Origin of the sequence: Bordetella parapertussis (genome assembly GCF_020735925.1) — a bacterium.
GTDB lineage: Bacteria > Pseudomonadota > Gammaproteobacteria > Burkholderiales > Burkholderiaceae_B > Bordetella > Bordetella pertussis.
In genome coordinates this window covers 282,466-397,808 of the sequence record NZ_CP085971.1, presented here as the reverse complement: position 1 = coordinate 397,808, position 115,343 = coordinate 282,466, and the positions used below count along the sequence as shown (strand labels likewise).

The window sequence follows — 115,343 nt, the reverse complement described above, 5'->3', positions numbered from 1 at the left end:
GCCTTGCTGCAGGCCGCACAGGCGCGCCTCGATCATGCGGAACATGCCCGTGCCCACGTCCAGCGAGAACACGACCGTGCCGATGCCGCGCCAGCCGCGATCGCGGGCGATGCGCACCGCCACGCCGCGCAGGGTTGCCTCCAGGCGGGCGGACAGGCGCGGCGCCGGGCATTCGGCGATCAGCACCCGCGCGGCGCGCCAGACACAGCGCTCCCAGGCACGGCCGGCCTCGACGCTGCCGTCGATGCCCGCGTGCACGGGGATATCCAGCCGGCGTTCGCCGCCGGCAGTCAGGTCGACCCGGCCCGGCGCCATGCGCCGGCGTGTCGAGACGAACGAAATATCGGCGCTCATCGGCCACCTCCCGTTCAAGTTCGTCAATAACGATAAGCGTATCACCTTCTGGCTTATGCAATTTTCGTGCCGTGCTTATTCCTACGCCGCGCCGGCCATGCGCGCCCTCGCCGGGGGCCTGGCCGGCACCGCGCCGAGGCCGGACGCACCGAAATCGGGCGCGGCGCGGGGGACGGGGCCGAAATCGGGGATAATTCCGGTCATGGCCGGCCGGCGGCCGGCGGACACAACCCGCGGCGGACTTGCGCCCGCCGCTTCAGCATTGGACAAGGATTTCCGTGGCGCACCCCTTTCCCGCATCGGTCTACAAGGCGTACGACATCCGTGGCTCGGTTCCCGACCAGCTCGACCCGGTATTCGCCCGGGCGCTGGGCCGTGCCCTGGCCGCCAGCGCCCGCGCGCAGGGCATCGGCGCCCTGGTGGTCGGCCGCGACGGCCGCCTGAGCAGCCCCGACCTGGCCGGCGCGCTGCAGGAAGGCATCATGGAAGGCGGTGTGGATACCCTGGATATCGGCCAGGTGCCCACGCCGCTGGTCTATTTCGCGGCGCACACCCAGGGCACGGGCTCGGGCGTGGCGGTCACCGGCAGCCACAACCCGCCGCAGTACAACGGCTTCAAGATGATGATGGGCGGCCAGGCCCTGTACGGCCCGGCCGTGCAGGCGCTGCGCCCGGCCATGCTGGCGCCGGCTGCGGCGCCGGGCACCTGGGGCGAACGCCGCCAGCTCGATGTCGTCCCCGCCTATATCGAGCGCATCGTGTCGGACGTGAAGCTGGCGCGCCCCATGAAGATCGCCGTCGACTGCGGCAATGGCGTGGCCGGCGCCCTGGCGCCGCAATTGTTCCGCGCGCTGGGCTGCGAAGTGGACGAACTCTATTGCGAGGTCGACGGCACGTTTCCCAACCACCATCCCGACCCAGCCGAACCGCGCAACCTGCAGGACCTGATCGCCCATGTCACCAGCACCGACTGCGAGCTGGGCCTGGCCTTCGACGGCGACGGCGACCGCCTGGGCGTGGTGACCAAGTCCGGCCAGATCATCTGGCCCGACCGCCAGCTGATCCTGTTCGCCCGCGACGTGCTGGCCCGCTGCCCCGGCGCGACCATCATCTATGACGTCAAGTGCAGCCGGCACGTGGGCGTGGCCATCGAGCAAAGCGGCGGCGTGCCGCTGATGTGGCAGACCGGCCATTCGCTGGTGAAGGCCAAGCTGGCCGAGACCGGCGCGCCGCTGGCCGGCGAGATGAGCGGCCATATCTTCTTCAAGGAGCGCTGGTACGGCTTCGACGACGGCCTGTACACCGGCGCCCGCCTGCTGGAAATCGTCTCCCGCGAAACCGATGCGTCGCGCCCGCTGGAGGCCCTGCCGCAGGCGCTGTCGACCCCCGAGCTCAAGCTGGAAATGGCCGAGGGCGAGCCGCATGCGCTGATCGTCGCCCTGCAGCAGCAGGGCGAGTTCGCCAGCGCCAGCCGGCTGGTTACGATAGACGGCGTGCGCGCGGAATACCCGGACGGCTTCGGGCTGGCGCGCGCCTCCAATACCACCCCCGTCGTCGTGCTGCGCTTCGAGGCGGAGACCCAGCCGGGCCTGGCCCGCATCCAGCAGGAATTCCGCCAGCAGCTGCTGCGGCTGGCTCCGCAAGCCAAACTGCCCTTCTGACCACCCATGCCTACACCGCTGCCCTCCAGTTCCGCCTGGCTCGCGTTCGCCGACGCGGCGCGCCACTCGTCGCGCCGCGGCGCCCGGTTGCGCGTCATCGAAGCGGCGGGGCTGCGGGTGGACCTGACCGCCCAGGCGCACTCCGACGACCTCGACAGCGCCGCCGAGGACCTGCTGGCGCAGCAGGATTTCGACAACGCCCGCGCCCAGCTGTTCGACGGCGGCCCGGCCAACTGGACCGAACACCGCCCGGCCTGGCACACGGCGCTGCGCGCCGCCCGGCCGCCCACGCCGGTGGCCGGCGCCATCCTGGGCGAGCGCGACAGGCTGCGCCGCTTCGTGCAGGACGCCGACATGCGCGGCGCCTACCGCCATGTCCTGCACCTGGGCATAGGCGGCAGCGACTGGGGCCCGCGCATGGTCACGCGCGCGCTGCGCCACAACGGCCTCAAGCGCGAAGTGCGCTTCGCCTCCAACGTCGATTCGCATGCGGTCGCCGACGCGCTGCATCATCTCGACCCGCACGATACGCTGATCATCGTGGCGTCCAAGTCGTTCACCACGACCGAGCCGCTCGCCAACGCCGAAGTCGCCATGAACTGGTTGCGCAACGCCGGCGTGGCCGACCCGGTGCGGCAGGTCGTGGCGATCACCGCCAACGTCGACGCGGCGCTGGATTTCGGCATTTCGCCGCAGCACATCTTCCGTTTCTGGGACTGGGTGGGCGGCCGCTATTCGCTGTGGTCCGCCATCGGGTTGCCGGTGGCGCTGGCGCTGGGCTGCGACGCGCTGGACGAACTGCTGGCCGGCGCGGCCGCCATGGACCAGCATTTCCTGCATACGCCGATGCGCCGCAACGCGCCGCTGCAGATGGCGCTGGCGGGCGTGGCCAACCGCAGCGTGCTGGGCTACGGCTCGCTGGCGATCACGCCCTACGATTCGCGCCTGACGCACCTGGTGCCGTGGGCGCAACAGCTGGAGATGGAGTCGCTGGGCAAGGTCGCCGGCCATGACGGCTCGCCGGCCGGCGTTCCCACCGGCCCCGTGGTCTGGGGCATGACGGGCACCGACTGCCAGCACACCTTCTTCCAGTGGCTGCACCAGGACACGGCCGGCGCGCCGGTGGATTTCATCGTCTGCGAGCAGGCCGACCATCCCTACGACCACTTCCACAAGCTGCTGATCGCCAACTGCCTGGCGCAACGCGCGGCGCTGCTGCGCGGCAAGCCGTTCGACGAAGCGCTCAAGGAAGCGCGGCTGGTCGAGTCCGATCCGCAGCAGGCCGAGATCCTGGCGCACCACCGCGTGCATCCGGGCGGACGCCCGTCCACGCTGATCATGCTGCCGCGCCTGTCGGCCCACGCGCTGGGCGCGCTGCTGGCCATGTACGAACACAAGGTGTTCGCGCAGGGCGTGCTGTGGGGGATCAACCCGTTCGACCAGTGGGGCGTGGAATACGGCAAGGCGCTGGCGCGCAATATCATCCGCGAGCTGGAGAACCCGTCGAGCGAGGTGAACCAGCAGGACCCCTCGACCCGCTACTGGATCGACGCGCTGCGCAAGCAGCCCTAGGAACGGTTCAGCGCGCCAGCGCGCGATAAATGGCCAGGTGGCGGCGGCATACATCCTCGATGCCGAACTCGCGCTCGGCCAGCGCGCGGCCGGCCGCGCCCATGCGCTGGCGCAAGGACGCGTCCTCGGCCAGCCGGGCGATCGCGTCGGCCAAGGCCGGCGCGTCGCGCGGCGGCACCAGCAGGCCGGTGACATCGGGGTCGATCGCGTCGCGGCAGCCCGGCACGTCGGTGGTGACCACGGCGCGCCCGCAGGCGGCGGCCTCCAGCAGGGACTTGGGCAGGCCTTCGCGGTAGGACGGCAGCACCGCCATGTGCGCCGCGCCGTACAGGGCCGCGATATCCTTGCGCTCGCCCAGCACCTCGACGCAGCCTTCGTCCTGCCATTGCGCGGCCTGCTCCGGCGTGATGGACGCCGGGTTGCCGGGATCCACGCCGCCGGCCAGCTGCATGCGCACGGACAGCCCGCGCCCGCGCAGCAGGCGCGCGGCCTCGACGAATTCCCGCACGCCCTTGTCGCGCAGCAGGCGCGCGGCCATCAGCGCCGTCACCGGCGCCGCGGGCTCCGGCACGACGCGGTATTGGCCCAGGTCGACGCCCGAACCGCGGATCATGACCACCTGCGCCGCGCGCACGGCGCCCAGGCGCGCCAGCACATCGCGATCGGCGGTGTTCTGGAACACGATGCGGCTGTTGCGATGGCCCAGCGCCAACCGGTAGAGACGGCCGACCGCGGCCCGCAGCAGGCGCGCCTTCAGGCCGCCTGCCACGAACACGAAACCCAGCCCGGAGATGGCCGCCACCATGGCGGGCACGCCCGCCAGCCGGGCGGCGATGCCGCCGTAGAGCACCGGCTTGATGGTCACCAGATGCACCAGGCCGGGCCGCAGGCGCCGGAACAGGCGCACCAGCGCCCACACGCTGCGCAGCTCCTGCAGCGGCTGCTTGCCGCTGCGCGTCATCGGAATGGCATGATGGGCAAAGCCGCGCGCCACGATATCCGGCACGCTGGGGCCGTCCATGGTCGCCACGTGCACCTCGTAGCCGTCGGCGCGCGCGGCCTCGGCCAGCGGCAGCCGGTGCGACAGGAAGAAGGCCGGGTTGTTGACGACGAACAGCAGGCGGCGCGGCGATGTCATGCGCGTTCTCCGGAAATGCGGCGCCACACGGCCTCGTAGGACTCGACCATGCGGCGCAGGTCGAACTCGGCCAGCACGCGCTGGCGGCCGGCGGCGCCGGCCGCGTCGCGCCCACGCGCGGCGATCCCGGCCAGCGCGGCCTCGATCGCCGCCGCCAGCGCGGCCGGCTGCTGGGCCGGCGCCACGCCGCCGGTGTCGCCGACGATGTAGGCGGCGTCACCGACATCGGTGGCCACGCAGGGCGTACCGCAGGCCATCGCCTCGGCCACGACATTGGGAAAGCCTTCGGCGCAACTCGACAGCACATGCAGGTCGAGCGCGTTCATGACCGCCGGCACGTCGTCGCTGGGGCCGGCCAGCAGCACGCGGCCGCGCAGGCCTTCGGCATCGATCAGCGCGGCCAGGCCTGCGTTGCCCGGCGACATGCCGCGGCCGACCAGGGCGCACTGCAGCCCGCGGTCGCGCCCCTCGCGCACCAGCCCCCCCAACGCGGCCAGCAGGTTGGCGTGGTCCTTGAGCGGATCCCAGCGGGCCACGCAGCCGACCAGCGGCGTCTCGGGGGCCACGCCCCACAGCGATCGCATGCGCTCGCGCGCCTGCGCATCGGGCGCGTAGCGCGACAGGTCATAGCCATTGGGGATCACCACCATGCGCGCGCCGTCGTAGCCATGCCGCCGGTGGCGCGTGGCCGCATCCTGCGCCGCGCACACGATGGCCGCCGGCAGGCGCGCCGACAGCCGCGCGCACAGCTTGAGCACCAGCCGCGCGGAACGGCTGCTGCGATCGAGATGTTCGCCGGAATTGCGGATACCCCATGCGACCGCGCGGATCCCGGCCAGCCGCGCGGCCACGCCGCCGATCAGGTCGGCGTGGTACATCCAGGTCTGCACGGCGTCGGGACGTTCGCGCCGCAGCAGCGCGCGCAGGGCCAGCAGGCCGCCCAGCGTGACGCGGCCGCGCGGCATGCCCAGTGCATGCACCGGCACCCCGGCGGCGCGCAGGCGCGTGCCATAGACGCCTTCGTCGGTCAGCGAGATCACGCTATGGCGCACCCGCTGGTCAGGCCAGGTGGCGAGCCGGAACAGGACGGATTCGGCGCCTCCCTGGCCCAGGCCGGTGATCACGTGCATGACGCGCAGGATCCGCGTCATGCGCCGCCCCGCACGCGCTCGAACAGCGCATCCCATTGCGCCAGCACCGCCGGCAGCGCATAGCGCTGGCGCACCGACTGCGCCGCCCGCCGGCCCAGGTCGCGGCGCAGCTCCGGGTCGCGCATGAGGCGGCCCAGCGCATCGCGCAGCGCGTCGCGCAGCGCGTCGCGCTGGCCTGCCGGCACCAGCAGGGCGTCGCGTCCGCCGCGCGTCATTTCGGCCGGGCCGCTGGGGCAGTCGAAGGCGGCGCAGGGCAAGCCCAGCGACATGGCTTCCAGCAGCACGTTGGGAAACCCCTCCACCGCCGAGCTGAGCACGAATGCATCGGCCTTGGCCAGCTCGTCCCAGGGCGCGGCGGTGCGGCCGGGCATATGGATGCGGGTGGCCAGCCCGCGCGCCGCGACCTGCGCCTGCAGGTCGTCGCGGCGCGGGCCCTCGCCCCAGATCCACAAGTCCCAGTCGGGGAATTCGTCGGCCAGGCCGGCGTAGGCGTCGATCAACAGATCGAACCGCTTGTCCGGCACCATGCGCCCCATCGCCATGAGCCGCTTGCGCGCGGCCGGCGCGGCGCCGCTGCCGGCGGCCGGCGTGGCGTCGAACAGCTCGGGCGGCAGCGGATTGGGAATCACGCACAACTGCTTGAGGCCGGGCACCTGGCGCGCGAACGGCTCGACCGTCGCGTCGGCCTGCACCGTGACCATGTCGGCCAGGGGGTACAGGACGCGGCGCAGCACGCGCCATACGCGGCCGATGCTGGTATCGACGACCGGGTTGGTGCGCTCGCACACGATCAGCGGCGTCTTCAGGCCCCGGGTGGCCAGGATGGCCGCCACGTTGACGTTGGTCAGGAAGGACACCACCACGTCGGGCGCGCGCTCTCGCACCACGGCGCGCAGCGCCCGCAGGCGCTGCCATGCCGCCACGGCGCCGCCCGAGCGGGTGCCGGCCCGATCGGCCAGCCACAGCAGTTCGACATCGTCGGACAGCGGATAAAAACAAGTGCCCTTGGACGAGTAGGTGGGCATCAGCGTGATCTGGTCGCCACGCGCGGCCCAGCCATTGGCAAGCGTGGCGGCGACCCGTTCGGCGCCGCCGGCGTGCATGGAACTGACCAGCAACAATATCTTCATCGGCGGCCGGCCTCATCGCCGGCCCCGGCGCGATAGCGGTCCAGCCAGGCCTGCATCATCAGCACGCCCCACAGATGGCTGTCCCAGTTGCGGTGCCCCGACAGGTGTTCGCGCCATTTGCGCAGGATGGGCTCGGGCTCGAACCAGCCTTCCTGGCGCAGGCGCGCCGGGTCCAGCAAGGCCTCGGCCCAGTCGCGCAGCGGCCCGCGCAGCCAGGCGGCCAGCGGCACGGCGAAGCCGCGCTTGGGCCGATCCACCATGGCCTGCGGCACGTGGCGGTACAGCAGCTGGCGCAGCAGCCACTTGCCGGTGCCGCCGCGCACCTTGTATTCGAACGGCAGCTGCCAGGCGAATTCGTAGACGCGATGGTCGATCAGCGGCACGCGCGTCTCCAGGCTGACGGCCATCGCCGCGCGGTCGACCTTGACCAGGATGTCGTCGGGCAGGTAGGTGACCGTGTCCAGCTTCATCATGGCGTCGAAGGTGGAGCCCTCCATCGGCTGCTCGAACGGCGACAGCGGCTCCGTGCCGCCGATCACCACACGGCCCGGATCGGCCCAGTAGGAGACGAACAGGCGATAGAACTCGCCGCGCGTGTCGGCGCCGAGCAGCTCGCCCAGCTTGCCGACCTTGCCGCGCCAGGCGCCGGCCCCCGGCAGCGCGGCCGAGCCGCGCAGCGCCGCGCCCGCCAGATGGCGCAGCGGCCCGGGCATGGCGGCGCATTTGCGCCACCAGTTGTCGACGCGGAAATAGCGCGAATACCCGCCGAACAGCTCGTCGCCGCCATCGCCCGACAAGGCCACCGTCACGTGCTGGCGCGCCATGCGCGTGACCAGCGAGGTCGGGATCTGCGACGAGTCGGCGAAGGGCTCGTCGTACATGTCTGCCAGGGACGGCACCACGGCCAGGCCATCCTCGGCGGTGACGTAGAGCTCGGTATGCTCGGTGCCCAGGTGCGCCGCCACGGCCTTGGCGTGCTCGGCCTCGTTATAGCCCTTTTCGTGAAAGCCGATGGCGAAGGTGCGCACCGGCTGCGCGCTTTGCGCCTGCATCAGGGCCACGACGGTGGAGGAGTCGATGCCGCCGGAAAGAAACGCGCCCAGGCTGACATCCGACAGCATCTGGCCACGCACCGCCTGCGACACCACCTGCTCCAGCGCGTCGATCGCCTGCGCGTCGGACTCGAAGCGGCGCCGGTCGCCCAGGCCCTGGTCGGCCGCGCGGCGCGCCGACCAGTACACCTGGGGTTCGGGCAACTCGCCACGGCGCATCTGCGCCGCGTCGATCTCGACCCAGGCGCCCGGCGGCAGCTTGCGGATGCCGGCGTAGATCGACTGCGGCGCGGGAATGTAGTTGTGGCGCATGAACGAGGCCAGGGCATTGCGATCGAGCTCGCGGCCGAAGCCGGGCACCGGCATGAACGCCTTGAGTTCCGAGCCGAACAGCAGGTTGGCCTGCGAATAGCCGTAGTAAAGCGGTTTCTCGCCCATGCGGTCGCGCATCAACGCCAGCTTGCGCTCGGCGCGGTCCCAGAGCGCGATGGCGAACATGCCCACCGCGGCCTGCAGGGTCTGCTCGAGGCCCCAGCCGGCAAAGCAGGCCAGCACCGTCTCGGTATCGGAGTGGCCGCGCCAGGCCGGCGCCAGCCCGTCCTGCTGCAGGCGCTCGCGCAACTCCATGTGGTTGTAGATCTCGCCATTGAGAACGATGACGTAGCGGCCGCAGGCCGACACCATGGGCTGGTGGCCGGCCTCGGTCAGGTCCAGGATGGCCAGGCGCACATGCGCCAGCGCCAGGTCGGCCTCGGCGTCTTCCCAATAGCCATTGCTGTCGGGGCCGCGGTGGCGGATGCGCCGGCAGCTTTCGGCCAGCACATTGGCCTTGTCCCGCAAGGGACCCCAGATTCCGACAATTCCGCACATGATGTTCAGTTTCCCACGATGATCGTGACGACGACGGGAGCGGCGGCTACTTCGCCTGGCTCAGCGCATCATCGAATAGTTGTTGCCACAGGTCCAGCACATGGCGCGCCGAGAAGCGTTCGCGCACGTCGATGGCGCGGGCGGCCATGGCGCGCCGGCCCGGCTCGTCGTCGATGGCGGCGGCCAGCGCCTGGGCCATGGCCCCGGCGTCGCCCGCCGGCCGCACCAGCACGCCGTCCACGCCGGGGCGCACGATCTCGCGCGGCCCGGTGTCGCAGTCGAAGCTGACCGGCATCAGGCCGCTGGCCATCGATTCCAGCAATGTATTGGACAATCCCTCGAAACGCGAGGTCAGCACGTACAGGGCGGCGCAGGCGTACCAGTCGCCCACGTTGCCGGCCCGCCCGGGCAGCGCCACCCGCTGCGCCAGGCCGGCCTCGTCGACCCGGCGCTGCAGCGCGGCGCGCTCGTCGCCCTCGCCCAGGATCACCAGGTCCCAATCGGGGTATCGCGGCGCGATGCGCGCATAGGCGTCGATGAGCACGTCGAAGCCCTTGTCCGGATGCAGGCGGCCGACCGCCAGCAGGCGCGGCCGGCCGTCGGCGGGCGGCACGAGCACGGGTTCGGTGCGCGGCAAGGGCCAGTGCACCGGATTGGGGATCACCGCCAGCCGCGAACCCGGCACATGCGTGCGCAGCCAGTCGGCGGTGCCGCGCGTCAGCGCCACCACGCGCGCGGCGCGCGGATAGGTCCAGCGCCTCAGGCGCAGCCACATGCCCGAGAGCGCCTGCGACGGCGGATGGGTATGTTCGGTGGCCACGACGCGGCAACCCAGGCCGCGCGCGGCCAGCACCGCCAGCACCGAGGCCGTCGTCATCATGCCCAGCACGATATCGGGCTGGAAATCCTTGATCAGCGCGCGCAGGGCGCGGATCCGCCGCAGGTTGGCCAGCACCCCGCGCCAGCCGCCGCCCTCGCCCGCCGTATCCAGCGTACGCCGCAGGACCTGCGGATGCAGCGGGTAGACGTCGCCCGACGCATCGGCCTGCGTCACCAGCATGACCGCGCGGCCATCGCGCGCCCAGTGGGCGCTGAGATCGGCGGCCACGCGCTCGGCGCCGCCGCCGTGCAGAGAATGGATGAAGATCAGTACGCGCAAGGGACGTTCGGCGGGCCCGGGCATTCAGCGTTTCTCCCTGTCGTCGTCGCCGCCGTCCGCGCCTGGCGCCGGCCGCAGGGCCACGACCGTATAGCAGGCGAACGACAGCAGATACATCAGGCTGGTGGCGAGCATGATCCCCGCGGTGCCCATGCGCGGCGCCAGCACCGTATTGAGCACCGCCTTGAGCAGGAAGTTCGCCACGGCGATGAGCGCCATGATGCGGTAGCGGTTCTGGCTGGCCAGCAGCTGCACCAGGATCAGCACACCGAAATAGAACGGCAGCTGCAGCAGGCCCCAGCGCAGCACCTGCGCCACGGCCTGGGTATTTTCGGCAGTGAAGGCGCCGCGCTCGAACAGCAGCGCCACGCCCCAGGGCGCCAGCAGCCAGCCCACCACCACGGCGGCCGCGCCGGCGCCGACCATCAGCGCCGACCACTTGAGCGCCATGGCGCGCGCGCGCGCGCCATCGCCGCGGCTTTGCACATCGGCCAGCACGGGCAGCGCGGCGCGCCCCACCGACACCGCGCCGATGCCCAGCACCAGCGACAGCAGGCGGCTGGCGTAGCCCAGCGTGGCGTTGGCGTTGGAGCCCAGATTGGCCGCCGCGTATTGGTCGAGCGGGCCGACGAAACTCATGGCCACCTGCCCGACCAGCATGACGCCGGCGGCGGCGGCCAGCTCCGGCCAGTGCGGCGAACGCAGCGTGAACGCCGGCCAGCCCCAGAATCCGCCGTCGGCGCGCGCGGCCAGCCAGGCCAGCCAGGCGGCCTGGATCGCGTAGCCCACCAGGGTGCCCCACAGCAGCGGGCCCACGCTGTCGGCCGAGGCCGCCAGCATGACCCAGGCCAGCGTCGTCACGGCCGGCACGCTGTCGAGCAGGGTATTGACATGGCGCTCGTGCGAGCGCAGGCGCGCCGCGCTGATGCCGGCCATCAGCAGCAAGGCGGCCACCGGCGCGAAGGCCAGCAGCAGCTCGTGCGTCATGCCGTCGACGGTGCCCGACAGCCCGCCGCCCAGCCAGTCGAGCACATGGGGCCAGGCCATCCAGGTCAGCAGCGCCAGGGCCAGGCCCGCGGCCAGCGACCAGCCCTGCAGTTCGCGCACGAACCGGTCGCGCTCGTGTCCGCCCGCGCGGCGCAGCCGCACCAGCACGGGGATCAGCACGACAGACAGCGCGCCCACGATGGTAACCGGCAGCCAGGTGGCCATGGTCATGGTGAACTGGTAGGCGTCGACGGCGTCGCTGACGCCATAGCGGTACGCCACCGCCATCTCCTTGATGGCGCCGGCGGCCTTGCCCAGTATCAGGAAGACGGCCACCCGGAACGCACCCTTGAAAATGCGTTGGTGGTCCGGATGAATCGCGTCGAGTTTGCGGCGGATGGCTTTCAAATCAACGCAGGAATTGCGTGTACCAGGGCATGGCGGCTTCCAGCCCGCGCAGGATGTCGTAGGCCGGCTCGTAGCCCAGCAGCTTGCCGGCCTTGCCGATGTCGGCCTGCGAGTGGCGCACGTCGCCGGCGCGGAATTCCGCGTACACCGGCGCCTTCTCGTACGACACGCCCTGCCCGGCCAGCGCGCGCCGCAGGTGCTCGAACAGCTCGGTCAGCGTCGTGCGCGCGTTGTACGCCACGTTGTAGACCTGGTTCGCGCCTTCCGGTGCGGCCATCGCCGCCAGCAGGTTGGCCTGCACCGCGTTCTCCACGAAGCAGAAGTCGCGGCTGGTCTGGCCGTCGCCGTTGATCACGACGTCCTCGCCCTTGATCATCGCCGCCGTCCACTTCGGAATCACCGCCGCGTACGCGCCGTCCGGGTCCTGGCGCTTGCCGAACACGTTGAAGTAGCGCAGCCCCACGCTGGAAAACCCGTACGAGCGCGCGAACACGTCGGCGTACAGCTCGTTGACGTACTTGGTCACCGCGTACGGCGAGAGCGGATTGCCGATGCGCTCCTCGACCTTGGGCAGGTCGGGATGGTCGCCGTAGGTCGAGCTCGAGGCCGCATAGACGAACGCCTGGACCTGCGCGTCGCGCGCGGCCACCAGCATGTTCAGGAAACCGCCGATGTTGACCTCGTTGGTCGTGATCGGGTCTTTCAGCGAACGCGGCACCGAACCCAGCGCGGCCTGGTGCAGCACCCGGTCCACGCCCTGCACGGCGCGCTGGCAGGCCGCCAGGTCGCGGATGTCGCCTTCGATGAAGGTGAAGCGCGCCCATTGCTCGGGCGTCACCGCCGCGCGCACCTCGTCCAGGTTGTGCTGGTGCCCCGTGGCGAAGTTGTCCAGCCCCACCACCGCCTGGTCCAGCCCGAGCAGCGTCTCGAGCAGGTTCGAGCCGATGAAGCCGGCGCAGCCGGTCACCAGCCATTTCTGGGGTTGGGCCCGCAACTGCGCGCACGTGGTCTCAAAGCGATTCGTCATGGAGTTCCTTCTTACAGCCTCAGGTCAGCCTGGTCGGGGGCCAGCACATACTTCAGGTCGTACAGGATGTGCTCGGCCTTGCCGAACTTGCGGATCGCCTCGGCGCCCATCTCGACGAACTGGTGGTGCGACACCGCCAGGATGACCGCGTCGTACGCCCCGGCGGCCGGCTTGGCCACCGGCGTGATGCCGTACTCGTGCTCGGCCTCGGCCGGGTCCACCCACGGGTCGTACACGTCCACGTCGACGTGGTACTCGCCCAGCTCGCGCACGATGTCCACCACGCGCGTGTTGCGCAGGTCGGGGCAGTTTTCCTTGAACGTCAGGCCCATCAGCAGCACGCGCGCGCCCTCGACGTGGATGCGGCGCTTGGCCATGGCCTTGACCAGCTGCGAGACCACGTAGCCGCCCATCGAGTCGTTCAGGCGGCGGCCCGCCAGGATGATCTCGGGGTGGTAGCCGATCGACTGCGCCTTGTGCGTCAGGTAGTACGGATCCACGCCGATGCAGTGCCCGCCCACCAGGCCCGGACGGAACGGCAGGAAGTTCCACTTGGTGCCGGCGGCCTGCAGCACGGCCTCGGTGTCGATGCCCATCTTGTTGAAGATCAGCGCCAGCTCGTTGATCAGCGCGATGTTGACGTCGCGCTGCGTGTTCTCGATCACCTTGGCGGCCTCGGCCACGCGGATGCTCGAGGCTTTGTGGGTGCCGGCCGTGATGATCTCGTTGTACAGCTGGTCGACCAGCTCGGCGACTTCCGGCGTCGAGCCCGAGGTCACCTTCTTGATGGTGTTGACGCGGTGCGCCTTGTCGCCCGGGTTGATGCGCTCGGGGCTGTAGCCGGCGTAGAAGTCCTGGTTGAACTTCAGGCCCGACACGCGCTCGAGCACCGGCACGCAGTCTTCCTCGGTGGCGCCCGGGTACACGGTCGATTCGTAGATCACGATGTCGCCGCGCTTGAGCACCGCGCCGATGGTCTCGCTGGCCTTGACCAGCGGCGTGAGGTCGGGCTGCTTGTACTCGTCGATCGGCGTGGGCACGGTGACGATGAACACATTGGCCTTGCCCAGTTCCTCGCGCTCGGCGGTGTAGCTGAGCTGCCCGGCCTGGGCCAGTTCGTCGTCCTCGACTTCCAGGGTGTGATCGTGGCCGGCCTTGAGCGCGGCGATGCGGCGCTCGTTGATATCGAAGCCGATCACCGGGCGCTTCTTGCCGAACTCCACGGCCAGCGGCAGCCCCACGTATCCGAGGCCGACAACGGCCAGTTTCACATCATCAATGCGCAAGATAAATCTCCCTATCAACCGTGTGACGGCTACGGAATTGTATGTAGTTTGAACGTGTTTGTAGCGTTGTAGCACCCCGCGCGCGGGCACGGGGGCCACGATGGATCAGTGCGTTCGAATGACGGACGGCAGCAGCAGCCAGCCGGGGCGGCGCCAGGACACCAGCCGCATGTACAGCCACGTGTAGACCGCGGCGAACACGACCAGGCTGGCGCACAGGAACCAGGCGTTGTCCCACCAGATGGTGGCGGGCACCAGGCCGATGAGCGCCAGCACCCACATGTAGGGCGAGGCCAGGGCATTGCACAATGCCGGCACCGCATGGCGGCGGCCGCGGCTGAACGTCACGCGCACCAGGCGGCGGAACACCAGCTGATGCAGGTGCAGGGCATCCGGCTGGTCGACCGGCACGCCGCGCTTGAAGCGGCGCCGCCAGATCGAAAAGCCCGTTTCGAATACCGGATAGAACAGCACCGCCAGCGCGTAGAACGGCGACACCGACGGATTGCGCACCACCAGCAGCACGGCCAGCTCCGCCAGCATGAAGCCGAGGAAGTACGCGCCGCCATCGCCCAGGAACACCCGTCCGAACGGGAAGTTCCAGACCAGGAACCCCAGCGTGGCCGAAGCCAGCGCCGCGGCGATCATGAAAATGGGCATGTCGCCGACCTGCAGCGCCACCAGACTGATCGACACCGCCATCAGGGTGGCGATCATGCCGGCCAGCCCGTTCATGCCGTCGACGATGTTCAGCGCGTGCGTACACCCGCCCACCGCGAACATGGTGAAGATCAGCGACACCGGCCAGAACGACAGCACCCAGTCGACCGGCGCGATGCCCACGCGGCTCACCCCGCCCAGCAGCCACCAGGCGATCGCCGCCGAGGCGAACGCGGCGAGCAGGCGCTTGCTGGCGCCGATGTCCTTGGTAATGTCTTCGAGCAGGCCGGCCACGAACACGGGCAGCGCCGCCACGAACAGCGCCGGCCACAGCCAGGTCAGCGTCATGTTGCTGGGGCCGAGCACCAGCAGGCCGGCCAGCGAGCCGGCCAGGACCGCCAGCCCGCCCACGCGCGGCGTTGCCCGCGTGTGCGAAGCCTGCGGCTTGTTGAGGTCGCTATCGCCGGTAAACGCGCCATGCCAGCGCTCCGACGCCACGATGAGTCCCCCCACCATGAATGCGACCACGCATATGTACAGCCAGGTCACAGAGTCACCTTAGGTTGGTCTATGGAGACGAGTCCGCCATTATCGGCCGCAGGTGTAACGCCCATATATGGCAGCAATAATGAAGTGCAAGTCGCCAGTACAGAAAGTAACGTCTCGGCCCGCCGGGCTTGCCGGTCTGGAACCGTCCAGGCGATTGTAGAGCTTTCCGCCCTCGTGCAGCGGGGAAAGTTCAGGGAAAACACCAATAAGCCGGATGAGCGCCCGGCCTGCCCCCTGCGCGCCGCGCGTCGCGGCGAAAAAAAAGCCCGAGATCTTGCGATCTCGGGCTAAATCCACCAAAGGAGGAGGGTGGAGGAGACAACCGTGGCATGTCGGGATTGCGTCAGGCCTTGCGACCCGGAAATCGCGGCAGTCGGGGTATCCATGTTTGCTGGCCTTGGGCCGGCGGTTCTGGCACCGCACCGTCTGCGTTTCAACATCCGATGTGCAAATAGTAGAGGATTCTTTTGTGCGATGCAAGAAATTTTTTGCATTGCCCGGATCCGGCCCCCGGTCGTTGGATTTTTGCCGCACCGCCTGGGCGGCTCACGGCGAAACCCGCGTCGATATTGGGCTGCAGCGTGAAGCGGGTTAATGCCGAAAGGGAAAACCCTTGCGGGATTACCCTAGAGATTTCAAGCATTTAGAAGCGGCCGGGGCGCGCCGCCCCAAGCCTGGGCGGCGCTTTTTGCCGCAATGCACCATAAATGGGTAGATTGTCCCCATTTCAGAGCCAATAGGCGGTGGACGTCATGACCTTGGACATCGCCCGCATCGCGCCGCGCACCGGCGCGGGCAGCGGCACGCCGCCGGCGCGCTCGGCGCTGGCGCGGTGCTGCGCTTCGTCTTCCTTCATTTTCTGCACGATGTCGCGCGAGCGCCGGTCCTGCACCGGCAAGGTGCGCAGGTGGCCGTCCAGGTGCGCCTCGACCTGGCGCTCGGTCTCGGCCATGAAACCCAGATTGCGCGGCACGCCGGCGTAGCTGGCCAGCACGCCGAGCGCGAAGGAGCCGGTGTACCAGAACGGGTTGAGCAGGCTGGGGCGGCTGCCCAGCTCCCGCAGGCGCTCGTTGCACCACGCCAGGTGATCCACTTCCTCGGCCGCGGCCTGGCGCAGCAGCTCGCGCGCGGCCGGTTCGCGGCAGGCGGCCGCCTGGCCGCGATACAGCGCCTGCGCGCACACTTCGCCCACGTGATTGACGCGCATCAGGCCGGCGGCATGGCGCCTCTCGCGCTCGGACAAGGCATCCGGCGCCTCGGGCGCCTGGGCGGGATACGGCCGGGCGGCGGTGGCGGCGCCCGAAAGCACGCGCAAGGCGCGGTCGATTTCGCCGATCAGGCCATCGAGCGGGCCGGCGCGACGGCCGAGCGCGGAAGCGGAACTGGAGGTGGACATATGGATACTCCCTGGAAAGTCGCGCCGCCCTGTCGGCGGGCGGGGTTCTCCGCCAACCATTGTACGCAACGGGTATGATCGCTTTTTGATGGCGCGCAAGGCCGCGCCCACCGCTACAGGACTATGCAGATGGAATGCACGATCGATTGGGGCGGCCCTGCGGGCATGCTGTTCACGGCCAGCACGGGCAGCGGCCATGTGGCCGTGATGGACGGCGCGGTCGATGGCGGCGGCCATGACCTGGCGCCGCGCCCGATGGAAATGCTGCTGGCCGGCACCGGCGGCTGCACCGCCTATGACGTGGTGCTGATCCTCAAGCGCGGCCGCCACGCCGTGACCGGCTGCAGCGTCAAGCTGCAGGCCGAACGCGCCGACGCCGATCCGAAGGTTTTCACGCGCATCCATTTCGCGTTCACCGTCACCGGCAGCAAACTGCCGCGCGCCGCGGTCGAACGCGCCGTGCAGCTGTCGCACGAGAAGTACTGCTCGGCCTCGGCCATGCTGGAAAAAACCGCCGAGCTCAGCTTCTCGGTGGACATCGTCGATACCCAAGCCGCGTAACCCAAGCCGCGTAACCCAAGCCGCAAACCGGGCCGCGCAGACACCCCGCGGCCCGCCGTCACCACGATGAAACAATATCTAGACCTCGTCCAATCCATTCTCGACCAGGGCGCCTGGCAGGAAAACCGCACCGGCGTGCGCACGCTCTCGCTGCCCGGCGCGGCGCTGCGCTTCGACCTGCAGCAGGGGTTTCCCGCCGTCACCACCAAGAAGCTGGCGTTCAAGTCCGCCATCGGCGAAATGGTGGGCTTCCTGCGCGCCACGCGCAGCGCCGCGCAGTTCCGCGCGCTGGGTTGCAAGGTCTGGGACCAGAACGCCAACGAGAACGAGCAATGGCTGGCCAACCCGTACCGCGAGGGTCCCGACGACCTCGGCCCGGTCTACGGCGTCCAATGGCGCCATTGGCCGGCCTACAAGCTGCTGCCGCGCAGCGCCGGCGGCCAGGTGGCCGACGCGCTGGCGCGCGGCTACCGGCAAGTGGCCGAGGTCGCGGAAAACGGCGCGCCGCACGTGCTGCTGTACAAGGCGGTGGACCAGTTGCGCCAGTGCCTGGACACCATCCACCAATCGCCGGGCGACCGCCGCATCCTGTTCCATGGCTGGAACTGGGCGCAGATCGAGGAAATGGCCCTGCCGCCCTGCCATCTGCTCTACCAGTTCCTGCCCAATGCCGGCACGCGCGAAATCTCGCTGTGCCTGTACATCCGCTCCAACGACGTAGGCCTGGGCACGCCCTTCAACCTGACCGAGGGCGCGGCGCTGCTGCACCTGGTCGGCCGCCTGACCGGGTACAAGCCGCGCTGGTTCAGCTATTTCATCGGCGATGCGCACGTCTACGAAAACCACCTGCCGATGCTGCGCGAGCAACTGACGCGCGAGCCCTATCCGGCCCCGCAGCTGGTGCTGTCGGACCGCATTCCCGATTTCGCCGTGACCGGCAAGTACGAGCCGCAATGGCTGGAGCAGGTCGAGCCGGGCGATTTCACGCTGAGCGGCTACCAGCACCACGCGCCGCTGACCGCCCCCATGGCGGTCTGAGCGGCCCGACGACGCCTCACGCCCTTGCCCATGCCCGCCACTCCCCTGCTCAGCCTGGTCGTCGCCTATTCGACCAACGGCGTCATCGGACGCGACAACGCCCTGCCCTGGAAGCTGCCCGGCGACCTGGCGCACTTCAAGCGCACGACCCTCGGCCATCCCATCATCATGGGCCGCAACACCTGGGAATCCCTGGGCCGCCCGCTGCCGGGGCGCACCAATATCGTGATCACCCGCAACCCGGCCTATGGCGCCGCCGGCGCCGTGGTGGTGGGCTCGCTTGACGCCGCCATCCAGGCCTGCGGCGACGCCGCCGTGGCCTGCGTCATCGGCGGCGCGCAGATCTACGCCCAGGCCCTGCCGCTGGCGCAGCGCGTGGTGGCCACCGAGGTGCATGCCGAGATCGAGGGCGACGCTTTCTTCCCGCCGCTGCCGGCCGGGCAGTGGCGCGAAACGCAGCGCGCGGCACAACCGGCCGAGAACGGCCTGCGCTACGACTTCGTGGAATACGAGCGCGTGGCGGGCTGAGCGCTCGCCCCCGCGCCGCGCAGGAACCGCCACAGCGCCGCGGCGTCCGAATACGCCACGTTGAAGCGCAGCCACGGGATGTCCGCGTCGGCCGCGTCGAAATAGGATCCCGGCGCCAGCCAGATACCGTCCTTGAGCGCCAGCTCGGCCAAGGCATTGGCGCCGCGCTCGCGCCAGGCCCCGCCGGGCCGCTCCCACAGGAACAGGCCGGCCTGGGGACGGGCGCACAGTTGCAGGCCATGCTCGTCCATCGCCTGCACGACCTGCGCATGCGCCTGCCCCAGGCGCTCGCGGGTGCGCAGCACATGGGCGCGGTAGCGCCCCTCGCGGATGACCTGGTGCACCACGCGCTCCATGATCTCGGGCGAGGTCAGCCCGGCCGCCATCTTGGTGCGCGCCAGGTCGCGCACCAGGTCGCGGTGCGCCACGATGTAGCCGACCCGCACCGACGGGCTGATGGCCTTGGAGTAGCCGCTCAGGTAGACCACGCGCTGCGCGCCGTCCAGCGCCGCGAGCAAGGGGGCAATGGCGGGCATCAGCTCGCGCGAAATATCGTCTTCCACGATCCACAGTCCGTGGCGCTCGGCCGCCTGCAGCACGCGGAACGCGTTGGCCATGCCCAGGCTGGCGCCGCTGGGGTTCTGCAGCACCGTGTTGACGAACAAGGCGCGCGGACGGTGCGCCAGCGCGGCGGCGTCGAGCGCCTCGCAGTCGATGCCGTCGACGCCGCGCGGCACGCTGACCACGCGCATGCCCGCCAGCCGCAGCAACTGCAGCAGATTGGCGTAGCAGGGCTGCTCGACCAGCACCGTATCGCCGGGGCGCAACAGGGTGCGCATGACCAGGTCCAGCCCGTGCGTGACGCCTTGCGTCAGCAGCACCTGGTCGGCCTCGGCCGGCATGCCGGCCGCGCCCAGGCCGGCGGCGATGGTCTCGCGCAGCGGCGCGTAGCCATAGGGATGCCCATAGCCGGCAATGCGCAGCGCCGGCACCCGGCCCAGGTGCCGCAGCGCCTGGTGCAGGCCCTCTTCGTGCAGCCATTCGGGCGGCAGCCAGCCGCAGCCCGACTTGATCGGGATGGAGTGGTCGGCATAGATATCGGACAGCAGCCAACTGTCGTTGAGCCGCGGCGGCGACCATTGCCCCGGGGTGCCCGCGCGCGGCGCGGCCGCCTGCGGCGAGGCGACCCGGTAGCCCGATCCGGGCCGGGCAGCCAGCCCTGCGCGGCCAGCCTGCTATAGGCGCTGGCCACGGTAAAGGTGCTGATGCCGTGCTGGCGCGCGAACTCGCGCACCGACGGCACGGGCATGCCAGGCCGCAACTCTTGCCGGGCGATGGCGCTGCTGAACGCCTGCACGACCTGCTCGACCAGCGAAGGCGCCTGCGCGCGGCCGCGCACGGGTTGGAAATCGATCACGGAAGGTCTGCCAGGTAGATTTCTGTACAGTTAGCCAGAATCCAACTATACAGTTAGCGGTATTTACGTCGATTGTATATTTTCATTCCCTGGCAGGCGGGCCAGAATCGATCTCGTCCCCTGCCCGGCCACCGCACGCGCGGTCGGCGCACACCGCAGGCGTTACCTCTGGAGCGACCCTCATAGAATGCCCCCGCCAGCCCGCCCGACCTGTCGCATCTCTGGATGCCGTTTACCGCCAACCGGCAGTTCAAGTCCCAGCCGCGCCTGCTGGCCCGTGCCGAGGGCATGTACTACACCTCGACCGATGGCCGCCAGATCCTCGACGGCACGGCCGGCCTATGGTGCGTGAACGCGGGCCACTGCCGCCCGGAGATCGTGCAGGCCATCGCCAGCCAGGCCGGCGAGATGGATTACGCGCCGGGCTTCCAGCTGGGCCACCCGCTTGCGTTCGAGGCGGCCACCGCGGTGGCCTCGTTCATGCCGGCCGGCATCGACCGCGTGTTCTTCACCAACTCCGGTTCCGAATCGGTCAACACCGCGCTGAAGATTGCGCTGGCCTACCACCGGGCGCGCGGCGACGCGCAGCGCACCCGCCTGGTCGGGCGCGAACGCGGCTACCACGGCGTGGGCTTCGGCGGCATTTCGGTGGGCGGCATATCGGCCAACCGCAAGACGTTCTCGGGCGCGCTGCTGCCCGCGGAGGACCATCTGCCCCATACGCACAGCCTCGAGCACAATGCGTTCTCCAAGGGCCAGCCGGCCTGGGGCGAACACCTGGCCGACGAACTGGAACGCATCGTGGCGCTGCACGACGCGTCGACCATCGCCGCGGTGATCGTCGAGCCCATGGCCGGCTCGACCGGCGTGCTGGTGCCGCCCAAAGGCTACCTGCAGCGCCTGCGCGAAATCACCGCGCGGCACGGCATCCTGCTGATCTTCGACGAAGTGATCACCGCCTATGGCCGGCTGGGCTCGCCCACCGCGGCCGAGCACTTCGGCGTCACGCCCGACATCATCACCATGGCCAAGGGCGTGAGCAACGCCGCGGTGCCGGCCGGCGCCGTGGCGGTCAAGCGCGAAGTCCACGACGCCATCGTCAACGGCGTGCAGGGCGGCATCGAGTTCTTCCACGGCTACACCTATTCGGCCCACCCGCTGGCGGCGGCCGCCATCCTGGCCACGCTGGGCATCTACCGGCGCGACGACCTGTTCGGCCGCGCCCGCGACCTGTCGCCCGCTTTCGAGAAAGCGGCGCATGCCCTGCAAGGCGCGCCGCACGTCATCGACGTGCGCAACATCGGCCTGGTGGCCGGCATCGAGCTGGCCTCGCGCCCCGACGCGCCGGGCGCGCGCGCGGCCGAAGCCTTCCGCAAATGCTTCGACAGCGGGCTGATGGTGCGCTATACCGGCGACATCCTGGCCGTCTCGCCGCCGCTGATCATCGACGAGGCGCAGATCGGCGAGCTCTTCGAGGGCATCGGCAAGGTGCTCAAGGAAATCGCCTGACCCGGCACCCGCCACGCAACAGACCATACCCATGAAGACCATTCCGCATTTCATCAACGGCCAGCCGTACGAAGGCCGCAACGGCCGCTACACGCAAGGCTTCAACCCCGCCACCGGCGAGGTCTCCAGCTCGATTCCGCTGGCTTCGGCGCAGGACGTCGACACCGCCGTGGCGGCCGCCGCGGCGGCGTTTCCGGCCTGGTCGGAAACGCCGCCGCTCAAGCGCGCGCGCATTCTGTTCAAGTTCAAGGCCCTGCTGGACGAGCACCAGGACGAGCTGGCCGCGCTGATCACCGCCGAGCATGGCAAGGTGTTCTCCGACGCCAAGGGCGAGGTGACGCGCGGCATCGAGGTGGTGGAGTTCGCCTGCGGCATCCCGCACCTGCTCAAGGGCCAGTACACCGACCAGATCGGCGGCGGCATCGACAACTGGAGCATGCGCCAGCCGCTGGGCGTGGTGGCGGGCATCACCCCGTTCAACTTTCCCATGATGGTGCCGTGCTGGATGTTCCCGGTGGCGCTGGCCTGCGGCAACACCTTCGTGCTCAAGCCGTCCGAGCGCGACCCCTCGGCCGCGCTGCGCCTGGCCGAGCTGCTCAAGGAGGCTGGCCTGCCCGACGGCGTGTTCAACGTGGTGCAGGGCGACAAGCAGGCGGTGGACGCGCTGATCGCGCATCCGCAGGTCGAGGCGCTGTCGTTCGTCGGCTCCACGCCGATCGCCGAATACATCTACGCCGAGGGCACGCGCCGCGGCAAGCGCGTGCAGGCCCTGGGCGGCGCCAAGAACCACATGGTGGTCATGCCGGACGCCGACCTGGACCAGGTCACCGACGCCTTGATGGGCGCGGCCTATGGCTCGGCGGGCGAACGCTGCATGGCGATCTCGGTCGCGGTGGCGGTGGGCGAGGTGGCCGACGAGGTGGTGGCCCGCCTGGCGCCGCGCGTGCGCGCCCTGGTGGTCAAGGACGGCATGCAGGCCGACGCCGAGATGGGGCCGCAGGTGACCGCGCAGCACCGCGCCAAGGTTACCGGCTACATCGAGGACGGCCAGGCCTGCGGGGCCACGCTGGTGGTCGACGGGCGCGGCCTGCAGGTGCCCGGCAACGAAGGCGGGTTCTTCCTGGGCGGCACGCTGTTCGACCACGTCACGCCCGCCATGAACATCTATCGCGAGGAGATCTTCGGCCCGGTGCTGTGCATCGTGCGCGTGCCGGACTTCGCCGCCGCGGTGGAACTGATCAACGCCCATGAATTCGGCAACGGCGTGTCCTGCTTCACGTCCGACGGCGGCATCGCGCGCGCCTTCGCGCGCCAGATCAAGGTGGGCATGGTCGGCATCAACGTGCCCATTCCGGTGCCGATGGCATGGCACTCGTTCGGCGGCTGGAAGCGCTCGCTGTTCGGCGACCACCATGCCTACGGCGAGGAAGGCGTGCGCTTCTATTCGCGCTACAAGAGCGTGATGCAGCGCTGGCCCGACAGCATCGGCAAGGGCGCCGAGTTCACCATGCCCGTGGCCAAGTAGGCGCGCCACGGCCCGGGCCCTCGAACGGGCATGCGGGTATTCCCGAGGCCGGCCCGCCGGCGGACCGGCCTCGCCGCCATGCGCCACCCCTCCCCCGGCGCGCGCGGACGCAAGAAAACAACCATGGACAGGCCCGCCACCGGGCATCAGAATGGGGCCTTGTGGACCCGCGTCCGACGCCGGCCCACGGTCACAGCTTGATCCTCGCGCGCCCCCGGCGGCGCGTTTCCGACAACAACGGCGGCGCCCTGGCGCCGCCGGCTTCACTCAGAAAGGGGAACATCCATGCTGAAGTCCGTCCGCATCGCCGCGCTGGCCGGCGCCATGCTCCTGGCAGCCCAGGGCGCCGGCGCCGAAACCGTCATCAAGGCCGTCATGCACTCGCCCCTGCGGCTGACCGACCCCCACGCCACCACGGCATACATCACGACGTGGCACGGCTACATGATCTACGACACGCTGCTGGCCACCGACGCCGACAACAAGATCCAGCCCCAGATGCTCGAAAAGTGGGAAGTCTCGCCCGACGGCAAGACCTACACCATGACGCTGCGCCCCGGCCAGAAGTGGCACGACGGCAAGCCCGTGACCGCCGAGGACTGCGTCGCGTCGATCAAGCGCTGGGCGGGCGGCGACGGCATGGGCCGCACGCTGATGAAGTTCACCGACAGGATCGAGGCCGTCGACGACCAGACCTTGCGCATCGTCATGAAAGAGCCCACGGATCTCGCCTTGCGCGCGCTGTCCAAGCCCACCGGCACGGCCGCCTTCATGATGCCCAAGCGCATCGCCGACATTCCCATCGGCCAGCCCATTACCGACATGACCGGCTCGGGCCCGTTCAAGGTGGCCGAGTTCAAGCCCGGGGTGAAGACCGTATACGTCAGGAACGCGGACTACGTGCCGCGCCAGGAGCCAGCCAGCGGCCTGGCCGGCGGCAAGGCGGTCCACATCGACCGGGTCGAGTGGAACGTCATGCCCGACGCCCTGACCACGGCCAACGCCCTGCTGGGCGGCGAGATCGACTTCGTCGAGCAGTTCCCGTACGACCTGCTGCCCATGGTGGAGGGCAATCCGGCACTGAAGGAGGAAGCGCTCAGTCCGGTGGGCTACTTCACCATGTACCGCTTCAACTTCAAGTACCCGTCCTTCGACAACAAGAAGATCCGCCAGGCCGCCATGTACGCCATCGGCCAGGAAGACGTGATGAAGGCGCTGGTGGGCAACCCGAAGTACTGGCAGACCTGCGCCTCGCTGTGGGGCTGCGGCACGCCGTTCGAGACCGACATCGGCAAGGACATGGTGGTGCCGTCCAACATCGAGAAGGCGCGCGCCCTGCTCAAGGAGGCCGGCTACGACAACACGCCCATCCTGGTGATGCACGCCACCGACGTCGGCACGCTCAGCGCCCAGCCCGTGGTGATGGCGCAGGCGCTGCGCAAGGCGGGCTTCAACGTCAACCTGGCGGCGATGGACTGGCAAAGCGTGGCCACGCGGCGCGCCTCCAAGGCCGCGCCGGCGCAAGGCGGCTGGAACATCCACAACACCAACTGGTACGCCACCGACATCATGGACCCGGTGCGCTCGGCCCCGGCGGCGGCCAATGGCGACAACGCCTGGTTCGGCTGGCCAGACATTCCGGAAATCGAGACGTTGCGCACCAGGTTCGCCCTGAGCTCCGACCCCGCCGAGCAGAAGAAGCTGGCCGAGGAGGCGCAACGCATCGGCATCGACGAGGGCCTGTACGTGCCACTGGGCCAGATGTCCGTGCCCACCGTCTACACCACCAAGCTGAGCGGCCTGGTGCACGCGCCGGTGTTCGCCTTCTGGAACGTCAAGAAGGCGCCTTGAAGCCCAGGGCGGGCCTGGCCCGCCCGCGCAACCCGAGGGAGTTCCATGCTGGCATTCATCGCGCGCCGGCTGTTGGCCACCATACCGGTCCTGATCATGGTGGCGGTCGTGGTCTTCGCGATCCTGCGCGCAAGCCCCGGCGATCCGGCCATCATCATGGCCGGCGACGCCGCCACGCCCGAACGCATTGCCCAGATCCGCCACGTCATGGGACTGGACCAGCCGCTGGTCAAGCAATTCTTCATCTGGACCGGCAGGCTGGTGCGCGGCGACATGGGCACTTCGCTGATGTCCGGCGTGCCGGTCACCCAGTTGATCGGCCAGCGCCTGGAGCCCTCGCTCAGCCTGGCGGTGATCACGCTGGCGTTCACCCTGGCGGTCGCCATTCCATTGGGCATCCTGGCGGCGTGGCGGCGCGGCCGCCTGCTCGACCGCGCCGTGATGGGCTTTTCGGTGCTGGGATTCTCGGTGCCGGTGTTCGTGACCGGCTACGTGCTGATCTGGGCCTTCGCCATCAAGCTGGGCTGGTTCAACGTGCAGGGCTACACGCCGCTGGCGCAGGGATTCTGGCCTTACCTGCACCGCCTCGTCCTGCCCTCGCTGGCGCTGTCCACGGTGTATGTGGCGCTGATCGCGCGCATCACCCGCACCAGCATCATCGAAGTCATGGGCGAGGACTTCATCCGCACCGCGCGCGCCAAGGGGCTGGGCGAGACCGGCGTGCTGCTGGGCCACGCCCTGCGCAATGCCGCGGTGCCCATCGCCACGGTGATCGGGGTGGGCGTGGCGCTGCTGATCAGCGGCGTGGTGGTGACGGAGTCGGTGTTCAACATTCCCGGCCTGGGCCGCCTGGTGGTCGAGGCCGTGATGGCGCGCGATTACCCCGTGATCCAGGGGCTGACGCTGTTCTTCGCGTTCGTCTACGTGTTCATCAATCTGGTGGTCGACTGCGCCTATACGGTGTTCGACCCGCGCATCAGGTATTGACGATGCCCACGCATAGCGATGCCGTCGCCGACGGCGCCCTGCCCGAGAACGAACCGCCCCAGGCAGGCGCGTGGCGGCGCGTGCGCCGCGAATTCTCCGGCGCGCCGGTGCTGGCCGCGCTGGCGGTGCTGGCCCTGGTGGTGGGCGCGGCCCTGCTGGCGCCGTGGCTGGGCACCGTGGACCCGACCGCCATCGATCCGGGCGCGCGCCTGAAGCCGCCTTTCGGCGACTATCTGTTCGGCACCGATGCGTTCGGGCGCGACATCTGGTCGCGCGTGGTGTATGGCGCGCGCGTATCGCTGGTGGCCGGCCTGGGCGCGGCGCTGGTCAGCGTGACGCTGGGCCTGGTGATAGGCGTCATCGCCGGCTGGTTCCGCACGCTCGACGGCCTGATCATGCGCACCATGGACGCCGTCATGGCCATCCCCGGCATCCTGCTGGCCATCGCCCTGGTGTCGGTGACCGGCGCCAGCCTGGCCACGGTGCTGGTGGCCATCACCATCCCGGAGATTCCCCGCGTGGTGCGGCTGGTGCGCGGCCAGATCCTCAGCGTGCGCGGCGAACCCTATGTCGAAGCCGCGCTGGCGCTGGGCACGCCGCTGCCCCTGCTGCTGTGGCGCCACCTGGTGCCCAGCACCGTGGCGCCGCTGACCGTGCAAGGCACCTATGTGTTCGCCTCGGCCATGCTGACCGAGGCCATACTCAGCTTCCTGGGCGCCGGCATCCCGCCCGAGATCGCCTCGTGGGGCAACATCATGTCCGAGGGCCGCATGTACTTCCGCATGCTGCCGGGCCTGATCCTGTTTCCCGGCCTGTTCCTGTCGCTGACCGTGCTCAGCGTCAATATCCTGGGCGACGCGCTGCGCGACGCGCTGGACCCGAAAATGACGCGGAGGACCTGAGCGATGCCCTACGCCCCCTACCCTCCGGCCGGCGACACCAGCGCCGCGGTGCTGGCGATCCGCAACCTGTCGGTGAGCGTCTGCGGCGCGGGCAACCGCGTGGTCCGCAACCTCAGCCTGGACGTGCACGCCGGCGAGACGGTCTGCGTGGTGGGCGAATCCGGGTCGGGCAAGTCGGTCACGTCGCTGGCGGTCATGGGATTGCTGCCCGAGGGCATCCTGGAGGTCTCCGGCGGCTCGGCCCGCGTGCTGGGCGAGGACATCGTCACGGCCAGCGCGCGGCGGCGGCGCGAACTGCGCGCCACGCGCATGGCCATGGTGTTCCAGGAGCCCATGACCGCGCTCAACCCGGTGCACCGGGTGGGCAGCCAGGTCGACGAAGTGCTGCGCCTGCACCGCCGCATGCCGCGCGCGCAACGGCGCGCCAAGGTGCTCGAAATGTTCCGCTCGGTGCACCTGCCCGACGTGGAGCGCATCTACGACGCGTATCCGCACCAGCTCTCGGGCGGCCAGCGCCAGCGCATCGTCATCGCCATGGCGCTGATCCTCGAACCCAAGCTGCTGATCGCCGACGAACCCACCACGGCGCTGGATGTCACGACGCAGAAACAGATCCTGGCGCTGATCCGCGAACTGCAGGACAGGCACCAGACCGCCGTGCTCTTCATCACGCACGACTTCGGCGTGGTGGCCGAAATCGCCGACCGTATCGTCGTCATGAACCGCAGCGACCTCACCGAGGCCGGCACGCGCGACGAGATCCTGGCGCGGCCGAGCCAGAACTACACCCGCCGCCTGGTGTCGTCGGTGCCCAGCCTGGTGCCGACGCAGCGCGAGGCGCCAGGCGGCGAACCGGTGCTGCGCATCACCGGGCTGGGCCGCACCTACGCCGAGCGGCGCTCGCTCTTCGGCGCGACGCGCACGGTGGTGGCCGCCAGCGAGGTGGACCTGACCCTGCGGCGCGGCGAGATCCTCGGCATCGTCGGCGAATCGGGTTCGGGCAAGTCCACGGTGGCGCGCTGCATCGTGCGCCTGATCGAGCCCAGCGCCGGCCGCATGCTGCTGGGCGAAACCGACATCGCGCGCCTGAGCGGCGCGGGCCTGCGTCCGCTGCGGCGCAAGGTGCAGATCGTGTTCCAGGACCCCTACCGGTCGCTGAACCCGCGCCGCGCGGTGGGCGAGTCCATCATCGAGGGCCTGCTCAACTTCGGCATGCCGCGCGCGCAGGCGCTGGTGCGCGCCGCCCGCACCCTGGGCGTGGTCGGCCTCGGTCCCGACGTGATGCGGCGCTACCCGCACCAGTTCTCGGGCGGCCAGCGCCAGCGCCTTTGCATCGCGCGCGCCCTGGTCATGGACCCCGAAGTGCTGGTGGCCGACGAAGCCGTTTCGGCGCTGGATGTATCGGTGCAGGCGCAGGTGCTGGAGCTGATCGAGCAGGTGCGCGAACGTACCGGCGTGAGCGTGCTGTTCATCACGCACGACCTGCGCGTGGCGGCGCAGGTGTGCGACACCATCGCGGTCATGCAGCATGGCAAGGTGGTGGAGACCGGCGCGGCGCAGACGGTGCTGACCCGGCCCGGCCATGCGTATACCCGCGCCCTGATCGACGCCGCGCCGGGCCGCGGCTGGGATTTCCGCAATTTCCGCCCGCTGCCCGCCTGACCGGGGCGCGCCGCCAGGAATTGCGCACGACAAGGAGCACACCATGCGTTGGCTGTTGGCGATGATCAAGCACGAGACCAATACGGTCTCGCCCGTTCCCACCCCGCTGGAGCGGTTTTTCCGCGGCAGCCCCGAGATCCTGGCCGGCGAGCGCGCCATACGCGCCTACGAGAACACCGACAGCGGCCTGGGCGGCTATATCGAGGTGGCACGCCGCGAAGGCGCCGAAATCGTCGTGCCGGTGGCGGCGGAGTCCTGGCCCAGCGCGCCGACCGACCGCGCCACGTACGAGCGCCTGTGCGGCCTGGTGCTGGACGAGGCGCGCCGCGGCGGCTTCGACGCCATCCTGCTGGACCTGCACGGCGCCATGGTGGCCGAAGGCGTGGAAGACGCCGAAGGCGATCTGCTGCGCCGCCTGCGCGACATCGCCCCGGCCATCCCGGTGGGCGTGACGCTGGACATGCACGCCAACATCTACGACGACATCGTGCGCCACGCTACCGTCATCTCGGGCTTTCACACCTATCCGCACGTCGATATCCGCGCCGCCGGGCTGCGCGCGGCCAACGCCATCGCCCGCACGCTGCGCGGCGAGATCAAGCCCGTCATGAGCTGGGCCAACAAGCCGATGCTGCCGCACATCATGCGCCAGGGCACGCATGCCGAACCCAACAAATCGCTGCAGGCGCGCTGCAAGGCGCTGGAGTCCGAAGGCGTGATCGCCGCCTCGGTGTTCGTCGGCTTTCCGCATGCCGACATCCGCGAGGCGGGGCTGAGCGCGGTGGTGTGCACCGATGCCAACCTGGCGCAGGCCGAGCAGTACCGCGACGAGCTGCTCGAGACCGCCTGGCGCGGACGCGCCGACTGGGTGTTCCACGCCGAGCCGCTGGCGCCCACCATCGCGCGCGCCAAGGCCATCGAGAACGGACCGGTGGTGCTGCTCGACCACTACGACAATACCGGTTCGGGCGGCACCATGGACACCACCGCGGTGCTGGCCGAGATCCTGGACCAGGGCCTGGAGAACGTGGCGTTCTACGCCATCTGCGACCCGCAGGCCGCGCAGCAGGCCGCGGCGGCCGGCGTGGGCGCCACCGTGACCTTGCCCCTGGGCGGCAAGGTGGCGATGCCGGCGCTGCGCCAGGCCAGCCCGCCCCTGCACCTGACCGCCCGGGTCAAGCTGCTGTTCGACGGCGTATACCTGAACCGCGGCCCCATGTACCGCGGCGTGCGCAACGACACGGGCCTGACCGTCGTGCTCGACACCGGCAAGGTCGAGATCGTGGTGGTGTCGCGCCACCAGGAGCCTTTCGACATCAATTGCCTGCTGTCGGCCGGCATCGACCCGCTGCAAAAGCGCTACGTGGCGTTGAAGTCACGCGTGCATTGGCGCGCCGGCTTTGCCGATATGGCCACCCATGTCATCGAATGCACCGGTGTGGGCGTGACCACTTCCGACTATGGCCAGGTCGAGTTCCGGCATGTGCGCCGGCCTGTCTATCCGCTCGACGCCATCTAGGCGCTTGGCCGCGCTTTTGCGGCCTGTCCCGCTGTTTTTGAACATTTTGTCGTCTTTTGTAATATGTTTCGCCCGCTCCGGCCACGCCGCTCGCTATACTCGCCGCCAGCCTTCGGGCTACGCATATAAGCGGCCCGTGCGCGTGGCATGGCCGCACTTCCATAAGGCATAGAAGATGAAGAAATCGGTAGCGGTCACCACGGGCGTGATCATTGTGGCGGTGGGCGGCTGGCTGGCCGGCACCTGGTATACGGGCCAGCGTATCGAAACGGAGTCGCAGACCCGCCTGAACGAAATCAACGCCCAGCTCGCGGCCGCTTTCCCCGAGTTTCCCGTGCGCATCAACCAGCTCAAGCTGGAGCGCGGCTTCTTTACGTCCCAGGCGCGCTACGGCGTGGAAGTCGGCAAGTCGGAGGAAACCGGCAAGCCCGAGGCCACCGTGGAAGTGGATGCGCGTATCGAACACGGCCCGTTCGCGCCCGGCGCGCTGGCGCGCGGCAAGCTGATGCCGCAGCTGGCGTTCGTGCATGCCGAAGTGGCCAACACCGAAGACCTCAAGAAAGTCTTCGAAGTGACCAAGGGCGCCACGCCGCTGTGGAGCGACACGGTGGTCGCCTATAACGGCGACTCGACCAGCACCGGCGGGCTGGCCGCCATCGACTACAGCGGCGACGAAGGCAAGTTCGCGTTCAGCGGCGCGACCTTCGACGGCAGCTACCAGCGCGCCACGCAGGCGGCGATCGGCTCGCTCAAGGCCGACAGCCTGGCGCTGGACGCCAGCGCGGACGACGACGGCGGCCCGCTGCTGTTCACGCTCGACGGCCTGGCCGTGACGGTGGACAGCCGCATGGGCAAGTCCGGCCTGTCGATCGGCGACAGCGCCCTGTCGGTCAAGCGCCTGGAAGTCAAGCAACCGGAAGGCGATGCCCACCTCACGGTGGCGGACATGGCCTATGCCGCCAGGATCGGCGAGCAGGACGAATTCATCAACGGCGAAATCAGCTACGGCGCCGGCGAGATCACCTACAACGGCATCGCGCTGGGCAACGGCCGGGCGGTATTCAAGGCCGAGCGCCTGAACGCCGCGGCGATCAAGGTGGTGGCCGACGAATACAACAAGGCCATCAAGCTGCAGGCCGAGGGCAAGGACCCGGTGCCCGACAACGCCGAGATGCGCAAGCTGCTGATGGCGCAGGCCGACACGCTGCTGGCCGGCAAGCCGGTGCTCACGCTCGACCCGGTGCAATGGAAGACGGCCCAGGGCGAAAGCGTTTTCAACGCCAGGGTCGCGCTGAGCAAGCCCGCCTCCAGCGACCTCATGGCGGTCGACTACTTCAGCCAGGCGATCGAGTCGATCGACGCCTCCGCCACCCTGTCCAAGCCCATGATCAAGGCGCTGATGGTCGGCTACCTGCAAAGCCAGGAAGGCATGGACGCGCAGCAGGCCGCCGCCGCGGCCGACCAGCAGGTCAGCTCGCTGGCCGGCATGGCCGAGATGATGAACCTCGGCAAGAACGAGGGCGACAACATCGTCAGCAAGTTCCACTACGCCGCCGGCACGGTGGACCTGAACGGCCGCAAGATGCCCGCCGACCAGCTGCTGGGCAGCATCCTGGGCGGCTGAGCGCCGTCCCGCGCGCCGCCCGTTCGCGGCGGCGCGCCCGTTTTGCGCGGGCTCGCCGCCATCCCGAGGGCAGAGTCCTGCCCGGGGATGGCCCGGCGGAAAAACAACCCTTTAGGTAATCCATACGATGAAGAAGAGCATAGGCATCACCGCCGGCGTGATCGTGGTGCTGGCCGGCGGCTGGCTGGGCGGCACCTGGTATACGGGCAAGCGGATCGAGACCGAAACGCAGCAGCGGCTGGGCGTGCTGAACGAGAAGCTGGCCGCGGTGGTGCCCGGCTACACGCTGCGCGTCGACCAGCTCAAGTACGAGCGCGGCTTCTTCACCACGCAGGCCCGCTACGGCCTGTCGCTGTCCCAGGACATCAAGGAGGAATCCGGCACGGTCACGCCCCTGCCGCTGGGCTCGACGGAGTTCGACGCCCGCTTCGAGCACGGCCCCTTCCCCCGTTCTGCCCTGGCAAGCGGCCAGTTCCTGCCGCAGATGGCGTTCGTGCACGCCGAGCTGGCCCGGACCGAGCTGGTCAAGCCGCTGTTCGAACTGACCAAGAACGCCGCCCCGCTGTGGAGCGACACCATCGTGTCCTACAGCGGCAACGCCAGCACCCGCAGCGGCCTGGCGCCCATCGATTTCACCGAGGACGACGTAACGCTGTCGTTCAGCGGCGCCACGCTCACCAGCACCTTCCAGCGCGCCACCCGCTCGGGCACGGCGCGCCTGGACGCCGAGTACGTGCGCTTTACCGCCGATGGCGACCAGGATACGCAGATGAGCGCCACCGGCTGGAGCGTGGACATGCGCAGCCACCAGGGCAAGCATGGCTTCACGCTGGGCGAAAGCACCATGGCCATCAAGCGCATCGCGATGATCGACAAGCGCGAATCGCTCGATATCTCGCTGGACGACCTGAGCTATCGCGCCCTGGCCACCGAGGATGGCGATTACATCGACATCGAAGCCGCCTACAAGACCGGCCCCCTGACGGTCAACAAGATACCCTTTGGCAGCGGCGAACTGAACGTGAAGGTCAGCCGGCTGGACGGCCAGGCGCTCAAGGCGCTCAGCGATGGCTACAACCAGCTGCTGCGTGGCTATTTCGCCACCGGCGAAACCGACGAGGGCCTGAAGGACGAGCAGCTCACGATGCTGATCGAGAACGGCGGCCGCCTGCTGGCCGGCGGCCCCTCGCTGAGCCTGGGTCCCGTGGCCTGGAGGACCGAGAAGGGCGAAAGCAGCCTGATGTCCTCGATCGTCCTAGTCAAGCCGGCAACGACGAGCGGCGAGCTGACGCCGCGCGAGTATCTCGAAGAGGCAGTCAAGGCGATCGACGTCAAGATGGTGGTATCCAAGCCGATGGTGCGCGACCTGGCGATCCACTACGAGACCAGCCAGGGCAAGACACCCGAGGAAGCCGCCAAGGAAGCCGACGAGACCATCGACGCCTTCGCCGGCATGGCCGAAATCCTGAACATCGGCCGCAACGACGGCGACAAGCTGGTCGGCACCTTCACCTATGCGGCCGGGGTGGCCAAGCTGAACGGCCGCGACGTGCCGGTCAACGAGCTGTTCGACAACCTCTACGACAGCGCCAGCGCCAGCCTGGACGACGACGAGCACAACCACGAGGACGACGCGGCGATGAGCGCCGAGGCGGCCTCCGAGGCCGTGGAAGCGGCCGCCGAAGCAGCGGCGGCCGAGGCCGCCCAGGAGGCCGCCGACGCCGCCGCCTGGGCCACCGAGGGCGACAGCCTGCGCAGCGTCAACGCCGGCCTGCTGACGTCCATCCTGGCCGAAGGCGGCTACGACAGCACGACCGAGGAAGGCGCGTCCGGCCCGGTGATCGTCATCGACGCCAACGGCCTGCCCTTGCGCGACCTGCGCGCCGAGCTGTATTGCATCGACGACGACGAGTGCATGGACGTGAGCATGAAGGCCAGTTTCGGCAAGCGCAAGACCTCGCTCAAGGCGCTCAATGCCTGGAACCAGAAATACCGCTGGACGCGCGCCTACCTGGACGACGACAACCAGGCCGTGCTGCGCATGGACCTCAGCGCCGAGGGCGGCGTGGGCCGCGAGAACCTCTCCATCATGGTCAATACCTTCATGCAGATGGTCGGGAACTTCGAAGACGAGGTCTACGCCGCGCGTTGAACGCGGCGGCAGCCCGCGCCGGCTCGGCCGGCCGGGCCGCCATCGCGCCTTCAGGCCGTCGGGGCGGGAAAGGAATACAGCGGCGGCTTTTTCTCCAGCAGGCGTTCCACCGCCTGCTGGTGGTAGCCGGTGTTGAAGGCCACGCCCTGCGAGGTCATTTCCATCTCCACCATGGCCGCCAGTTCGCTCGAACTGGAACGCAGCAGCGCCTGCTTGGTCAGGGCGAACGCCGTGGCGGGCATGCCGGCCATGGCCGTGGCCACCTCCGCGGCGCGCGGCGCCAGCCTGCCGGCATCGACCAGCTCGCTCACCAGCCCATATTCCAGCGCCTGGCGGCCATCGATCTCGGCCGCGGTGTAGATCAGCTGGCGCGCGCGCTGCAGGCCGACCAGGCGCGGCAAGGTGAACGCCGCGGCGAAATCGGGCACCAGCCCGATCCGCATGAACGACAGGCAAAAGCGCGCCGCCGGCGTGGCCAGCACCAGGTCGGCGCACAGGCACAGGCCGAAGCCGCCGCCAAAGGCGATCCCGTCGACGGCGGCGATCACCGGCTTGGGCATTTCCAGCAAGGCCCGCGCGCAGGCGCCGATCGGCGCCATCCGGTCGCGCCCCTGCTCGGCGCTCATGGACGCGCCGCGCATGGTCGAGACGTCGCCGCCGCTGCAGAAATGGCCGCCCGCCCCGGTCAGGACGACGGCGCGCACCGCCGGGTCGGCCGTGGCGGCCTGGACCGCGGCCAGCAGGGCCGCACGCATGGGAACGTCGATGGCGTTGCGGCGATCCGGCCGGTCGAGCGTGATGCGGGCCACCCCCGCGTCGACGTCGTAGCGGACGAACTCGGACACGCAGGCGGGTGCGGACATGCGGCTCTCCTGCTGGCTCACATGGGTTCCACGTTGGCGTCGCGCAACAGCTTGCGCCACACCTCGAGCTGCGCGTGCATGAACTGCGTGAACTCGGCCGGGCTGGAGGACGGCGGCGGTTCCGCGCCGGCGTTCTCGCGCAGGAAGCGGACCGTGTCCTCGCTGGCGTTGATCTTCAGGATGGCCTGGTTGACCACGCTCACCACCTCGTCGGGCATGCCGGCAGGGCCCACAATGCCCAGCCAGGAGTAGACGTCGATGCCGGGAAAGCGCTCGCTCATGCTGGGCACGCCGGGCATGGCCGCCACCGGGCGGGCGGTGGTCACCGCCAGCGCACGCACCTTGCCCTGCTGCACGAACGCGGTGCCCGCGGAGGTATCGACGACCATGGCCGTGACCTGGCCGCCGATCACGTCGGTCAGCGCCTGAGGGCTGCTCTTGTAGGGCACCGAAATCATGTCCAGCTGCGCCTGCTTGGTCAGCGCCATGCCTGCGGCGAGGTGGGCCGTATTGGCGTTGGCCCAGGTCACCCTGCCCGGCTCGGCGCGCGCCTTGCCGATGAATTGGTCGAAATCGCGGATCGGCGAATCGGCGCCGACCACCAGCATGGACGGGATATCGGACAGGCGCGCGACGGCCGTGAAATCCTTGAGCGGCTCGTACGGCAGCTTCTTGAACAGGAACGGCGCGGCCGACAACGTGGAGTTCGACCCCAGGAACAGGGTGTAGCCGTCGGGCTGCGTACGGGCCACCTGCGTGGCCGCGATGCTGCCGTTGGCCCCGGGCTTGTTCTCGACGACGAAGGGCTGCTTCAGTTCCTCGCTCAGGCGCGTCGCGTAGTAGCGGGCAACGTTGTCGGTGCCGCTGCCGGGCGCGAACGCCACCACGATGCGGACCGGCTGTTCGGGATAGGCGGCGTGCGCGGCGGCGGCCGCCAGCGAGGCGATGGCGGCGCACAGGGCGCGGCGTATCAAAACATTCATCATGTCTCCTTGTACGAGTGGGATGGCTCTTTCAGGCCATCTGTTGCAATAGATCCCGGACTTCCGGATCGGAGTAGCCGGCGTCGGCCAGCACCGACGCCCAGTCCTGATTGAGGCTCGGCGGCCGCTTGGGCGTGGTCAGGCGCATGCCGTCAAAGCGCACCGGCTGGGCCACGCCCTTGAGCGGCCCGGTATCGGCGCCGGTCTCGGGGTAGTCGAACACCATGCCCGATTCGCGCGTGTGCGGATGCGCATCGACCTCGGCCAGCGTATGGATGGGGGAACAGGGGATGCCGGCCTGCTCGAGCGCGGGCAGCCATTCGCCGCGCGTGCGCGCCGCCAGCAGTTCGCGCGTGGCCGCCAGGGTCTGCGCGCGGTTGGCCACGCGCTGCGCGTTGGTGGCAAAGCGCGGGTCGCTGACCAGTTCGGGACGCCCGGCCAGGGTGCAGAAGGCGCGCCACAGCGCATCGTTGGCGATGCCCAGGATGATGGGCTTGTCGGCGGTCGCGAAATCCTGGTACGGGCACAGTGACTCGTGCCCGGCGCCCGCGCGCGCGGGCTCGGTGCCGCGGGCCCAGTAACCCTGCATGAAGTAGCCCATGAAACCGAGCGCGGTATCGAACAGCGAGGCGTCCACGGTGACGCCGCGGCCGCTGGCGTCGCGCTGGCGCAAGGCCGCCAGGATACCGATCAGGGCATGCAGGCCGGTGGCCTGGTCCACCGGCGAGAACGGGCTGCGCACCGCGCCGCCCTCGGTCTCGCCGGTGATCGAAATCATGCCGCAGAACGCCTGCAGCACCACATCGAACCCCTTGCCGTGGCTCAGGCTGCCGACCGGGCCGAAACCGGAGATGGCGCAGTACACGAGGCGGGGATTGATTTCGGACAGGGCCTCCCAATCGACGCCCAGCTTTTGCGCCACGCCCGGACCGAAGCTGTGGACCACCACGTCGGCCCAGGCGGCCAGCCGCTGCACCACGGCGCGCCCGTGCGCCGACTTCAAGTCCAGCGCGATGCTGCGCTTGTTGCGGTTGCAGCTGAGGAACACCGCCGCCTGGCCATCCTGGAACGGCGGCCAGCCGCGCGTATCGTCGCCCTGCCCGGCCGCTTCGACCTTGATCACGTCGGCGCCCATGTCGGCCATGTATTGCGTGCACAGCGGCCCGGCCAGGACCTTGGACAGGTCCAGCACGCGCACGCCGCCCAGCGGGGTGGGCGGCACGGAAGAAGAGACTGCAGCCATGATGCTCGATTAAAAGCTCAATGGTTGACCATTATATGGATAACCAAACGCTGTACAATGGCTGCAGCGATGAAAACCGTAGAGACAAACCCTAATCCGCTGGGTCCGATCAAGGCCGTGCGTTCGCGCGACCTGCTGGCCGACGCCCTGCGCGAACAGATCCTCAGCGGCGCCCGCCCCAGCGGCGTGGCCTTGCCTTCGGAACGGGAGCTCACCGAAGAGACCGGCCTGAGCCGCGCCGCGGTCCGCGACGCGCTGCGTGTGCTGGAAAGCGAAGGCCTGATCGAAACCCGCCAGGGGCGCTATGGCGGCTCGGTCGTCAAGCTGCCGGCCAACGACGCGCTGGCCCGCCCCGTGGCGCTGTTTGCCCGCGCGCGCGGCATCTCGCTGCAGGAGATGATCGAAGCCCGCGTCGCCATCGAGCCGACCATCGCCGAACTCGCCGCGCTGCGCCGCACGCCCGAAGACCTGCAGGCGCTGATACAGGCGACCGACCTGCTGCAGGAGGCCCTGCCCCGCGTGGAACAGTTCCTGGATCTCAACGTGCGCTGGTACTTCGCGCTGGCCGACGCCTGCCACAACGACCTGTTGCGCGCGTTCATCGTGTCCATCGCCGGCCTGATCCTGGCGGCGACCAGCCGCGAAGGGCAAACGCCCGAACCCACCCGGCGCCTCATCCTGCAGTCGCACCGCCGCGTGGTCGACGCCGTCATCGCCGGCGACGCGCCGGCCGCCCGCCGCCGCATGGAGCGCCACGTCGCCGGCTACCAGGAACACTACGAGCGGCTGGGACTCACGCCTTCGGCGTGATCGCCGGCAAGAGTCGATGGCGTACGGCAGTGTGCCTGTCCCAGCGGGGACAGGCACATGCACGGGCAGATGCCATGAAATCTTGCCGGTGCCAGTCCCCATGCGGGGACAGGCACCCCGGATGGCGTACGGCAATGTGCCTGTCCCAGCGGGGACAGGCACATGCACGGGCAGACGCCGTGAAATCTTGCCGGTGCCAGTCCCCATGCGGGGACAGGCACCCCGGATGGCGTACGGCAATGTGCCTGTCCCAGCGGGGACAGGCACACGCACGGGCAGATGCCGTGAAATCTTGCCGGTGCCAGTCCCCCTGCGGGGACAGGCACCCCGGATGGCGTACGGCAATGTGCCTGTCCCAGCGGGGACAGGCACACGCACGGGCAGACGCCGTGAAATCTTGCCGGTGCCAGTCCCCATGCGGGGGCCGGCTCCTCGTCATGCGCCATGAGCGCGCACCGCTTACGCGTAGGCTTCCACCGGCAGGCAGGCGCACACCAGGTTGCGGTCGCCATAGGCGTTGTCCACCCGCGCCACCGGCGGCCAGTACTTGTTCTCGCGCAGCGACGCCACCGGATAGGCAGCCTGCTGGCGCGGATAGTCGTGGTGCCATTCCTCGGCCAGCAGCATCTGGGCCGTATGGGGCGCATTGCGCAGCACGTTGTCGTCGCGGTCGCGTTCGCCGCTTTCGATCTGTGCGATCTCGGCGCGGATGGCGATCATGGCCTCGATGAAGCGCTCCAGCTCGGCCAGGCCTTCGGATTCGGTGGGCTCGACCATCAGCGTGCCGGCCACCGGGAAGCTCATGGTCGGCGCGTGGAACCCGTAGTCCATCAGGCGCTTGGCGATGTCCTCGGCGCTGATGCCGCTGGTTTCCTTCAGGGGCCGCACGTCCAGGATGCACTCGTGCGCCACGCGGCCGTTGCGGCCCGCATACAGCACCGGGTAGTGGTCGCGCAGGCGCGCGGCGATGTAGTTGGCGTTGAGGATGGCCACCTCGGTGGCGCGGCGCAGGCCCTCGGCGCCCATCAACGCGATGTACACGTAGGGAATCGGCAGGATGCCGGCCGAGCCATACGGCGCGGCCGAGACCGGGCCGACCTTGGCCTCGGGGTCCAGGCGGCCCTGGGCGTCGAGCACGCCCGGCAGGTAGGGCGCCAGGTGCGCGCGCACCGCCACCGGGCCCACGCCCGGCCCGCCGCCGCCGTGCGGGATGCAGAAGGTCTTGTGCAGGTTCAGGTGCGAGACGTCGGAGCCGAACTTGCCGGGCTGCGCCACGCCGACCATGGCGTTCATGTTGGCGCCGTCCAGGTAGACCTGCCCGCCGGCCTCGTGCACCGCGTCGCAGATTTCGGTCACGGCTTCCTCGAACACGCCGTGCGTCGAGGGATAGGTGATCATCAGCGCCGCCAGGCGTTCGCCCACTTGCGCGATCCTGGCGCGCAGGTCGGCCAGGTCGACGTTGCCGTTGGCGTCGGACGCCACCACCACCACGTCCATGCCGGCCAGCTGGGCCGACGCCGGGTTGGTGCCGTGCGCCGAGGCCGGGATCAGGCAGACATTGCGCTGGGGCTGGCCATTGGCCTGGTGGTAGGCGCGGATCGCCAGCAGGCCGGCGTACTCGCCCTGCGCGCCCGAGTTGGGCTGCAGGCTGATGCCGTCGTAGCCGGTGATTTCGCACAGCTGCGCCGACAGGCCGTCGATCAGCTCGCGATAGCCCGGCGTCTGCGAGGCCGGCGCGAACGGGTGGATCAGCGCGAACTCCGGCCAGGTGATGGGGATCATTTCGGCCGTGGCGTTCAGCTTCATGGTGCACGAACCCAGCGGGATCATGGTGCGGTCCAGCGCCAGGTCCTTGTCGGCCAGCTTGCGCAGGTAGCGCAGCATGTCGGTCTCGGACTGCACGCTGGAGAACACCGGGTGCGACAGGATGGGCCCCTGGCGGCGCACCGCCGCCGGGATGCCGTCCAGCGACGCCTGCGGCGCCGGCAGCGCCACCTCGTCCTTGCCCAGGCCGGCGGCGAACACGTTGACCAGGGCCTGCAGGTCGGCGAGGGTCACGGTTTCGTCCAGCGACACCGCCAGGCGCGCGCCATCGACCTGGCGCAGGTTGGTCCGGGCGCAATCCGCCGCGGCCAGGATGGCCGGGGTGGCCACGCCGGTTTCCAGCAACAGCGTGTCGAACCAGGTGTCGTTGGCGACTTTCACGCCCAGCCCGGCCAGCGCGGCGCGCAGCGCGCCGGTGAGGCTTTGCACGCGCTCGGCGATGCGGCGCACGCCGCGCGGGCCATGCCACACGGCGTACAGGCCGGCCATCACGGCCAGCAGCACCTGGGCGGTGCAGATGTTGGAGGTCGCTTTCTCGCGGCGGATGTGCTGCTCGCGCGTCTGCAGGGCCAGGCGCAGCGCCGGGTTGCCCTGGGCGTCCTTCGAGACGCCGACCAGGCGGCCGGGCATGTTGCGCTTGTACGCATCGCGGCAGGCCATGAAGCCGGCGTGCGGGCCGCCGAAGCCGAACGGCACGCCGAAGCGCTGCGCCGAACCCACGGCGATGTCGGCGCCCCATTGCCCCGGCGGCTCGATCAGCGCCAGCGCCAGCAGGTCAGTCACGCAGGCGACCACGGCGCCCTGCGCGTGCGCGGCTTGCGCCAGTTCGCGGTAATCGGCCACGCCGCCCAGGCTGTGCGGATACTGCAGCAGCACGCCGAAGCATTCGGGCAGCCCGCGCGACTCGTCGCCGATCACCAGTTCGATGCCCAGGCCCTCGGCACGCGTGCGCACCACTTCGAGCGTCTGCGGGTGGCAGTGCTGCGACACGAAGAACACCGGGCTGGACGAACGGCTGCCGCGGCGCGCCAGCGTCATGGCCTCGGCCGCGGCGGTGCCTTCATCCAGCAGCGAGGCGTTGGAGATGTCCAGGCCGGTCAGGTCGGCGACCATGGTCTGGTAATTGAGCAGCGCCTCCAGGCGGCCCTGCGAGATTTCGGGCTGATACGGCGTGTAGGCGGTGTACCAGGCCGGGTTCTCGAGCACGTTGCGCAACACCACGTTGGGCGTGTGCGTGCCGTAGTAACCCTGGCCGATGTAGTTGCGGTAGATCTGGTTGCGCGCGGCCATCCGCTTCAGGTCCTGCAGCACATCCGTTTCGCTGCGCGCGGCGGGCAGCGCCAGCGGCGCGCGGCTGCGGATGCGGGGCGGCACGACTTCGTCGATCAGGGCATCCAGGCTGGCTGCGCCGATGGCGGCCAGCATGGTGGCCTGGTCCTCGTCGGAGGGGCCGATATGGCGGGGAATGAAATCGGAATGGGTGTCAGGGGCGCGCGACATGGTTTTCTCGAAATAACGGGGAGGCGGGGCCGGCCCGCGGGCCGGCCCGGTGCGGCCTGTCAGCCGGCGACGGCCTGGTAGCCGGCCGCGTCGAGCAGCTTGTCCAGGTCGGCCGCGTTGGCCGGCTTGATCTTGAAGATCCAGGCGGTATAGGCCGATTCGTTGATCAGGCTGGGGTTGGCTTCGAGTTCGTCGTTGAACGCGACGATCTCGCCGTCGACCGGCGCATAGATGTCCGAGGCGGCCTTGACCGACTCGACCACGCCGGCGGTTTCGCCGGCCTTCAGCGTGGCGCCGACCTTGACGTCGCCGACGAAGACCAGATCGCCCAGCTGCTCCTGGGCGTTGTCGGTGATGCCGACGACGAACACATCGCCTTCGGCTTGGACCCATTCGTGGGACTCGGTGTACTTGCGATCGGTGGGCAGGCTCATGGGAGCTCCTCTGGCAATTCGGTGGGAATGGAGAAAGTTTGCGCGCCTCCGGCGGCCAGCGGCCGCGCGGAAGCCTCGAGTTTACGAGTGTTCGACGGCTTTGCCGTGACGCACGAACGGCAATTTGCATACCAGGGCGGGCACCCACTTGCCGCGGATTTCCACCTCGACGGCGTCGCCGGGCTGCACGCCCACCGGCACGCGGGCAAAGCCCACCGACACGCCCAGGGTGGGCGACATGGTGCCGCTGGTGAGCTCGCCCATGCCCTGCGCGCAGCGCACCGGCATGTGGGCGCGCATCACGCCGCGCTCCTGCAGCTTCAGGCCGACGAAGGCGCGCGGCACGGCGAACTGCTCGATGGCATCGCGTCCCACGAAGCGGCGCGCCTCGTCCTTGAGCGCAACGGTCCAGCTCAGGCCGGCCTGGTCGGGATGGACGAGTTCGTCCATGTCCTGGCCGTAGAGATTCATGCCCGCCTCCAGGCGCAGCGTGTCGCGCGCGCCCAGGCCGCAGGGCCGCACGCCCTGCGCCAGCAGGTCGCGCCACAGCTGGACCACCGCGTCGGCGGGCAACACGATTTCGAACCCGTCCTCGCCGGTATAGCCGGTGCGCGCCACCAGCGTGCCGGCCTCGACGGCCGCGGCCGAGAACGGCGCCAACGGCTCGGACGCCGCCTGCCACGCGGGACGGGCCGCCCACACCTTGGCGCGGGCGTTGGGGCCCTGCACCGCCACCATGGCCAGGTCGCGGCGCGGCGCGATCGCGACATCGAAGCCGTCGGCGGCGGCCACGCGCTGCATCCAGGCGATGTCCTTGTCGGCCGTGCCGGCGTTGACCACCACGCGCCATTGGTCGGGCGCGAAGTAGTAGATGATGAGGTCGTCGATGATGCCGCCCTGCGGGTTCAGCATGCAGCTGTACAGGGCCCTGCCCGGCGTGGCCAGGCGGGCCACGTCGTTGGCCACCAGGCGGCGCAGGAAGGCGGTGGCGTCGGCGCCGCCGACATCGACGTTGAGCATGTGCGAGACGTCGAACATGCCGGCGTCCTGGCGCACCGCGTGGTGCTCTTCCAGTTGCGAGCCATAGGCCAGCGGCATGTCCCAGCCACCGAAGTCGACCATGCGGGCGCCGGCGGCAAGATGTTCTTCGGCCAAGGGGGTGCGTTTGAGCGGTGCGGACATGCGAGGGCTCCAGCGGCAGCATTGCCAGGATTACGGAATGCCGGCCCCGATGCGGAAAGCGTCCGGGAACCGGTCGAATTTTCCGCCCCTCTGTCCTTTTGCCTGAGAGTTGCCCCGCGCGAGCGGGTTTGCACCTTCGGCGCCTGGGCTGCTTGCGCACCGCGAAGGTGGCCACGCCAGGTCTCTCCAGAGTGCTGTTTCGAGCGCGCCAGGCGCTACTCGATGCAGTCGCGGTATGGGTTACCTGAGCGATTCCGGGCGAATTGCGCCTTCGGCGGCAGCCGCAATCGGCCGCTCTCTCCCGCGACATGCGTGACAGCGCGCAAAGCATACATCGAAAGCGCCATGCCGCAAAGCGTCCGGATGGGCAGCGATCCGCCCCTGTTTCGGCGCCTCAGCCCAGCGCGGTATCGAGCAGCATCATCAGCACGAATCCCAGCATCAGGCCGGCGGTGGCCGGCACCTCATGCCCCTTGCGGTGCGACTCGGGAATGATCTCGTGGCTGATGACGAACAGCATGGCGCCGGCCGCGAAACCCAGCCCCCACGGCAGCATCGCCGCCGACCAGCCCACCACCGCCGCGCCCACGATGGCGCCCAGCGGCTCGACCAGCCCGGACAGCATGCCCAGCGCCACCGAGAACGCACGGCTGTAGCCGGCGGCCAGCAAGGCCAGCGCCACCACCAGCCCTTCGGGCACGTCCTGGATGGCGATGCCGGTTGCCAGCGCCGCGCCGCGCCGCGCAGGCTGTCGCTGCCCGCGTAGCCCACGCCGATGGCCAGGCCTTCGGGCACGTTGTGCAGCATGATGGCGAAGACGAACAGCCAGGTGCGGCGCAGGGTGCGCGAGGCGCGCCCTTCCTTGCCCTTGATGAAGTGCTCGTGCGGCAGCAGCCTGTCGCTGGCCAGCAGGACCGCGCCGCCCAGCAGGATGGCCGCCCCCACCAGGATGCCCGCCCCCCAGGGGCCGTAGCCCTGCGCGCCGGCCGCGGCGATGCCCGGGGCCACCAGCGAGAAGGCGCTGGCCGCCAGCATGACACCGGCGCCGAAGCCGAACATGCAGTCCTGCACGCGCTGCGACAGGGTCTGGGAGAAGAGCACCGGCACCGCGCCCAGCGCGGTGGCGCCGGCGGCCACCATGCCGCCGGCCATGGCCAGGGCGACGTGCGGCCAGCGCCGGTCGAGGAACTCCCACAGCTGGTAGCAGGCCAGGCAGGCCACCAGCACCGCCAGGGTCATGGCGCTGACGCTGGTGAGCGCCGGACGGACGCGGTGGCGGCTGTGGGTATTCATGCGGCCTCCCGGCCGAGCTCGGCCAGGGCGATCTCGTAGCGGCGCGCCACTTCGGCCCAGTCCACCACCCGGTAGAAGGCCTCGATGTATTCGGGACGGCGGTTCTGGTACTGGAGGTAATACGCGTGCTCCCAGACATCCAGGCCGAGTATCGGGGTGTTGCCCTCCATGAGCGGCGAATCCTGGTTGGCGCTGCTGTCGACCCGCAGGCGGCCGGCAGGCGTGACGGTCAGCCAGGCCCAGCCGCTGCCGAATCGGCCCAGCGCGGCCTGCGTGAAGGCCGCCTGGAAGGCGTCGTGCCCGCCCAGCTGGGCCTGGATATCGGCCGCCAGCCGTCCATCCGGGCGGCCGCCGCCCGACGGCGACATGACGGTCCAGAACAGGCTGTGGTTGGCATGGCCGCCGCCGTGGTTGCGCACCGCGCCGTGGATGCCCGGCGGCAGCGCCGGGATGCGGCGCAACAGTTGCTCGACCGGCTCCTCGCTGTCCAGGCCGGCGCCTTCGAGCGCGGCGTTCAGGCCGTTGACGTAGGTCTGGTGATGGCGCGTATGGTGTATTTCCATCGTGCGTGCATCGATATGCGGCTCGAGCGCATCGTAGGCATACGAAAGGGCAGGCAGGACGTATGGCATGCGGTCTCCGGCATTTGCATTTGGTAAAGACAAATGATAGTCATTTCCATTTACCAAAACAATAGGCGCGCGGCCCTGCCCGCATGCGCCGTGCCCGCCAGGCTAGAGGGCGTTGCCGCAGGCGTACCCCGACGCCCAGGCCCACTGGAAGTTGTAGCCGCCCAGCCAGCCCGTCACGTCGACCGCCTCGCCGATGAAGTACAGCCCTGGCACGCCGCGCGCCTGCATGGACTTCTGGTCCAGGGCGCGCGTGTCGACGCCGCCGCGCATCACTTCGGCCTTCTTGTAGCCAGCCGTGCCGCTGGGCACCAGGCGCCAGTCATGGATCAGCGCCGCCAGCGCCCGCAGCGTGCGGTCCGGCACGTCGGCCAGGCGCGCGGCGGCCAGGTCCGCGCCGACGGCGCGCCCGGCCACGTCCAGCCAGGTATCGGCCAGCCGCCGGGGCCACAGGCCGGCCAGCACGGTATGCAGCTGCTGCCGGTTGCCCGGCTTGGCGCCTATCAGTTCGGCGGCCAGGTCGCGGCCGGGCGCCAAGTCCAGCACGATGGCCTCGCCCGGCTTCCAGTAGCTCGATATCTGCAGGATGGCGGGGCCGGACAGGCCCCGGTGGGTAAACAGCAGGTCTTCCAGGAACGCCGCGCGCCCCTTGCCCTGCCCGGTCGACAGCGTGACTTCCAGGGCGACGCCCGACAGCGCGGCGAACGGCTGCCATTGCGCGGGATCGAAGGTCAGCGGCACCAGGGCCGGCCGCGGCTCGACGACCTTCAGGCCGAACTGGCGCGCCACCTTGAGCGCGTAGTCGGTCGCGCCCAGTTGCGGGATCGCCATGCCGCCGGTGGCTACCACGACCGCGCGCGCGTCGATCGCGCCGGTGCTGGTACGCAGCGTGAAGCCGCCGCCCTCGCGGCGGGCGATCTCGTCCACGCGGCACGGCATGCGCCAGGCCACCCCGCCCTGCCCGCACTCGGCGCGCAACACCTCGATGATGGTTTCGCTGCTGTCGTCGCAGAACAGTTGCCCGCGATGCTTTTCATGCCAATGCACCCGATGGCGGCGCAACAGGCCGAGGAAATCCTGCGGGGTGTAGCCGGCCAGCGCCGAGCGGCAGAAATGCGGGTTGTCGGACAGGAAATTGGCCGGGCCGGCGCCCAGGTTGGTGAAGTTGCAGCGCCCTCCGCCGGAGATGCGGATTTTCTCGGCCAGCTTGGCGGCATGATCGATCAGCACCACGCGCAGGCCGCGCTGGCCCGCCACGGCGGCGCACATCATGCCGGCGGCCCCGGCGCCGATGACGGCGACATCGAACATCGAAACGGGATACTCCCTCGAAGACAACGCCGCGCCGGGCCGCCCCCTCGGGCGGCCCGGCGCGGCGCGTCGGATTTACTGCTCGCCGGCGTCCTTCAGGCAGTCGACGTAATAGCGCTTGGCGCCATCGGGGCCCTCTTCGTCGGCCAGGCCGTGGATGTAGGTCTCGAAGCCGGGGAAGCGCTCGTTGAACTCGCGCGCGAACTGCAGGTATTGCACGATGGTCCGGTTGAAGCGCTCGCCCGGGATCAGCAGCGGAATGCCCGGCGGGTACGGCGTGAGCAGCACGCCGGTCACGCGGCCTTCGAGCTGGTCGATCTCGACGCGCTCGACTTCGCGGTGCGCCATGCGGGCGAAGGCGTCCGAGGGCTTGAGCGCCGGCACCATGTCGCTCAGGTACATCTCGGTGGTCAGGCGCGCCACGTCGCGTTCGCGATAGGCCTCGTGGATCTGCTGGCACAGGTCGCGCAGGCCCATGCGCTCGTAGCGGCGGTGACCGCGGCAGAACTCGGGCAGGATACGCCACAGGGGCTGGTTGCGGTCGTAGTCGTCCTTGAACTGCTGCAGCGCGGTCAGCAGGGTGTTCCAGCGGCCCTTGGTGATACCGATGGTGAACAGGATGAAGAACGAATACAGGCCGGTCTTCTCCACCACGACGCCGTGCTCGGCCAGGTACTTCGACACCAGCGCGGCCGGTATGCCGCTTTCGCCGAAGCTGCCCGACATGTCCAGGCCCGGGGTGATGATGGTGGCCTTGATCGGGTCGAGCATGTTGAAGCCCGGCGCCAGGTCGCCAAAGCCGTGCCAGTGGTCGCCCGACTCCAGCACCCAGTCGTCGCGATGGCCGATGCCCTCGGGCGCGAGGCGGTTGGGGCCCCACACCTTAAACCACCAGTCGTCCTTGCCGAACTCGGAGGCCACCTTGCGCATGGCGCGGCGAAAGTCCATGGCCTCGCGGATGCTTTCCTCGACCAGGGCGGTGCCGCCCGGCGGCTCCATCATGGCGGCGGCCACGTCGCACGACGCGATGATCGCGTACTGCGGCGAGGTCGACGTATGCATCAGGTAGGCCTCGTTGAAGAGGTTGCGGTCCAGCTTGCGGCTCTCGGACTCCTGCACGATGATCTGCGAGGCCTGCGAGATGCCGGCCAGCAGCTTGTGCGTGGAGTGCGTGGCGAACACCATGGCGTCCTGGCTGCGCGGGCGGTCCGGGCCGATCGCGTGCATGTCGCGGTAGTACTCGTGGAAGGCCGCGTGCGGCAGCCAGGCCTCGTCGAAATGCAGCGTGTCGACGTAGGTGCCCAGCTTTTCCTTGATCATCTCGACGTTGTAGATGACGCCGTCATAGGTGCTCTGCGTCAGCGTGAGGATGCGCGGCTTCTTGTTCAGCGCCTCGCGCGCGAACGGGTTGGCCTCGATCTTGCGGCGGATGTTCTCCGGGTCGAATTCGTCGAGCGGGATCGGACCGATGATGCCCAGGTGGTTGCGCGTGGGGCGCAGGAACACCGGGATCGCGCCGGTCATCGTGATGGCGTGCAGGATCGACTTGTGGCAGTTGCGGTCCACCACCACCACGTCGCCGGCGGCCACGTTGGCATGCCAGACGACCTTGTTCGACGTCGAGGTGCCGTTGGTGACGAAGAAGCAGTGGTCGGCATGGAAAATGCGCGCGGCATTCAGCTCGGACTCGGCCACCGGGCCGGTGTGGTCCAGCAGCTGGCCCAGTTCGTCGACCGCGTTGCAGACGTCGGCGCGCAGCATGTTCTCGCCGAAGAACTGGTGGAACATCTGGCCCACCGGGCTCTTGAGGAACGCCACGCCGCCCGAGTGCCCCGGGCAGTGCCAGGAATACGAACCGTCCTGGGCATATTTGACCAACTCGCGGAAGAACGGCGGCAGCAGGCCGTCCACGTAGCTGCGCGCTTCGCGGATGATGTGGCGCGCCACGAACTCCGGCGTGTCCTCGAACATGTGGATGAAGCCGTGCAGCTCGCGCAGGATGTCGTTCGGGATGTGTTCCGACGTGCGCGTCTCGCCGTACAGGTAGATGGGGATGTCGGCGTTGCGGAAACGCAGCTCGCCGATGAACGTGCGCAGGTTCTTGATCGCGCCCGCCACGTCTTCCGGAGAATCGACGTCGAACTCCTCATCGTCGATCGACAGGATGAAGGCGCTGGCGCGGCTTTGCTGCTGGGCAAACGAGCTCAGGTCGCCGTAGCTGGTCACCCCGATGACCTCCACGCCCTCGGCCTCGATCGCCGAAGCCAGCGCGCGAATGCCCAACCCCGAGGCGTTCTCGGAGCGATAGTCTTCGTCGATGATGAAAATGGGGAAGCGGAATTTCATGCGGGCGCTCCTGGGCGGGCAAGGCAAAACGGACGCGAGTGTACTGCCAGACGGGGTCGGGCTGGTGACAAAAAAGCAACCGGCCCGACGAGCGGGCCGACCTCGGGGAATTGTAGGACGGATTGAAAGCGGGTGCGCCCGCCGGCGCGCGGCGTCAGCGAATGATGTCGGGCCGGCGCGCCGCGACGGCCTGCTCGTAGCGGCCGAAAAACGGCCGCAGGTCTTCCTGCGGGCCGGCGTCGATGCGGCGCTCGACCTTGGCGATGGCGCACAGGCAGACGTCGAACTCGGGCTCGCCGGTCACCAGCACCACCGGATCGTCGTCGTCGCAGACCTCGTACAGCCCGCCGTGGCGACGCCGCGCCACCTCGTACAGGTAGGCGGCCGCCCCCACCCGTTGCACCGGGTCCAGCGCCAGGGCGCCCAGGTGGGCCTATTCGAGCACGGCGTCGAGCGCGGCGATGCTGGCCGGCGAGTAGTCCAGCCCCGCCCCGGCGGGGACGGCGGCCACGAAATCGCGCGCCGCCGCGGCGACCCGTTCGACGAAGGCGTCCTGCGCCTCCTGGTCGTACTGCTGCGTGTCTTTCCTGCGGAAACCGAACATCTGGGGCTCCTGCGCCGCGAAACAGCCGCGCTTTTCACGTATCTTCATTATATTTGGCGCAACCCTGCCGCCACCCTGCGCGTACGCTGCGGAGCCAGACGTGAATCTTTCCACCATACGCCCTTTGACGCCCGAGGATGCTGCAGAATTTCAACGCGTTCGCCTGGCCGCCCTGCGCGAGGCGCCCGAAGCCTTCGGGTCCAGTTACGAAGAAGAAAGCGTTGACACAATCGCGCAATGGCGCGCCCGCCTTGCCCCGCGCGAGGGTTACGTGCTGCTGGGCGCCTTCGTGGACGGCGCCCTGGCCGGGGTCGGCGGCGTGGCGCGCGGGCACACAATGAAACAACGTCACAAGGCTGAAATCTGGGGTATTTACGTTGTACCCGCGCAACGCCGCGGCGGCCTGGCGCGCCAATTGACCGAGGCGCTGCTGGCACGGGCGGCCCGGATGACCGGGGTACGCCACGTGCTGCTGAGCGTGGGCGCCGACAACGGCGCCGCGCACGCGCTGTACGCCAGCCTGGGCTTCGCCGAGTATGGCCGCGAGCCCGACGCGATGCTGGTGGGCGGCCGCCTGCTGGCCAATATTCTCATGATCCGCCCGCTGGCCGCGCGCTGAGGGCCGGTCCCGGACTGGAGCCGACACCATGCAGGCACAGGTACTGATCAATATCGACGTTCCCGACGCGGCGCGGGCCGCGCTGTTCTACGAACGCGCCTTCGGCCTGCGTCCGCAGCGCCGGCTGGGGCCGCAGGCCATCGAGATGGCGGGCGCCGCCGTGCCCTTCTACCTGCTGGAGAAGGCAACCGGCTCGCAGGCGGCCACGGGCACGAGCCAGGGGCGCGACTACGCGCGCCACTGGACGCCGGTGCACCTGGATTTCGTGGTGGACGATTGCGACAGGGCGGTCGCCACGGCGGTGGCCGCCGGCGCTATGCTGGAAGATCCGCCGCACAGCCACGCCTGGGGCCGCATCGCGCATCTGTCCGACCCCTACGGCAACGGCGTGTGCATCCTGCAGTTCCTGGGCGAGGGCTACGACGCCCTCGCCGCCGCGGCGCCCTGAACGCGCCGCGCCGAACCGGAGACCGCCATGCCAGCCCCAGCCACCGTCGCCTCACCCGTCGTGACCTGCCTGCGCTACCGCAACGCCAGCGCCGCCATCGAATGGCTGGTGCACGCGTTCGGGTTCGAGGCGCAACGCATCGTGCCCGGCCCGGCCGATACCATCGTGCATGCCCAGCTGACGCTGGGCAGCGGCATGATCATGCTGGCGTCGGTGACGGACACACCGTTTTCCCGTTACATGAAGCAGCCCGACGAGGTCGGCGGCGTGGAGACGCAAAGCGTGTACCTGGTGGTGGCCGACCCCGACCAGGCCTACCGGGACGCGCAGGCCGCGGGCGCCGAGATACTGATCGATATTGCCGACGCCGATTACGGCGGCCGCGGCTTTTCGTGCCGCGACCCGGAGGGGCATATCTGGAGCGTCGGCTCGTACGACCCCTGGCAATAGCCGCCGCTCAGGTGCGCGGCAGGGTGACGCCGCGCTGGCCCTGGTACTTGCCGCCGCGGTCGCGATACGAGGTCTCGCACACCTCGTCGCTTTCGAGGAACAGCATCTGGGCGCAGCCCTCGCCGGCGTAGATCTTGGCCGGCAGCGGCGTGGTGTTGGAGAACTCCAGCGTGACGTGGCCTTCCCATTCGGGTTCGAGCGGCGTGACGTTGACGATGATGCCGCAACGCGCGTAGGTGCTCTTGCCCAGGCAGATCGTCAGCACGCTGCGCGGGATGCGGAAGTACTCGACCGTGCGCGCCAGCGCGAACGAATTGGGCGGGATGATGCAGACATCGCCCTTGAAGTCGACGAACGACTTCTCGTCGAACTGCTTGGGATCGACGATGGTGGAGTTGATGTTGGTGAAGATCTTGAATTCGTCCGCGCAGCGCACGTCGTAGCCGTAGCTGCTGGTGCCGTAGCTGACGATGCGGTTGCCGCCCGCGGTGCGGACCTGGCCCGGCTCGAAGGGTTCGATCATGCCGGCTTCGGCCGCGCGGCGGATCCAGCGGTCGCTTTTGATGCTCATGGTTGGGCGCCTCGATTGAATGAAGGGTATTCTACCCGCCGCCGGCCGCCGCCTTGGCGCTCAGTCATCCAGCAAGATCCGATATACCAGCGCGATTCCGTTGACCGAGCCGGCCTTCAGGTCCAGCGACAGGCCGCGCGCCAGGCGGTAGCTGGCGCGCCCGACCGTTTCGCTGCCGGCCAGCGCCTGCTCGACGCTGAGCGTGATGCCGTTGGCGAAGCGCTTGCTGGCCACCAGGAACTGCGTCGCCAGGTCGGCGTCGCTGTCGCGGTTGACGCCGGCGGCCACGGTGCGGTCGGGCAGCAGGCTGCCGGAGCTGCCGATCGCGCCGGACCGCACGCTGACGTCGTCCAGGCCGAACTGCTTGTAGAACGGCTGCCCGCCGCCCAGCAGCGCCGTGCCGACCGACAGCAGCAGCGCCGTGTCGCCGCCGCTGGCGTCCGGGCCGCGGCCCAGCACCAGCCACGACAGCTTCTCGACGTCGCTGACATCCGGATAGGACACCAGGTCGATGCGCGGCCGCTGCGCCGTGCCGGCCACCCGCACGCCCGCCTCGACCTGTTCGCCGGTGCGCAAGGCCTCGATGTCGAGCAGCGGGTTGTCCAGCCGGCCCTGGAAGGTCAGCGTGCCGCGCCGCAGGCGCAGCTTCTGGCCGTAGGCCTCGATGCCCCCGCCGCGCGTGCGCAGCGCGCCATAGCCGGTCAGCCTTCCCTCCTGCAGGCGGATCTGGATCGAGCCCAGCAGGCCGGCATCCAGGCCCATGCCGGTGATGTAGAAGCGCGGCCCCATGTCGACCTTGAGGTTCATGTCGATCTGCAGCGGCGGACCGTCGCCTTGGGCGTTCTTCTGGCCGGCCCGCACCACCTTGACGTCGTCGTCCAGGGTCAGCACGCCCTGCAGGATCTCCAGGCTGACCCAGCCGGCGTCGGCGGTGATGTCGCCATTGATGGAGATGCGCGGCAGCGCGGCATCCAGCGTCACCACGCCGGACACCATGCCGTAGCGGTCCGAGCGCTGCAGCGCCGGGAAGCGATGCAGTTGCAGCCGCACCTGGCCGCGCGCGGCCGACAGCTCCCATTGGCCGGTGGCCTCCAGGTAGCCGCCCTTGGCGTCGGGATTGGTGCTGACCCACTCGCGCGTGCGCCATTCGGCCGGCATGACGCGCAGCGAGGCCGGAAAACGCAGGGAATCCAGGATGACGCGATCGTCCTGCAGGCGCGCGCGCAGCGTGCCGTCGATCAGCCGCACGCCGTCGTCGATGCGCACCACGCGCAGCTTGTCGCCGTTGACCGTGCCGCTGGCGTTCCATTTGCCGTCGAGCGAGCCCTGCGCGCGCACATTGGCCTTGAGCATGCCGCCGACCTCCAGCGTGTCGCCGACGAACAGACCCAGCCAGGCCAGGTCGGTCACGTCGGCATCGAGGGCGACGCGGATCGGCTGGCGCGGGTCCAGCGCCAGGCCGCCCAGCGTGGCGCTGGCGGTGCCGTTGATGGCGCCCATCCTGGCGGTCGCCATGTCCAGCCGCGCGTCGAGGCGGCTGGCCTGCCCGCCGGTGGGCGTGGCGTTGGCCTCGAGCACCAGCGTGCGCAGGCCCAGCGGGATCGGCGGATCGCCCGGAATGCGCAGGTCGCCGTCGCGCCGCGCCACCCGGACCTTGCCGGCCAGCGCGCCGGCGAATTTGAGGTCCCACGAGGCGTCGAGCGAAATGCGGCGCTGCGCCGCCGGCACCGGGGCGTTGACCGGACTGCCGCTGTCGCGCTCGGCGCGCGCCACGGCCTCGGGATCCAGCGCCACCAGTATCTGGCGCACCATGGCCGCGGTGATCACCAGCGCGTCGGCGCGGCCCGCGGTTTCCCAGCGCCCGGCGCCGCCGCGCGAGGCGGCATGCGCCAGCGCGACGCGCTGCTTGTCGGGGAAGGTCAGCGCCAGGGTGGTGGCGCCGACCTGCCACTGCCATTGCGGGGCAAGCGCCTCGGGCACGTAGGCCAGCGTGACGGGACGCTCGAGGGCCAGCGCGAAGCCGGCGCTGTCGGCCGTCAGGCGCGATACCGAGCCGCGCCAGCCGGCGGCGGCGCCCTCGGCGGCCGGCCCCGCCCCCCAGCCGCCGCTGAACTCCAGCTGCGCCTGCGCACGCGCGCGGCCCAGCACGCGCGCGCGGGCGTCGGCCGGCGTATAGGCGGCCTCGATGCGGCCGCGATGACGGGCCAGGGCGCCATCGAGCGCGGCCTTGACGCTGGCCGCGCCCGGAATGCCGGGCCAGAACGCGTCCAGGCGCGGCGCCTGCGCGTCCAGCTTGAGCGCGCCGGCGCGTTCGTCCAGCTTGCCCTGGGCGCGCACCCGGTTCGGGCCTAGTTGCAGGTCGACGTCGAGCTGGTCGACCCGCAGCCGGCCCGGCAGCGCGTGCGGCTGCGCCGGCGCGGCCGTGGCGAAAGCCCCCGGGGGATCGCCCAGCGCGCTCACGCTGGCGGCGACCTTGCCGGCCAGGGGGTGGCGGTTCCAGCTGCTGCCCTTGGTCACGTCCAGCGTCAGCGTGGCGCGGTGCAGGCGGCTGAGATCGTCGACTTCGGCGTCCAGGCCGCCGCGCGCGCTCAGCATCGCCGGCGGGATGGCCTCGCCGGCCAGGCGCTGCAGGTCCAGCCGCTCGGCCTCGAACGTGGCGACGACGCGGTCGCGGCCGGGCTGGCCGGGCTGCGGCTGCCAATCCAGCGTGGCGGCCAGGCTGGACTTGTCCTCCCGCGTCAGTTTCAGGCTGGCCGTGCGCAGCGGAAAGGGCGCCTGCGGCAACAAGCCGGCGCGCGCTTCCAGGGCCAGCCCCTGGCCGGCGCCGGTCAGTTCGGCCTCCAGCTGTTCGAGCGTGCCCTGCGCCTGGACCTGCAGCGCGAGGCCGCACGGGTCGGCCGGCTCGTCCGGCTTTTCCCCGGCGTCGTCCTTGCCCTTGTCCTTGCCCTTGTCCTTGCCCTTGTCCTTGCCCTTGTCCTTGGCGGCCTTGTCCTTGGCCGTTTTGTCCCTGGCGTCGAGCAGCGGCGCCAGGCACAGCGGCGATTCGGGGCCGCTGCCCTGCGCCTGCAAATCCAGGCTGGCCGTCAGCGGCCACGGCTGGGCGAGGCTCGCCACATCGAGGCGGCCTTGCGCGCGCAGCGTGCCCACGGCATGGGTCACGCGCAGGCTGTCCAGGGTCAGGCGCGCGCCGTGGCGGCCCGCCGCCAGGCTGGCCTGCAGCTCGCCCGCGCTCACGGGCAGCGGCTCGCCATCCTGGCGCAGGACGAATTCGCCCAGGCTGAGACGGTCCAGCGCCAGCTCCACCGGCAGGCGCAGGGCGAACGGCTCGTCGCTGTCGGGCGGCGGCGTGGCCGGCGTATGCAGGCCGACCTCGACGCGCGTGGCTGCCAGTTCGCGCACATGCAGCAGCCGCTGGCCCAGTGCCCGCCACGCCACGTCCAGCCGCAGGTCGTCGACGGCCACATCCACGTCGGCCACCGACAGGCGGATACGGTCGACCCGCAGGCCGCGCAGCACGCTGCCGCGCACGCCCGCGATCTCGCCGTCGAGCTGCCGGGCCACGGTGTCGAGCAGCAGGCGCGTGCCGTTTTGCGACGCCACGGTCCAGAACACGAACCCGCACGCCAGCGCGGCCAGCATGGCCACGCCCGGCACCCACCAGACCAGGATGTGGCGCACGACGCCCCATATCTTGCTCAAAACGCGATCCCCAACGAGAAGTGCAGCCGCAGGTCGCGTTCGCGCTGGCCGTACGCGACGTCCAGGAACAGCGGGCCGGCCGGCGTGCGCACGCGCGCGCCGACGCCATAGCCCACGGCGATGTCCATGTCGCCGAAGGATTCGGCCGCGTCGCCCGCGTCGACGAACACGCCTATGCCCCAGCGTTCATTGAAATAGTGGTCGTATTCCACGCTGGCCACGGCCAGCGTGGGCGCGCCGACGATGGCGTCGTCCTGCTCCACGCCGATACTCTGGTAGCGGTAGCCGCGGATCGAACGCGCGCCGCCGGTGCGAAAGCCGAAGTCGTCGGGCACGCGGGTGCGGCCGTTGGACCAGAGCCGGCCGACCTCGCCGCGCAGGGTCAGCACGTCCAGCTTGCCGATCGGCCACCATTTCTGGCCGCGCAGCCGCAGGCGCATGTAGGGCTGGCCATCGTCGAGCGTGGCGCCCACCCCGCCGCCGACGGCGATCAGGTTGCCCTCGCGCGGGTCGTACTTGCTGTTGACGTCGCGCCGCAGCCACTCGGCCGTGAGCGTGGCGGTGGGCAGGTCGTACTCGTCGCCGCCATCGATCTTGACGTGGTCGTGCGCCAGCAGGCCGCCCCAGCGCGTCTCGTATTCGACCCGGCTGTCGCCGGCGCCCTTGCGCTCCTGCAGGCGCGTGACGCCCAGCGCATAGCGCGTGACGTCCAGCCCCTGCACGTCGGAGTGGTCGAACAGCAGGCCGAAGGAATCCTTGCGCCCGCGCTCGTCGGGCGGCAGGTTGAAGTCCAGATAGGCGCGCTGGCGCAGCCGGTCCACGCCCAGGCCGGTTTCCATGGTGACCGGCTGGCCGAACACGACGTTCTGCCGGTAGATGGTCTCGAAGCGCACGCCGGCCTCGTCGTCCACGCCCAGCGATACCGCCAGGCGCTTGGGCGGGGCCTCGACCACGCGCACGTCCACCGGCAGGGTGATCTCGCCTTGCGAGTCGAGCACGGGCGCGGCGGCCGTCGGCCCGCCCGCCACCTCGGCATCGCCGGCCGGCGCCACCGAGGCCAGGCCGCTGGAGCCGGGCGCGCGGGCGCCCGCGCCCGGCGCGGTCACCTTCACGTCGTCCTGGCCGCCGCGCGCGCCCTGGTCCAGCGTGACGAACGCGCCGCGGAAGAACGCCGTGGACTGCAGCTCCTGCTGCCACTGGTCGAGTTTGTCCTGGTCGTAGGCCGCGCCCTCGGAATACTTCACATAGCGGCGCACCAGGCTTTCCGGCACGCGCTGCAGGCCGTCGGTCTGCAAGGCGCCCATGCGCACCGCCGGGCCGCTGTCGATCTCCACCGACAGGCGCACCTGGGCGGTTTCGGCGTCCACCTCGGCCAGCGAATGGGTCATGTGCGCCAGCAGGAAGTCGCGCGTGGACACGGCGTCGAGCAGGCCGGACTTGGCCTTGTTCCAGTCGCCGTTGATGAAGGGCTGGCCGGCCTTCAGGGCCCAGTCGTCGCGCCACTTCTGGATGCGCGCGGCGTATTCCGGGCGCGCGACCCGGCCGGTGAATTTCAGGTCGACGCTGGCGACCCGGGCGCGCGGCCCCGGCTCGATGGCGATGTCCCAGGTTTCGCCGCCCACGTCGGTGCCCGGCGTCAGGGTGACGGTGGGCGTGAAATAACCCTGCGTCGCCAACGCGGCCAGCGTCGCGTCGCGCGCCCGGCGACGCAGGCGGTCGATTTCGCCGCCGTCCTGGTCCTCGGACAGGCGCGCGATGGCGTCGACCGCGCTGTTGATGGCCTGCAGCGCGGCCGGCGGCACGCCGCCGGGATCGACGATCACCTCCGGCAGCTTGGCATGGACCTGTCCCGCGGCAAGCGCGAACAGGAGAGCGGGGCAGACACGCAATATCCGATGCATGCGTCAGGCGGGCCGGACCACCACGGCGGGCAGCTTGCCCGCCATGTCGCGCGGCAGGGCCGCAATGCGCGCCGCCACCCGGCGGGCGATGTCGCGATAGATGCCGGCAACCTCGCCATCCGGCTCGGCCGCCACGGTGGGGTTGCCGGCGTCGGTCTGCTCGCGGATGGCGCGCTGCAGCGGCAGGCTGCCCAGCCAGGGCACCTCGTACTGCTCGGCCACGCGGCGGCCCCCGCCTGCGCCGAAAATGTGCTCGGCATGGCCGCATTGGGGGCATATGTGCACCGCCATGTTCTCGACCACGCCGAGGATGGGCACATGCACCTTCTGGAACATGCGCAGGCCCTTGCGCGCATCGAGCAGCGCGATGTCCTGCGGGGTGGTGACGATGACCGCGCCCGCGACCGGGACTTTCTGCGCCAGGGTCAGCGCGATGTCGCCGGTGCCCGGCGGCATGTCGACGACCAGGTAATCGAGGTCGCGCCAGTTGGTCTGGCGCAGCAATTGCTCCAGGGCCTGGGTGACCATCGGGCCGCGCCAGATCGCCGGCGCGTCGGCGTCGATGAGCAGGCCGATGGAATTGGCCTGCAGGCCGTGCCCGACCAGGGGCTCCATGGTCTTGTTGTCGCGGCTTTCGGGACGGCCGGCCAGGCCCAGCATGGCGGGCACGCTGGGGCCGTAGATGTCGGCATCGAGCAGGCCGGCCCGCGCGCCCTCGGCCGCCAGCGCCAGGTTGACCGCCGTGGTGCTTTTGCCCACGCCGCCCTTGCCCGACGCCACGGCGATGATGTTGCGCACCTGCGGCAAGGGCTTGAGGCCAGGCTGCACCGCGTGCGCGATGACGTTCCAGGTAACCGCGACGCGCACCGCGCCCAGGCCCGCGGCGGCCAGCGCGGCGCCGGCCAGCGCGCGCACGGAATCGGCCACGCCGCCGGCCGGATAGCCCAGCTCTATCGTGAGGGCGGCCGGGTCCGCGGCCAGATGGATGTCACGATCTTTTACACAAACATTCAGCTCCAGGCCGGTCTGCGGATCGGCAACGCCCGCCAACGCGCCGCGGATTTGTTCTATCGTTATACTCATCACACTATGGTTCCCAGGGTCATCGCGCCATTACGCGAGCCGTTACTCGAAGGATAGCGGATACGCGGGAACCTTTAGCCTGGTTTTACATCCATATCTACATGGTCAATACACTGTTCCGCTTTTTCAGCGCCGCGCTATTTGCCCTCCTCGGCCTCATCGGGATGATGATGGCCCTGGTGTTCATGGCCTCCACGGCCATCGCGGTGGGCGTGCTGTACCTGGTCGCCAAGGTACGCGGCAAGCCGTTCGGCGTGCGCGCCTACTGGAGCCAGCGCCAGGCCGCCCGGCCGGGTCCGTTCCAGGCCGCCAGCGCCCCGTTCGGCCAGCCACGCGGCGACGTCATCGACGTCGAAGCCCGCGAAATGCGCTGACGCCGGCGTCCCGCCGGCCCCTGCAGCGCCGCCGTGGCACGGCCTGGCGGCGCGTTTTCATGCCTGAGCCCCCCGTCATGCCCAGCCGGCCTGGCCCGGCCTGAGGCCAGCCCGCGCACGCCGCCCCCCGGCACGGGCCATACCTTCCCCCCTCCAGTCGAGCGCCGGCGCGGCCGCGCCCGGGCGCCCGCGCGGAAAGGCCCTAAAATAGCCGGCTTGTCCGTTCCTTCCCCCTGAGCCTCCTACGACATGTCACGCACGCTCTTCGTCACCACTGCCCTGCCCTACGCCAACGGATCGTTCCACATCGGCCACATCATGGAGTACATCCAGGCCGACATCTGGGTCCGTTCGATGCGCATGGCGGGCCACACGGTGCATTTCGTGGGTGCCGACGACGCGCACGGCGCGCCGATCATGCTCAAGGCCGAAAAGGAAGGCATCACGCCGCAGGCGCTGGTGGCCCGCTACGCCGCCGAGCGGCCGCGCTACCTGGACGGCTTCCATATCCGCTTCGACCACTGGCACAGCACCGATACGCCCGAGAACGTGGCGCTCTCGCAGGAAATCTATCGCGCGCTCAAGAGCGAGGGACTGATCGAGACGCGCTCGATCGAGCAGTTCTACGACCCGGTCAAGGGCATGTTCCTGGCCGACCGCTACATCAAGGGCGAATGCCCGCGCTGCCACGCCAAGGACCAGTACGGCGATTCGTGTGAAGTGTGCGGCGCCGTGTATGCGCCCACCGAGCTGATCAACCCCTATTCGGCCCTGACCGGCGCCGCGCCGGTACTGAAGTCGTCCGATCACTTCTTCTTCAAGCTGTCCGATCCGCGCTGCGTCGAGTTCCTGCAGCAATGGACCACCGGCGCCAACCGCCAGGGCGTCAAGCACCTGCAGGCCGAAGTGCAGGCCAAGACGCGCGAATGGCTGGGCGGCGACGACGGCGAGGCCAAGCTGGGCGACTGGGATATCTCGCGCGACGCCCCCTATTTCGGCATCGAGATTCCCGACGCGCCGGGCAAGTATTTCTATGTCTGGCTGGACGCGCCGGTGGGCTACCTGGCCTCGCTGAAATCCTATTGCGCGGCCAAGGGCCTGGACTTCGACGCGCTGCTCGACCCGGCCGGCCCGACCGAGCAGGTGCACTTCATCGGCAAGGACATCATTTACTTCCACGCGCTGTTCTGGCCGGCGATGCTGAAGTTCGCCGGGCGCAAGACGCCCGACCAGCTGAATGTGCACGGTTTCATCACCGTCAGCGGCGAGAAGATGTCCAAGAGCCGCGGCACCGGCATCTCGCCGCTGCGCTACCTGGAAATCGGCATGGACGCTGAATGGCTGCGCTACTACATGGCGGCCAAGCTGAACGCGCGCGTCGAGGACATGGACTTCAACCCCGAAGACTTCGTGGCGCGCGTCAACAGCGACCTGGTGGGCAAGTACGTCAACATCGCCAGCCGCGCCGCCGCCTTCATTACCCGCCACTTCGACGGCGAACTGGCGTACGACGGCGACACGGACGCGCTGGCGGCCGAGTTCGCGCAGCAGGCCGAATCGATCCGCGCCGCCTTCGAGGCGCGCGAGTACAACCGCGCGGTGCGCGAAATCATGGCCCATGCCGACCGCATCAACCAGGCGTTCGACGCGGCGCAGCCCTGGGTGATGGCCAAGGGCATCGGCGCCGCCGACGCGGCCACGCGCGCCCGCCTGCAGGACATCTGCTCGCGCGCGCTGGCCGGCTTCAAGGCCCTGTCGGTGATGCTGGCGCCGGTGCTGCCCGCGCTGGCCAGCCGCGTGGCGCGCGAGCTGTTCGGCGCGAACGCCGACTTCGCCTGGGGCGACGCGCAACAGCTGCCCCAGCGGGTGGCGCCGTTCAAGCACCTGATGCAGCGCGTCGATCCCAAGCTGCTGGACGACCTGTTCGAGCCGCCCGCCGCCGAAGCCAGCGCGCCGGCCGCCCTGCCGGGCGGCGAGGCCCTGGCCGACACCATCACCATCGACGACTTCGCCAAGATCGACCTGCGCATCGCGCGCATCGTCAATTGCGAAGAAGTGGAAGGCTCGACCAAGCTGCTGCGCCTGACCCTGGACGTGGGCGAGGGACGCCATCGCAATGTGTTCTCGGGCATCAAGTCGGCCTACCAGCCGCAGGACCTGGTCGGCAAGCTGACGGTGCTGGTGGCCAACCTGGCGCCGCGCAAGATGAAGTTCGGCGTGTCCGAGGGCATGGTGCTGGCCGCCAGCCACGCCGACGAGAAGGCCGAACCCGGGATCTACGTGCTCGAACCCTGGCCGGGCGCCCAGCCCGGCATGCGGGTGCGCTGAGCGCGCCGCCGCCGGCCCGCCACGCGGGCCGGCCGTTTCAGGCCTGCGGCGCCAGCGCCGCGTCGAGCGCGACGCGCTCGTCGAATACGAAGCAGGCGCCGTCGAAGCCGGCGCCATCGGTCTCTTCGAAGTATTTCAGGATGCCGCCTTCGAGCTGGTAGACATGCTCGATGCCGGCCTCGGCCATGTAGATGGCCGCCTTTTCGCAGCGGATGCCGCCCATGCAGAAGCTGACCACCGTCTTGCCCGCCAGCGCGGCCTGGTTGTCGCGCACCGCCTGCGGGAACTGCGTGAAACGCTCGATGCGCCAGTCCAGCGCGCCGCGAAACGTCCCCACCTCCACCTCGAACGCATTGCGCGTATCCAGCATCACCAGCTCGCGGCCCTGGGCCAGCCAGCGCCGCAGCGTCGCGGCGTCGACCGCGGGCGCGCGCCCCGCTTCGGGCCGGATGGCCGGGTGGTCCATGCGAATGATCTCGCGCTTTACCTTGACCAGCAGCTTGCGAAACGGCATGCGCGCGGATTCGCTGTACTTGGCCTGCAGGTCGGCAAAGCGCGCGTCGGCGCGCAGCCAGCGCAGAAAGCCTTCGATAGCGTCGGCCGCCCCGGCCAGGAACAGATTGATGCCCTCCGGCGCCAGCAGCACCGTGCCCTTGAGCTGGCGCTGGCCGGCCTGTTCGAGCATGGGCTCGCGCAGGTCGGCCGGGTTGGCGATGCTGACGAATTTATAGGCGGCGATATTGACGACGGCGGTCATGGCGGAAAAGCACGAACGAAGGAAAAACAGGGCGTAATAGTAAACCGCCCCGCCAAGGCGCTACGGCGCGGGGGCTGGACGCGGCGCCGCCACGCGCTGCTCGACCACGTGGTCGAGCACCCAGCGCACCCCCGACGCGTCGGCCGGCGGATTGGGGTCGCGCACTTCCACCACGCGCAGCCGGTATTCGATGCCGGGCTGGAAGGCGAAACCGGTGATGTCCCCGTACCACAGCTGCCAGGGCTGGGAGGCGCTGTCGCGCACCTGGTAGCACTGGGCCCGGCCCGCGCCGGCGCTGCAAGGCGCCTTGCTCGACGCGACGTACACCAGCTTGGCCGCGCCGGGCTGGCCACCGGCCAGCGGATCGGCGCGGCGCGCGAAGTCCAGCACGTCGCCCGAGCGCAGCGCCAGCGTCAGCCGCTGCGGCCGCGTGTCATGGTCGAGCCGGCTGGCGGTCACGGCGGTGAGGCCGGCCAGGTAATCCTGCTCCAGGCGGGCCAGGTCGGCGTTCGCGCAGGCCATGCGGGTGCTCACCGGCGGCGCGGTGACGATCAGCAGGCCGTTGGCGATGGTGTACTGGCCCGAGTAATTGTTGCAGCCGGCAAAGCCGGCCAGCCGGGCGGCGCCGCGCTGGTGCGTGAACGACAGCGTGATCGGCGCCGTCTTGCCGGCGCCGCCATGCGGAACCGGCCGCAGCGCGCCGCCGGGGCGGGTCCAGCGGGCCAGCTCCCAATTGGTCTGGGCCAGCATGTCGCTGTGCCGCTCGGGCGCCTGCGCCCGGCTGGCGCCGCCGCCGGCCGGATCGGCAGCGCAGGCGGCCAGGGCCAGCAAGAGGGAAAAAGACAGCGCCACGCGCCCCGGCGAGATTGCGGACATGACAGGACTCCTAGGAACCGGCGGCCCAGCCGGGCCGCGCCACGGGAGCGATTTTAGGGCCTGCCCGCGCGGCACGCGCCCGCGCCGCGGCTTATTCCGGCGTGGGAGGATCCTGGCGGCGCATGAAATCCAGCACGTCGCCGCCCTGCACGTTGAACGTCAGGTGGCGCGGGGCGCCGCCGCTGTCCAGCGTGAACGAGCGGATCTGCGCCAGCGCGCGCAGATAGTCGGCTTCGAGCCGGGCGCGCTCGGGCTGCGGGCAGGCCATGCGGGTACTGGCCGGCGCGGTGATCTGCAGCTTGCCGTCGCGCAGCCGGTAGGCGCCCGTGTAGCGGTTGCAGCCGGCAAAGCCGCTGACCCGGTACTGCTTGCCCTGCGCGAAAAAGGTCAGGAAGATCGGCTCGCCGTTGTCGCCGTGGGGAATGACCCGGTAGCCGCCATCGGCCTTGGTCCAGCGCACCAGCTCCCAGGTCGTCTGGGCGAAGGAATCGGCGCTGGTGGCGGCGTTGGCGGCCGCGGCGCCTTCGGCCTGCGCCTGGCCGGTGTTGCTGGCGCAGCCGGCCAGGACGGCGCCCAATGCCGCAACCAGGCAGGCGCGCGTGAACGGGCGGATCGGCATGAGGGGGGTCTCCGGGCTTATCTCACAACCGTTACTGTAACCGCCCGTGCGCCCCATTCGGCCCCCCTTTGCCCGGCCGCTTGGTAAGCAGGCTATACGCGGCGGCACGGGCGCTGCGTGGCGGCCACGCACGGGAGCATCCCGCGTGCAGGGATGTTTTGAAATATATATTCACAAATGAAAACATGCATGTTTAAATGCAACATTGGTGCCGCGTCCCGGCGCGGGTTGCGCGCGTGCGGCTTGACGGCGCCGCCGGTGCGCCACGCCTTTCCGCGCGCCCGGCCTTCAGTCGATTCGGAAGCACCACTCATGAACAGTACGCTCGATGTCATCTTTCTGGTCAGAGACGATGCCGCGCACCAAAAACAGCTGGAACACCTTGCCTATCTCGGCTTCAAGATCCGAGCCTGCACGGAGCTGATCGAGGTCTACGACAACTGCGCGGCGCACGCCTGCCCCCTGGTGATACTGAGCGCGCCGCTTGCCGACATCCATATCGCCGCGGCGCGGCTGCGCGCCATCGACCGGCGGGTGGGGATCATCGCGATGGAAGCGTTCGCCGACAGCGAAAGCCGTATCCGCACCCTGCTGTGCGGCGCCGACGCGTGCCTGCCCACGGACGTCAGCGGACTGGAGCTGGCGGCCGTGCTGCAGGCCCTGCTGCGCCGCATCGTCGCGCTGGCGCCTCTGCCCGAGACCGCCGAGCTTGCGCGCGGCTCCGAGCCGGGCATCGACCTGGGCATGGAGGCGCTCGCCCTGGAGCCGGCCATGGCGCCGCCCGACAGCAAATGGCATTTGACCAACCAGGGATGGACGCTGGTCAGCCCGGGCGGGAGCACGCTGGGCCTGACCACGGGCGAGCGCGAGTTCCTGTCGCGCCTGATGCGCGCGCCCGAGCGCAAGATCAGCCGCGAGGCGCTGATCGCCGACGACCTGTCCGCCCCCGGCGCAGCGGACCAGGGCGCGCAACGCAGCCGTTTCGTGGACGTGATGATCAGCCGTTTGCGCCGCAAGGCGGCGCATCACCAGATGCCCCTGCCGATCCGCGCCCTGCATGGCTGGGGCTATATGTTCGCCGCCGAAGTGGCCGACGAGGCCGGCGCGCGCGGCAGGCACTAGCTGTCGATTCTCAATAGGTTATTCACATCTGGGATACGCGTGATGGGTGGCTGATGTCCGAGAGCGGAGTGTGGCCGACACCAGTTGTAGCGGTCAATGAAGGGCTGCAAGGCAGCCTGTCGTTCGGCTGAGCTCGTGTAGGGCCTGGCGTATGCCCACTCCCGTAAGCAGGTCTGCACGAGGCGCTCGGCCTTGCCGTTGGTCTTGGGGGTGTAGGGGCGGGTGCGGATGTGACGGATTCCCAGCTCCACGCACACCGCCCGAAAGGTCCTGGAGACGTAGCCGCTGCCGTTGTCGGTCATCACGCGGTCGATGCGCACGCCCAGACTGGCGTAGTAGGCGGTGGCTTGGTGCAGGAACTCAGCGCACTGATCGCCGCCCTCATCGTCGAGGATGCGAGCAAAGGACACGCGCGAGAAGTCATCGATGGCCAGGTGCACAGCGTCCCAGCCAATGCCGCGGTTGCGGTTCTGGGCCCGATCGCCGGTGATGCGATGGCCCACGCCCCGGATGCGGCCCAGCCGCTTGGTGTCGATGTGCAGCAGCTCGCCTGGGCTGGCGCGTTCATAGCGGCGCACCGGCGCCGGCGGCTCCAGCGAGGCGAGTCGACTCAGGCCGATGCGTTCCATATACCGCGCCACGGTGGCCAGGCTGCGGCCGGCTTCACGCGCGATGCGCCACAGCGGCAGACGCTGGCGGCGCTGCTGGGCGAAGTGCTCAACCTGCTCGGGCGCACAGGCCTTCGGGCTGCGGTGCGGGCGAGAACTGCGGTCAAGCAGGCCGTCCAGACCTTCGCTTCGGAAGCGGGCAAGCCACTTGTAACCGGTGCGCAGGCTCACCCCTGCCGCCTGGCTGGCCTGCCTCATCGTCCAGTTCTGTTGCATCACCCTGTTAACAAGAAGGGCTCGACCTAGGCGGGTCAATCGCGCATGCTTATGGTTGTTCATCCAGTGTCCTGCCCTGAGTTGCGATGGCGTGGTAACCACAGCATCCCAGGTCCGGCCTGGATGAACAACCTATTGAGACATCACAACTAGCGGCCGGCGCGCACGTTCAGGCGCTGCCGGGGCGCCGGCGCATCAGGGTGGATTTGCCGAACAGGCTTTCGACCAGGTCCACCGCGACCTGGGCGGTCTTGTTGTGCACGTCCAGCGCGGGATTGAGTTCGACGATGTCCAGCGAGCGCATCAGGCCGGTGTCGGCGATCATTTCCATGCACAGCTGGGCTTCGCGATAGGTGGGACCGCCGGGCACGGTCGTGCCCACGCCCGGCGCCAGCTCGGGGTCGAGGAAGTCGACGTCGAAGCTGACGTGCAAATGCGTCTGCGGGTCCAGCCCGGCCAGGGCGGCCTCCATCACCGCGCGCATGCCGACCTCGTCGAGATAGCGCATGTCGTAGACCTCCAGCCCGGCGTCGTAGACCAGGTTGCGTTCGCCTTCGTCCACGCTGCGGATGCCGATCTGGCGCACCCAGCCCGGTTCGATGGCCGGCGTGCGGCCGGCCATGCCGGTCAGTGCCGCGGGGCCGTTGCCGCACAGGCAGGCGACCGGCATGCCGTGCACGTTGCCGGTGGGCGTGAGCCGGTTGGTATTGAAGTCGGCGTGCGCGTCCAGCCACAGCACGCGCAGCTTGCGGCCGCTCGCGCGGCAATGGCGCGCCACCGCGCTGATCGAGCCGATGGCCAGGCTGTGGTCGCCGCCCAGCAGGATGGGCAGGCGCTCCTGGCGCAACTCGGCGCTGACGGCGTCGTGCACGAGCTGGTTCCAGCCGATGACTTCGTTGAGGTGCCGGTAGCCGTTGGCCGGCGGGCGCCACGGGTTGGGCGCGCCCTGCAGGTTGCCGCGATCGGTCACTTGCAGGCCGCGCCGCTCGAGCAGGCGCACCAGGCCCGCCACGCGCAGGGCCTCGGGCCCCATGGAAGCGCCGCGCTGGCCCGCGCCGATGTCGGTGGGCGCGCCGATCAGGCTGACCCCGTGGGGGAACGATGCAGCGATCACGATGGACCTCCGGAAGAGCCTGGCGCGGAATGCGCAAGCACGTGCGCCAGTTGCGCGCAGGCCCAGTCTATCTGTTCGCGCGTGACAATCAAGGGCGGCGACAGGCGCAGGGTCTGGCCGTGCGTGTCCTTGACCAGCATGCCGCGCGCCATCAGCCGCTCGCAATAGGCGCGCGCCGGCCCGGCGTCGGGCTCGAGTTCGAGCGCCAGCATCAGGCCGCGGCCGCGCACTTCGCGCACCGGGCCGGGCAGCGCGCGCAGGCGCTGCATGAAATAGGCGCCCTGCTCGCGCGCATTGTCGATCATGCCTTCGTCATGCAGCACCCGCAGCGCGGCGCGCGCAACCGCGCAGGCCAGCGGGTTGCCGCCGAAGGTGCTGCCGTGCTGGCCCGGCTGGAAAATGCCCAGCACCGCCTGGTTCGACAGCACCGCGGACACGGGATAGAAGCCGCCCGACAGGGCCTTGCCGATCAGCGTGACATCGGCCTCGATGCCTTCGTGCGCCTCGGCCAGGAAAGCGCCGGTGCGCCCCAGCCCGGTCTGGATCTCGTCGAGGATGAGCACGATATCGCGTTCGCTGCACAGCTTGCGCACCTGGCGGAAATAGCCCGGCGGCGGCAGGATGACGCCAGCCTCGCCCTGGATGGGTTCGACCAGGAAGGCCACCGTGCGCGGCGTGACGGCAGCCTGCAGCGCGGCGAAGTCGCCGAACGGCACCACCGTGAAGCCCGGCGCGAAAGGCCCGTAGCCGCCGCGCGCATCCGGGTCGGTGGAAAAGCCGACGATGCCCAGCGTGCGGCCGTGGAAGTTGTTGGCGCACACGATGATCTCCGCCTGCCCGGCCGGCACGCCGCGCGCCTCGTAGCCCCATTTGCGCACCGCCTTGAGCGCCGTCTCGACCGCCTCGGCGCCGCTGTTCATGGGCAGCACCTTGTGCGCGCCGGTCAGGCGCGCCAGGTCTTCGTACAGGGGCGCCAGCTGGTCATGGCGGAAGGCCCGCGAGGTCAGCGTCAGCCGCTGCGCCTGCTCGACCATCGCGGCCAGGATGCGCGGATGGCAATGCCCCTGGTTGACCGCCGAGTAGGCGGACAGGCAATCCAGGTAGCGCCGCCCCGCCGTGTCGTACAGCCAGACCCCGCTGCCGCGCGCCAGCACCACATCGAGCGGCTGGTAGTTGTGGGCGCCGAGTTCGTCCTCGATCCGGTCGCGCCGCGTGGCGGCGGGTGCTGGCATGTTCATGGCGGTCTCCTGCGGGATGGTCCTGCCTGGCCTGCAGACCATCTTAGGGAAATGCCCGGCTAGCGAAAAGCCAGAAAAATGGCAATCCTGAGGCAATATGGAGCAGATCGCCAGCTACGGCTGGCGATCTGCCCAAACGGCCTGGAGACTGCCATGGATCATGCGCTCGACGCCCTGGACCGCCGCCTGCTGGCGCTGCTGCGCGCGGACGCCCGCCTGCCCACCGCCACGCTGGCCCGCCAGCTGCACGTGTCGCGCGGAACGGTGCAGAACCGCATGGCGCGGCTCGAGCGCAGCGGCATCGTGGCCGGGTACACGGTGCGCCTGCGCAATGAGGACGAGCACGGCATACGCGCCATCACGCTGATCGAAGTGCGCGGCGCGGCCACCGATGCCGTGGTCGCGGCGCTGCGCCGCATCCCCGAGGCGCTGCAGGTGCATTCCACCAACGGCCGCTGGGACCTGGTGGTGGAGCTGCGCGCCGCCGACCTGCTCGCCTTCGACCGCGTGCTGCGCGACCTGCGCAGCATCGACGGCGTGGCCAACTCGGAAAGCAACCTGCTGTTGACGGCCCACCGATGAACACGCTGCGACGCCTGCGCATCCTGGGCGCCGCCGCCACGCTGGGCGGGCCGGCCGCCGCGCAGGAGGCGCCCGCCATGCTGGAGCCGGTGCGCATCAGCGGCACGCGCACCGGCACCTCGGTGCTCGATACGCCCGCGTCCGTGGACGTGGTCGATGGCCACGAGCTGCGCGCGCGCAACCTGCAGGTCAACCTGTCCGAAGGCTTGGCCGGCGTGCCCGGACTGCAGCTGCAGAACCGCCAGAATTACGCGCAGGACCTGCAGCTGTCGATACGCGGCTTCGGCGCGCGCTCGACCTTCGGCGTGCGCGGCGTGCGGCTGTACGTGGACGGCATCCCGGCCACCATGCCCGACGGCCAGGGCCAGACCTCGAACATCGACATCGGCTCGGCCGGCCGCGTGGAAGTGCTGCGCGGCCCGTTCTCGGCCCTGTACGGCAATTCGTCGGGCGGCGTGGTGCAGGTGTTCACCGAACAGGGCAGCGATCCGCCCGAGGCGACGGGCAGCGCGGCGGCGGGCAGCTTCGGCACCTGGCGCTACGGCGCCAAGCTGCGCGGCGCCAGCGCGGCAGACGGCCTGGATTACGTGCTGGACCTCAATCGCTTCACGACCGAGGGCTATCGCGACCACAGCGCCGCGCGCAAGAACCTGGGCAACGCGCGGCTGGGCCTGCGCATGGACGACGGCAGCCGCCTGACGCTGAGCGCCAACCACGTGGACCTGACCGCGCAGGATCCGCTGGGCCTGACGCGCGAGCAATTCGAGGACGACCCGCGCAGCGCGCCGGTGGCCGAGCGCTTCGATACGCGCAAGACCGTGCGCCAGACCCAGGGCGGCCTGCTGTACGAGCGCGCCTTCGACACGCGCAACGACCTGCGCGTGATGCTGTACTACGGACAACGCCGCACCACGCAATACCAATCCATCCCGGTGGCCGTGCAGCAAAGCCCCACGCAGGCCGGCGGCGTGATCGACCTGGGCCGCGACTACGGCGGCGCCGACCTGCGCTGGACCTCGCGCCAGCAGGTGGCCGGCCTGCCGCTGACCCTGATCGGCGGACTGGCCTATGACACCATGAAGGAGCAGCGCCGCGGCTACGACAACTACACCGGCCCGCCCGCCGCGCCCACCGGCCTGGGCGTCAAGGGCGCGTTGCGGCGCGACGAGACCAACACGGTCTACAACCTGGACCCGTACCTGCAGGCCTCGTGGCAGTTCGCCGAGCGCTGGACGCGGGGCTGCGCTACAGCACGGTGCGCTTCGACTCGGACGATCATTACCAGGCGCCGGGCAACGGCGACGACAGCGGACGCGCCACCTATCGCAAGGCCTTGCCGGTGGCGGCGCTGCGCTATGCGGCCAACGAGAACCTGAGCCTGTACGCCTCGTACGGACGCGGCTTCGAAACGCCCACGCTCAATGAACTGTCGTACCGGCCCGACCAGGCCCCGGGACTGAACTTCGGCCTGCGGCCAGCCGTCAGCACCAACCTGGAGGCCGGCGTCAAATGGCGCACCGGCGCCGGCCTGGTGACCGCCGCGCTATTCCATACGCAAACCGACGACGAAATCGTCTCGGCTGGCAGCCTGGGCGGGCGCGCCACGTACCGCAACGCCGGCCGCACGCGGCGCGACGGCGTGGAGCTGCAATGGAACGGCGAGTTCGCCCGCCACGCGCGCGCGCAGCTGGCCTATACCTGGCTGGACGCGCGCTATCGCGACGACGGTCCGGGCGCCATCCGGGCCGGCAACCGCATCCCGGGCGTGGCGGCGCAGGCGCTTTACGCCGCGCTGTCGTGGGCCCCGCCGCAAGGGTGGCAGGCCGGCATCGAAGCGCGCTACCTGGGCCGCATCGAAGTCAACGACGCCAACAGCGAAGCCGCGCCGGCCTACTTCGTCGCCGCGGCCAGCGCCGGCTACGCCTGGCGCGCCGGCGCCTGGTCGTGGAACGCCTATGCGCGGGTGGACAACCTGTTCGGCCGGCGCTACGCCGGCTCGGTCATCGTCAACGAAGCCAACCAGCGCTATTACGAGCCGGCGCCGGGGCGCAACGGCAGCATCGGCCTGAGCGCCGCCTACACATTCTGAACGGCTTGCCGGCGCACTGCCCGCGGCCCTATAGTGGGCTGGCGTTTTCGCGCGATACGGAGCCCCCATGACGATCCGACACCTGCTCGCCGCCGGCGGCCTGGCGGCCGCGCTGGCCGCGCCGGCCTGGGCCCACCACGGCTGGAGTTCCTACGACGCCGACCAGACCCTCACCATCGAAGCGCCCCTGACCGAAGTGCGCTATCGCAACCCGCACGCCGAAGTCAAAGTGGATTACCAGGGCGCCAGCTGGGAAGTGGTGCTGGCGCCCGTTTCGCGCATGGAGTCGCGCGGCCTGGCCAAGGATGCGCTGGCGGTCGGCAAGACGGTCACCATCGTCGGTTATCCGCGCAAGGACGGCACGCACGAGGTGCGGGCCGAGCGCATCACCGTCGATGGCAAGACCATAGAGCTGCGCTGAAGCGGGCCGGCCGGCATGGATCCGCCTGCCTGGGCCGCGCTGCTCGAAGCCTGCGCGCTGGGCGCGTGGATGCGCGGCTCGTCCTGGGCCTATCCCGCGGCCAACCTGGCCCACCTGCTGGGCCTGGTGCTGCTGGTGGGCGCCATGCTGCTGCTGGACCTGCGGCTGCTGGGACTGGGCCGCCGCTTTGCGCTGGCCGATGTGTCGGCCGTGCTGACGCCGCTGGCCGCGGGCGGACTGCTGCTGCAGCTGGCCAGCGGCGCGCTGCTGTTCAGCGCCGACGCCGCGCCCCTGTCGGGCAACGCGCTGATGCAATACAAGGCGGCGGGCATCGCCCTGGGCGTGGCCAACGCCCTGCTGTTTCGCGCGCTGTGGGGCGCCCGCCTGGCGGGCTGGGACAGCCGCCCGCCGCCCTGGGGCCGCCTGCAGGCGGCCCTGTCGCTGCTGCTGTGGCTGGCGGTCGCCACGCTGGGCAGGCTGATCGCCTACGCCTGAGGCGGCTATCGGCAGGATACGAAAAAACAATGGGCCCATGGCTTGCTTATCTATCTACTAGTAGATAACATGCAGTCCATGAACCACCGCCTTCCGGTGTTTTTATTTCCCTCGTCATCTATTTAGTAGTAGATAACTTTCTGGAGCCATCATGAGAACCTTCACGTCCGCCGCCCTGCTCGCCGCCGCCCTGTTCGGCTTCAACGCCTTTGCCGGCTCCGGCGAGCTGGACTATCCGCCCGCCGGCGCCCAGGGCGGCAGCCTGACGCGCTCGCAGGTGCAACACGAACTGGCGATCGCGCGCGCCGCGGGGCAGCTGGTCTTTGGCGAATCGCAGGAACCCGCGCCCCAGCTGGCCGGCAGCGCCGCCACCCGCGCGCAGGTCCAGGCCGAACTGGCCCAGGCGCGCAATGCGTCGGCCGCGTCCGAGTACGTCGAGACCGGCGCATAACCCCGCCATCGCGGCCCGCCGCCCATCCCTCGCAAGGAGCCCATCATGAAGCAGTTTGCCGTTACCTTGTTGGCCCTGTTCGGCGTCGACGCCCAGGCCAGCGTCGCCGGGCCCCAACGCCTGTTGCCCATCCTGCCCGGCGAACCGACGCGCACTGAGCGGCGCTAGCCAGCGCCGCGACGCGACGTCGGTCTCGCCCCATGACGGCCGCCCCCCCGGGGCGGCCGCGTCCTTTTGCGGTACGCGCCGGCGCCATGCCCGGCCCGGCGTCAGCCGGCGCCCTGCCTGCGGGAACGGAACGCCGCCACCTTCATCCGGTTGCCGCACAAGGCCATGCTGCACCAGCGCCGGCGGTGCGACTTGGTGACATCCAGGAAAACCAGCGTGCAATCGTGCGCCTCGCATCGGCGCACATGCCGCAGCGCATCGCCGGCGAGCAAATCGGCCAGCGCGGCGGCCACCGGTTCGAGCAGGCTGGCGGCGCTGTGGTCGCGCGGGCATTCGGCAAGCGTGTAGCCGCCCTGGCCGTCGTCCCACGCCAGCTTCCTGGCTGGCCGGCCCGCCTCGAGGACTTGGTTCACCAGCGCCGCGTCGCCGCCCTGCCCGGCCTGGGCGGCCCGCACCATGCGCGCCGCCGCCTCGCGCAGCGCGCGGGCCAGTTCGGCCAAACCCGCGGGCGGGCGCGCCAGGCCGGCCGGCACATGTCCCGCCGCCTCGAGCCAGGCGAGGACGCTCTCGTCGTCGCCCAGGCAGTCATGGCTGGCCGGCCCGACGCCGAACGCGCTGTTGATGAAATCCAGCGCCAGGTTGTTGGCGATGAAATGCGGGGGATGCGTGGCAGGCGTCGCCATATTCGTAACTAGTGAATTTGAGATTGACAGGTTACACCGGATCCACGCAACCTTCAAATTCAATTTTCAATGGTTACCAAGGAGGCCATGATGCCTGGCAACGCCGCCCCACGCCCCGTCCACTATCGCCATGAGCAGGTCGGCGACGTGAAGATCTTCTACCGCGAGGCGGGCGACCCCGCCTCGCCCGCCGTGCTGCTGCTGCACGGGTTCGCGGCCTCGTCGTACATGTACCGCGACGTGATCGCGGCGCTGGCCGACGGCTATCGCGTCGTGGCGCCCGACCTGCCGTCCTTCGGCTTCACGGAATCGCCGGCACGGGACGCCTACGCCTATACGTTCGACAACATCACCAGGACCATGGACCGGTTCACCGAACAGCTGAAGCTGGACCGCTATGCGTTGATGGTGCACGACTACGGCGCGCCGGTGGGCTGGCGCCTGGCGAGCGCGCATCCGGACCGCGTCACCGCCCTCGTTTCCCAGAACGGCAACGCCTATGAAGAAGGCCTGGCGCAAGGCTGGGATGCGATCAGGCGATACTGGGCGTCGCCGACGGCCGAGAACCGCGCCGCGTTGCATGGCTTTCCCACCCCTGCGTCGATCAAGTGGCAGTACCTGGAAGGAGTGCCCGACCCCAGCCTGGTCGCCCCGGACGGCTACACGCTGGAAGGGCTGCAGGTATCCCGGCCGGGCAATGCCGAGATCCAGCTGGACCTGCTGCTCGACTACGCGTCCAACGTGCAGCGCTATCCGCAGTTCCAGGCCTATTTCCGCGACAGGCAGCCGCCGCTGCTGGCGGTCTGGGGCAGGAACGATCCGTACTTCCTGCCCGCCGGCGCCGAGGCCTGGAAACGCGACATCCCCGCGGCCGAGGTGCGCTTCTACGACACCGGCCACTTCGCCCTGGAGACGCACGGCGCGGAAATCATCCCGGCGATCCGGGCCTTCCTGGACGCCAAGGTCCGCTAAGCGGGCGGGGCGCGGGCCTGCTTTTGTGGGCGCGACGCATTTCGTTATATATTCCACTACATAACGCTCTGCTGCGCGCTATGCGGGCCTGCCGCGACGGGCGCGCGAACCTTCTCACCACAAAGGCAAAGTTCCATGAAAATCCGTGCCATTCCGACGCTGTGGGCCCTGGCCGCCACCCTGCTTGCCGCCCCCGCGCTCGCCGGCGAGGTGCAGGTGGCGGTCGCCGCCAATTTCACCGCGCCCATGCAGGCGATCGCCAAGGCGTTCGAGGAAGACACCGGCAACCGGGCGGTGGCCTCCTTCGGCGCCACCGGCCAGTTCTACGCGCAGATCAAGAACGGCGCGCCGTTCGAAGTGTTCCTGGCGGCCGACGACAGCACGCCGGCCAAGCTGGACGCCGAGCAGGAAACCGTGCCCGGCTCGCGCTTCACCTACGCGACCGGCGCGCTGGCGCTGTGGTCGGCGCGCGCCGGCTATGTCGACGACCAGGGCGCCGTGCTCAAGCAAGGCGATTTCAAGCACCTGTCCATCGCCAACCCGAAGACCGCGCCATACGGCCTGGCCGCCACCCAGGTGCTGGCCAAGCTGGGCCTGGCCGACAAGCTGGCGCCGCGCATCGTCGAAGGGCAGAGCATCTCGCAGGCGTACCAGTTCGTCGCCAGCAGCAATGCCGAGCTGGGCTTCGTGGCCCTCTCGCAGATCTACAAGGATGGCAAGCTGACCGGCGGCTCGGCCTGGATCGTGCCGGCCTCGATGCACGAGCCGATCCGCCAGGACGCCGTCATCCTGAAGAAAGGCCAGGACAACGCCACCGCGCGCGCCTTCGTCGAGTACCTGAAGTCGCCCCGTTCCGCGGCTATCATCAAGTCCTTCGGCTATCAGCTGTAACCCCTTGCAGGAGTCCCGCCCTTGTCGCTGACCAGCGCCGACTGGGCCGCCATCTGGCTGACGATAGAACTGGCCTCGCTGACCACGCTACTGCTGCTGGTGATCGGCACGCCCATCGCCTGGTGGCTGGCGCGCACGCGCTCGCGCCTGAAGGGGCCGGTGGGCGCCATCGTGGCGCTGCCGCTGGTGCTGCCCCCCACGGTGATCGGCTTCTACCTGCTGGTGGCGATGGGACCCAACGGCTATGTGGGGCAACTGACCCAGAGCCTGGGGCTGGGCACGCTGCCGTTCACCTTCGCCGGGCTGGTGGTGGGCTCGGTGTTCTACTCCATGCCGTTCGTGGTGCAGCCGCTGCACAACGCCTTCGAGGCCATCGGCCGCCGTCCGCTGGAGGCCGCCGCGACCCTGCGCGCCGGCCCGTGGGACCGGTTCGTCTCGGTAGCCCTGCCGCTGGCGCGGCCCGGCTTCGTGACCGCCGGCATCCTGGACTTTGCCCACACGGTGGGCGAGTTCGGCGTGGTGCTGATGATAGGCGGCAACATCCCGGGCAAGACCCGTGTCGTATCGGTGCAGATTTTCGACCACGTCGAGGCGCTGGAATATGCGCAGGCGCATTGGCTGGCCGGCGGCATGGTCGTGTTCTCGTTCATCATCCTGCTGTTGCTGTACTCGCGCCGCCAGCGCGCCACGGCGGCACTCTGAGCGCATACCGCATGCCATCCGATTTCCCGCCGGGCCAGGCCGGCATCCACGCCCGCTTCCGGGTGGACTATCCCGAGTTCTCCCTCGATGTCGATCTGCGGCTGCCCGGCCGCGGCGTCACGGCGCTGTTCGGCCAGTCGGGCTCGGGCAAGACCACCTGCCTGCGCTGCATGGCCGGGCTGGCCCCGGTCAGCGACGGTTACCTCGACATCAACGGCGAGGTGTGGCTGGACAGCGCGGCGCGCCGCGCCGTACCCACGCACAAGCGCGCGCTGGGCTATGTATTCCAGGAAGCCAGCCTGTTCGAACACCTGGACGTGCTGGCCAACCTGCGCTACGGCATGAAGCGCGTGCCGCCCGCGCTGCGCCGCGTCGACCTGGAGCAGGCCACCGGGCTGCTGGGCATCGGCCACCTGCTGGCGCGCATGCCGGCCGGCCTGTCGGGCGGCGAACGCCAGCGCGTGGGCATCGCCCGCGCGCTGCTGACCAGCCCGCGCCTGCTGCTGATGGACGAGCCGCTGGCGGCGCTGGACGTGCAGCGCAAGCGCGAAATCCTGCCCTACCTGGAGCGCCTGCACGACGAACTGGACATCCCGGTGATCTACGTCAGCCATTCGCCCGACGAAGTGGCGCGGCTGGCCGATCACCTGGTGCTGCTGGAGCAGGGCCGCGCGGTGGCCAGCGGCCCGCTGGACGCGCTGCTGACGCGGCTGGACCTGCCCATGGCGATGACCGACGACGCCTCGGTCGTGGTGACCGGCGAGGCCGCCGGTTTCGACCCCGGCTATGCCTTGCTGACGCTGCAGCTGCCCGGCGGGCGGGCGCGGCTGCGCTTCGTGCACCAGGCCGCGCCGGCCGGCCAGCGCCTGCGCGTGGTGGTGCATGCGCGCGATGTCAGCCTGGCGCTGCAGCAGCCGCGCGAGGGCAGCATCCTGAACGTGCTGGCGGTGCGCGTGCTGGAGATGGCGCCGGCGGCCAACCCGGCCCATGTCATGGTGCGCCTGGACGCCGACGGCACGCCGCTGCTGGCGCGCATCACCCGCTACTCGCGCGACCGGCTGGCGCTGGCGCCCGGGATGCAGGCCTGGGCGCAGATCAAGGCCGTGTCGCTGCTGGCCTGAGCGCGCCTACAGCAGCGGCTCGAGCGGCAGCAGCGAGAACAGCCACACGCTGAAGCGCCGCCACAGGCTGACGCCCGGCTCGCTGTCGTGCCGCACGGTGGCGCCGTCGCGCTGTTCCAGCCAGTACAGGCTGCCGTCGTCGTCCAGGCGCACCTCGTAAGTGGCGGCGGGAATATCCTGGTCGAACGTGGCGGCGATGTGGCGCGCCATGTCGGGGCTTTCGATCACGAAGCCCAGTTCGGTGTTGAGATTGGCCGAGCGCGGATCGAAGTTGAACGAGCCTATGAAGACGCGCTCGCCGTCGACGCCGAAGGTCTTGGCGTGCAGGCTGGACCCGGAGCTGCCGAATCGGCCCCTGCCCTGCGGCTTGGGCCCGGCGTAGCTGCGCCGCATTTCGTAAAGCCGCACGCCCGCCTGCAGCAGCGCCTTGCGGCGCTTGGCGTAGCCGGAATGCACCACGGCCACGTCGGTCGCTTCCAGCGCATTGGTGAGCACGCGCACCTGCGCGCCGCCCCGGGCCAGCGCGGCGAACGCCTGCGTGCCGGCCTCGGTAGGCACGAAATACGGCGACACCAGGTCGAGCGTGCGGCGCGGCTCGCCCAGGATGTTCCTGAGCTGCTGCGTCAGCAGGCCGGCCGGCGGCGCCTTGCCCAGGCCCTTGGCCGGATCGTCGCTGACCATGCGGGCCGGCGCCCATTGCAGCGGCAGGCGGCCGGCCATCAATTCGCGGATGAAGGGCAACTCGCGCAGCGCGCTCATGTAGTCGCCGGCGGCCGGGTCCTGTTCGATGCGCGCGGCGCGCTCGGCCAGGGCGCGCAGTGTCTGCGCGCCCGGCGCGGGCAGCAGCGGGCCGGCCGGCCAGGCGGACTCGCTGGCCCAGTAGGCGTCGAACTCGGCGGACACATCGCCCACCACCGGCCCCACCGCCAGCACGTCCAGGTCGGCGAACAGCACGCCGTCGGTCGCGCCGAAGTACTCGTCGCCGATATTGCGCCCGCCGATGATGGTGGCCTAGTTGTCGACGGTGAATGATTTGTTGTGCATGCGCCGGTTCAGGCGCGAGAAATCCGTCAGGTAGCCCAGCGCCTTGAACGAGCGCGTGGGAAACGGATTGAACAGCCGCACTTCGGCGTTGGGATGCGCGTCCAGCGCGGCCAGCGCGTCGTCCAGGCCGGAGATGCCGTTGTCGTCGAGCAGCAGCCGCGCCCGCACGCCGCGCTCGGCGGCCGCGTGCAGGGCCTGCAGCAACAGGGTGCCGGTCATGTCGTTGCGCCAGATGTAGTACTGCACATCCAGCGTGCGGGTGGCCGCGCGCGCCAGCAGCATGCGCGCGGCGAAGGCGTCCTGCGCATCGCCCAGCGCATGGAAACCGCTGAGCCCGGGATGGGCGTCGGCCAGATCGCCGATGCCCTGGCCCAGTGGCGTGGCGCGCGCCTGCGAGGCATCCAGGGCGTGCGAGGCGGTGCGGTCGACGGGCGGCGGCAAGGTACAGGCTCCCAGCAGGATGGCACAGCCGGCCAACGCCAACAGCGCGGCCGCCCGCGCGCGGACAGCTCGGATGCGCGAGAGTAGACGGGGCATGGAACTCCGGAGGGCCTTGAAACGGGGTCGGACGCGGCTGGGCCGGCCGACGCAGGCCACGATTATGCAAAAGATCCCCGGCGGGGGAAAGCGCGGCGCTGGCGGGCGCGCCGGGCGCCTGGTGGATACATAGGGACGCAAAATTCAAATACAGATACGCAATAAAGCGCAACAATCCATGCTGGCGCCGGCCCGTCCGCGGACGCGCCGTCCTGAGCTCCTCAAGCTGGTCGCTGGTCCCCGCGCCCCGCATCCGCGGCGCGCCAATCCGCCGGTAGCGTTTCTGGTCTGCGCCGGCATGCGTTGGGGGTATCGCCATGGCAGCAAGCAAGAGACTGGCAGCGGGCGCAAGCATGCTGCGCCACCTGGGATGGCTAGCGGCGTGCTGCGCCGCTTCGGCATATGCCGCCGATTATCCGGGGCTGACCTTGAACCCGGGCGACGACTTCACGCTGCAGGGCAACGACACCGTCAACGGCGCCACCGCCGTGCGCATGAGCAGCGCCACGCTGAATTTCGGCGCCGGCCCGATCACCGTCAACGCGACAGGCACTGGCATCTTCGCCACCAACGGCGCGGGCGCGCTCATCAATTTCCTGCCGAGCAGCGTCGTCACGCTGAACGTCACATCGCCCACCGCCGGCGTGGGCATCCTGACTTCGTCCAGTTCGAACACAGCCATCGATCTGCAGGCGGACTCCTCGTTGACCATCAACGCTTACCAGGGCATCAACCTCGCGCATACGCCGCGGGCCGCCCCCAACCGCCTGAGCATCGGCGACGGCGCGACCCTGCGCGTCAATGCCAGCGGCACCGGCATGGCGCCCAAGGGCCTGCTGATCAACAACAACAATTCGGTCGTCGTGGCCAGCGGCGGCACGCTGGGCCTGGGCACGAGCGGCGGACGCTATGCGCGGGCGCTGGAATCGTCCATCAGCCTGACCTACCCGGACGCAGCGGCCGACAAGTTCACCGCGGCGCCGGGCTCGAACCTGAACCTGAGCACCACGGGCCAGGACTCCGACGCCTTCTACATGCTGGGCGTGGGCGAGGCGCTGATGCAGGGCAATACCGACATCCATACGACCGGCGCCAACAGCACGGGCTTCTATCTGTATCGCTATGGCGCGCCGACCAGCCATCTGCTGGTTGCGCCGCACGCCGGCGGCCACGCCACCATCCTGACCGAGGGGCAAGGCAGCCATGGACTGTGGGCGATCAACGGCTCGCAGGCGGAGTTCGCCAACGCCAGCCTGCAGACGCGCGGCGACGAGGCCGCCGGCCTGTACGCTTTGACCACCATCGGCGAGACGACCACGCAAGTGCGGGCGGCCGACACCGCCATCGCCACCGCCGGCGCGCAAAGCTATGGCGTGCTCGCGCAAGGCTACGGCACCGATGTGGCGCTGACCCGCGGCACGGTCGCCACCAGCGGCGCGCAGGCGCACGCCGTGGTGGTGGCCGGCGAATCGAGGTTCTCGGCCGACGGCACGGCGATACAGGCGCAGGGCGACGGCGCCATGGCCTTGCTGATGTCCAGCGACCGCGATGCGCAGACCGCCACCGTCAGCGGCGGCAGCCTGCGCGGCAGCGCCATCGGCATCGAGGGCGGCACCGCGCGCGTCGAACTGGACGGCACGGCCGTCGACGGCGCGACCAACTGGCTGCACGTGGCCGACTCGGGCGCCCTGGCGGTCCTGCGCGACGTCACCGTGCCCGGGCGCGATCCGAGCCAGACCGACGCGCCCGCCTTTCCCGCCATCCTGCATGGCACGCGCGCCGCCGGCATCGCCGCCACGGCCACGGTCGTGGCGCGCAATGCCGACCTGACCGGCGCGGCCATCACCGAGCCGGGCAACACCTCGCACGTCACGCTGATCGACACCACCTGGCACATGACGGGCAGCTCGACCATCACCAACCTGGTCAACGATCCCAGCCTGATCGACTTCGCGGCGCCGCAAGGCGGCGCCTACAAGACACTGACCGTGGGCAACTACAGCGGCGACGGCACCATCGCCCTGAACACCTACCTGGGCGCGGACGACTCCCCGTCGGACAAGCTGGTGATCGATGGCGGCACCGCCAGCGGCAGCAGCAAGCTGCGCATCAAGAATACCGGCGGCCCGGGCGCGGCGACCCAGGCGCAGGGCATCCTGGTGGTCGACACCCGCAACGGCGGCACCACGACGGCGACCGCGTTCTCGCTGTCCGAACCCGTGGTGGTGGGCGCCTACGACTACCAGTTGTACCGGGGCGCGCAGACACCCGAGCAGGAACAGAACTGGTACCTGCGCTCGGCCATCCTGCCGCCCGTGGACCCGACCAACCCGGACCAGCCGGGCGAGCCCATCCCCACCTATCGTCCGGAGACCCCGGGCGCGGTCATGGCGCCCGAAGTGGCGCGCCAGGTCGGCGCGCGCATGCTCGATACCTTCCATGACCGGATGGGCGACCAATACGCCCTGCTGAACTCGGCGCAACGCAAGGCCGGCTGGGGCCGGGTGATCGGCCAGCGCCTGACGCAACGCTGGGATGGCGACGTGGAGCCGCGCTTCAAGGGCAACATCTGGATCGCGCAGGCCGGCGCCGACATGCTCGAGCGCGATCGCGACGACGGCCTGAGCGACCGCCTCGGGCTGTTCAGCGCCTATGGGCAGGCCGACGGCCGCGTGGATGGCTTCGTGCAGGGCGAGCACGGCAAGCAGGCCGGCAAGCTGCGCGTCGAAGCCTATGGCCTGGGCCTTTACTGGACGCGGCTCAAGCACACCAACTGGTACTGGGACAATGTGCTGATGGGCAATTACTACACGGGGCGCTCGCGCTCGGACCGAGGAGTGGCCGCCTCGCTCGAGGGCTGGGGCTTCACGGCCTCGTCCGAAGCCGGTTATTCGTTCTTTCCGCGCCACGACATCATGCTGCAGCCACAGGCGCAACTGGTCTACCAGTACACCTCGCTGGACAATACGCACGACGCCTACTCGACCATCCGCTACCACGGCGGCGGCGCGCTGACCGGCCGCATCGGCCTGCTGCTGCAGGGCAACGCCGACCAGCCGGAGAGGATCCGCCCCTACGCGCGCATCAATCTCTGGCACCGCTTCAGCCACGGCGAATCGGTCTCGTTCGGGCCGAGCGATTCGATCCGCACCGAGTACGGGTCGACTTCGATGGACCTGCGCATCGGCCTGGCCGCGCCGCTGAACCGCCAGACCGAGCTGTACGCCTCGGCGGGCTACGGCTTCGACCTGGACGGCAACCAGCGCCAGGCTTACTACGGCAACATCGGCGTGCGCTATTCGTGGTGAGGCGCCCCTAGCGCGCCGGCACCAGCGCCGGCATGACCCAGGCGCCGTCGCGCAGCGCCGGCTGGGGGCCATAGAAGCGCGCCACCACGACGAACGGCCCGGCCGGCGTGGGCAACCAGTTGGGCGCATGCGCGCGCGCCGGCGCGTCGTGCTGCAGATACACCGTCAGCGAACCGTCGCGGCCGCGCTTGATGCCCTTGGTGCGGCTGCCGATGGCATAGCGGTCGATGGGGTTTTCGGCCAGGCCGCGCGCGGGCAAGGCGTACACGCTGATCGACCAGAAGAACCGCACCGGCGGCTGGCGGCCGGGCGCGAAGCGCAGCTCGTAGGCCCGCGCGCCATCGAGCGGCCTGCCCTGCGCGTCTTCGCCGATGGTCAGGTAGATGGCTTCGTCGGCCGTGTTGCCGTAGATGCCGACAGCCGCCGCGACGGCGCGCTTGAGATAGTCGCCGCCCAGTTGCTCGCGCGAACCGTACAGGCTGGCCGGCGTGGCCGGAGCCGCGGCGTGGCGGGCGCCCTGCTCGATGGCCTGCTGGGCATCGACGATGCCGGCGTCCATGGCGCGGCGCGTGGCCGCGTCCAGCCTGGCCGGTTCGAAGTCGCGGCCGGGCGCGATGCCGATGCGCGCGAAGCGCGCCATCATGTCGGCTTCGGACTCCGGCTGCGGCTGCGTATGGGCCAGCAACTGGTTCAGATAGGCGATGAAACCGATGGAACTGGCGCGCTGCTCGTTCCAGGGCAGCCAATCGACCGGCGGCGCGCCGGCCGGCGCAGCCGTGCCGGTGTAGGCGCTGAGCGGCCGCAGGCCATAGCGCGCCTGCAGCGCGTGCACGGCCTTGATGTCGGCCGGGCCGTTCAGCGCGGTGCGGCCGAGCACGGCGACGAAATCGGTGTCGGCGCGCACCACCTGCGTGATGCCCTTGGGCACGGGGCCGGTCCAGCCCGGGCCGGCGATCAGGTAATGCCCCGACCCGAAACCCGTGGCGCGCGTGCCCAGGTAGGCCAGGTTGTAGGTGTACATATCCACCAGCTGGAACGCGTTGTAGCGCGATTTCGGCACCGCCGGCAGCGACAGCACCCAGGGCTCGGCGCGCAGGTCGAGCCAGGCGCGCGAGTACAGCGTGTCGACGTTGGAGGTGGCTACGTCGACGCTTTGCGGCGTGTATGGCTCGGCGCGATGCTGGAACACGCCGAAGCCGCCCAGGTAGGCGGGCGAGGCCGTATCGATGGCCTGCTCGTACATGGAGCGGTAGTGGTACAGCATCGGGTAGGCATAGATGTAGGCCTCGCGCGCCGTGTTGCGCGCCTGCCCGGGATCCTGCGCGCCGGGCGCCGCGCACCCGGCCAGCACCGCCAGGGCCGCCGCGCCGGCCAGCGCCCGCGCCCGTTCCCACACTTGTCGCCACGTCGCCTTGCCCATGCCGTACTCCCGTCCCGGAGAATGCCGCCCGCGCCGGACCGCCCCGCGCCGCACTAGCGTCGCACAACGGCGGCGCGTTTGCCATACGGGACTAGCAGCGATCCGTCGGCGGACGGACTAGGCCGGCATCGGGCGCGCGGACTAATGCGGATGGACGATTGCGCGGCGCGCCGTCACGGCGCGAACAGCAGCACGCTGAACACGGCGAACAGCGCCAGGTGCGCCAGGCCGGTGACCGGCGTGGTGCGCTAGCCCATGAAGGTGAACAGGCTGAGCAACAGCGTCAGCGCGAACAGCACGGTTTCGGCCGCCGATATCCCGAACACCACCGTCTTGCCGGTCAGCAGGCCGATGGCCAGCACGGCCGGCACGGTCAGCCCCACGGTGGACACGAAGGCCCCCAGGCACAGGTTCATGACGCGCTGCATTTCGTTGGCGCGGGCCGCGCGCACCGCCGTGACCGATTCGGGGGTGAACACGATGATGGCGATGACCAGCCCGCCCAGCGCGGCGGGCAGGCCCGCGGCCGAAATGCCGTAGTCGACCACCACGGCCAGGCTGTGCGACAGCAGCACGATGGGCAGCAGCGCGGCCAGCAGCACCAGCGAACGCACCAGCGCGGTCCGGCGTCCGCCGGCGCCATGGCCGGCCTCGGGACGCGGCGCGCTCGCCGGCGCGGCAATCGCCATGGCGCCGCCGGCGGGCTGTATGAACAAGTGGCGGCAGCGCCCCGTCTGCAGCGCCAGGAACGCCGCGTACAGCGCCACCGTCAGCACCGAGAACGCAATCGCCTGCGCGGGCGAGAACATGCCCGGCCCGCCGGACACGGTGGCATTGGGCAGCAGCAGCGCCATGCCGGTCAGCAGCGCGATCATGGCCAGGTAGGCCGACGCGCCCTGCGCGTTGTACGCCTGCGCGCCGTGGCGCCAGGCGCCCAGCAGCACGCACAGGCCTGTCACCAGGTTGAGGATGATCATCATCACCGCGAAGATCGAGTCGCGGCCGATGGTGGGAAACTCGCCCGGGCCCAGCATGACGGCGGCGATCAGGATGACCTCGATGCCGACCACCGACAGGGTCAGGATCAGCGTGCCATAGGGCTCGCCCAACTGTTCGGCCAGATGGTCGGCCTCACGCACCACCACGAAGGCGGCCATGATGATGGTGCCGACCAGGAGCACGGAAAGCAGCGTCGCCAGCGGCGCGGTGGGCGCGGCCAGCAGGCCTTCGCCCAGGGTCAGGAACAGCAGGGTGACGAGCCAGGCGATCGCCAGGCGGATGCGCGTGGCGCGCGGCACCAGGGTGCGCGAATCGGTGGGAGCGGGATGGAAGGACGACACGGATGGGATCTCGCGAGGTCGTCCTCAGGCCAGTACACGCGCCGGGTCGTCCCGGCGCGGGATTGAAGAAGGCCATAGCATAACCCGGCGCGGCGATTCATTCGAATGCATGGGCGATGGCGGCGCCCTGCCCCGCGGCGACGTGCAGGTCGAGCCGATGGTCCGGGCCGGCCGGGTTGCGCACCGTGACGGCATAGCGCCCCGGCGGCAGGCTCAGCTGCTTGAGCGGCGGGCTGACCCCGCGCGAGCGGCCATCGATCCAGACCTCGCCCCATGGCCGGATATCGACGCGTACGCTGACCGGCTGCGGCGCGGCCGGCGGTGGCGCGGCCGGCGCGGGCGCCGGTTGCGGCGCCGGCGCCGATACGGATTCGGGGGTTGGCGTGGGTTCGGGCAACGGGGCGGGCTCGGAGGCCGGCGAGGGTTCGGGCGCGGGCGCTGGAGGCTCGGGCGCGGGTTCGGGGGCAGGCATGGGCGCGGACGTCGGCGCGGACGTCGGCGCGGGCATGGGCGCGGCGGCCAGGGATGCGGCCGGCTCGTCGCCGGCGCGGCCGCCCAGGGCGGCATACAGGACGACGGCCAGCACGGCGAGGACAGCCAGCACCGCCAGCGCGGACGTGCGCGCCGGACGCCGCGCGGGCGCCCGGGACGGCAAGGCGGCCGGCGCCGGTGCCTGCGCCACGGCCACCGTGGCGGACGTGGCGGACGCGACGGGCGCGATCGGCGGCGGCTCGGCCTGCCTGTCGGCCGCATCCAGCAGGCGCGCGAACGCCGCCAGGCTCGCCGGACGATCGCGATAGTCGAGCGCCAGCCCGGCATCGATGGCTTGCGCCAGCGCCTGCCAGCGCTTCTCGTCCAGGCGCCGCGCCAAGGGCGCGCAATCGTCGCGCACGCAGCGCCGCAGGGCCGACGGCGGCGCCGCGCCTGTGGCCAGCGCATAGGCCAGCGCGCTCAGTCCGTAGATGTCGGTCCAGGGTCCACACGGCTGGCCTGGATCGTCGCTGTACTGCTCGAAGGCGGCGAAACCGGCCGCGTGCGCCAGCGCCTCGGCATCGGCCGCCGGCTGCGCGGCGTCGACCAGCAGGCGAGCCCGCCCGTCGCCGTCCAGGCCTACGGTCCGCGGCGCGATGCGGCCGTGCACGCGCCAGCGCTCATGCAAGGGCGCCAGCTGTTCCAGCAGGTCGGCCAGCACCCGGCGCACGCGCGCCGGCGGCATGGGTGCGGCCGCATCCACGCCCAGGGGCCGCGGCGCGGCGGCCTCGAGGACGGACGCGGTATCGGTGGCGGAAGATGGGCGCATGAGGGCTCCGGAGGCGGCCTTGCATTACACGCGCCACGCCGGCGGCGCCGCGAACAGGCGCAGGAACAGCGTGGCGTTCAGGGCGCCGCCGTGCACGTACGTCTGCAAGGCGGCGCCATCGGCCTGGTTGGTCCACCAGTAGCTGGTGTGCGAACCGGGGTTGAAACAGAACGGCAGCTCGGGCCAGGCGGCCAGCCCGCGCGCGCCGGCCAGTGGCGCATTGCCGGCCTGCCCGGCGTTGAGGATGTCCAGGATGTCCTGGCCGGCCGGGGCCGGCCGCGCCGGCGGCATGGCCACGGGCAGCGGCATGGCCTGCAGCTGGCGGTCCAGCTGCTCGGCCGCGCCGCCGCGCCGCACCGCCGCCAGCAAGGTGGCGCCAAGCTGGCGGTAGTAGTCGCCGGCGTCCTCCAGCAGGCCGGGCTGATAGGCCTGCGCGGGCACGACCGCCATGGCGCTCAACGGATAGGCGCGGCCCACGCGGTCGCGGCTGGGCGCCATGCCGCCCAGCAGGACCGCGCCGGCGCCGGCCCCGGCGGGGATGGCGAAGTTCCACAACGGCGCGGCCGCGTAGGCGCGCTCGGCGCCGCCGGCGGGCATCTGGCGCAAGGCGGCCAGCCCGTACTGCAGCCACTTGTCCCACCAGGCCACCAGCCCGTGCGACAGGCGCCGGCGCATGAAGTCGCCGGCGGCCGGGATCTTGCCGTACCAGCCCACGCCGCCGTCCGGGTCCGCGCCCGGCATGGCGCGTCCGCCGCTCATGAACGGCCCGGGCAGGAAAAACCCCGCATCTCGGCCAGGTGAAAGGGGCTCCTGACGCTGCCCGCGCGGATCTCCAGCACCACTTTGCGGCCGCCGATATCGAAGCTGGCCAGCGAGATCTCGGGCGAGGCGCCGCGCGTGACGCGGGCCTGGTCGAGCAGGCGATTGAGTGCCCACGGTCCGCTGGCCGACAGGCCCGCCGCGCCGGCCTGGGGCGTCAGCTCGATGCGCACCTGGTTGGCGCCGCGCGGCCCCGGCCATTGCACGGAGGTGGCGACCTGCGGGCCATGCGCATAGCGCACGGTCTGGCCGTCCACGTCCATGACGAATTGCGTGATGGCCGGGTCCATTTCCACCGGACGGATCGAGACGCGAAAGGCCGGCTCCGCGCTGCCGGCCATGAAATAGGCGTCGCGGATCGCGGCGGCGCGCTGGAACGAATCCAGCAGCGCCGACGCCTGGCCCGGCGTGCCGTCCATGCCCGGCTTGAAGCGCCAGCGCGCCTCGGACACATCGATCTGGCTGACCAGGTTCTTCTGGAAGAACTCGTCTATCATGCCGTTGGGCGCGAACAGCCGCGCCAGGTCATTGGGCGCGACGTCGCGCGGCGAGCCGGGCGCGAAAGGATAGCGGCCGGCGATGGCCTGGCGGCAGAACAGGCCGATGGTGGCGTACAGGTCTTCGCCCAGCCGCTCGCGCGCCACGCCGGACACTTCGCCCGCCGCGCCGGTGGACAAGTCGTCGAGCACGTCGCGCAAGGGCCGCGGCAGGCGGCCAGCCTCGGCGCGCAGCTTGGTCACCACATCGGAGGCGGGCGCCGGGCTGGCGCTGCGCAGAGCCGCGTCGGCCGCCGTCAGATAGGTGTACAGCTCGTTGACCAGGCTGGTGGTGGCGGCAATCGGCGCGCCGCCCTGCCCGTCGGCGCGCGCCAGCCTGCGCCATGGCTCGAAGTGCTGGTCGACCACGCGCTCCAGCTTGCCGTCGCCGGCGTCGGCGCGCGTGGCCGCACCCGGGCCGGTCGGGCCGAACATCTGCTCCAGCGCCTCGCGCGTGCTGCTGACGCGGTCGCGCGCCTGGTCCGCCAGCGAGCGCTCGTCGCCGCCCGCGTCGCGCAGCAGCGTGGTCTCGCGCGCCACGCCCTGGGTCAGCCGCACCAGCGGCGAATCGGGCGCCGACAGGGTGCGCGCCAGCTGGATGCTTTGCAGCAGCGAGCTGCGCGGCGCCAGCGCCAGGTCGTCCAGGTAGCCGTCCCAGCGCGCCACGTAGTCGTTGAGGTACAGGCGCTTGATGTCGACGATGAGCTGCTGGCGCGCAGCCTCGTCCAGCACGCCCGGCGGCGCGATGTCCAGGACCCAGGCATCGTCGCTGCGCAGGCGCTCGGCCACGCGCGTGACGCGCGGATTGAACACGTCCCAATAGCCGCGGTAGGTGTACAGCGCCGCGATGCCCTGGGCCAGCGGCTTGCCGCTCTTGCGCACGAAGACGGCGCTGGCCTGCGGCCCGCCCAGCGTCACCGCGGTGGTCGGCGGCTGATCGTCGGCGCCGGCCAGCATGCGGCGCAGCCGGCTGTAGGCGCGCTGCGCCAGCGTGTGGCGCGCCAGTTCGTCGCGCGCCTGCCGCACCAGCGCCTCGTCGCGCGGAAACGGCGAGGCCAGCACGCCGCCCTGCGCCAGCTGGCGCAGGTGCAGCGACATCAGGTCGTACTGCCGGCGCGTGTAGCCCTCGGGCAGCGTGCCCTGCATGTCGGACAGCAGCCAGGCGTGCATGAACTCGGCGTCGTAGTGGTCGGCCTCGTACAGCATCAGGTAGGCGCGCAGGGCCTCGTAGCCGTACTCCAGGTCGTCGGCGCGGGCCGCGCGCAGCGCCGCCTCGATGCGGCGCGCCACCTGCGGCAGCAGGACGCTGTCGAGCGTGCCGCGATAAACGCCCTGCATCGCGGCGTGCATCTTGCCGCCCTGGTACAGCCCGAAGCGATAGGACAGCGGCGGCGCGTCCGGCTCGAAGGCGGCGTCGCGCGGCAGGTACCACAGGCCGTCCAGGAAGGGCATCAGGCCCAGCACATCGCCCGAGCGGGTGATCTTGATATCGCGCCCCAGCTTGTCCACCGTCGGCACGCGGCGCGCCACTTCGTCGAGATAGCGCACGTTGTTGCCGTAGCTGGCCAGCCAGCCCGCCGCCAGGCCCAGGAACGCCAGCGTGATCAGGCCGTAGCCGGCCCAGTGCAGGCGGCGGTAGCGGCGCTCCCAGCGCAGGTTGCGGCCGGCCAGGCCGGCCTCGGGAAAGATCACGTCCTGCAGCAGCCGCTTGAGGAAGAAGCTGCGGCCTTCCTCGGCGGCGGCCGGGGCCGGCCCGCTTTCGATGCGCAGATAGCGCTTGAGGTGGCCGGTGACCTGGTCGAAGGTCTCGCCGCCCTGGGTGCCGCTGGTGAAGTACACGCCGCGCGGCACCAGGCGCTCCTCGAAGCGCGAGCTGGCGAACACGTCGCTGAGGAAATGGCCCAGCACGGCCTGCAGGCCGGCGAACTGCTGCGGCAGCAGGTAGGCCAGCGCGCGGCGCGCCTCGTCCGGCTCGGCGGCCAGCACTTCGGGCAGGGCATCGTCGAGCCGGCGCTGCAGCAGCCGGTACTCGGCATGAAAGGCTTCGTACAGGTCGAAGTCCGGCTCCTGGGCGCGCGCATAGGGCAAGGTGAAGCCCCATACCTGCTCCAGGTCTTCGCGGCTGAACGAGGCGAAGTACTGCTCGAAGCCGGCCAGCAGGTCGGCCTTGGTCACCAGCACATAGACCGGGAAATGGATGCCCAGCTGCTCGCGCAGCTCCTGCAGGCGCCGGCGCAGCACCGCGGCGTGGCGCGCGCGCTCGGCGTCGGACGCGGCCAGCAAGTCCTCGATGCTGACGGTGAGCATGGCGCCGTTGATGGGCTGGCGGCCCCGAAAGCGCGTCAACAGGCCGAGAAAGCCGCGCCAGGACTCCTCGTCGCCGGTGGGGTCGCTTTCATGGGTGGTGTAGCGGCCGGCGGTATCGAGCAGCACCGCGTCGTCGGTGAACCACCAATCGCAGTTGCGGGTGCCGCCCACGCCGCGCAGCGCGGCCTTGCCGAAGCGCTCGGCCAGCGGGAAGTCCAGGCCCGAGTTGACCAGGGCCGTGGTCTTGCCCGAGCCTGGCGCGCCGATGATGACGTACCAGGGCAGCTGGTACAGGTATTGGCGCGAATAGCGCTGCAGCCAGCCGCGTCCGCCGCCTCCGTCGAAGCGCGTCTTGCGCAACAGCTCCACCGCCTCGTCGAAGCGGCCTTCCAGTTCGCGCAGGTCCGAAGGCGGCGGCTCGGCCGCGGCCTCGGCCTCGGGACGGGCCGGCCGGCGCAGCTGGCCCAGCAACTGGGCGTTGAGGCGGCCTTCGCGCCACTTGCGCCACAGCAGGCGCAGCAGCGCGAAGGCGAACAGCGCGGCGATGACCAGTACGCGCGCGGTCTCGCTTTCCAGCGGGCGCAGCGCGCCGATCGCCAGCAGCGGCCCGGCGATCCACACCAGCAGGGCCAGCGCCACCAGGCCCAGGAAGCTCCACAGGCCGCGCGAGAACAGCCATCCGAACAGGCGCGGGATCATGGCGTGGCTCCTTCTTCGGGCGTGCGGGCATGCGGCGCCGGCGGCACCATCACGGTAATTTCGACCCGCCGGTTGACCGAGCGTCCGGCAGGGGTGTCATTGGGGGCCAGCGGATCGGCCTCGCCGCGCCCTTCTGCGCGCACGCGTCCGGCCTGGCCCAGGCGCGCGTCGATCACCGCCTTGACCGCCTCGGCGCGCGCCTGCGACAGATGCCAGTTGGACGGAAAGCGCGCCGTGCGGATGGGAACGTTGTCGGTATAGCCGCGCACCACGATATCGCCGCGCGTCTGGCCCAGCGCCTCGGCCACCCGCGCCAGCACCGGCGCATAGCGGTCGCGCACCGCGACCGCGCCCGACTCGAACAGCCCGTCGCCGCGCAGCACCACCACGCTGCGATCGACCTCGTCGCGCACCGTCACCAGGCGGTCGCGCACCTCGGGTTGCAGGAACACGGCCAGGCGGGGCGCGGGCGCCGGGCGCGGCGCCGGGGCGATCTGCACCGTGGGCGGCTTGAGCCGCGCGACCGCGGCGAACACGGCATCCGAGCGTTCGCCCAGGCGCCACGACAGGCCCCAGAACAACGCCAGCGCCAGCGCCGCCGCCAGCGCCCCGTAGGCCCACAGCGGCACCGGCAGGCGGCGCAGCGCCTGCTGCACCGGCGTGTCGCGCCAATGCGGCGAGAGCGCGCGCGGATACTCGCCGCGCGCGCCGCGCAGGATGCGCAGCAGGCGCTGGCGCAAGGTCTCGAGCTGCGTGCGGCCGTTGTCGATGACGCGGTAGCGGCCCTCGAAGCCCAGCAGCAGGCAGTAGTACAGCAGCTCCAGCAAATCCAGGTGCTGGCCCGGGTTCTGCGACAGCTTGGCCAGCAGCTGGAAGAACTTCTCGCCGCCCCAGGTTTCGTTATGGAACGTCACCAGCAGGCTGTGCGCCGACCATACGCCGCCCCCGCCCCACGGCGTGAGCGCGGCGGCCTCGTCCAGCGCCGTGCACAGGCAGTAGCGCGCGCCCAGGATGGTTTCGTTGGGAATGCCGGCCTGTTGCGCGCGCAGCTCGAACTGGCGCACTTCGTCGACCAGGTACTCGCGCAGCATGGCCGGCGCGGGATGGGCCGTGGTGGCGCGGATCTGCGGGATCAGGTCCAGCAGCGGATTGGCCGCCGCCACCAGCGGGTTGGAGCCGCTGATGACGTACTCGTGCGGGCGCAGCCGGCTGGCCGCGCCGGGGTCGGCCGCCGCGTCGGCGCCGAAGTCGGGAAAGGGAGGATTGGCGGCGTGCATGATGGTCTCCTGTGCCCGGTTCAGTCGCGCACGGCCCAGAACTCCAGCGCCAGGCCGGGAAACTCGCCCGCCAGGTGCAGGGCCAGCGCGCCGGTGCGCTCCAGCTGCCGCCAGAACTCGCCGTTCTTGTCCAGCTCGAAGTACACGTGGCCCGCGCTGTAGGGAATCTGGCGCGGCGCCACCGGCAGGGCGCGCACCGCCACGCCGGGCAATTGCAGGTGCACCAGGTCGCGGATGCGCTCGACCGGGCCGATCTTGACCTGGGCCGGAAAGCGCGTGCGCACCGTCTCGGCCGGCATGTCGGCGTGCACGGCCAGCACGAAGCCGGCGCTGCGCAGCAGTTCGGCATCGGCGATCTGCGCCACGCGCACGCCCTGGCCGCGGTCATGCAGCGGGATCTGCACGGCGTGCTGCTCCAGCACCACCGACAGCGAGCGGCGCAGCTCGGCCATGAGCGGCCCGAAACTGGCCTGCAGGTCGTCGTGGCGGTAATCGGGCAGCACCTCGGGCAGGCGCGTGGCGCAGGTATAGGTGGCCAGGTCGCAGGCCAGCATCAGCCAGTCGCGAAACAGCCGTTCGGGATGCAGGGCCGGCACCTGGCGCGCGTGCCACAGCGCGCCGGCGTAGCGGTTTACCAGCGCCAGCAGCAGGAAGTCGGCCACTTCGGAGACGCCGCCGCGGCCCGGCTGCGCCAGCCGCTGCGCCAGCGCCGCTCCGCGCGCCTGCAGCAGCCCGGACAGCTCGCCGGCATAGCCGCGCAGCGCCGGATTGGCGTCGGCGGCCAGCCAGGGCGGGATGTACATCTCGTCGAGCACCACGCGGTGGTCGGCGCGGCGCTCCAGCACCCGCGCGGCGCCCAGCGCCACCCATTCGTCGCCCAGCTCGGTTTCGGGAACCAGCCGCAGGCGCAAACGGCCCAGCTGCACCAGCGCCGGCTCCAGGCCCACCGAGCCGGAGTCCTCGATCTCGCCTTCATGCACGCAATAGCGCGCCAGCGTATCCGCGCCGTCTTCATAGACCACTTCGCAGGCGCCGGCGCGGCGGCGCGGCAGCGCCAGCATCACGCGCGCATCGCGCATGGCCGGGTCGATGTCCAGCGCCGGCGGCCCCTCGTCGGCGCGCTCGAACTCGAACGGCGTGCCGTCGGGCAGCACGCCCGCGGCGCGCGCCAGCGCCAGCTTGCCCAGCGCCAGCGCGTCGCGATCGATCTCCAGCGCGGTGTAGCCCCAGCCGCAGCCCGAGGCCACCGCGGCGCGCACGCGCAACTGCGCCTCGATATGCCGTTCGAACTGCTGGAAATGTTGCGGCCGCAGGAACATGCCCTCCGACCAGACGACCTTGTTGTCCAGTGCCATATGCGATTCAAGAGATGAAGACACGCCGGCGCCCGCGGCGCGGCGTCAGAAGGGCCACCAGGAACGCTCCCGGTCGACGATTTGCACGCCCTGTCCGCCCACCGCGACGCGCACGGTCTCCTCGTTGGGCGAGAACTGCCAGAACTTGTAGATGTTGGTGTTCTGGGCCTGCGGCAGGGGCACGACGATGCGCCAGGGACTGCGCTCGAGGTCGCGATAGGCCGCCACGATGCCGACCACGCGCGCCTCGGTATTGCCCGGATACGACAGCTTGCGGGTTTCGCCGGGCTGCAGGATGACCTGGTCGGTTTCGATGAGCGACTTGCCCAGCGCGGCCTGCGCGTCGCCTTGCAGGGTGAAGAAATCGCGCGCCTCGAACTCGGCGGACGAACGCAGCTCGTACAGCGTGACCTGGATCGGCGAGGGCCGGCCCGAGGCATCGGGATTGATGCGCGGATCGGCCTTCAGCTCGATCGCGTAAGGCGCCGCCTTGCGGCTGGCCGTGGACGCGCACCCGGCGGCCAGCACCGCGACGGCAATCCAGGCCGCCGCGCGCAACGCGCGCCGCGTGGGCACAGCAACAAGCAAGCGTCGATTCGCCATCCGGCAGGTCCGTTTTCCATGTCGAGGAAAGCCGCTATGACAAGCGACGCGCACGGCACCTTTATGACAACGAAGATATGGTTACGCCTGTTACGTCCGCGGCGCGCCGCGCCAGCAATTGGTCATGATTGGTTTACCCCTCGAATTATTTCTGTCGCACGGCGCCGATATCATGGCCAGACCATCCACGCGGCACACATGCGGTAACGCGCCGCGCGGGAATCGAAGACCGCCACGACCTTTCCGTTCATGACTCTGCGATTTCACGCGACCCTGCTGGGCTGCGCCATCCTGCTGGCGGGCTGCGCCAGCCCCACCTCCGAGCGCGCCGGCGAGCCAGCCAGCGACCAGGCCGAGCGCGACCTGCAACAGATCCGCCAGTCATACAGCGCCGGCGCCTATGGCGACGTGATCCGCCAGGTGGCGCACGCCGATGCGCTGGCGCAGGCGCCCCAGTCCATGCGCATCGAGGCCTGGAAGCTGCAGGCCTTCAGTTACTGCGTCACGGACCACCGGGTGCTGTGCGAGGCGGGCTTTCGCCGCATCCTGCAGGCCGATCCCGCGTTCACGCTGGAACCCAACGAGGCCGGCCATCCGCAATGGGGGCCGGCCTACGAGCGCGCCCGCGCGGCGCCGGCCGGCTGACGCCCTTCCCTGGCACGGACCCACGCCATGATGCTGACGCTGATCGTACGCAACCCCGAGCCTGGCGCAAGCGCGCGCCGGGCGGATTTCCACGCGCCCGGCGGCACGCTGGGCCGCGACGCCGAGAATTGCCTGGCCCTGCCGGCCGCGCCCGGCCAGCTATGCCGCGTGCAGGCCGCGCTGCGCGCCGACGCGCAAGGCTGGCGCCTGCACAACCTGAGCGGCATGGCCGCGGTGCACATCAACGACGCGGCGCTCGCGCCCGGCGCCGTGCGCGCCATCCAGGCGGGCGATACGCTGCGCGTGGGCGCGCACACGCTGGAGGTGAGCGGGCCCGATGCGCCCGACGCACGGCCGGCAGCGCTGCCCGAGGCGGCGGCGGACACGCCCGCCGATGCGCCCCGGCGCGGGCAAGCCGGCGCCGGGGCGGCCGAGGACATATTCAGCGGCCTGTTCGGCCCCGGCACCCTGCCGGTGGGCGGCACCGCCGATGCCGCCACGCACCCCTTCGACCTGGATTCGGCGCAGGCGCGCAACGCCGCCGATCCGCTGGCGCATCTGCCGGCCGGCGACGCCGCGGTCAGCCGCCCGGCGGGCGACCCGCTGGCGCTGTTCGACGCGCCGCATGGCGGCGCGGACGTGTTCGCCGACGCCACCCCGTCGGCCCTGCCCGCGCACGATCCGCTGGCGCCGCTGCGCGCCGACCCGGTGCGCGACACGCTGCTGCCGCGCCACGCGGCCGGCGACGGCCCGGCCGCGCACGACCATGCGCCGGCGGGAGGCACCTTCCTGCGCCCGGCCGCGCCGCGCGCGGACCAGGCGGACTGACGCCTGCGGCAGGACGCGCCTGTCCCCGCTGGGACAGGCGCGCCGCGCGGGCAGGCACCTCATCCCCATGCGGGGACCAGGCGCGCCGCGGATCCGTTCTACTCGTACTCGCAGGCGAACTCGCCGTCGACCGCCCGCACCCGCACGCGGCGCCAGGTGCGCTGCTGCAGGGAGGCGCCCAGCAATTCGCGGCCGATCTGCGGCAGGACGCGCTGGCTCAGGATGGCGTCGACCATGCGCGCGCCGGATTCGACCTCGACGCAGCGCGCCACCACCAGCTCGGCGGCGGCCGGCTCGACTTCCAAATCCATGCCGTGGCGCTCGCGCAGGCGCTGGCCGACGCGTTCGAACTGCAAGGCCACGATATGCGCCAGCATGCTGTCCGACAGCGGCAGATAGGGCACGGCCGCCAGGCGGCCCAGCAAGGCCGCGGGAAACACGTCGCGCAGCGGCGCGCGCAGGGCCGCCGCCAGCGCGTCGGGCTCGGGCGCCAGCTCGGGGTCGGCGCACAGGCTGGCGATCAGGTCCGCGCCCACGTTGGCGGTCAACAGGATGACCGTGTTGCGGAAATCGATGTAACGGCCTTCGCCGTCTTCCATCCACCCCTTGTCGAACACCTGGAAGAAAATCTCGTGCACGTCGGCGTGGGCTTTCTCGACCTCGTCGAGCAGCACCACGCTGTGCGGGCGGCGCCGCACCGCTTCGGTCAGCACGCCGCCCTCGCCGTAGCCCACATAGCCCGGCGGCGCGCCCTTCAGGGTCGACACCGTGTGCGACTCCTGGAACTCGCTCATGTTGATGGTGATGAGATTCTGCTCGCCGCCATACAGGGCCTCGGCCAGGGCCAGCGCGGTCTCGGTCTTGCCCACGCCGCTCGGGCCGCACAGCAGGAACACGCCGACCGGCTTGCCCGGGTCGGTCAGACCGGCGCGCGCGGTCTGGATGCGGCGCGCGATCAGTTCCAGCGCATGGCGCTGGCCGACGACGCGGCGCTCCAGGGTGTCGGCCAGCGCCAGCACGGCCTGCGCTTCGTCGCGCACCATGCGGCCCACGGGGATGCCGGTCCAATCGGCCACCACGGCCGCGGCATCGACCGCCGGGTGGATCAGCGGCGCCTCGCCCTGGCTGCGCGCCAGCGCGTCGGCGGCCTCGCGCAGCGCGGCGCGCAAGGCCGGCGCGGACTGCTCGTCGGCCGCGTCCAGCTGTTCGCGCAGGCCGAACACCTGGCCGGCCAGCGCCGCTTCGCGCTCCCAGCGCGCCGCCTGGCCCTGCTCGCGCAGCCCCGCCACGCGCTCGGCCGGGCCGGCGTCCAGCCGCGCCTCGCGCGCGGCGATTTCCAGCTCGAGATCCAGCGCGTCGATGCGGCGGCGCGCGTCTTCCAGCGCGGCCGGCGTGGCCTGCTGGCTGACCGCCACGCGCGCGCAGGCCGTGTCGAGCAGGGCGACCGCCTTGTCCGGCAACTGGCGCGCCGGGATGTAGCGATGCGACAGCCGCACGGCGGCCTCCACGGCCTCGTCCAGCAGCAGCACGCCATGATGCGCCTGCAGGGCGCCGGCCAGGCCGCGCAGCATGCGCCGCGCGCCGGCCTCGTCGGGCTCGTGCACCTGGATGGCCTGGAAGCGCCGCGTCAGCGCCGGGTCTTTCTCGATGTACTGCTTGTATTCGGCCCAGGTCGTGGCGCCGATGGTGCGCAGCTGTCCGCGCGCCAGCGCCGGCTTGAGCAGGTTGGCGGCATCGCCCGTCCCCGCCGCGCCGCCGGCCCCCACCAGGGTATGGATTTCGTCGATGAACAGCACGATGGGGCGTTCGCTGCCCTGCACCGCGTCGATGACCTGGCGCAGGCGCTGCTCGAACTCGCCCTTGACGCCGGCGCCGGCCTGCAGCAGCCCGATATCCAGCAGGTACAGCGCCACCTCGCGCAGCGGCGCCGGCACATCGCCGCGCGCCAGCCGCAGGGCCAGGCCCTCGACCACCGCGGTCTTGCCCACGCCGGCCTCGCCGGTGAGCAGGGGATTGTTCTGGCGCCGCCGCATCAGCACGTCGATCAACTGGCGGATTTCGTCGTCGCGCCCGGTCACCGGATCGAGCCGGCCGGCGCGCGCCTGGGCGGTCAGGTCCACCGCGTAGCGCGCCAGCGCGCCGGCCGCGCCGCCGCCATCCGGCGGCGCATCGGCCACGGCAGCGTCGGCGCGCGCCTCGGGCGAGCCGCGCGTCATCTCGGGCAGGCCTTGCAGCAGCAGGTCTGGCACGACGCGGGCGAACTGCCCCGACATGCCGGCCAGCACGCCGCGCAGGCTGGGGTCGCGCAGCAGCGCCAGCAGCAGGTGCCCGCTGCGGATGCGCGCAGCGCCGTAGCGCAGCGACGCCAGCGCCCAGGCGCGTTCCACCACGTGGTCCACGTGCTCGGAGAGGTCCGAGACCGCCCCCGCCCCGCGCGGCAATTGGTCGAGCGCGCGCACCAGGTCTTGCTGCAGCGCGCCGAGATCCAGCTCGAACGCGCGCGCGATATGGTGCAGGTCGCTGTCCTGCGCGTGCGCGATGGCGTGCACCCAGTGCGCCAGCTCCACGTAGGGATTGCCGCGCAGCTTGCACAGGGCGGTGGCGTCCTCCAGGGCGCGATAGGACAGGGAATCGAGTTTGCCGAACAGCTCGGCGCGGCCGATATCGGACATGGTGCTCCGTCAGTCGTTGGAAATCAGTCGGCTGGCGCGCAGCCCAGGCCGAGCGCCACCGGCCGCTCGCCCAGCAGCGCGGCGTCGCTGGCCAGCGGCAGGGTGCGCGGCCCCGAGCGCATGGCGCCGAACACGCCGGACTGGCTGGCGCCGCGCGTGCCATCCTCGCGCACCACGCTGGCCTGGTAGGCGACCAGGGCGGACTTGCAGCCGCAATCGCCGATGGGGCGCACGACCGTCAGGTCGAACCGCTGCAGGACCACGTTGTGCTCGACACTGCGCAGGCCCGGCTGCACCCGCACGCATTCGGCCAGCCGGTTCTCCACGCGCAGCGGGCCCGCGGCGGCCAGCGCCGGCGCCAGGCAGGCGGCCAGCAGCCAGGCATGGCGATCAGCGCGCATGGCCGTCTCCCGCGGTGCCGCCGTTGGTGGCGCGGTCGGCGACATAGGCCACCTTGAGGATCATGGCGTTGCGGCCGCGCTGGCGCGCATACGAGCGCAGCAGCGCGAAGATGCGCCCCTCGACCTCGATGCAGCCGTGGCTGAAGCCCTTGGTGGAGTCGTGCAGGTAGAACCCGCCGCGCGCCGGGGCGCAGCGATTGCGCGTGGCGGCGTCGGCCGGTTCCATGCGCGCGCGGTTCTCGCCCCAGTTGGCCCAGTAAGACTCGCACTCACCGGCGGCCGCGCCGCGCGGCACCTGCTGGATGCCCCAGGCCGGCGCCAGGTTGCACACGCCGCGCCCGTCGTCGAGCGCCACGCCGCGATCGGCCAGCAGCACGCGGTACAGCCCCGGCGGCACCGGACCGCTGTCGGGCGTGCAGGCCTGGCCGGGATGCTGGAACCCGCGCATGCCGCTGGTGGCGCGGAACTGCCCGTGGCCGGGCCAGGCCAGTATCTGGCCGTCGTATGACATATCGTGGATCATGCCGCTTGCTCCTTTTCATGAAACGCTTGCGCGCGCCGCGCCGCCTGGCGCTCGCGCCCCTCGTAGTCCAGCAACAGCTCGGCGGCGTCGCCCAGGCGCGGCGGCCGCCGGCCCAGCCAGGACGCCAGCCCCAGCGGCGCCGCCGCGCCCAGGCGCACGCTGCGCACCGCGTCGCGGCGCAGCACCGGCCGCACCTCCCAGGCGAACTCCACGCCCACATACAGGCGCACCCAATGCAGCAGCTGGCGCGCGCGGGCCGAACCGGGCAGGAACGCCAGGTAGTCCTGCCAGTCCAGCGGCCCGAGGCGGATCCTGAACTTGTGCTGGGCGTCGCGCACGGCCACGCCCAGGGGCGCGCCGCCGCCCAGCCCGCCGCCCGCCCCCAGCCGCAGCCGCTGGCCGGCCTCCAACCTTATCCACTGCGCCACGAACTCGTCTACCCCCACGGGCAGGCCGAAGAAGGCGCGCAGCACCTGGCACAGGCCTTCCGGGTTGCGGGTCTGGCGCAGCAGATGGCCGGCCATGTGGTACTTGGCATGGTCCATCACGCTGTCGCGCCGGCGCAGCGACGGCGCGCCCAGGTGCAGCAGGCTGGCCACGTAGCCGCTGAAGCGCTCCTGGCCGCGGTCCAGGCTGGCGGTGGACTGCGCATCGGCCCAGGCGCGGTAGAACAGCAGGATCAGGCGATGGTGGAACAGGTCGGCGAACGCGGCCAGGGAGTGGTCGCCGTGATGCTGGCGGCGTTCGCGGGCGTGCTCGGTCAGGTGCAGCGGCAGCGGCAGCGGCCCATTGGGACCGAACAGGCCGAAGCTGTAGATGGACAGCTCGGGCGCGGCGCCCTCGCCCGGCGCGCGCGCCGCGGCCAGGGTGGCCGGCGCGAAAGCCAGCGAAGGCTCCTGCCGCATGCGCACCGGTTCGTGGCGCGGCGAGGCGCCGCGGCCCAGCGGCGCGCGCGCGCCGGCGCGCGCGTCGATCCAGCGCAGCACGTGAAACAGGTCGTGCCCGTGCGGCGCCGCCGCCAGGGCCTGCCAGAAGGCAGGCGGCAGCACCGCCGGCGCCGCGTGTCGATCCGTCCTGGCCGCTGCGTCCATGCTCAACCCATGTGGATCTGCTTGGCGTCGACCTTGACCAGCGCATCGGCGGTCAGCATCGTATAGGGCGCATGCACGCGCGCGCTCTGCTCGGCCTGGTAGTCCAGGGTGCCGGCGCGCACGTGCTCGACCTCGCTGGTCTGCCGCACGGCCATGCGGGCCAGTTGCGTCAGGCGGTCGAGCACCGCCTCGTAGACCTTGCCGACCAGCCGCATGCTGCCCACCGCGCCTTCGACCTCGTCGGCCACATAATGCATGCGGGCGGCCGCGCACGCCGCCTGGCCGGCCTTGACCGACAAGGCCTCGGTCTCGACGCGCACCGCTTGCGCGCCGCGCAGGCGCACCTCGCCGGCCGCCTCCAGGCTGACATCGGCGGTGCGCGAACGCAAGCTGACGCGGCCTTCCAGTTCCAGGGTGGCCTGGGCCGCGTCGGCCTGCTCGATCACCGCGATCAGGTACACGCGTTCGGCATCCGGGCCGCTGATCAGCGCCGTATCGCCCTCTTCGGGGACCAGCAGGCAGCTGGCGGCCCGGCGCACGCGCCAGGGGCGGCCGTCGCACCACACCGTCCAGGCGCCGTCGTCTTCGCGGCGGGCCACGGTGCCGATCAGGTGCACGGGGTCGTAGACAGGATAGAGGCGGCGGGCGTTGCGGGTCTGCATGTGGGTTTCCTCGTTGCGGCGGACGCGGCGCCGCCTAGACCGCGGGACGGCGGCCCATGCGGGGCCGCCAGCTCGCCACGGCGCCGCGCTGCGGCGTGGACAGGGTGAGCGCCGACATCATGTTGATGGAGACGTGGCGCGCGAAGAACTGCTCCAGCACCGCGCCGCACAGGTAGGGGCTGATGCCCGAGAAAGCGGTCTCGTCGACCTGCAGGTCGATGCGCACGCCGCGGCCGTAGACGATGGGGCCGGGCACGGGCAGGCGGTGGTGCATGGGTTCGACCCGCACGTGGCGCACGCCCGAGATATGCTTGCGCGCCACCGGATCGGCCAGGTTGCCGTACAGGTTGAGCAGCTCGCGCAGCGTCTGCGCGCCGCGCGTCTCGTCCAGGTCGGTCAGGCTGTGGTAGTGCAGCCCCAGGTGGCTGATCAATTGCCATGCCGTGCCGTGGTCGGCCATGGCCGCGGCCGGCCGCGACGGCCCATGCAGCACCTTGATCGCGCCCACCGGGGCGGACACGCGCAGGCTGAAATCGCTGGCGCCGCCCAGCGGCAGCAGCAGCGCCAGGTCGCGGTTGGTGCACAGCGCGTCGATGCCGAGATGGCGCAGCGTATCGGCAAACGGCGCCTCGTGCCGATCGACCAGCGACAGATAGACTTCGCTGCCGGTATAGCTGGTGCGCGTGCCATGGCGGCGCGCGCTGTCCGAGGCCAGCCGCGGCTCGCGCCGCAACGAGTAATAGGCGCCGTAATCGTCGGCGTCCGCGCCGAACGAGCCGTAGAACGGACGGAACTCCTGTTCGGGGCGCTGCGCCGACATATGGCCGAGCACCCGCGTCAGACTGTAGACCTCGAAGTCCAGCGGCCGGGTGCGGTCGACCACCACGTGGTACTCGTGGTGGCGCGGCGTGACCGCCACGCGGTCGGCGCGGCGCGGAAACAGGTTGACGATGGGCGCGCAGTGCAGCGCCAGGTTCCCGGCCGAGATCGCGCCTTCGAGCTCGGGCGCTGCGGCCGACAGCAGCAGCGTCAGGTCGAAACGCCGGGTGCCGGCCGGGCCAGCCGCCGCGGCCGGCGCCGCGCGCCGCGTGCACAGGCCCTGCTTCAGGCCGTTCAGGCTGAAGAACAGATAGCGGCGCGCGAACGCGAAGTACTCCTGCAGCAGCCGATAGCCCTGGAAGACCCGCGTGTCGGTGGGCAGCAGCGCCTGGTCGTCGGCGAACCCCTCGTGGCGCACCGCGTCGGCCGGCAGCCGGTTGATCCACGAGACGGGCCGCTCGCTGTCGTGGCCCAGCACGGCGACCGTGTGGCACATGATCAGCTCCAGCAGGCGCTGCATGGGCGCGTCCGACCCGTTGAGGTAGAACACCAGTTGATCCAGGTCCAGCTCTTCCAGGCTGACGCCGCCGCAGACTTCCAGCCGCAGGCGCAGCGCGCTGGCCACTCCGGCCTCGCGTCCGCCCAGGCCCAGGCGGGCCAGCGGCAGGTCGGTGGGCGCGCCGGTGAGTTCGGCCGCCGTCACGCGCAGCGGCCACAGCCGCAGCGCGTGGCCGGTCATGAACTCGCACGGCGTTTGTTCGCCACGCGCCAGGCCGCCGCGCAGCACGGTGCCGCGCGGCAGGGTAAAGCCGCCGGCCAGCGTGCCTTCGTTCATGCTGGGCGAGAACTGCGCCACCGCCATCGCCGGGGTGGGCGCGAGATAGTGCGGATGCACCACCTCCAGCAGCCGCTGCGTGAAGCGCGGAAACTCGGCGTCCATCTTCAGGTGGATGCGCGCGGCCAGGAAGCTGAAGCCTTCGAGCAGGCGCTCGACGTACGGGTCGGCCACCTCGGTGCCGTGCATGCCCAGCCGCCCCGCCACCTTGGGATGCTGGCGCGCGAACTCGGCGCCCAGCTCGCGCATATAGACCAGCTCGCGGTTGTAGTAGTCGAGCAGGCGCGCGTCCATCACGCCCCTCCCAGGTCGCGCAGGTCCATGTGCCCGCTTTCCAGGTCGATATCGGTGCGGAACAGGAACTCGCGCGGGTGCGGCACGCACCACAGCATGCCGCGTATTTCCAGGCTGAGCACATTGTGGTGCTCGAGCGTGCGGGTGTCGCTGACGCAGCGCACCTCGACCGAGGATTCCAGGATGCGCGGCTCGAACGCCGCGATGGCGTCGCGGATCGACGTCTCGACATCGACCCAGTCGATCTCCGACATGCGGCGTCCGGCCATGGCGCGCACGCCGAAATTGACGCTGGAGGCGGGCACGTGCCGGTACGGCGCCAGATCCTGCGACGAGGCGAGGTTGACCGTGTTGAGCAGCCAGCGCAGGTCGCGCAGTACCGCGGCGCGCAGCCCGGCGTGCGTCAACAGCGCCGCTTCGGGCGCCTCGCTGCGGCGCCATGGCTCGTCATCGACCAGGCGATCGAGCAGCGACGGCTGCAGGCGGTCGCGCGCCACCCGTTCGTCGGCGATTCTCATGGCGCCTGCCGGCGCAGGGCGCGCACGTCCAGCAGCGCGAACTCGCCCGCGTCGGTCAGCCACATCTTCTGGCCCTCGCCGGCGTAGCCGTCCTGGCCCAGCGGCCGCCAGCACGTGGCCCGGCCCAGCCTCAGGCCGTCATCCTGCCCGGCCGACGGCGGGTAGCGCGCCGGAACCAGGCCGCGCACGACCGCGCCGTCGGCCAGGGCGATTTCGGCGCGCGCCCAGACGAGATCGCACAGCCCTTGCGGGGCCGGCAGATGCACGGCGGCCACCTGCGCGAACGGCAGCCACGCATAGCTGCCGTCGAGAATCAGTTCGCAGACCGGCCCCAGGCGGCTGTCGCCGTCGCAGATCCAGGCATAGCCGGCCTGGCCGGCGGCCGCGTCCTCCAGCGTGCCGGCGCTGGCCTGCGCCGCATCGAACGCCTGGGCGCGCAGCATGGCGGCCCGCTCGGGGTCGCTCGCCTGGGCGCGCAGCGCCTGCAGCAACGGCTCGCACCAGCAGGGCCGCTCGGCCAGGAAGCCGGGTTCGGCCTGGCCCGCCAGCACGGCTTCGCGCCGCAGCTCGCCATGGATGGCCGCCAGGTAGAGATTGGCCATCGGCTGGGCCAGCGGGTTCAGCCGGGCGCACAGTTGCAATTGCTCGGCGGCGCGGCGCCAGTCGCCCTGCACGGCAGCCAGCTGGAAAAGTTGCGCGCGCAAATCGGCGTCGGCCGGCGCGCGCCGGATGCGCGCCTGCACGGCCGCGGCCTGACCGGCCAGGCCGCCGTCGCGCGGGGGCATCGCAAGCACGGATGTCTGCATGAATACGTGTTCGGCAAGGCGTGCCGGGGCCGGGCGGCCCCGGCGCCGTTCAGCCGATTTCCTTGTTCTGCTTGATGTCCCACGCGACCAGGCTCTCGGCGCCCTTGCCGCCCGACTCGGTCTGCTCCCAGTACTGCTGGCGCACCTTGGCGGCCTGGAAGGCATAGTTGACCAGCACCGCCTCCGAACCGTTGTCCGCGGCGATCTGCACCGAGGTGACCAGCACGTCTTCCAGCGTGACCTTGCTGTACTCGACCTGCGCGCCGCCCGCCTTGCACACCGACAGTTCGATCTTGCCCAGGTGCTTGCCGCTGGCGCAGTGCTTCATGACCGCCGGCGCCGCCTTGTCGATGCGGGCCACCACGTGCAGATCGTTGAAGCTGGCCTTGCCCACGCCCTGGCCGCCGCCGGTCGCCAGGCTGGCCGGCTGGGTGGCGCCCCACGAAAAGGACACGATATCGGTCCAGTCCTTGTGGTTGGCGTCCTTGGATTCGCCATTGGCGCCTTCGATCTTCATGAACATATCAACAGCCACTTGCTTTCTCCCTCAATAGTCGCGGGGCCGGCGCGAGCCGGCGCGGATGGATGCCCGTCAGCCTTCGTTCTGCTTGAGCGAAGGCAGCTTGGACACGAGCCGCAGCGACACCGTCAGCCCCTCGAGCTGATAGTGCGGCCGCAGGAAAAACTTGGCGGCGTAATAGCCCGGGTTGTCCTCGATCTCGGTGACCTGCACCTCGGCGGCGGCCAGCGGCTTGCGCGCCTTGGTTTCCTGCGAAGAGTTGGCCGGGTCGCCGTCGACGTAGTTCATGATCCAGTCGTTGAGCCAGCGCTCCATGTCGCTGCGCTCGCGAAACGAACCGATCTTGTCGCGCACGATGCACTTCAGGTAGTGCGCGAAGCGGCAGCAGGCGAACAGGTAGGGCAGGCGCGCGGCCAGCTTGGCGTTGGCGCTGGCGTCGGCGTCGTGGTATTCCTGCGGACGCTGCAGCGACTGCGCGCCGATGAAGGCGGCGAAATCGGAGTTCTTGCGATGCACCAGCGGCATGAAGCCGTTCTTGGCCAGCTCGGCCTCGCGCCGGTCGCTGATGGCGATCTCGGTGGGACACTTCATGTCCACTCCGCCGTCGTCGGTCGGGAAGGTGTGGCATGGCAGGTTCTCGACCGCGCCGCCGGATTCCACGCCGCGGATCGAGGTGCACCAGCCGTACAGCTTGAACGAACGGTTGATGTTGGCGGCCATCGCGTAGGCCGAATTGGCCCAGGTGTACCGGTCGTGGTTGGCGCCGTCGGTTTCTTCCTCGAAATCGAACTCATCGACCGGATTGGTGCGCGCGCCGTAGGGCAGGCGCGCCAGGAAGCGCGGCATGGCCAGGCCGACATAGCGCGCGTCTTCCAATTCGCGCAGGCTGCGCCAGGCGACGTACTCGGTATTGGTGAAGATCTTGGTCAGGTCGCGCGGGTTGGAAAGCTCCTGCCAGGAATCCATCTGCATCACGTTGGGCGAGGCGCCGGCGATGAAGGGGCAGTGGGCGGCGGCGCTGATGCGGGCGATCTCGCCCAGCAGCTCGACATCGGGAGGACTGTGGTCGAAGCTGTAGTCGCCCACCAGGCAGCCGATGGGCTCGCCGCCGAACTGGCCGTACTCTTCCTCGTAGACGCGCTTGAAGATCGGGCTCTGGTCCCAGCCGACCCCCTTGTAGCGCTTGAGCGTACGCCCCAGCTCGTTCTTGGACAGGCACATGAAGCGGATCTTCAGCAGCTCGTCGGTCTCGGTGTTGGTGACCAGGTAGTGCAGTCCGCGCCAGGCGCCTTCGAGCTGCTGGAAGTCGGGATGGTGCATCACCAGGTTGATCTGCTCGGACAGCTTGCGGTCGATCTCGGCGATGATGGCCTGGATGGTCCGGTAGGCGTCCGAGGACAGGCCCAGCCCGCTGTTTTCCAGGGCCTGGTGCGCCAGCGTGCGCACCGCGTGCTCCACGGCCTCGCGCGCCTGCTCGGTCTTGGGCTTGAACTCTTTCTTCAGCAGGGCGGACAGGTCGTCCGCCGCCAGGCTGGATTCGGCTTGCGCGCGTTCGCGCCGGGCCACTGCGGTCATGGCGTTCTCCGTATCGATGGCTTATCGGGCTTGCGGGCCGGGCTGCGCGCTCTCGGCGTCGGCATCGGCCGGCCCGGCGTCGGCGGGCTTGGGCGCGGCCGCCAGCGCGCCCAGCAGGGCCGGGTTCTGCAGCACCTGGCCGATCAGCTCCTCGGCGCCGGTCTTGCCGTCCATGTAGGTCAGCAGGTTGGCCAGCTGCGTGCGGGCCTCCAGCATCTCGTTGAGCGCGCCCACCTTGCGCGCCACGGTGGCCGGGGAAAAATCGTCGATGCTCTCGAAGGTGATGTCCACGTTCAGATGGCCGGCGCCGGTCAGCGTATTGGCCACCTGGAACGCGGCCCGCGGGGCGACCGACTTCATGCGCTCGTCGAAATTGTCGATATCGACGTCGAGGAACTTGCGCTCGCCCACTTCGGGCTGCGGCGTGTTCGACTTGCCGGCCAGGTCGGCCAGCACGCCCATGACGAAGGGCAGCTGGATCTTGCGCTCGGCGCCGTAGATCTCCACGTCGTACTCGATCTGCACGCGCGGCGCGCGATTCCTGGCGATGAATTTCTGGCCGCTGCCTTTGAGCGTGGTTGCCATGGTTGTTATCTCCTGATGAAGGGACTAGGGCCTGAACCGGTCCTAGGACTGGCTGGCGGCCTCGCGCGCGGTCCACGCCTCGAACTGCGCCAGGCCCTGCGGGGCCAGGTTGCGCAGGATGTCGTGGAAATCCAGGGGAATGAGCTGCTGCACCCGGCGGATCAGATAGGGCGCCGGATGGCTGGGCTCATGGGTTTCGAAGTAGGCGCTGACCTTGGCCAGCATGGCCATCGCGTCTTCGCGCGTGGCGATGCGCGCGTCGTGCCAGCTGGCGGGCGCGGGTTGGGGTTCAGGCGCCGGGGCCGCGTGATGCGCTTCGGCCGGCATGGCCGCGGCGGGCGCCGCCGCGGTTTCGTCCAGGTCGCTCCAGGTGCGCAGCAAGGCATCCAGCGCGCGCAGCGCCTGCGCATAGTCCGGACACCAGGCCGAGCCCAGGCGCTGGGTGGCCTGCTGCTGGATGCGGCGCAGCGCGCCGGCGGCCGCGCCCACGGCCAGCGCCGCGTCGTCGCGCCGCAGGCGCGCCTGGCGCAGGTTCTCGATCAGGCGCGTGCGCCCGCCCGGATAGTCGGCCTCGCTCCTGCCGCCGTCGAGCAGGGCCTCGGCATCGCGCAGCGACAGGCGGCCATGCACATCGTCGAGCAGGCAGGCCGAGCGCATGCCGCGCACGCAGCCCTGCGGGTCGCCCAGCGAGGCCAGCGCATTGACGCGCGGCATCGGGTCTTCCTCGCCGCCGCTGGCCAGCATCGGATGCACCGCGTCCCAGTATTGCTCCAGCGTGCCGGCGGCCAGCGTCACGCCCTCGGCATAGCCGGGCAGGCCGCGCATCTCGGTCCAGGCGCGCGTCAGGTAGGCGATGATGCGCAGGTCGCGCGTGCGCTCCAGCAGCCCCAGCGCCAGCCGCTCCACCGCGCGCCAGTCGGGCGCCTGCGCGGGGATGATGGTGGCGCCGAACTGCTGCTCGCTGCGGCCCACGGCGGCCTGCTGCAACTGCAGGAAATCAGCGTCGTACTCCAGGTCCTCCCCGCAGGGCAGGCTGGGCGTCAGCGTCTTCAACAGGTCGGCAAATTCCATGTTCGTCGTCATGCGCGGCAAGCATCCTGTGCCGGGCGCCGATGGGCGTCCCTATGCGTCGACGGCATTCTAGGCAGCGCATCCGGCGCCCCTTTATGACAACTAACAAGTGCTGCTTCTTCTTACGTTCCATTAACACCTGCGTAGAGATTCAAACACTTCTTCCGGCGTGTTGACGCGGTGGTGTCATGTTGGTGTGGGAGAGACGGTGCCGGCCATGGGTGCCTGGCACCCGCCGCGCAGGGCGGCGCAGTGGCGCGGGCCGGTGTGGCGGGAGCCAGGCACCCGGGTCCGCTGCGGTCGTGGTTGTTGGCGTGGAAGAGACGGTGCCTGCATGGATGCCAGGCACCCGCTGCGATGGCCGCTGCGAGCAGCGCGGTGTATGCGGCGGGTGCCTGGCACGTGGGTGGCGGCAAGGTGCCAGGCACCCGCCGCGCAGGGCAGCGCAGTGGCGCGGGCCGGTGTGGCGGGAGCCAGGCACCCGGGTCCGCTGCGGTCGTGGTTGTTGGCGTGGAAGAGACGGTGCCTGCATGGGTGCCAGGCACCCGCTGCGATGGCCGCTGCGAGCAGCGCGGTGTATGCGGCGGGTGCCTGGCACGTGGGTGGCGGCAAGGTGCCAGGCACCCGCCGCGCAGGGCAGCGCAGTGGCGCGGGCCGGTGTAGCGGGAGCCAGGCACCCGGGTCCGCTGCGGTCGTGGTTGTTGGCGTGGAAGAGACGGTGCCTGCATGGGTGCCAGGCACCCAGGCGAGGCACCCGGGCGCAGGCCGGGAGCCTGGGACCCGGCGCGGTCAGCGTACCGCTGGCCGGGAGAGGTCGTAGATGTCGGGGTCGGCTTCGAGCAGTTCGTCCTCGAAGGCGTCGGGGCCGGCGGTTTCGATGAACTGGCGCTCGGTTTCGCTGATGGGCACGGCCTGCAACCAGTTCACCAGCAAGCCATCGGCGTCGCAGCGCGGGAATTCGCCGTCCTGCCACGAAAACGGCACGCACAGGTAGAGGTGCGGCACGGTGGCGTCGGGATAGTATTCGGCCACGCAATCGGGCAGCACCGAGCCCGGCATGACCGCCTGGCCGCTGCGCATCAGGCCGAACGCGGCGGTGGCCAGCACGTTGGCCCACGACTGCAGGTCCTCAGGCATCTCGGCGCACAGCTCCACCCGCGTGGCCATGGGATGGCCGTCGTCGTGGCGCAGCTCGAGGTCGAACAGCCCCAGCGTGCTGTACGACACCAGCCCGTCGTCGGGGCTGTCGTCGACGGCCAGCATGTCGATCGACAAGGTGTCGATCTGGTCGTGGCGGTAGGCATGCACGACCGGCGTGCCGCCGAATACCTTGAGGGCGTGGCGCGCCACGGCCTTGTGCCGCGGCGAGGGCTGGGCGGAGGCTTTCGATTCAGGGGCCAAAGTAGTCATCCGTTTTCAGCTCGCCCTGGTGCCCGCGGTTCGACTTGGGCAACTCGGGACGATAGTGCGAAGGGTCATTGTATTCATCCAGGAACTGTTTGCGATCGATATCGCGTTCCTTGGCGCTGCGTACGTGCTTGCGGTGTTCGTACCCGGGCTTGTGGCCCATGTCCCAGGGCTCGTCCTTTTTCATCTTCTTGCCCGAGACCGGGTCGCGCACCACGCCATCCTTGCTGCGCCTGGCCTCCTGGTCCCAGGCCTTGTCGCGCACCCCCTTGCGGAACTTGCCGCGGCGGTAGCGCGGATCGTCGCCCGGCTTGCGGGGCTTGGCGCCCTTGCCGCCGCCGGACTTGCCCGAGCCGGCCGCCTTGCCGCCGCCCTGCCCGCCCTTGCCTGCCGCGCCGCCCTTGCCGCCGGCGCCGCGCCGCGCGGTGGCGCCGGCGCGCGCGCCCGGCCCCTTGCCGGCCTTGGCCGACTTCGCCGCCTTGGCCGCGCCGCCGCCCCCGCCGCCGCCCAGCAGCACGACCTTCAACTGGCTGGGCACCACGCGCATGCCGACCGTGTTGATGGTGTTCTGGACCGTCACGCCGGTCAGGCGGGTGGCGGGGATGCAGCCGAACAGCACGTTGGGCACGCAGGTGATGCGGCGCGCCTGCGCCATCACGGTCTGCGATATCAGGCCCATGCCGATGCCGGGGTTGTCGCCGTTGGACAGGGCGATGGTGGTCAGCAGATTGTGCGCGGGCATGGCCATCAGCAGCACGTTCCACACATTGGGGATGCCCATCGGACCGAGCGCGAAGTTCGGATAGGGAATCGGCAGCAGCGCCGGCGGCGTCTTGCAGATATCGGGAAAGGCCAGGTCCATTCCCATCAACTGGCAATCGGCGAACATGTGGCTCCTTGTAGTCTGGCGGCCCGCGCCTTACGGGCCGGCGCGCCGGCGCGCCGACCAGAGCTCGGCCTCGTACAGCGCGGGGTCGTTCTCCAGCACGCCGATGCGCGAATCCCAGCGCGCGCCGTCCTGCAGGGCGCGATGCAGCTGGGTGCGCAGGCAGCGGGCGCCGCGCAGGTCGGCGTCGCGCAGGTCGGCATACGAAAAATCGGCGTAGTGCAGCCCCGCGCCGTCAAAGCGCGCCCCGGCCGCGCGCGCGGTGCAGCATGGCCTGGGCGAGGTCGGCGCCGCTGAAGACGGCGCCGTCGAGAATGGCGTCGGCCCACAGGCTTTGCGGCAGGCGCGCGCCGCTGCAATCGGCCGCGCTGAGGTCGGCCTGCGCGAACATGGCGCGCGCGCCGCTGGCGCCGGCCAGGCAGGCCTGGCGCAGCGAGGCGCCCTTGAAATTGCATTGCGCCATGCTGGCCTCGCGCAGGTCGCAGCCATCCATGCGCGCCTCGACGAACTGGCTGCCGCCCAGGAACTGCCCGGCCAGGCGCTGGCCGCTCAGGTCGCACTCCACGAACACCACGCGCTCCAGCCGCGCCCCGGCCAGATCGACGGTGCGCAGGTCGGCGCGAAAAAACAGCGTCTGGCGCAATGCCGCGCCGGCCAGGCTGGCCTGCTCCAGCGTGCACTCGGCAAAGCCCCCCTCGCGCATCTCAGCCTGGTCCAGGCGCGCGCCGTCCAGCGCGCATTGCACGAAATGGCTGCCATGCAGCGGCGTGGCGCGGAAATCGGCGCCGGCGGCGCGGCACTCCACCCAGGAGGCGCCGGCGCACTCGGCCGCGGCGAACACCGCCTCGGCCAGTTCGCAGCGGAAGAACGCGCACTGCGCCACATCGGCGCCGCGCCAATCGGCCTGCTCCATGCGGCAGCCGCTGAAGCGGCTGTCGCGCCAGCGGCTGCCGGCCAACGCCGCGCCGCGCAGGTCGCAGTCCTGCAGCAGGGCGCCGGCCAGGTCCGCGCCTTGCAACGCCGCCGCGCGCAAGTCCAGGCCGACCAGCGGCCGCCCCTGCCGGACCCAGTCGCGCAGCGTCTCAGCGTCCATGACGGGCTCGCGGCCGCGTGTTGGCCAGGTGGGTATAGGCGCCGCGCGTGTCGCTGGTATCGTCCAGCACGGCCAGCCCCAGGTCGGCGCGAAACAGGTTGGCGCCGCGCAGGTCGGCATGGGTGAGCGTGGCCTTCTGCAGCAGCGCGCCGGGCAGGTCGGCCTCGGCCAGGCTGGCTTGCGACAGGTCGCAGCGCCACAACGCCGCGCCGGTGAAATCGGCGTGGTCGAGCACCGTATCGCGCAGGCTGCATTCGCGCAGCGTGGCTCCGGCGAACACGGCATGCGGCATATCGGTCTCGACCACGCAGCACGTCTGCAATTCGGCGCCGGCCCAATTGGGCGCCGCGCCGCATTGCGACTGCACCCAGGCGCAGCGGCGCAAGCGCGCGCCGGCGAAATCCAGGCCATCCAGTTCGCAGTCCAGCCAGGTCACGCGCGCCAGCCGGGCGGCCGCGAAACCGGTCTCGCGCAGCAGCGTGCCCTGCCAGAACGTCACGGTATCCAGCTCGGCCTGGTCGAAGCGGCAGCGCTCGAGCCACGCGCCGGCCAGGTGGCAATCGTTCCAGCGGCTGGCGGACAAGGCGCAATCGACCAGGACGATGCCGTCGAGCACGGGCGAGGACAGGCGCGCGCCGGCCAGGTCCACGCCGTCGAGCGCCGCCTGGCCCAGGTTGGCGCCGGCCAGCACGGCGCGCCGCCACGAGCCGCCTTCGGCGTGCGCGCGCGCCAGCACGGCCTGCGACAGGTCCGCGTCGTCCAGCAGCGCGCCCGACAGGTCGACGCCCTCCATCCACGTGCCCACGCAACGCGCCCCGCGCAAATCCAGCCCGGAGAGGTCGGCGCCGGTCAGGTCCAGGCCCGCCAGGTCGCGGCTGCCCGCCATCAGCGCCTGCACGCGGCGCCGCAGCCGCGCCGCGCGGGCGGGCCGCGCCGCTTCGGCCGGCGGCTGGTGATGGGCGGCATGCAGGTACAGGCGGCCCAGTTGTTGCTGCGCCTCGCGCAGGCGCGCGCCGACCGAGCCGGCGTCGAGCCGGTCGGCGTCGCTGCCCAGCGGCTGGGCGCGGGCCAGTTCCTGCAGCGTGGCCAGCGCGGGGTGATTGTGCAGGGAGGGCGGGCCGCCCCGCCCCGCGCCATCGGCGGCGGCGGCGAGCGCGGCGGCGCCCATGGCCGGCGGCAGCTCTGCGCCGCGCGCCTGCAGGGCCTCGGCCATGCGCCGCCGCGCATGCAAGGCGTCGATGCGCGCCTCCTGCGCGGCCTGGCGCATGTGCCGGGCGATATCCGGCAGGTCGTCCAGTTGCGGCGCGGCCGGCATGGGCGCCGGCTGCGGCTCGTAGGCGCGCGGGTCGACGCCGTGCGCCCGCGCCTGCTCGCCCAGCTGCGCGCGGATCGCCGCGCCGCGCGCGCGCTGGTTGACGGCGAAGGGCTGCTCCATCGGGTTGGCCGCCTGCAGGGCGTCCCACGGCCCCAGCGCCTGCGCCGGCAACAAGTCTTTGTCGCGCAGCGCGTGCAAGGCCCCGTCCTGCGCATCCAGCCGCTGCGCCAGCACGGCTTCGTAGTGCGCCAGCGGACGCGGCGCATCGGCAGCATCCAGCGCCGGCATGGCCAGCTCGATGTCGGCGCCGTCATCCTGCGCGATGTCGGTCGCGCCGTGGTAGATCAGCAGCAGCCGCTCGCGGTCGGGAAAGAACCAGGCCGTGGTCAGGCGCAGCGCCACGTCCTCCAGCGCGGTTTCGCCGGCGCGGCGCAACAGGCAGCGCGCGCGCCAGCGCGGCAACGCGCCTTGCTGGCAGGCCAGGCGCGGGTGCAGGTTCCACAGGGCATACGGCGCGCCCGCGGCCAGTTCGGGCTGGCCCGGCCACCATTGGTCGGGCGCGGCGGCGTTGAAGAAATGCGGGTCCAGCGTATCCAGAAAGCCGGGAAACCCGTCGTCCAGCCAGCTTTCGTGATACTGCCCGGCCCGCGCGAAACGGCGCGGCCACAGGGGCGACACCGGCCCGAAGCCGGCCGGCTCGGGACGCTGGTCGGGCCGCTGCATGCGGCCCCGCGCCGGCTCGACGTTGGGCAGGCGGCGCGTGCGCACCCCGGCGATACGTTCGTCCCCGGCGCCGCGGCCGTGCGGGTTGTCGGCGTATTCGGGGCCGCCGAAGGCATGGGCCCAGTCCAGCGGCATGGCCTCGAACGGCGCAGGCGGGGTGGGCTTGCCGTCCAGCCAGTAGCGCTCGCCGAACACCGCCAGGGTTTTCTCCAGTTCGCCCACGCGCACGCGCGCCATGCAGGCCGTGCGGTCCTGCTGGTGGGCCGTGTAGGCGGCGCCGCTGACCAGGAATTCGGCGCACGGCTTGGGCACCGCCAGGTCGAGCACGCCGTCCTCGCCGAGCGCCTCGCCGGCCAGGCTCCACAGGTCGGCCTCGGGCTGCAGCAGCGCCTGCTCGTCGAGCGTGGCCAGGGCGAACACGGCCAGGCCCAGGCGCTGGCGGCCGCGCATGCGGTAGGGCCGGCTGAGCAGGCCCAGGCGCAAGGGCTTGACGATCTTCATGGATGGCGGCGGCGCCAGGCGGCGGGGATTTCGGTAGGCGAGCGCTCGCGGTCCACCGCGATGCGCGCCGCGTCGCTCGGGTCAAGGCGAACGTGGATGGCCTGCCCGGGCATGAAGTTGACCAGCAGCTCGCTGTCGATGTAGACGTGCAGTTCGGCCTGCCGCGCGCGGCCCATGGCGTCGGCGTAGCGCAGCGCCAGCTTCATCGGCGCGGCGTACAGCTCGCCGCCGGGCTGGCGGTCCAGCGCCAGCACTTCGGCCTGGGCCGGCCGGCCCGTTCGCGCCAGCTGCGCGGCCAGCGCGCGCTCGGCCTCGTAGGGCCGCGCGCCGCCGCGCACCAGCAAGGCCACCAAGCCCACCGCCGCCAGCGTCGCCAACGTACCCGCTATCCACCATGCCGTGCTGCCCATGCCGTCGCGCCGCCCGCTAGGTGAAGAGATTGATGACGCGCGAGATCACCGCCGCCCCGCCGGTCTTGATCTGCGCGCCGATGGCCTTGATCTGCGCGCCGGCCTGGCCGCTCTCGAAGCCGTTGGCGCCGTTCTTGAACGCGGCCAGGTCGATCTTCACGGTGGACCACTGCGAGTTGATGCCGCCGTAGACCTGCTGGCGCACGCCCCAGAAGTCGGCCGCGGCGCCGACCACCGTCAGGCGCGCCGGCGTGCCGCGCAAGGTGTTGGCGGTCCAGAACGCCTGCTGCGACGCCGACGAGACGGTCCACGACGGCGTGACCACGGTCATGCTGGTGTTGGCGTTGACCGTGACCGGGTCGGTGACCGTCTGGGTATACGCGCCGGTGACCGTGTGCGACACCGCGCCGGTGATGCTGGAGGTCTGGTCGCCGGTGATGGTGATGTCGTGCGCGCCGGTCTGCGTTTGCGTGACCGCGCCGGTGATGGTCTGCGTCACGTCGCCGGTAATGGTTTCCGTGACGGCGCCGGTCACCGTGCGGGTTTCGTCGCCCGTGCGCGTTTCGGTCATCTCGCCGGTGATGGTTTCCTTCCAGTCGCCGTTGACCGTGCGCGTCTCCACGCCGTTGACGGTTTCGGTCACGTCGCCGTTGAAGGTGCGCGTCTCGTTGCCGGTGGTGGTCTCCGACACCTCGCCGGTGACGGTGCGCGTGGCGCCGGCATTGAAGGTTTCGGTGTCCAGCCCGTCTATGGTGGTGGTGCGCGTGCCCCGCACCGTCAGCGTATCGTTGCCGCCGATCAGGGTGGTGCGGTTGCCGTCGACCGTGTGCGACTCGTTGGCCTCGACCTCGCAGTCCATGTCGCGCTCGGCGTGCAGCCAGATGCGTTCGGCGCCCGCGCTGTCCTCGAACATCAGCGCGTTGGCGGTGCCCCGGTCGCCGTTCTTGGAGCGGCTGAGAAACCCGCTTTGCGTGGCGTTGCCGGGCAGGTCCCAGGGCGGCATGTTGCTGGCGTTGTAGACGCGGCCGATGACAATGGGCCGGTCGGGATAGCCGCCGATGAAGTCCACGATCACTTCGTCGCCCACGCGCGGCAGCTGGATGCCGCCGAAGCCGCCGCCGGCCCAGGGGCTGGACACGCGCACCCAGCACGAGCTGTTCTCGTTCTTCTTGCCGTAGCGGTCCCAGTGGAAGTGCACCTTGACGCGGCCGTACTCGTCGGTCCAGATCTCTTCGCCGGCCTGGCCCACCACCGTGGCGGTCTGCGGCCCGTGCGTGCGCGGCACCGGAGTGGCGCGCGCCACGCGAAACGGCACCGGAGTGGCGCGCGCCACGCGAAACGGCACCGGAGTGGCGCGCGCCACGCGAAACGGCACCGTGGCCGGCAGGACGCGGAAGTCGATATCGAAGACGGCATCCTCGGCGCCGCTGGCGTAGCCGCCTTCCTGGATGCGGTAATGCGCCTGCGCGATCAGGTATTGGCGGTTCTCGGCCGGGCGCGGATGGTTGCGCAGCGTGAACAGGTAGCCCGGCGCGAAGGCGCGCACGTTGCACGCGCCGGTCACGCTTTCGCCGTGCGCCTGCAACAGCCGCTCCAGGTCGATGCCGGTGTCCACGCCCATGGACTCGAGCAGGTAGACCAGGTCTTCGGTCACGATGTTGCCGGTTGCCCCCGGCGCATACGGGCAGCCGCCCAGGCCGCCTTGCGACGCGTCCAGCGTGGTCACGCCGGCTTCCAGCGCCGCCACCGCGTTGGCCAGCCCCTGCCCGCGCGTGTTGTGCAGATGCGCGCCGCCCGCGCGCTCGCCGAGCAGGCGCAGCAGTTGGCCGAACATGCGCTTGACCTGGCGCGGATGGGCGACGCCGACGGAGTCGGACAGGCCGATGGAGTCCACGCCGGCCCGCGCCAGCCGCTCGGCCATCTCCATGACCCAGCGCTCCGGCACCGCGCCTTCGCGCGAGCAGCCGAAGGCCGAGGCAATGCCCGCCTCGACCTCGACGCGCGGGCCCGCGCCGGCCATCTCGTCGCGGTACGCGCAGATGGCGGCGATGGCCTCGATCGACTGCTCGCAGGTCATGCGCACATTGGCCATGTTGTGCGTCTGCGACGCCGAGACCGGCACGGTGATCTTGTGGGCGCCGGCCGCCAGCGCCCGCTGCGCGCCCTTGAGGTTGGGCACCAGCGCCAGCACGGTCAGCCCCGCGATGGCGCGCGCCCGGGGCACCACCGCATCGGCGTCCGCCATCTGCGGCAGCCACTTGGGGTGCACGAACGAACCGACTTCCACCTCGCGCAGGCCGGCCGCCGCGAGCGCGCCGATCCATTGCAACTTGGCCTCGGTGGGCATGACCGCCTGGACGTTCTGCAAACCGTCGCGGGGGCCGACTTCGCTGATCAGGATTTTTTCCACTTGTGCTCGTTATTTCTATCTGATAAAATTAACTTCTGCTTAATAGAATAAATGCCGTGTTCTTGCCGTGTCAAGACCGGCGTCGCCCGCCCATGCCCCGATATCCCGTCCGTCCGGCAGACCACGCGCAAAGCGCCGAAGGCGGCGTCACCGCGGTCGACCGCGCGCTGACGCTGCTGACCGCGTTTCGCGTCACCGACCAGACGCTGTCGCTCAGCGAGCTGAGCGAGCGCGCCAGCCTGGTGCCCAGCACCGTGCTGCGGCTGCTGGCTTCGCTGATGCATTTCGGATTCGTGTTGCGGCGCCCCGACGGTCGCTACGCATTGGGGCCGGCGGCCGCGCGCCTGAACCGCGTCTACGCCGCCTCGTTCAACCTGCAGGATGTGGTGCTGCCGGCCCTGCAGGAGCTGGTCGGGCAAACCCGGGAAAGCGCCTCGTTCCATGTGCGCCAGGGCGCCCACCGGCTGGTGCTGTACCGCGTCAGCTCGCCGCAGCCCCTATCGGACCAGAGCCACGCGGGCGACCTGCTGCCGCTCGATCGCGGCACCGGCGGCCATGTCCTGATGGCTTTCAGCGATACGCCGGGCGAGTTCTACGAGGCGCTGCGCCTGCGCGGGTACATGGCCTCGCCGGTGAGCGACCGCTCGCCCGAACTGGCGGGGATTTCCGCGCCGGTTTTCGACGCGCAAGGCATGCTGGCCGGCGCATTGACGCTGACCATGCCGGTGCATCGCTACAAGGATGCCCACATCCCGGTGCTGCGCGAAGCGGCCGCGCGCCTGAGCGCGGCGCTGGGCGCCTAGGCCGGCGAGGAAAACTCGCGCCTGAGCAATTCGGCGAACGCCTGCGCCGA

Annotated in this window: 92 protein-coding genes, 6 pseudogenes and 2 riboswitches (2 of these 100 only partly in view); of the genes and pseudogenes, 35 read left to right on the top strand and 63 right to left on the bottom strand. The window is 70.5% G+C overall.

From position 1 onward, the window contains the following. Positions 1–354 carry the 5' portion of a BPTD_3102 family carboxylase-like protein gene (locus LK409_RS01855; protein ID WP_003808465.1) on the bottom strand. 258 nt of this gene lie to the left of the window's left edge, so 354 of the gene's 612 nt are visible here — the first part of the coding sequence; it begins with the start codon at positions 352–354; its stop codon lies beyond the left edge, outside the window. A gap of 278 nt (positions 355–632) precedes the next feature. Between LK409_RS01855 and LK409_RS01850 the strand changes: the two genes are divergently transcribed. Together LK409_RS01850 and pgi are read left to right on the top strand one after the other, a co-directional pair. Then, positions 633–2,015 carry a phosphomannomutase/phosphoglucomutase gene (locus LK409_RS01850; RefSeq protein WP_010927689.1) on the top strand — a complete coding sequence of 461 codons (1,383 nt, stop codon included), beginning with the start codon at positions 633–635 and terminating at the stop codon, positions 2,013–2,015. Positions 2,016–2,021: 6 nt separating this feature from the next. After that, positions 2,022–3,587, top strand: a complete 1,566-nt coding sequence (pgi, locus tag LK409_RS01845; protein WP_003808462.1) for a glucose-6-phosphate isomerase — start codon at positions 2,022–2,024, stop codon at positions 3,585–3,587. Between the two features lie 7 nt (positions 3,588–3,594). Here pgi and LK409_RS01840 read toward each other — a convergent pair whose 3' ends face one another. The 10 genes from LK409_RS01840 to coq7 all read right to left on the bottom strand — a co-directional run bounded on the left by LK409_RS01840 (position 3,595) and on the right by coq7 (position 16,400). Next, a complete protein-coding gene (locus LK409_RS01840) occupies positions 3,595–4,725 on the bottom strand; it encodes a glycosyltransferase family 4 protein (RefSeq protein ID WP_010927688.1) in 1,131 nt (376 codons plus the stop codon). After that, entirely contained in the window at positions 4,722–5,876 is a 1,155-nt protein-coding gene (locus LK409_RS01835) for a glycosyltransferase (RefSeq protein WP_003808458.1), read from the bottom strand. Before LK409_RS01835 ends, LK409_RS01840 begins: the two co-directional genes overlap by 4 nt. Then, positions 5,873–7,006 (bottom strand): glycosyltransferase family 4 protein, encoded by a 1,134-nt coding sequence (locus LK409_RS01830; RefSeq protein WP_010927687.1) that lies wholly within the window; start codon positions 7,004–7,006, stop codon positions 5,873–5,875. The genes LK409_RS01835 and LK409_RS01830 overlap by 4 nt, the downstream gene beginning before the upstream one ends. Next, positions 7,003–8,928, bottom strand: coding sequence for an asparagine synthase (glutamine-hydrolyzing) (asnB, locus tag LK409_RS01825; protein ID WP_003808454.1), 1,926 nt, complete (start codon positions 8,926–8,928; stop codon positions 7,003–7,005). Before asnB ends, LK409_RS01830 begins: the two co-directional genes overlap by 4 nt. 46 nt (positions 8,929–8,974) lie before the next feature. Next, a complete protein-coding gene (locus LK409_RS01820) occupies positions 8,975–10,111 on the bottom strand; it encodes a glycosyltransferase family 4 protein (RefSeq protein ID WP_010925971.1) in 1,137 nt (378 codons plus the stop codon). Beyond that, a complete protein-coding gene (gene murJ, locus LK409_RS01815) occupies positions 10,112–11,482 on the bottom strand; it encodes a murein biosynthesis integral membrane protein MurJ (RefSeq protein WP_003816395.1) in 1,371 nt (456 codons plus the stop codon). Position 11,483: 1 nt separating this feature from the next. Further along, a complete protein-coding gene (locus LK409_RS01810; protein ID WP_010925970.1) occupies positions 11,484–12,509 on the bottom strand; it encodes an SDR family oxidoreductase in 1,026 nt (341 codons plus the stop codon). Positions 12,510–12,520: 11 nt separating this feature from the next. Next, a complete protein-coding gene (tviB, locus tag LK409_RS01805) occupies positions 12,521–13,795 on the bottom strand; it encodes a Vi polysaccharide biosynthesis UDP-N-acetylglucosamine C-6 dehydrogenase TviB (protein ID WP_041937111.1) in 1,275 nt (424 codons plus the stop codon). Positions 13,796–13,900: 105 nt separating this feature from the next. Continuing rightward, the gene (locus tag LK409_RS01800) at positions 13,901–15,004 is read right to left on the bottom strand and encodes an MraY family glycosyltransferase (protein WP_003808448.1); all 1,104 of its coding nucleotides are present in this window, start codon (positions 15,002–15,004) and stop codon (positions 13,901–13,903) included. Between the two features lie 727 nt (positions 15,005–15,731). Further along, positions 15,732–16,400, bottom strand: a complete 669-nt coding sequence (coq7, locus tag LK409_RS01795; RefSeq protein ID WP_003808447.1) for a 2-polyprenyl-3-methyl-6-methoxy-1,4-benzoquinone monooxygenase — start codon at positions 16,398–16,400, stop codon at positions 15,732–15,734. 123 nt (positions 16,401–16,523) lie between these two features. On the opposite strand from coq7, the gene LK409_RS01790 reads away from it, so the two are divergent. The 3 genes from LK409_RS01790 to LK409_RS01780 all read left to right on the top strand — a co-directional run bounded on the left by LK409_RS01790 (position 16,524) and on the right by LK409_RS01780 (position 18,527). Next, entirely contained in the window at positions 16,524–16,961 is a 438-nt protein-coding gene (locus tag LK409_RS01790) for an OsmC family protein (RefSeq protein ID WP_003808444.1), read from the top strand. A gap of 66 nt (positions 16,962–17,027) precedes the next feature. Next, a complete protein-coding gene (locus tag LK409_RS01785) occupies positions 17,028–17,999 on the top strand; it encodes a thymidylate synthase (RefSeq protein ID WP_003808442.1) in 972 nt (323 codons plus the stop codon). A 30-nt stretch (positions 18,000–18,029) separates the two neighbouring features. Further along, on the top strand, positions 18,030–18,527 hold the full coding sequence (locus LK409_RS01780) for a dihydrofolate reductase (RefSeq protein WP_041937110.1): 498 nt from the start codon (positions 18,030–18,032) through the stop codon (positions 18,525–18,527). Here the strand turns inward: LK409_RS01780 and LK409_RS01775 are convergent. After that, positions 18,491–19,944 (bottom strand): annotated as a pseudogene (locus LK409_RS01775) (aminotransferase-like domain-containing protein). The gene LK409_RS01780 and the pseudogene LK409_RS01775 sit on opposite strands and share 37 nt — an antisense overlap. Before the next feature lie 225 nt (positions 19,945–20,169). On the opposite strand from LK409_RS01775, the gene LK409_RS01770 reads away from it, so the two are divergent. The 9 genes from LK409_RS01770 to LK409_RS01730 all read left to right on the top strand — a co-directional run bounded on the left by LK409_RS01770 (position 20,170) and on the right by LK409_RS01730 (position 33,675). Then, entirely contained in the window at positions 20,170–21,453 is a 1,284-nt protein-coding gene (locus LK409_RS01770) for an aspartate aminotransferase family protein (protein WP_010927683.1), read from the top strand. A gap of 31 nt (positions 21,454–21,484) precedes the next feature. Beyond that, positions 21,485–22,978: a CoA-acylating methylmalonate-semialdehyde dehydrogenase gene (locus LK409_RS01765; RefSeq protein WP_010927682.1), complete on the top strand. Its 1,494-nt coding sequence runs from the start codon at positions 21,485–21,487 to the stop codon at positions 22,976–22,978. Between the two features lie 285 nt (positions 22,979–23,263). Then, positions 23,264–24,829: an ABC transporter substrate-binding protein gene (locus tag LK409_RS01760; protein WP_010927681.1), complete on the top strand. Its 1,566-nt coding sequence runs from the start codon at positions 23,264–23,266 to the stop codon at positions 24,827–24,829. A gap of 45 nt (positions 24,830–24,874) precedes the next feature. Continuing rightward, positions 24,875–25,816 (top strand): ABC transporter permease, encoded by a 942-nt coding sequence (locus LK409_RS01755; protein ID WP_059565469.1) that lies wholly within the window; start codon positions 24,875–24,877, stop codon positions 25,814–25,816. 2 nt (positions 25,817–25,818) lie between these two features. After that, positions 25,819–26,718, top strand: coding sequence for an ABC transporter permease (locus LK409_RS01750; protein WP_010927679.1), 900 nt, complete (start codon positions 25,819–25,821; stop codon positions 26,716–26,718). A 3-nt stretch (positions 26,719–26,721) separates the two neighbouring features. Next, complete coding sequence (locus LK409_RS01745) at positions 26,722–28,380, top strand: dipeptide ABC transporter ATP-binding protein (RefSeq protein ID WP_010927678.1); 1,659 nt, start codon at positions 26,722–26,724, stop codon at positions 28,378–28,380. A 43-nt stretch (positions 28,381–28,423) separates the two neighbouring features. Next, positions 28,424–29,899, top strand: a complete 1,476-nt coding sequence (locus LK409_RS01740) for a M81 family metallopeptidase (protein ID WP_010927677.1) — start codon at positions 28,424–28,426, stop codon at positions 29,897–29,899. A 175-nt stretch (positions 29,900–30,074) separates the two neighbouring features. Next, positions 30,075–31,523, top strand: a complete 1,449-nt coding sequence (locus LK409_RS01735; RefSeq protein WP_003808423.1) for a YdgA family protein — start codon at positions 30,075–30,077, stop codon at positions 31,521–31,523. Positions 31,524–31,650: 127 nt separating this feature from the next. Next, positions 31,651–33,675: a DUF945 family protein gene (locus LK409_RS01730; protein WP_010927676.1), complete on the top strand. Its 2,025-nt coding sequence runs from the start codon at positions 31,651–31,653 to the stop codon at positions 33,673–33,675. A gap of 50 nt (positions 33,676–33,725) precedes the next feature. Here the strand turns inward: LK409_RS01730 and LK409_RS01725 are convergent, their stop codons facing one another. From LK409_RS01725 to LK409_RS01715, 3 genes are read right to left on the bottom strand one after another with little or no spacing between them, the layout of a single operon-like run. Continuing rightward, entirely contained in the window at positions 33,726–34,538 is an 813-nt protein-coding gene (locus LK409_RS01725) for an enoyl-CoA hydratase/isomerase family protein (RefSeq protein ID WP_033448787.1), read from the bottom strand. 17 nt (positions 34,539–34,555) lie between these two features. Beyond that, on the bottom strand, positions 34,556–35,524 hold the full coding sequence (locus LK409_RS01720; RefSeq protein ID WP_003808415.1) for a Bug family tripartite tricarboxylate transporter substrate binding protein: 969 nt from the start codon (positions 35,522–35,524) through the stop codon (positions 34,556–34,558). Positions 35,525–35,552: 28 nt separating this feature from the next. Next, positions 35,553–36,764 (bottom strand): CaiB/BaiF CoA transferase family protein, encoded by a 1,212-nt coding sequence (locus LK409_RS01715; protein ID WP_003808413.1) that lies wholly within the window; start codon positions 36,762–36,764, stop codon positions 35,553–35,555. 69 nt (positions 36,765–36,833) lie between these two features. Here LK409_RS01715 and LK409_RS01710 point away from each other — a divergent pair, with 69 nt between their 5' ends. After that, positions 36,834–37,574, top strand: coding sequence for a FadR/GntR family transcriptional regulator (locus LK409_RS01710; RefSeq protein WP_003808411.1), 741 nt, complete (start codon positions 36,834–36,836; stop codon positions 37,572–37,574). A gap of 459 nt (positions 37,575–38,033) precedes the next feature. Here LK409_RS01710 and gcvP read toward each other — a convergent pair whose 3' ends face one another. From gcvP to LK409_RS01670, 8 genes and pseudogenes are all read right to left on the bottom strand, one after another. After that, positions 38,034–40,898, bottom strand: a complete 2,865-nt coding sequence (gcvP, locus tag LK409_RS01705) for an aminomethyl-transferring glycine dehydrogenase (RefSeq protein WP_010927674.1) — start codon at positions 40,896–40,898, stop codon at positions 38,034–38,036. A gap of 59 nt (positions 40,899–40,957) precedes the next feature. After that, the gene (gene gcvH / locus LK409_RS01700) at positions 40,958–41,332 is read right to left on the bottom strand and encodes a glycine cleavage system protein GcvH (RefSeq protein ID WP_010929676.1); all 375 of its coding nucleotides are present in this window, start codon (positions 41,330–41,332) and stop codon (positions 40,958–40,960) included. 81 nt (positions 41,333–41,413) lie between these two features. Beyond that, positions 41,414–42,514, bottom strand: coding sequence for a glycine cleavage system aminomethyltransferase GcvT (gene gcvT / locus LK409_RS01695; RefSeq protein WP_010927673.1), 1,101 nt, complete (start codon positions 42,512–42,514; stop codon positions 41,414–41,416). A gap of 80 nt (positions 42,515–42,594) precedes the next feature. Continuing rightward, positions 42,595–42,714, bottom strand: a riboswitch (glycine riboswitch). A gap of 21 nt (positions 42,715–42,735) precedes the next feature. Beyond that, a riboswitch (glycine riboswitch) is annotated at positions 42,736–42,828 on the bottom strand. Between the two features lie 80 nt (positions 42,829–42,908). Continuing rightward, positions 42,909–43,807, bottom strand: a pseudogene (locus LK409_RS01690) (ZIP family metal transporter). Then, the gene (locus LK409_RS01685; RefSeq protein WP_033446726.1) at positions 43,804–44,439 is read right to left on the bottom strand and encodes a superoxide dismutase; all 636 of its coding nucleotides are present in this window, start codon (positions 44,437–44,439) and stop codon (positions 43,804–43,806) included. The pseudogene LK409_RS01690 and the gene LK409_RS01685 overlap by 4 nt, the downstream one beginning before the upstream one ends. Before the next feature lie 102 nt (positions 44,440–44,541). Then, a complete protein-coding gene (locus LK409_RS01680) occupies positions 44,542–45,747 on the bottom strand; it encodes a BaiN/RdsA family NAD(P)/FAD-dependent oxidoreductase (protein ID WP_049788688.1) in 1,206 nt (401 codons plus the stop codon). 75 nt (positions 45,748–45,822) lie between these two features. Continuing rightward, positions 45,823–48,093 carry an arginine/lysine/ornithine decarboxylase gene (locus tag LK409_RS01675; RefSeq protein WP_010927671.1) on the bottom strand — a complete coding sequence of 757 codons (2,271 nt, stop codon included), beginning with the start codon at positions 48,091–48,093 and terminating at the stop codon, positions 45,823–45,825. Between the two features lie 154 nt (positions 48,094–48,247). After that, positions 48,248–48,745: pseudogene (locus tag LK409_RS01670) on the bottom strand (hypothetical protein). A gap of 52 nt (positions 48,746–48,797) precedes the next feature. On the opposite strand from LK409_RS01670, the gene LK409_RS01665 reads away from it, so the two are divergent. From LK409_RS01665 to LK409_RS01655, 3 genes are read left to right on the top strand one after another with little or no spacing between them, the layout of a single operon-like run. After that, positions 48,798–49,316 (top strand): GNAT family N-acetyltransferase, encoded by a 519-nt coding sequence (locus LK409_RS01665; protein ID WP_003808390.1) that lies wholly within the window; start codon positions 48,798–48,800, stop codon positions 49,314–49,316. A gap of 28 nt (positions 49,317–49,344) precedes the next feature. After that, positions 49,345–49,764 carry a VOC family protein gene (locus LK409_RS01660; protein ID WP_010927670.1) on the top strand — a complete coding sequence of 140 codons (420 nt, stop codon included), beginning with the start codon at positions 49,345–49,347 and terminating at the stop codon, positions 49,762–49,764. 27 nt (positions 49,765–49,791) lie between these two features. Further along, positions 49,792–50,214 (top strand): VOC family protein, encoded by a 423-nt coding sequence (locus tag LK409_RS01655; RefSeq protein ID WP_003808385.1) that lies wholly within the window; start codon positions 49,792–49,794, stop codon positions 50,212–50,214. Between the two features lie 7 nt (positions 50,215–50,221). Here the strand turns inward: LK409_RS01655 and dcd are convergent, their stop codons facing one another. From dcd to apbC, 4 genes are read right to left on the bottom strand one after another with little or no spacing between them, the layout of a single operon-like run. Further along, positions 50,222–50,785, bottom strand: coding sequence for a dCTP deaminase (gene dcd / locus LK409_RS01650; RefSeq protein WP_003808382.1), 564 nt, complete (start codon positions 50,783–50,785; stop codon positions 50,222–50,224). Positions 50,786–50,845: 60 nt separating this feature from the next. After that, positions 50,846–54,484 carry a translocation/assembly module TamB domain-containing protein gene (locus LK409_RS01645; protein ID WP_010927669.1) on the bottom strand — a complete coding sequence of 1,213 codons (3,639 nt, stop codon included), beginning with the start codon at positions 54,482–54,484 and terminating at the stop codon, positions 50,846–50,848. Next, positions 54,481–56,385: an autotransporter assembly complex protein TamA gene (locus LK409_RS01640; RefSeq protein ID WP_010927668.1), complete on the bottom strand. Its 1,905-nt coding sequence runs from the start codon at positions 56,383–56,385 to the stop codon at positions 54,481–54,483. The genes LK409_RS01645 and LK409_RS01640 overlap by 4 nt, the downstream gene beginning before the upstream one ends. A 3-nt stretch (positions 56,386–56,388) precedes the next feature. After that, a complete protein-coding gene (gene apbC / locus LK409_RS01635) occupies positions 56,389–57,471 on the bottom strand; it encodes an iron-sulfur cluster carrier protein ApbC (RefSeq protein ID WP_010927667.1) in 1,083 nt (360 codons plus the stop codon). A 98-nt stretch (positions 57,472–57,569) separates the two neighbouring features. Between apbC and LK409_RS01630 the strand changes: the two genes are divergently transcribed. Both LK409_RS01630 and metG read left to right on the top strand, forming a co-directional pair. Next, a complete protein-coding gene (locus LK409_RS01630; RefSeq protein WP_010927666.1) occupies positions 57,570–57,842 on the top strand; it encodes a hypothetical protein in 273 nt (90 codons plus the stop codon). A gap of 249 nt (positions 57,843–58,091) precedes the next feature. Continuing rightward, on the top strand, positions 58,092–60,170 hold the full coding sequence (gene metG, locus LK409_RS01625) for a methionine--tRNA ligase (protein ID WP_003808372.1): 2,079 nt from the start codon (positions 58,092–58,094) through the stop codon (positions 60,168–60,170). Between the two features lie 37 nt (positions 60,171–60,207). On the opposite strand, the gene LK409_RS01620 is transcribed toward metG, so the two are convergent. From LK409_RS01620 to LK409_RS01610, 3 genes are all read right to left on the bottom strand, one after another. Then, positions 60,208–60,927: a sulfurtransferase gene (locus LK409_RS01620; RefSeq protein WP_010927665.1), complete on the bottom strand. Its 720-nt coding sequence runs from the start codon at positions 60,925–60,927 to the stop codon at positions 60,208–60,210. Positions 60,928–60,987: 60 nt separating this feature from the next. Then, positions 60,988–61,803, bottom strand: a complete 816-nt coding sequence (locus tag LK409_RS01615) for an META and DUF4377 domain-containing protein (RefSeq protein WP_003808369.1) — start codon at positions 61,801–61,803, stop codon at positions 60,988–60,990. A 91-nt stretch (positions 61,804–61,894) separates the two neighbouring features. Continuing rightward, on the bottom strand, positions 61,895–62,422 hold the full coding sequence (locus LK409_RS01610; RefSeq protein WP_003808367.1) for an META domain-containing protein: 528 nt from the start codon (positions 62,420–62,422) through the stop codon (positions 61,895–61,897). A 312-nt stretch (positions 62,423–62,734) separates the two neighbouring features. Between LK409_RS01610 and LK409_RS01605 the strand changes: the two genes are divergently transcribed. After that, complete coding sequence (locus LK409_RS01605; RefSeq protein ID WP_041937107.1) at positions 62,735–63,544, top strand: response regulator transcription factor; 810 nt, start codon at positions 62,735–62,737, stop codon at positions 63,542–63,544. Here LK409_RS01605 and LK409_RS01600 read toward each other — a convergent pair. The 3 genes from LK409_RS01600 to rocD form a co-directional block, all read right to left on the bottom strand. Next, complete coding sequence (locus tag LK409_RS01600; protein WP_010927371.1) at positions 63,541–64,491, bottom strand: IS481 family transposase; 951 nt, start codon at positions 64,489–64,491, stop codon at positions 63,541–63,543. The two genes, LK409_RS01605 and LK409_RS01600, sit on opposite strands and share 4 nt — an antisense overlap. A 106-nt stretch (positions 64,492–64,597) precedes the next feature. Next, on the bottom strand, positions 64,598–65,542 hold the full coding sequence (rocF, locus tag LK409_RS01595; RefSeq protein WP_010927662.1) for an arginase: 945 nt from the start codon (positions 65,540–65,542) through the stop codon (positions 64,598–64,600). Next, positions 65,539–66,780, bottom strand: a complete 1,242-nt coding sequence (gene rocD, locus LK409_RS01590) for an ornithine--oxo-acid transaminase (RefSeq protein WP_003816336.1) — start codon at positions 66,778–66,780, stop codon at positions 65,539–65,541. The genes rocF and rocD overlap by 4 nt, the downstream gene beginning before the upstream one ends. A 153-nt stretch (positions 66,781–66,933) precedes the next feature. Between rocD and LK409_RS01585 the strand changes: the two genes are divergently transcribed. From LK409_RS01585 to LK409_RS22620, 6 genes and pseudogenes are all read left to right on the top strand, one after another. Then, positions 66,934–67,362 carry an Lrp/AsnC family transcriptional regulator gene (locus LK409_RS01585; RefSeq protein ID WP_041937106.1) on the top strand — a complete coding sequence of 143 codons (429 nt, stop codon included), beginning with the start codon at positions 66,934–66,936 and terminating at the stop codon, positions 67,360–67,362. Further along, positions 67,359–69,451 (top strand): annotated as a pseudogene (locus tag LK409_RS01580) (TonB-dependent receptor family protein). Before LK409_RS01585 ends, LK409_RS01580 begins: the two are co-directional and overlap by 4 nt. A gap of 67 nt (positions 69,452–69,518) precedes the next feature. Beyond that, on the top strand, positions 69,519–69,872 hold the full coding sequence (locus LK409_RS01575; protein WP_003808351.1) for a DUF6152 family protein: 354 nt from the start codon (positions 69,519–69,521) through the stop codon (positions 69,870–69,872). 15 nt (positions 69,873–69,887) lie between these two features. After that, on the top strand, positions 69,888–70,367 hold the full coding sequence (locus LK409_RS01570; RefSeq protein ID WP_010927660.1) for a hypothetical protein: 480 nt from the start codon (positions 69,888–69,890) through the stop codon (positions 70,365–70,367). A gap of 151 nt (positions 70,368–70,518) precedes the next feature. Then, positions 70,519–70,818: a DUF4148 domain-containing protein gene (locus LK409_RS01565; protein ID WP_003808346.1), complete on the top strand. Its 300-nt coding sequence runs from the start codon at positions 70,519–70,521 to the stop codon at positions 70,816–70,818. Between the two features lie 45 nt (positions 70,819–70,863). Then, positions 70,864–70,986 carry a hypothetical protein gene (locus LK409_RS22620; RefSeq protein WP_003808344.1) on the top strand — a complete coding sequence of 41 codons (123 nt, stop codon included), beginning with the start codon at positions 70,864–70,866 and terminating at the stop codon, positions 70,984–70,986. Between the two features lie 101 nt (positions 70,987–71,087). Here the strand turns inward: LK409_RS22620 and LK409_RS01560 are convergent, their stop codons facing one another. Continuing rightward, entirely contained in the window at positions 71,088–71,669 is a 582-nt protein-coding gene (locus tag LK409_RS01560; RefSeq protein ID WP_033446719.1) for a CGNR zinc finger domain-containing protein, read from the bottom strand. Positions 71,670–71,756: 87 nt separating this feature from the next. Here LK409_RS01560 and LK409_RS01555 point away from each other — a divergent pair, with 87 nt between their 5' ends. From LK409_RS01555 to modC, 4 genes are all read left to right on the top strand, one after another. After that, a complete protein-coding gene (locus tag LK409_RS01555; protein WP_010925959.1) occupies positions 71,757–72,641 on the top strand; it encodes an alpha/beta fold hydrolase in 885 nt (294 codons plus the stop codon). Between the two features lie 135 nt (positions 72,642–72,776). Then, entirely contained in the window at positions 72,777–73,532 is a 756-nt protein-coding gene (modA, locus tag LK409_RS01550; RefSeq protein ID WP_003808340.1) for a molybdate ABC transporter substrate-binding protein, read from the top strand. 21 nt (positions 73,533–73,553) lie between these two features. Continuing rightward, the gene (modB, locus tag LK409_RS01545; RefSeq protein ID WP_010927658.1) at positions 73,554–74,234 is read left to right on the top strand and encodes a molybdate ABC transporter permease subunit; all 681 of its coding nucleotides are present in this window, start codon (positions 73,554–73,556) and stop codon (positions 74,232–74,234) included. 11 nt (positions 74,235–74,245) lie between these two features. After that, entirely contained in the window at positions 74,246–75,355 is a 1,110-nt protein-coding gene (gene modC / locus LK409_RS01540) for a molybdenum ABC transporter ATP-binding protein (RefSeq protein ID WP_010925958.1), read from the top strand. Between the two features lie 6 nt (positions 75,356–75,361). On the opposite strand, the pseudogene LK409_RS01535 reads toward modC, so the two are convergent. Continuing rightward, positions 75,362–76,936: pseudogene (locus LK409_RS01535) on the bottom strand (phospholipase D family protein). A gap of 353 nt (positions 76,937–77,289) precedes the next feature. Between LK409_RS01535 and LK409_RS01530 the strand changes: the two are divergent. Beyond that, a complete protein-coding gene (locus LK409_RS01530) occupies positions 77,290–80,244 on the top strand; it encodes a BB0821 family autotransporter (RefSeq protein WP_010927657.1) in 2,955 nt (984 codons plus the stop codon). A 7-nt stretch (positions 80,245–80,251) separates the two neighbouring features. Here LK409_RS01530 and LK409_RS01525 read toward each other — a convergent pair whose 3' ends face one another. The 8 genes and pseudogenes from LK409_RS01525 to tssJ all read right to left on the bottom strand — a co-directional run bounded on the left by LK409_RS01525 (position 80,252) and on the right by tssJ (position 91,885). Continuing rightward, positions 80,252–81,664 carry a DUF1254 domain-containing protein gene (locus tag LK409_RS01525; RefSeq protein WP_010927656.1) on the bottom strand — a complete coding sequence of 471 codons (1,413 nt, stop codon included), beginning with the start codon at positions 81,662–81,664 and terminating at the stop codon, positions 80,252–80,254. Positions 81,665–81,837: 173 nt separating this feature from the next. Continuing rightward, positions 81,838–83,004: pseudogene (locus LK409_RS01520) on the bottom strand (calcium:proton antiporter). A 97-nt stretch (positions 83,005–83,101) separates the two neighbouring features. Further along, a complete protein-coding gene (locus LK409_RS01515; protein ID WP_010927655.1) occupies positions 83,102–84,304 on the bottom strand; it encodes a serine/threonine-protein kinase in 1,203 nt (400 codons plus the stop codon). A gap of 24 nt (positions 84,305–84,328) precedes the next feature. Next, a complete protein-coding gene (tagF, locus tag LK409_RS01510) occupies positions 84,329–85,063 on the bottom strand; it encodes a type VI secretion system-associated protein TagF (RefSeq protein WP_010925955.1) in 735 nt (244 codons plus the stop codon). Then, complete coding sequence (tssM, locus tag LK409_RS01505) at positions 85,060–88,665, bottom strand: type VI secretion system membrane subunit TssM (RefSeq protein WP_010927654.1); 3,606 nt, start codon at positions 88,663–88,665, stop codon at positions 85,060–85,062. The genes tagF and tssM overlap by 4 nt, the downstream gene beginning before the upstream one ends. After that, a complete protein-coding gene (locus LK409_RS01500) occupies positions 88,662–89,942 on the bottom strand; it encodes a DotU family type VI secretion system protein (RefSeq protein WP_003808318.1) in 1,281 nt (426 codons plus the stop codon). Before LK409_RS01500 ends, tssM begins: the two co-directional genes overlap by 4 nt. 20 nt (positions 89,943–89,962) lie before the next feature. Further along, entirely contained in the window at positions 89,963–91,297 is a 1,335-nt protein-coding gene (gene tssK, locus LK409_RS01495) for a type VI secretion system baseplate subunit TssK (protein ID WP_010927653.1), read from the bottom strand. A gap of 45 nt (positions 91,298–91,342) precedes the next feature. Continuing rightward, positions 91,343–91,885, bottom strand: a complete 543-nt coding sequence (gene tssJ / locus LK409_RS01490; RefSeq protein WP_010927652.1) for a type VI secretion system lipoprotein TssJ — start codon at positions 91,883–91,885, stop codon at positions 91,343–91,345. Between the two features lie 264 nt (positions 91,886–92,149). Between tssJ and LK409_RS01485 the strand changes: the two genes are divergently transcribed. Continuing rightward, positions 92,150–92,545: a TssQ family T6SS-associated lipoprotein gene (locus LK409_RS01485; protein WP_010925952.1), complete on the top strand. Its 396-nt coding sequence runs from the start codon at positions 92,150–92,152 to the stop codon at positions 92,543–92,545. Between the two features lie 27 nt (positions 92,546–92,572). Then, positions 92,573–93,373: a hypothetical protein gene (locus LK409_RS01480; RefSeq protein WP_010927651.1), complete on the top strand. Its 801-nt coding sequence runs from the start codon at positions 92,573–92,575 to the stop codon at positions 93,371–93,373. A gap of 98 nt (positions 93,374–93,471) precedes the next feature. Here LK409_RS01480 and tssH read toward each other — a convergent pair whose 3' ends face one another. From tssH to tssI, 19 genes are all read right to left on the bottom strand, one after another. Further along, positions 93,472–96,045 (bottom strand): type VI secretion system ATPase TssH, encoded by a 2,574-nt coding sequence (gene tssH / locus LK409_RS01475; protein ID WP_010927650.1) that lies wholly within the window; start codon positions 96,043–96,045, stop codon positions 93,472–93,474. A gap of 23 nt (positions 96,046–96,068) precedes the next feature. Continuing rightward, the gene (locus LK409_RS01470) at positions 96,069–96,446 is read right to left on the bottom strand and encodes a DUF2195 family protein (protein WP_003808303.1); all 378 of its coding nucleotides are present in this window, start codon (positions 96,444–96,446) and stop codon (positions 96,069–96,071) included. Next, on the bottom strand, positions 96,436–96,969 hold the full coding sequence (locus tag LK409_RS01465; protein WP_010927649.1) for a DUF2778 domain-containing protein: 534 nt from the start codon (positions 96,967–96,969) through the stop codon (positions 96,436–96,438). The genes LK409_RS01470 and LK409_RS01465 overlap by 11 nt, the downstream gene beginning before the upstream one ends. Beyond that, positions 96,966–98,066 carry a type VI secretion system baseplate subunit TssG gene (gene tssG, locus LK409_RS01460; RefSeq protein ID WP_041937105.1) on the bottom strand — a complete coding sequence of 367 codons (1,101 nt, stop codon included), beginning with the start codon at positions 98,064–98,066 and terminating at the stop codon, positions 96,966–96,968. Before tssG ends, LK409_RS01465 begins: the two co-directional genes overlap by 4 nt. After that, entirely contained in the window at positions 98,063–98,722 is a 660-nt protein-coding gene (locus LK409_RS01455) for a DUF3540 domain-containing protein (RefSeq protein WP_010925949.1), read from the bottom strand. The genes tssG and LK409_RS01455 overlap by 4 nt, the downstream gene beginning before the upstream one ends. Positions 98,723–98,756: 34 nt before the next feature. Continuing rightward, positions 98,757–100,670 (bottom strand): type VI secretion system baseplate subunit TssF, encoded by a 1,914-nt coding sequence (gene tssF / locus LK409_RS01450; protein ID WP_010927647.1) that lies wholly within the window; start codon positions 100,668–100,670, stop codon positions 98,757–98,759. Continuing rightward, positions 100,670–101,188, bottom strand: coding sequence for a type VI secretion system baseplate subunit TssE (gene tssE, locus LK409_RS01445; protein WP_003808292.1), 519 nt, complete (start codon positions 101,186–101,188; stop codon positions 100,670–100,672). Before tssE ends, tssF begins: the two co-directional genes overlap by 1 nt. Further along, positions 101,185–101,994 (bottom strand): type VI secretion system accessory protein TagJ, encoded by an 810-nt coding sequence (locus LK409_RS01440; RefSeq protein ID WP_003808290.1) that lies wholly within the window; start codon positions 101,992–101,994, stop codon positions 101,185–101,187. Before LK409_RS01440 ends, tssE begins: the two co-directional genes overlap by 4 nt. A gap of 49 nt (positions 101,995–102,043) precedes the next feature. After that, positions 102,044–102,529 (bottom strand): Hcp family type VI secretion system effector, encoded by a 486-nt coding sequence (locus tag LK409_RS01435; RefSeq protein WP_010927646.1) that lies wholly within the window; start codon positions 102,527–102,529, stop codon positions 102,044–102,046. Positions 102,530–102,586: 57 nt separating this feature from the next. Continuing rightward, positions 102,587–104,089 (bottom strand): type VI secretion system contractile sheath large subunit, encoded by a 1,503-nt coding sequence (tssC, locus tag LK409_RS01430; protein WP_010927645.1) that lies wholly within the window; start codon positions 104,087–104,089, stop codon positions 102,587–102,589. Between the two features lie 21 nt (positions 104,090–104,110). Beyond that, positions 104,111–104,674 carry a type VI secretion system contractile sheath small subunit gene (gene tssB / locus LK409_RS01425; protein ID WP_003808284.1) on the bottom strand — a complete coding sequence of 188 codons (564 nt, stop codon included), beginning with the start codon at positions 104,672–104,674 and terminating at the stop codon, positions 104,111–104,113. A 42-nt stretch (positions 104,675–104,716) separates the two neighbouring features. Further along, on the bottom strand, positions 104,717–105,766 hold the full coding sequence (tssA, locus tag LK409_RS01420; protein ID WP_010925946.1) for a type VI secretion system protein TssA: 1,050 nt from the start codon (positions 105,764–105,766) through the stop codon (positions 104,717–104,719). 768 nt (positions 105,767–106,534) lie between these two features. After that, positions 106,535–107,155, bottom strand: a complete 621-nt coding sequence (locus tag LK409_RS01415; protein WP_226376499.1) for a suppressor of fused domain protein — start codon at positions 107,153–107,155, stop codon at positions 106,535–106,537. Beyond that, complete coding sequence (locus tag LK409_RS22745; protein WP_010927643.1) at positions 107,136–108,041, bottom strand: PAAR-like domain-containing protein; 906 nt, start codon at positions 108,039–108,041, stop codon at positions 107,136–107,138. Before LK409_RS22745 ends, LK409_RS01415 begins: the two co-directional genes overlap by 20 nt. A 30-nt stretch (positions 108,042–108,071) precedes the next feature. After that, positions 108,072–108,233 carry a hypothetical protein gene (locus LK409_RS01400; RefSeq protein ID WP_226376583.1) on the bottom strand — a complete coding sequence of 54 codons (162 nt, stop codon included), beginning with the start codon at positions 108,231–108,233 and terminating at the stop codon, positions 108,072–108,074. Positions 108,234–108,273: 40 nt separating this feature from the next. Further along, entirely contained in the window at positions 108,274–109,131 is an 858-nt protein-coding gene (locus LK409_RS01395; protein WP_226376498.1) for a pentapeptide repeat-containing protein, read from the bottom strand. Then, on the bottom strand, positions 109,121–111,670 hold the full coding sequence (locus LK409_RS01390) for a DUF2169 family type VI secretion system accessory protein (RefSeq protein ID WP_010927642.1): 2,550 nt from the start codon (positions 111,668–111,670) through the stop codon (positions 109,121–109,123). Before LK409_RS01390 ends, LK409_RS01395 begins: the two co-directional genes overlap by 11 nt. Then, the gene (locus LK409_RS01385; protein ID WP_010927641.1) at positions 111,667–112,080 is read right to left on the bottom strand and encodes a DUF3592 domain-containing protein; all 414 of its coding nucleotides are present in this window, start codon (positions 112,078–112,080) and stop codon (positions 111,667–111,669) included. Before LK409_RS01385 ends, LK409_RS01390 begins: the two co-directional genes overlap by 4 nt. A gap of 16 nt (positions 112,081–112,096) precedes the next feature. Then, a complete protein-coding gene (gene tssI, locus LK409_RS01380) occupies positions 112,097–114,490 on the bottom strand; it encodes a type VI secretion system tip protein TssI/VgrG (protein ID WP_049788687.1) in 2,394 nt (797 codons plus the stop codon). Positions 114,491–114,582: 92 nt separating this feature from the next. Between tssI and LK409_RS01375 the strand changes: the two genes are divergently transcribed. After that, on the top strand, positions 114,583–115,293 hold the full coding sequence (locus tag LK409_RS01375) for an IclR family transcriptional regulator (protein ID WP_003808119.1): 711 nt from the start codon (positions 114,583–114,585) through the stop codon (positions 115,291–115,293). Here the strand turns inward: LK409_RS01375 and LK409_RS01370 are convergent. Continuing rightward, a protein-coding gene (locus LK409_RS01370; RefSeq protein ID WP_010925920.1) for a LysR family transcriptional regulator crosses the window boundary here: on the bottom strand, positions 115,290–115,343 show its 3' end. It continues 897 nt past the right edge of the window; only the last 54 of its 951 coding nucleotides appear in the window; its start codon lies beyond the right edge, outside the window; its stop codon occupies positions 115,290–115,292. The genes LK409_RS01375 and LK409_RS01370 overlap by 4 nt on opposite strands.

What these genes read in the sequence shown, in the direction of transcription:
- pgi (WP_003808462.1), top strand. Translation starts at nt 2,022, where the DNA reads ATGCCTACACCGCTGCCCTCCAGTTCCGCCTGGCTCGCGTTCGCCGAC.
- LK409_RS01840 (WP_010927688.1), bottom strand. Translation starts at nt 4,725, where the DNA reads ATGACATCGCCGCGCCGCCTGCTGTTCGTCGTCAACAACCCGGCCTTC.
- LK409_RS01835 (WP_003808458.1), bottom strand. Translation starts at nt 5,876, where the DNA reads ATGACGCGGATCCTGCGCGTCATGCACGTGATCACCGGCCTGGGCCAG.
- LK409_RS01830 (WP_010927687.1), bottom strand. Translation starts at nt 7,006, where the DNA reads ATGAAGATATTGTTGCTGGTCAGTTCCATGCACGCCGGCGGCGCCGAA.
- asnB (WP_003808454.1), bottom strand. Translation starts at nt 8,928, where the DNA reads ATGTGCGGAATTGTCGGAATCTGGGGTCCCTTGCGGGACAAGGCCAAT.
- LK409_RS01820 (WP_010925971.1), bottom strand. Translation starts at nt 10,111, where the DNA reads ATGCCCGGGCCCGCCGAACGTCCCTTGCGCGTACTGATCTTCATCCAT.
- LK409_RS01810 (WP_010925970.1), bottom strand. Translation starts at nt 12,509, where the DNA reads ATGACGAATCGCTTTGAGACCACGTGCGCGCAGTTGCGGGCCCAACCC.
- coq7 (WP_003808447.1), bottom strand. Translation starts at nt 16,400, where the DNA reads ATGTCCACCTCCAGTTCCGCTTCCGCGCTCGGCCGTCGCGCCGGCCCG.
- LK409_RS01790 (WP_003808444.1), top strand. Translation starts at nt 16,524, where the DNA reads ATGCAGATGGAATGCACGATCGATTGGGGCGGCCCTGCGGGCATGCTG.
- LK409_RS01785 (WP_003808442.1), top strand. Translation starts at nt 17,028, where the DNA reads ATGAAACAATATCTAGACCTCGTCCAATCCATTCTCGACCAGGGCGCC.
- LK409_RS01780 (WP_041937110.1), top strand. Translation starts at nt 18,030, where the DNA reads ATGCCCGCCACTCCCCTGCTCAGCCTGGTCGTCGCCTATTCGACCAAC.
- LK409_RS01770 (WP_010927683.1), top strand. Translation starts at nt 20,170, where the DNA reads ATGCCGTTTACCGCCAACCGGCAGTTCAAGTCCCAGCCGCGCCTGCTG.
- LK409_RS01765 (WP_010927682.1), top strand. Translation starts at nt 21,485, where the DNA reads ATGAAGACCATTCCGCATTTCATCAACGGCCAGCCGTACGAAGGCCGC.
- LK409_RS01760 (WP_010927681.1), top strand. Translation starts at nt 23,264, where the DNA reads ATGCTGAAGTCCGTCCGCATCGCCGCGCTGGCCGGCGCCATGCTCCTG.
- LK409_RS01755 (WP_059565469.1), top strand. Translation starts at nt 24,875, where the DNA reads ATGCTGGCATTCATCGCGCGCCGGCTGTTGGCCACCATACCGGTCCTG.
- LK409_RS01750 (WP_010927679.1), top strand. Translation starts at nt 25,819, where the DNA reads ATGCCCACGCATAGCGATGCCGTCGCCGACGGCGCCCTGCCCGAGAAC.
- LK409_RS01745 (WP_010927678.1), top strand. Translation starts at nt 26,722, where the DNA reads ATGCCCTACGCCCCCTACCCTCCGGCCGGCGACACCAGCGCCGCGGTG.
- LK409_RS01740 (WP_010927677.1), top strand. Translation starts at nt 28,424, where the DNA reads ATGCGTTGGCTGTTGGCGATGATCAAGCACGAGACCAATACGGTCTCG.
- LK409_RS01735 (WP_003808423.1), top strand. Translation starts at nt 30,075, where the DNA reads ATGAAGAAATCGGTAGCGGTCACCACGGGCGTGATCATTGTGGCGGTG.
- LK409_RS01730 (WP_010927676.1), top strand. Translation starts at nt 31,651, where the DNA reads ATGAAGAAGAGCATAGGCATCACCGCCGGCGTGATCGTGGTGCTGGCC.
- LK409_RS01725 (WP_033448787.1), bottom strand. Translation starts at nt 34,538, where the DNA reads ATGTCCGCACCCGCCTGCGTGTCCGAGTTCGTCCGCTACGACGTCGAC.
- LK409_RS01720 (WP_003808415.1), bottom strand. Translation starts at nt 35,524, where the DNA reads ATGATGAATGTTTTGATACGCCGCGCCCTGTGCGCCGCCATCGCCTCG.
- LK409_RS01715 (WP_003808413.1), bottom strand. Translation starts at nt 36,764, where the DNA reads ATGGCTGCAGTCTCTTCTTCCGTGCCGCCCACCCCGCTGGGCGGCGTG.
- LK409_RS01710 (WP_003808411.1), top strand. Translation starts at nt 36,834, where the DNA reads ATGAAAACCGTAGAGACAAACCCTAATCCGCTGGGTCCGATCAAGGCC.
- gcvP (WP_010927674.1), bottom strand. Translation starts at nt 40,898, where the DNA reads ATGTCGCGCGCCCCTGACACCCATTCCGATTTCATTCCCCGCCATATC.
- gcvH (WP_010929676.1), bottom strand. Translation starts at nt 41,332, where the DNA reads ATGAGCCTGCCCACCGATCGCAAGTACACCGAGTCCCACGAATGGGTC.
- gcvT (WP_010927673.1), bottom strand. Translation starts at nt 42,514, where the DNA reads ATGTCCGCACCGCTCAAACGCACCCCCTTGGCCGAAGAACATCTTGCC.
- LK409_RS01685 (WP_033446726.1), bottom strand. Translation starts at nt 44,439, where the DNA reads ATGCCATACGTCCTGCCTGCCCTTTCGTATGCCTACGATGCGCTCGAG.
- LK409_RS01680 (WP_049788688.1), bottom strand. Translation starts at nt 45,747, where the DNA reads ATGTTCGATGTCGCCGTCATCGGCGCCGGGGCCGCCGGCATGATGTGC.
- LK409_RS01675 (WP_010927671.1), bottom strand. Translation starts at nt 48,093, where the DNA reads ATGAAATTCCGCTTCCCCATTTTCATCATCGACGAAGACTATCGCTCC.
- LK409_RS01660 (WP_010927670.1), top strand. Translation starts at nt 49,345, where the DNA reads ATGCAGGCACAGGTACTGATCAATATCGACGTTCCCGACGCGGCGCGG.
- LK409_RS01655 (WP_003808385.1), top strand. Translation starts at nt 49,792, where the DNA reads ATGCCAGCCCCAGCCACCGTCGCCTCACCCGTCGTGACCTGCCTGCGC.
- dcd (WP_003808382.1), bottom strand. Translation starts at nt 50,785, where the DNA reads ATGAGCATCAAAAGCGACCGCTGGATCCGCCGCGCGGCCGAAGCCGGC.
- LK409_RS01640 (WP_010927668.1), bottom strand. Translation starts at nt 56,385, where the DNA reads ATGCATCGGATATTGCGTGTCTGCCCCGCTCTCCTGTTCGCGCTTGCC.
- LK409_RS01630 (WP_010927666.1), top strand. Translation starts at nt 57,570, where the DNA reads ATGGTCAATACACTGTTCCGCTTTTTCAGCGCCGCGCTATTTGCCCTC.
- metG (WP_003808372.1), top strand. Translation starts at nt 58,092, where the DNA reads ATGTCACGCACGCTCTTCGTCACCACTGCCCTGCCCTACGCCAACGGA.
- LK409_RS01620 (WP_010927665.1), bottom strand. Translation starts at nt 60,927, where the DNA reads ATGACCGCCGTCGTCAATATCGCCGCCTATAAATTCGTCAGCATCGCC.
- LK409_RS01615 (WP_003808369.1), bottom strand. Translation starts at nt 61,803, where the DNA reads ATGTCCGCAATCTCGCCGGGGCGCGTGGCGCTGTCTTTTTCCCTCTTG.
- LK409_RS01610 (WP_003808367.1), bottom strand. Translation starts at nt 62,422, where the DNA reads ATGCCGATCCGCCCGTTCACGCGCGCCTGCCTGGTTGCGGCATTGGGC.
- LK409_RS01605 (WP_041937107.1), top strand. Translation starts at nt 62,735, where the DNA reads ATGAACAGTACGCTCGATGTCATCTTTCTGGTCAGAGACGATGCCGCG.
- LK409_RS01600 (WP_010927371.1), bottom strand. Translation starts at nt 64,491, where the DNA reads ATGAACAACCATAAGCATGCGCGATTGACCCGCCTAGGTCGAGCCCTT.
- rocD (WP_003816336.1), bottom strand. Translation starts at nt 66,780, where the DNA reads ATGAACATGCCAGCACCCGCCGCCACGCGGCGCGACCGGATCGAGGAC.
- LK409_RS01585 (WP_041937106.1), top strand. Translation starts at nt 66,934, where the DNA reads ATGGATCATGCGCTCGACGCCCTGGACCGCCGCCTGCTGGCGCTGCTG.
- LK409_RS01575 (WP_003808351.1), top strand. Translation starts at nt 69,519, where the DNA reads ATGACGATCCGACACCTGCTCGCCGCCGGCGGCCTGGCGGCCGCGCTG.
- LK409_RS01570 (WP_010927660.1), top strand. Translation starts at nt 69,888, where the DNA reads ATGGATCCGCCTGCCTGGGCCGCGCTGCTCGAAGCCTGCGCGCTGGGC.
- LK409_RS01565 (WP_003808346.1), top strand. Translation starts at nt 70,519, where the DNA reads ATGAGAACCTTCACGTCCGCCGCCCTGCTCGCCGCCGCCCTGTTCGGC.
- LK409_RS22620 (WP_003808344.1), top strand. Translation starts at nt 70,864, where the DNA reads ATGAAGCAGTTTGCCGTTACCTTGTTGGCCCTGTTCGGCGTCGACGCC.
- LK409_RS01560 (WP_033446719.1), bottom strand. Translation starts at nt 71,669, where the DNA reads ATGGCGACGCCTGCCACGCATCCCCCGCATTTCATCGCCAACAACCTG.
- LK409_RS01555 (WP_010925959.1), top strand. Translation starts at nt 71,757, where the DNA reads ATGATGCCTGGCAACGCCGCCCCACGCCCCGTCCACTATCGCCATGAG.
- modA (WP_003808340.1), top strand. Translation starts at nt 72,777, where the DNA reads ATGAAAATCCGTGCCATTCCGACGCTGTGGGCCCTGGCCGCCACCCTG.
- modC (WP_010925958.1), top strand. Translation starts at nt 74,246, where the DNA reads ATGCCATCCGATTTCCCGCCGGGCCAGGCCGGCATCCACGCCCGCTTC.
- LK409_RS01530 (WP_010927657.1), top strand. Translation starts at nt 77,290, where the DNA reads ATGCTGCGCCACCTGGGATGGCTAGCGGCGTGCTGCGCCGCTTCGGCA.
- LK409_RS01525 (WP_010927656.1), bottom strand. Translation starts at nt 81,664, where the DNA reads ATGGGCAAGGCGACGTGGCGACAAGTGTGGGAACGGGCGCGGGCGCTG.
- LK409_RS01515 (WP_010927655.1), bottom strand. Translation starts at nt 84,304, where the DNA reads ATGCGCCCATCTTCCGCCACCGATACCGCGTCCGTCCTCGAGGCCGCC.
- tagF (WP_010925955.1), bottom strand. Translation starts at nt 85,063, where the DNA reads ATGAGCGGCGGACGCGCCATGCCGGGCGCGGACCCGGACGGCGGCGTG.
- tssM (WP_010927654.1), bottom strand. Translation starts at nt 88,665, where the DNA reads ATGATCCCGCGCCTGTTCGGATGGCTGTTCTCGCGCGGCCTGTGGAGC.
- LK409_RS01500 (WP_003808318.1), bottom strand. Translation starts at nt 89,942, where the DNA reads ATGCACGCCGCCAATCCTCCCTTTCCCGACTTCGGCGCCGACGCGGCG.
- tssK (WP_010927653.1), bottom strand. Translation starts at nt 91,297, where the DNA reads ATGGCACTGGACAACAAGGTCGTCTGGTCGGAGGGCATGTTCCTGCGG.
- LK409_RS01485 (WP_010925952.1), top strand. Translation starts at nt 92,150, where the DNA reads ATGACTCTGCGATTTCACGCGACCCTGCTGGGCTGCGCCATCCTGCTG.
- LK409_RS01480 (WP_010927651.1), top strand. Translation starts at nt 92,573, where the DNA reads ATGATGCTGACGCTGATCGTACGCAACCCCGAGCCTGGCGCAAGCGCG.
- tssH (WP_010927650.1), bottom strand. Translation starts at nt 96,045, where the DNA reads ATGTCCGATATCGGCCGCGCCGAGCTGTTCGGCAAACTCGATTCCCTG.
- LK409_RS01470 (WP_003808303.1), bottom strand. Translation starts at nt 96,446, where the DNA reads ATGCGCGCTGATCGCCATGCCTGGCTGCTGGCCGCCTGCCTGGCGCCG.
- LK409_RS01465 (WP_010927649.1), bottom strand. Translation starts at nt 96,969, where the DNA reads ATGATCCACGATATGTCATACGACGGCCAGATACTGGCCTGGCCCGGC.
- LK409_RS01455 (WP_010925949.1), bottom strand. Translation starts at nt 98,722, where the DNA reads ATGCAGACCCGCAACGCCCGCCGCCTCTATCCTGTCTACGACCCCGTG.
- tssF (WP_010927647.1), bottom strand. Translation starts at nt 100,670, where the DNA reads ATGGACGCGCGCCTGCTCGACTACTACAACCGCGAGCTGGTCTATATG.
- tssE (WP_003808292.1), bottom strand. Translation starts at nt 101,188, where the DNA reads ATGAGAATCGCCGACGAACGGGTGGCGCGCGACCGCCTGCAGCCGTCG.
- LK409_RS01440 (WP_003808290.1), bottom strand. Translation starts at nt 101,994, where the DNA reads ATGCAGACATCCGTGCTTGCGATGCCCCCGCGCGACGGCGGCCTGGCC.
- tssC (WP_010927645.1), bottom strand. Translation starts at nt 104,089, where the DNA reads ATGACCGCAGTGGCCCGGCGCGAACGCGCGCAAGCCGAATCCAGCCTG.
- tssB (WP_003808284.1), bottom strand. Translation starts at nt 104,674, where the DNA reads ATGGCAACCACGCTCAAAGGCAGCGGCCAGAAATTCATCGCCAGGAAT.
- LK409_RS01415 (WP_226376499.1), bottom strand. Translation starts at nt 107,155, where the DNA reads ATGACTACTTTGGCCCCTGAATCGAAAGCCTCCGCCCAGCCCTCGCCG.
- LK409_RS22745 (WP_010927643.1), bottom strand. Translation starts at nt 108,041, where the DNA reads ATGTTCGCCGATTGCCAGTTGATGGGAATGGACCTGGCCTTTCCCGAT.
- LK409_RS01395 (WP_226376498.1), bottom strand. Translation starts at nt 109,131, where the DNA reads ATGGACGCTGAGACGCTGCGCGACTGGGTCCGGCAGGGGCGGCCGCTG.
- LK409_RS01390 (WP_010927642.1), bottom strand. Translation starts at nt 111,670, where the DNA reads ATGAAGATCGTCAAGCCCTTGCGCCTGGGCCTGCTCAGCCGGCCCTAC.
- LK409_RS01385 (WP_010927641.1), bottom strand. Translation starts at nt 112,080, where the DNA reads ATGGGCAGCACGGCATGGTGGATAGCGGGTACGTTGGCGACGCTGGCG.
- LK409_RS01375 (WP_003808119.1), top strand. Translation starts at nt 114,583, where the DNA reads ATGCCCCGATATCCCGTCCGTCCGGCAGACCACGCGCAAAGCGCCGAA.